This is a genomic window from Streptomyces sp. NPDC048018 (genome assembly GCF_043202995.1).
Classification (GTDB): Bacteria; Actinomycetota; Actinomycetes; order Streptomycetales; family Streptomycetaceae; genus Streptomyces.
In genome coordinates, this window is sequence record NZ_JBIDBK010000001.1 from 616,542 (window position 1) to 728,714 (window position 112,173).

The 112,173-nt window shown below is 74.4% G+C and carries 100 protein-coding genes and 1 pseudogene (2 of these 101 running past the window's edge); 42 read left to right on the forward strand and 59 right to left on the reverse strand.

Features of this window, described 5'->3' with window-relative positions; all coding sequences use genetic code 11:
* The 5 genes from ACGF1Z_RS02810 to ACGF1Z_RS02830 all read left to right on the forward strand — a co-directional run.
* Positions 1 to 151 carry the 3' portion of a hypothetical protein gene (locus tag ACGF1Z_RS02810; protein ID WP_376636818.1) on the forward strand. 101 nt of this gene lie to the left of the window's left edge, so 151 of the gene's 252 nt are visible here — the last part of the coding sequence; the start codon falls outside the window, past its left edge; it ends in the stop codon at positions 149 to 151.
* Positions 152 to 273: 122 nt separating this feature from the next.
* Complete coding sequence (locus tag ACGF1Z_RS02815; protein ID WP_392999168.1) at positions 274 to 1,083, forward strand: HlyD family efflux transporter periplasmic adaptor subunit; 810 nt, start codon at positions 274 to 276, stop codon at positions 1,081 to 1,083.
* Positions 1,084 to 1,139: 56 nt separating this feature from the next.
* Positions 1,140 to 3,302 (forward strand): NHLP family bacteriocin export ABC transporter peptidase/permease/ATPase subunit, encoded by a 2,163-nt coding sequence (locus ACGF1Z_RS02820; RefSeq protein ID WP_393000286.1) that lies wholly within the window; start codon positions 1,140 to 1,142, stop codon positions 3,300 to 3,302.
* Between the two features lies 1 nt (position 3,303).
* Positions 3,304 to 6,357, forward strand: coding sequence for an NHLP bacteriocin export ABC transporter permease/ATPase subunit (locus ACGF1Z_RS02825; RefSeq protein ID WP_392999170.1), 3,054 nt, complete (start codon positions 3,304 to 3,306; stop codon positions 6,355 to 6,357).
* A gap of 121 nt (positions 6,358 to 6,478) precedes the next feature.
* Entirely contained in the window at positions 6,479 to 6,904 is a 426-nt protein-coding gene (locus ACGF1Z_RS02830) for a DUF6924 domain-containing protein (RefSeq protein ID WP_392999172.1), read from the forward strand.
* Between the two features lie 3 nt (positions 6,905 to 6,907).
* Here the strand turns inward: ACGF1Z_RS02830 and ACGF1Z_RS02835 are convergent, their stop codons facing one another.
* The 3 genes from ACGF1Z_RS02835 to ACGF1Z_RS02845 all read right to left on the reverse strand — a co-directional run bounded on the left by ACGF1Z_RS02835 (position 6,908) and on the right by ACGF1Z_RS02845 (position 9,976).
* Positions 6,908 to 7,564, reverse strand: a complete 657-nt coding sequence (locus ACGF1Z_RS02835) for an alpha-ketoglutarate-dependent dioxygenase AlkB (RefSeq protein ID WP_392999174.1) — start codon at positions 7,562 to 7,564, stop codon at positions 6,908 to 6,910.
* 35 nt (positions 7,565 to 7,599) lie between these two features.
* Entirely contained in the window at positions 7,600 to 8,481 is an 882-nt protein-coding gene (locus ACGF1Z_RS02840) for an NmrA family NAD(P)-binding protein (RefSeq protein WP_392999176.1), read from the reverse strand.
* A 127-nt stretch (positions 8,482 to 8,608) separates the two neighbouring features.
* On the reverse strand, positions 8,609 to 9,976 hold the full coding sequence (locus ACGF1Z_RS02845) for an aldehyde dehydrogenase family protein (RefSeq protein ID WP_392999178.1): 1,368 nt from the start codon (positions 9,974 to 9,976) through the stop codon (positions 8,609 to 8,611).
* Between the two features lie 153 nt (positions 9,977 to 10,129).
* Here ACGF1Z_RS02845 and ACGF1Z_RS02850 point away from each other — a divergent pair, with 153 nt between their 5' ends.
* Genes ACGF1Z_RS02850 through ACGF1Z_RS02870 form a run of 5 tightly spaced genes read left to right on the forward strand, consistent with a single transcriptional unit; the run spans position 10,130 to position 15,832 of the window.
* On the forward strand, positions 10,130 to 11,878 hold the full coding sequence (locus ACGF1Z_RS02850) for an ABC transporter substrate-binding protein (protein WP_392999180.1): 1,749 nt from the start codon (positions 10,130 to 10,132) through the stop codon (positions 11,876 to 11,878).
* 9 nt (positions 11,879 to 11,887) lie between these two features.
* Positions 11,888 to 12,832 carry an ABC transporter permease gene (locus ACGF1Z_RS02855; protein ID WP_392999182.1) on the forward strand — a complete coding sequence of 315 codons (945 nt, stop codon included), beginning with the start codon at positions 11,888 to 11,890 and terminating at the stop codon, positions 12,830 to 12,832.
* Entirely contained in the window at positions 12,829 to 13,815 is a 987-nt protein-coding gene (locus ACGF1Z_RS02860) for an ABC transporter permease (RefSeq protein ID WP_392999184.1), read from the forward strand. The genes ACGF1Z_RS02855 and ACGF1Z_RS02860 overlap by 4 nt, the downstream gene beginning before the upstream one ends.
* Positions 13,815 to 14,834 (forward strand): ABC transporter ATP-binding protein, encoded by a 1,020-nt coding sequence (locus ACGF1Z_RS02865; RefSeq protein WP_392999186.1) that lies wholly within the window; start codon positions 13,815 to 13,817, stop codon positions 14,832 to 14,834. The genes ACGF1Z_RS02860 and ACGF1Z_RS02865 overlap by 1 nt, the downstream gene beginning before the upstream one ends.
* Before the next feature lie 20 nt (positions 14,835 to 14,854).
* A complete protein-coding gene (locus ACGF1Z_RS02870) occupies positions 14,855 to 15,832 on the forward strand; it encodes an ABC transporter ATP-binding protein (protein ID WP_392999188.1) in 978 nt (325 codons plus the stop codon).
* 69 nt (positions 15,833 to 15,901) lie between these two features.
* On the opposite strand, the gene ACGF1Z_RS02875 is transcribed toward ACGF1Z_RS02870, so the two are convergent.
* The 8 genes from ACGF1Z_RS02875 to ACGF1Z_RS02910 form a co-directional block, all read right to left on the reverse strand.
* Entirely contained in the window at positions 15,902 to 17,569 is a 1,668-nt protein-coding gene (locus ACGF1Z_RS02875) for a carbohydrate binding domain-containing protein (RefSeq protein ID WP_392999190.1), read from the reverse strand.
* 83 nt (positions 17,570 to 17,652) lie between these two features.
* Positions 17,653 to 18,609, reverse strand: a complete 957-nt coding sequence (locus ACGF1Z_RS02880) for an LCP family protein (protein WP_392999192.1) — start codon at positions 18,607 to 18,609, stop codon at positions 17,653 to 17,655.
* Positions 18,610 to 19,315: 706 nt separating this feature from the next.
* Entirely contained in the window at positions 19,316 to 19,975 is a 660-nt protein-coding gene (locus ACGF1Z_RS02885; protein WP_392999194.1) for a hypothetical protein, read from the reverse strand.
* Positions 19,976 to 20,600: 625 nt separating this feature from the next.
* Complete coding sequence (locus ACGF1Z_RS02890) at positions 20,601 to 23,210, reverse strand: ABC transporter permease (RefSeq protein ID WP_392999196.1); 2,610 nt, start codon at positions 23,208 to 23,210, stop codon at positions 20,601 to 20,603.
* A 62-nt stretch (positions 23,211 to 23,272) separates the two neighbouring features.
* Complete coding sequence (locus ACGF1Z_RS02895) at positions 23,273 to 24,052, reverse strand: ABC transporter ATP-binding protein (protein WP_392999198.1); 780 nt, start codon at positions 24,050 to 24,052, stop codon at positions 23,273 to 23,275.
* Positions 24,053 to 24,317: 265 nt separating this feature from the next.
* Positions 24,318 to 24,998, reverse strand: coding sequence for a response regulator (locus ACGF1Z_RS02900; protein WP_392999200.1), 681 nt, complete (start codon positions 24,996 to 24,998; stop codon positions 24,318 to 24,320).
* Positions 24,995 to 26,644 (reverse strand): sensor histidine kinase, encoded by a 1,650-nt coding sequence (locus ACGF1Z_RS02905; RefSeq protein WP_392999202.1) that lies wholly within the window; start codon positions 26,642 to 26,644, stop codon positions 24,995 to 24,997. The genes ACGF1Z_RS02900 and ACGF1Z_RS02905 overlap by 4 nt, the downstream gene beginning before the upstream one ends.
* A gap of 178 nt (positions 26,645 to 26,822) precedes the next feature.
* Positions 26,823 to 27,257 carry a VOC family protein gene (locus ACGF1Z_RS02910; RefSeq protein WP_392999204.1) on the reverse strand — a complete coding sequence of 145 codons (435 nt, stop codon included), beginning with the start codon at positions 27,255 to 27,257 and terminating at the stop codon, positions 26,823 to 26,825.
* Positions 27,258 to 27,386: 129 nt separating this feature from the next.
* Between ACGF1Z_RS02910 and ACGF1Z_RS02915 the strand changes: the two genes are divergently transcribed.
* The 3 genes from ACGF1Z_RS02915 to ACGF1Z_RS02925 all read left to right on the forward strand — a co-directional run bounded on the left by ACGF1Z_RS02915 (position 27,387) and on the right by ACGF1Z_RS02925 (position 32,544).
* Complete coding sequence (locus ACGF1Z_RS02915; protein WP_392999206.1) at positions 27,387 to 28,163, forward strand: NPP1 family protein; 777 nt, start codon at positions 27,387 to 27,389, stop codon at positions 28,161 to 28,163.
* Positions 28,164 to 28,297: 134 nt separating this feature from the next.
* Positions 28,298 to 31,594, forward strand: a complete 3,297-nt coding sequence (locus ACGF1Z_RS02920) for a BTAD domain-containing putative transcriptional regulator (RefSeq protein ID WP_392999208.1) — start codon at positions 28,298 to 28,300, stop codon at positions 31,592 to 31,594.
* Positions 31,595 to 31,854: 260 nt separating this feature from the next.
* Positions 31,855 to 32,544 carry a YoaK family protein gene (locus ACGF1Z_RS02925; protein WP_392999210.1) on the forward strand — a complete coding sequence of 230 codons (690 nt, stop codon included), beginning with the start codon at positions 31,855 to 31,857 and terminating at the stop codon, positions 32,542 to 32,544.
* Between the two features lie 215 nt (positions 32,545 to 32,759).
* Here ACGF1Z_RS02925 and ACGF1Z_RS02930 read toward each other — a convergent pair whose 3' ends face one another.
* From ACGF1Z_RS02930 to ACGF1Z_RS02940, 3 genes are all read right to left on the reverse strand, one after another.
* Positions 32,760 to 33,698, reverse strand: coding sequence for a MerR family transcriptional regulator (locus tag ACGF1Z_RS02930; RefSeq protein ID WP_393000288.1), 939 nt, complete (start codon positions 33,696 to 33,698; stop codon positions 32,760 to 32,762).
* Between the two features lie 2 nt (positions 33,699 to 33,700).
* Complete coding sequence (locus ACGF1Z_RS02935) at positions 33,701 to 34,519, reverse strand: NAD-dependent epimerase/dehydratase family protein (RefSeq protein WP_392999213.1); 819 nt, start codon at positions 34,517 to 34,519, stop codon at positions 33,701 to 33,703.
* Between the two features lie 130 nt (positions 34,520 to 34,649).
* On the reverse strand, positions 34,650 to 35,126 hold the full coding sequence (locus ACGF1Z_RS02940) for a hypothetical protein (protein ID WP_392999215.1): 477 nt from the start codon (positions 35,124 to 35,126) through the stop codon (positions 34,650 to 34,652).
* Positions 35,127 to 35,435: 309 nt separating this feature from the next.
* Here ACGF1Z_RS02940 and ACGF1Z_RS02945 point away from each other — a divergent pair, with 309 nt between their 5' ends.
* Positions 35,436 to 36,959, forward strand: a complete 1,524-nt coding sequence (locus ACGF1Z_RS02945; protein WP_392999217.1) for a dienelactone hydrolase family protein — start codon at positions 35,436 to 35,438, stop codon at positions 36,957 to 36,959.
* A gap of 395 nt (positions 36,960 to 37,354) precedes the next feature.
* Here the strand turns inward: ACGF1Z_RS02945 and ACGF1Z_RS02950 are convergent, their stop codons facing one another.
* Positions 37,355 to 38,020: a Tat pathway signal sequence domain protein gene (locus ACGF1Z_RS02950; protein ID WP_392999219.1), complete on the reverse strand. Its 666-nt coding sequence runs from the start codon at positions 38,018 to 38,020 to the stop codon at positions 37,355 to 37,357.
* Positions 38,021 to 38,463: 443 nt separating this feature from the next.
* Here ACGF1Z_RS02950 and ACGF1Z_RS02955 point away from each other — a divergent pair, with 443 nt between their 5' ends.
* The 3 genes from ACGF1Z_RS02955 to ACGF1Z_RS02965 all read left to right on the forward strand — a co-directional run bounded on the left by ACGF1Z_RS02955 (position 38,464) and on the right by ACGF1Z_RS02965 (position 40,433).
* Positions 38,464 to 39,153 (forward strand): TetR/AcrR family transcriptional regulator, encoded by a 690-nt coding sequence (locus ACGF1Z_RS02955; protein ID WP_392999221.1) that lies wholly within the window; start codon positions 38,464 to 38,466, stop codon positions 39,151 to 39,153.
* A gap of 216 nt (positions 39,154 to 39,369) precedes the next feature.
* The gene (locus ACGF1Z_RS02960; RefSeq protein ID WP_392999223.1) at positions 39,370 to 40,023 is read left to right on the forward strand and encodes a DUF6230 family protein; all 654 of its coding nucleotides are present in this window, start codon (positions 39,370 to 39,372) and stop codon (positions 40,021 to 40,023) included.
* The gene (locus ACGF1Z_RS02965) at positions 40,023 to 40,433 is read left to right on the forward strand and encodes a DUF6114 domain-containing protein (protein ID WP_392999225.1); all 411 of its coding nucleotides are present in this window, start codon (positions 40,023 to 40,025) and stop codon (positions 40,431 to 40,433) included. Before ACGF1Z_RS02960 ends, ACGF1Z_RS02965 begins: the two co-directional genes overlap by 1 nt.
* Before the next feature lie 497 nt (positions 40,434 to 40,930).
* On the opposite strand, the gene ACGF1Z_RS02970 is transcribed toward ACGF1Z_RS02965, so the two are convergent.
* Together ACGF1Z_RS02970 and ACGF1Z_RS02975 are read right to left on the reverse strand one after the other, a co-directional pair.
* Complete coding sequence (locus ACGF1Z_RS02970; protein WP_392999227.1) at positions 40,931 to 42,097, reverse strand: alpha-hydroxy-acid oxidizing protein; 1,167 nt, start codon at positions 42,095 to 42,097, stop codon at positions 40,931 to 40,933.
* Between the two features lie 104 nt (positions 42,098 to 42,201).
* Positions 42,202 to 42,783, reverse strand: coding sequence for a Type-2Aa cytolytic delta-endotoxin (locus ACGF1Z_RS02975; RefSeq protein WP_392999229.1), 582 nt, complete (start codon positions 42,781 to 42,783; stop codon positions 42,202 to 42,204).
* A 574-nt stretch (positions 42,784 to 43,357) separates the two neighbouring features.
* On the opposite strand from ACGF1Z_RS02975, the gene ACGF1Z_RS02980 reads away from it, so the two are divergent.
* The 4 genes from ACGF1Z_RS02980 (at position 43,358) to ACGF1Z_RS02995 (ending at position 48,366) form a co-directional block, all read left to right on the forward strand.
* Positions 43,358 to 44,452 (forward strand): molybdopterin-dependent oxidoreductase, encoded by a 1,095-nt coding sequence (locus tag ACGF1Z_RS02980; protein WP_392999231.1) that lies wholly within the window; start codon positions 43,358 to 43,360, stop codon positions 44,450 to 44,452.
* Between the two features lie 61 nt (positions 44,453 to 44,513).
* Positions 44,514 to 45,869 (forward strand): rhodanese-like domain-containing protein, encoded by a 1,356-nt coding sequence (locus tag ACGF1Z_RS02985; protein ID WP_392999233.1) that lies wholly within the window; start codon positions 44,514 to 44,516, stop codon positions 45,867 to 45,869.
* A gap of 736 nt (positions 45,870 to 46,605) precedes the next feature.
* Complete coding sequence (locus tag ACGF1Z_RS02990; RefSeq protein WP_392999235.1) at positions 46,606 to 47,733, forward strand: YncE family protein; 1,128 nt, start codon at positions 46,606 to 46,608, stop codon at positions 47,731 to 47,733.
* 129 nt (positions 47,734 to 47,862) lie between these two features.
* A complete protein-coding gene (locus tag ACGF1Z_RS02995) occupies positions 47,863 to 48,366 on the forward strand; it encodes an NUDIX hydrolase (protein WP_392999237.1) in 504 nt (167 codons plus the stop codon).
* A 90-nt stretch (positions 48,367 to 48,456) separates the two neighbouring features.
* Here the strand turns inward: ACGF1Z_RS02995 and ACGF1Z_RS03000 are convergent, their stop codons facing one another.
* Complete coding sequence (locus ACGF1Z_RS03000) at positions 48,457 to 49,407, reverse strand: TolB family protein (RefSeq protein WP_392999239.1); 951 nt, start codon at positions 49,405 to 49,407, stop codon at positions 48,457 to 48,459.
* Positions 49,404 to 49,622, reverse strand: a complete 219-nt coding sequence (locus tag ACGF1Z_RS03005) for a hypothetical protein (protein WP_392999241.1) — start codon at positions 49,620 to 49,622, stop codon at positions 49,404 to 49,406. Before ACGF1Z_RS03005 ends, ACGF1Z_RS03000 begins: the two co-directional genes overlap by 4 nt.
* On the opposite strand from ACGF1Z_RS03005, the gene ACGF1Z_RS03010 reads away from it, so the two are divergent.
* The 5 genes from ACGF1Z_RS03010 (at position 49,621) to ACGF1Z_RS03030 (ending at position 53,947) form a co-directional block, all read left to right on the forward strand.
* On the forward strand, positions 49,621 to 49,935 hold the full coding sequence (locus ACGF1Z_RS03010; protein WP_392999243.1) for a helix-turn-helix domain-containing protein: 315 nt from the start codon (positions 49,621 to 49,623) through the stop codon (positions 49,933 to 49,935). The genes ACGF1Z_RS03005 and ACGF1Z_RS03010 overlap by 2 nt on opposite strands.
* A gap of 220 nt (positions 49,936 to 50,155) precedes the next feature.
* On the forward strand, positions 50,156 to 50,614 hold the full coding sequence (locus ACGF1Z_RS03015; RefSeq protein ID WP_392999245.1) for a DUF4279 domain-containing protein: 459 nt from the start codon (positions 50,156 to 50,158) through the stop codon (positions 50,612 to 50,614).
* Between the two features lie 255 nt (positions 50,615 to 50,869).
* On the forward strand, positions 50,870 to 51,736 hold the full coding sequence (locus tag ACGF1Z_RS03020; RefSeq protein WP_392999247.1) for a DUF6585 family protein: 867 nt from the start codon (positions 50,870 to 50,872) through the stop codon (positions 51,734 to 51,736).
* Positions 51,737 to 51,820: 84 nt separating this feature from the next.
* On the forward strand, positions 51,821 to 53,047 hold the full coding sequence (locus ACGF1Z_RS03025; RefSeq protein ID WP_392999249.1) for a phosphodiester glycosidase family protein: 1,227 nt from the start codon (positions 51,821 to 51,823) through the stop codon (positions 53,045 to 53,047).
* 102 nt (positions 53,048 to 53,149) lie between these two features.
* Entirely contained in the window at positions 53,150 to 53,947 is a 798-nt protein-coding gene (locus ACGF1Z_RS03030) for a VOC family protein (protein ID WP_392999251.1), read from the forward strand.
* Between the two features lie 153 nt (positions 53,948 to 54,100).
* Here ACGF1Z_RS03030 and ACGF1Z_RS03035 read toward each other — a convergent pair whose 3' ends face one another.
* The 12 genes and pseudogenes from ACGF1Z_RS03035 to ACGF1Z_RS03090 all read right to left on the reverse strand — a co-directional run bounded on the left by ACGF1Z_RS03035 (position 54,101) and on the right by ACGF1Z_RS03090 (position 66,105).
* The gene (locus ACGF1Z_RS03035) at positions 54,101 to 55,693 is read right to left on the reverse strand and encodes a hypothetical protein (RefSeq protein ID WP_392999253.1); all 1,593 of its coding nucleotides are present in this window, start codon (positions 55,691 to 55,693) and stop codon (positions 54,101 to 54,103) included.
* 130 nt (positions 55,694 to 55,823) lie between these two features.
* Complete coding sequence (locus ACGF1Z_RS03040; protein ID WP_365339128.1) at positions 55,824 to 56,018, reverse strand: hypothetical protein; 195 nt, start codon at positions 56,016 to 56,018, stop codon at positions 55,824 to 55,826.
* 125 nt (positions 56,019 to 56,143) lie between these two features.
* The gene (locus ACGF1Z_RS03045) at positions 56,144 to 56,827 is read right to left on the reverse strand and encodes an ABC transporter ATP-binding protein (protein WP_392999256.1); all 684 of its coding nucleotides are present in this window, start codon (positions 56,825 to 56,827) and stop codon (positions 56,144 to 56,146) included.
* Positions 56,820 to 57,872 (reverse strand): oligopeptide/dipeptide ABC transporter ATP-binding protein, encoded by a 1,053-nt coding sequence (locus ACGF1Z_RS03050; RefSeq protein ID WP_393000290.1) that lies wholly within the window; start codon positions 57,870 to 57,872, stop codon positions 56,820 to 56,822. Before ACGF1Z_RS03050 ends, ACGF1Z_RS03045 begins: the two co-directional genes overlap by 8 nt.
* A gap of 351 nt (positions 57,873 to 58,223) precedes the next feature.
* Positions 58,224 to 58,553 (reverse strand): annotated as a pseudogene (locus ACGF1Z_RS03055) (ATP-binding cassette domain-containing protein); the annotation flags it as partial.
* A complete protein-coding gene (locus tag ACGF1Z_RS03060) occupies positions 58,436 to 59,272 on the reverse strand; it encodes an ABC transporter permease (RefSeq protein ID WP_392999258.1) in 837 nt (278 codons plus the stop codon). The gene ACGF1Z_RS03060 and the pseudogene ACGF1Z_RS03055, both read right to left, overlap by 118 nt.
* A complete protein-coding gene (locus ACGF1Z_RS03065) occupies positions 59,265 to 60,230 on the reverse strand; it encodes an ABC transporter permease (protein ID WP_392999260.1) in 966 nt (321 codons plus the stop codon). The genes ACGF1Z_RS03060 and ACGF1Z_RS03065 overlap by 8 nt, the downstream gene beginning before the upstream one ends.
* A 22-nt stretch (positions 60,231 to 60,252) precedes the next feature.
* A complete protein-coding gene (locus tag ACGF1Z_RS03070) occupies positions 60,253 to 61,881 on the reverse strand; it encodes an ABC transporter substrate-binding protein (protein WP_392999262.1) in 1,629 nt (542 codons plus the stop codon).
* 89 nt (positions 61,882 to 61,970) lie between these two features.
* Entirely contained in the window at positions 61,971 to 63,065 is a 1,095-nt protein-coding gene (locus ACGF1Z_RS03075) for an acyl-CoA dehydrogenase family protein (protein WP_392999264.1), read from the reverse strand.
* Positions 63,062 to 64,255 carry an acyl-CoA dehydrogenase family protein gene (locus tag ACGF1Z_RS03080; RefSeq protein WP_392999266.1) on the reverse strand — a complete coding sequence of 398 codons (1,194 nt, stop codon included), beginning with the start codon at positions 64,253 to 64,255 and terminating at the stop codon, positions 63,062 to 63,064. Before ACGF1Z_RS03080 ends, ACGF1Z_RS03075 begins: the two co-directional genes overlap by 4 nt.
* The gene (locus tag ACGF1Z_RS03085) at positions 64,252 to 65,220 is read right to left on the reverse strand and encodes an NADPH:quinone oxidoreductase family protein (RefSeq protein ID WP_392999268.1); all 969 of its coding nucleotides are present in this window, start codon (positions 65,218 to 65,220) and stop codon (positions 64,252 to 64,254) included. The genes ACGF1Z_RS03080 and ACGF1Z_RS03085 overlap by 4 nt, the downstream gene beginning before the upstream one ends.
* 237 nt (positions 65,221 to 65,457) lie before the next feature.
* A complete protein-coding gene (locus ACGF1Z_RS03090; RefSeq protein WP_392999270.1) occupies positions 65,458 to 66,105 on the reverse strand; it encodes a helix-turn-helix domain-containing protein in 648 nt (215 codons plus the stop codon).
* A gap of 64 nt (positions 66,106 to 66,169) precedes the next feature.
* Between ACGF1Z_RS03090 and ACGF1Z_RS03095 the strand changes: the two genes are divergently transcribed.
* The 3 genes from ACGF1Z_RS03095 to ACGF1Z_RS03105 all read left to right on the forward strand — a co-directional run bounded on the left by ACGF1Z_RS03095 (position 66,170) and on the right by ACGF1Z_RS03105 (position 69,245).
* Complete coding sequence (locus ACGF1Z_RS03095; RefSeq protein WP_392999272.1) at positions 66,170 to 67,195, forward strand: NAD(P)/FAD-dependent oxidoreductase; 1,026 nt, start codon at positions 66,170 to 66,172, stop codon at positions 67,193 to 67,195.
* A gap of 239 nt (positions 67,196 to 67,434) precedes the next feature.
* A complete protein-coding gene (locus ACGF1Z_RS03100) occupies positions 67,435 to 68,355 on the forward strand; it encodes an SDR family oxidoreductase (protein WP_392999274.1) in 921 nt (306 codons plus the stop codon).
* A gap of 110 nt (positions 68,356 to 68,465) precedes the next feature.
* The gene (locus tag ACGF1Z_RS03105) at positions 68,466 to 69,245 is read left to right on the forward strand and encodes a VOC family protein (RefSeq protein ID WP_392999276.1); all 780 of its coding nucleotides are present in this window, start codon (positions 68,466 to 68,468) and stop codon (positions 69,243 to 69,245) included.
* A 1-nt stretch (position 69,246) separates the two neighbouring features.
* On the opposite strand, the gene ACGF1Z_RS03110 is transcribed toward ACGF1Z_RS03105, so the two are convergent.
* The 13 genes from ACGF1Z_RS03110 to ACGF1Z_RS03170 form a co-directional block, all read right to left on the reverse strand.
* Positions 69,247 to 70,080 (reverse strand): enoyl-CoA hydratase/isomerase family protein, encoded by an 834-nt coding sequence (locus ACGF1Z_RS03110; protein WP_392999278.1) that lies wholly within the window; start codon positions 70,078 to 70,080, stop codon positions 69,247 to 69,249.
* Between the two features lie 56 nt (positions 70,081 to 70,136).
* The gene (locus ACGF1Z_RS03115) at positions 70,137 to 70,901 is read right to left on the reverse strand and encodes a PIG-L deacetylase family protein (RefSeq protein ID WP_392999280.1); all 765 of its coding nucleotides are present in this window, start codon (positions 70,899 to 70,901) and stop codon (positions 70,137 to 70,139) included.
* A gap of 59 nt (positions 70,902 to 70,960) precedes the next feature.
* Positions 70,961 to 71,854, reverse strand: coding sequence for an SIS domain-containing protein (locus ACGF1Z_RS03120; protein WP_392999282.1), 894 nt, complete (start codon positions 71,852 to 71,854; stop codon positions 70,961 to 70,963).
* 78 nt (positions 71,855 to 71,932) lie between these two features.
* On the reverse strand, positions 71,933 to 73,081 hold the full coding sequence (locus ACGF1Z_RS03125; RefSeq protein WP_392999284.1) for a substrate-binding domain-containing protein: 1,149 nt from the start codon (positions 73,079 to 73,081) through the stop codon (positions 71,933 to 71,935).
* A 109-nt stretch (positions 73,082 to 73,190) separates the two neighbouring features.
* Positions 73,191 to 74,492, reverse strand: a complete 1,302-nt coding sequence (locus ACGF1Z_RS03130; RefSeq protein ID WP_392999286.1) for an alpha/beta fold hydrolase — start codon at positions 74,490 to 74,492, stop codon at positions 73,191 to 73,193.
* A 109-nt stretch (positions 74,493 to 74,601) separates the two neighbouring features.
* Positions 74,602 to 75,009 carry a VOC family protein gene (locus ACGF1Z_RS03135; RefSeq protein WP_392999288.1) on the reverse strand — a complete coding sequence of 136 codons (408 nt, stop codon included), beginning with the start codon at positions 75,007 to 75,009 and terminating at the stop codon, positions 74,602 to 74,604.
* A gap of 151 nt (positions 75,010 to 75,160) precedes the next feature.
* Positions 75,161 to 75,991, reverse strand: coding sequence for an ammonia-dependent NAD(+) synthetase (nadE, locus tag ACGF1Z_RS03140; protein WP_392999290.1), 831 nt, complete (start codon positions 75,989 to 75,991; stop codon positions 75,161 to 75,163).
* A gap of 332 nt (positions 75,992 to 76,323) precedes the next feature.
* Positions 76,324 to 77,448 (reverse strand): sulfite oxidase, encoded by a 1,125-nt coding sequence (locus tag ACGF1Z_RS03145; RefSeq protein ID WP_392999292.1) that lies wholly within the window; start codon positions 77,446 to 77,448, stop codon positions 76,324 to 76,326.
* Positions 77,449 to 77,562: 114 nt separating this feature from the next.
* Positions 77,563 to 79,134, reverse strand: coding sequence for a molybdopterin-dependent oxidoreductase (locus ACGF1Z_RS03150; protein ID WP_392999294.1), 1,572 nt, complete (start codon positions 79,132 to 79,134; stop codon positions 77,563 to 77,565).
* A 93-nt stretch (positions 79,135 to 79,227) separates the two neighbouring features.
* Positions 79,228 to 80,145 (reverse strand): amino acid ABC transporter permease, encoded by a 918-nt coding sequence (locus ACGF1Z_RS03155; protein ID WP_392999296.1) that lies wholly within the window; start codon positions 80,143 to 80,145, stop codon positions 79,228 to 79,230.
* On the reverse strand, positions 80,142 to 80,807 hold the full coding sequence (locus tag ACGF1Z_RS03160) for an amino acid ABC transporter permease (RefSeq protein WP_392999298.1): 666 nt from the start codon (positions 80,805 to 80,807) through the stop codon (positions 80,142 to 80,144). Before ACGF1Z_RS03160 ends, ACGF1Z_RS03155 begins: the two co-directional genes overlap by 4 nt.
* A gap of 10 nt (positions 80,808 to 80,817) precedes the next feature.
* Entirely contained in the window at positions 80,818 to 81,660 is an 843-nt protein-coding gene (locus tag ACGF1Z_RS03165) for a glutamate ABC transporter substrate-binding protein (protein WP_392999300.1), read from the reverse strand.
* Between the two features lie 115 nt (positions 81,661 to 81,775).
* Positions 81,776 to 82,531: an amino acid ABC transporter ATP-binding protein gene (locus ACGF1Z_RS03170; protein WP_393000292.1), complete on the reverse strand. Its 756-nt coding sequence runs from the start codon at positions 82,529 to 82,531 to the stop codon at positions 81,776 to 81,778.
* A gap of 303 nt (positions 82,532 to 82,834) precedes the next feature.
* Here ACGF1Z_RS03170 and ACGF1Z_RS03175 point away from each other — a divergent pair, with 303 nt between their 5' ends.
* Together ACGF1Z_RS03175 and ACGF1Z_RS03180 are read left to right on the forward strand one after the other, a co-directional pair.
* Complete coding sequence (locus ACGF1Z_RS03175) at positions 82,835 to 83,383, forward strand: hypothetical protein (protein WP_392999302.1); 549 nt, start codon at positions 82,835 to 82,837, stop codon at positions 83,381 to 83,383.
* A 203-nt stretch (positions 83,384 to 83,586) separates the two neighbouring features.
* On the forward strand, positions 83,587 to 84,045 hold the full coding sequence (locus tag ACGF1Z_RS03180; RefSeq protein ID WP_392999304.1) for a Crp/Fnr family transcriptional regulator: 459 nt from the start codon (positions 83,587 to 83,589) through the stop codon (positions 84,043 to 84,045).
* 64 nt (positions 84,046 to 84,109) lie between these two features.
* Here the strand turns inward: ACGF1Z_RS03180 and ACGF1Z_RS03185 are convergent, their stop codons facing one another.
* Positions 84,110 to 84,628, reverse strand: a complete 519-nt coding sequence (locus ACGF1Z_RS03185; RefSeq protein WP_392999306.1) for a GNAT family N-acetyltransferase — start codon at positions 84,626 to 84,628, stop codon at positions 84,110 to 84,112.
* Positions 84,629 to 84,901: 273 nt separating this feature from the next.
* On the opposite strand from ACGF1Z_RS03185, the gene ACGF1Z_RS03190 reads away from it, so the two are divergent.
* The 3 genes from ACGF1Z_RS03190 (at position 84,902) to ACGF1Z_RS03200 (ending at position 87,429) form a co-directional block, all read left to right on the forward strand.
* Positions 84,902 to 86,188: a diacylglycerol/lipid kinase family protein gene (locus tag ACGF1Z_RS03190; protein ID WP_393000294.1), complete on the forward strand. Its 1,287-nt coding sequence runs from the start codon at positions 84,902 to 84,904 to the stop codon at positions 86,186 to 86,188.
* Positions 86,189 to 86,198: 10 nt separating this feature from the next.
* Positions 86,199 to 86,897 (forward strand): phosphatase PAP2 family protein, encoded by a 699-nt coding sequence (locus tag ACGF1Z_RS03195; protein WP_392999308.1) that lies wholly within the window; start codon positions 86,199 to 86,201, stop codon positions 86,895 to 86,897.
* A gap of 100 nt (positions 86,898 to 86,997) precedes the next feature.
* The gene (locus ACGF1Z_RS03200; RefSeq protein WP_392999310.1) at positions 86,998 to 87,429 is read left to right on the forward strand and encodes a PPOX class F420-dependent oxidoreductase; all 432 of its coding nucleotides are present in this window, start codon (positions 86,998 to 87,000) and stop codon (positions 87,427 to 87,429) included.
* Positions 87,430 to 87,468: 39 nt separating this feature from the next.
* On the opposite strand, the gene ACGF1Z_RS03205 is transcribed toward ACGF1Z_RS03200, so the two are convergent.
* The 9 genes from ACGF1Z_RS03205 to ACGF1Z_RS03245 all read right to left on the reverse strand — a co-directional run bounded on the left by ACGF1Z_RS03205 (position 87,469) and on the right by ACGF1Z_RS03245 (position 97,819).
* Positions 87,469 to 88,194, reverse strand: a complete 726-nt coding sequence (locus ACGF1Z_RS03205) for a GntR family transcriptional regulator (protein WP_392999312.1) — start codon at positions 88,192 to 88,194, stop codon at positions 87,469 to 87,471.
* Between the two features lie 41 nt (positions 88,195 to 88,235).
* Entirely contained in the window at positions 88,236 to 89,222 is a 987-nt protein-coding gene (locus ACGF1Z_RS03210; RefSeq protein WP_392999314.1) for an ornithine cyclodeaminase family protein, read from the reverse strand.
* Positions 89,219 to 90,436 carry a proline racemase family protein gene (locus ACGF1Z_RS03215; RefSeq protein WP_393000296.1) on the reverse strand — a complete coding sequence of 406 codons (1,218 nt, stop codon included), beginning with the start codon at positions 90,434 to 90,436 and terminating at the stop codon, positions 89,219 to 89,221. The genes ACGF1Z_RS03210 and ACGF1Z_RS03215 overlap by 4 nt, the downstream gene beginning before the upstream one ends.
* The gene (locus tag ACGF1Z_RS03220; RefSeq protein WP_392999316.1) at positions 90,424 to 91,428 is read right to left on the reverse strand and encodes a proline racemase family protein; all 1,005 of its coding nucleotides are present in this window, start codon (positions 91,426 to 91,428) and stop codon (positions 90,424 to 90,426) included. The genes ACGF1Z_RS03215 and ACGF1Z_RS03220 overlap by 13 nt, the downstream gene beginning before the upstream one ends.
* Before the next feature lie 13 nt (positions 91,429 to 91,441).
* On the reverse strand, positions 91,442 to 92,350 hold the full coding sequence (locus tag ACGF1Z_RS03225; RefSeq protein ID WP_392999318.1) for a dihydrodipicolinate synthase family protein: 909 nt from the start codon (positions 92,348 to 92,350) through the stop codon (positions 91,442 to 91,444).
* A 74-nt stretch (positions 92,351 to 92,424) separates the two neighbouring features.
* Positions 92,425 to 93,882: an FAD-dependent oxidoreductase gene (locus ACGF1Z_RS03230; RefSeq protein ID WP_392999320.1), complete on the reverse strand. Its 1,458-nt coding sequence runs from the start codon at positions 93,880 to 93,882 to the stop codon at positions 92,425 to 92,427.
* Positions 93,863 to 94,132: a (2Fe-2S)-binding protein gene (locus ACGF1Z_RS03235; protein ID WP_392999322.1), complete on the reverse strand. Its 270-nt coding sequence runs from the start codon at positions 94,130 to 94,132 to the stop codon at positions 93,863 to 93,865. Before ACGF1Z_RS03235 ends, ACGF1Z_RS03230 begins: the two co-directional genes overlap by 20 nt.
* Positions 94,133 to 94,194: 62 nt before the next feature.
* Positions 94,195 to 95,397 (reverse strand): NAD(P)/FAD-dependent oxidoreductase, encoded by a 1,203-nt coding sequence (locus ACGF1Z_RS03240; RefSeq protein WP_392999324.1) that lies wholly within the window; start codon positions 95,395 to 95,397, stop codon positions 94,195 to 94,197.
* Positions 95,398 to 95,479: 82 nt separating this feature from the next.
* The gene (locus ACGF1Z_RS03245) at positions 95,480 to 97,819 is read right to left on the reverse strand and encodes a collagenase (protein WP_392999327.1); all 2,340 of its coding nucleotides are present in this window, start codon (positions 97,817 to 97,819) and stop codon (positions 95,480 to 95,482) included.
* 348 nt (positions 97,820 to 98,167) lie between these two features.
* Here ACGF1Z_RS03245 and ACGF1Z_RS03250 point away from each other — a divergent pair, with 348 nt between their 5' ends.
* Both ACGF1Z_RS03250 and ACGF1Z_RS03255 read left to right on the forward strand, forming a co-directional pair.
* A complete protein-coding gene (locus ACGF1Z_RS03250; RefSeq protein WP_392999329.1) occupies positions 98,168 to 98,761 on the forward strand; it encodes a TetR/AcrR family transcriptional regulator in 594 nt (197 codons plus the stop codon).
* 143 nt (positions 98,762 to 98,904) lie between these two features.
* Positions 98,905 to 100,974: a discoidin domain-containing protein gene (locus ACGF1Z_RS03255; RefSeq protein ID WP_392999331.1), complete on the forward strand. Its 2,070-nt coding sequence runs from the start codon at positions 98,905 to 98,907 to the stop codon at positions 100,972 to 100,974.
* 110 nt (positions 100,975 to 101,084) lie between these two features.
* On the opposite strand, the gene ACGF1Z_RS03260 is transcribed toward ACGF1Z_RS03255, so the two are convergent.
* On the reverse strand, positions 101,085 to 102,377 hold the full coding sequence (locus tag ACGF1Z_RS03260) for a YncE family protein (protein ID WP_392999333.1): 1,293 nt from the start codon (positions 102,375 to 102,377) through the stop codon (positions 101,085 to 101,087).
* A 277-nt stretch (positions 102,378 to 102,654) separates the two neighbouring features.
* On the opposite strand from ACGF1Z_RS03260, the gene ACGF1Z_RS03265 reads away from it, so the two are divergent.
* Positions 102,655 to 103,803 carry a sensor histidine kinase gene (locus ACGF1Z_RS03265; RefSeq protein WP_392999335.1) on the forward strand — a complete coding sequence of 383 codons (1,149 nt, stop codon included), beginning with the start codon at positions 102,655 to 102,657 and terminating at the stop codon, positions 103,801 to 103,803.
* Positions 103,791 to 104,462, forward strand: a complete 672-nt coding sequence (locus tag ACGF1Z_RS03270; protein WP_392999337.1) for a response regulator — start codon at positions 103,791 to 103,793, stop codon at positions 104,460 to 104,462. Before ACGF1Z_RS03265 ends, ACGF1Z_RS03270 begins: the two co-directional genes overlap by 13 nt.
* Positions 104,463 to 104,733: 271 nt before the next feature.
* On the opposite strand, the gene ACGF1Z_RS03275 is transcribed toward ACGF1Z_RS03270, so the two are convergent.
* On the reverse strand, positions 104,734 to 105,486 hold the full coding sequence (locus ACGF1Z_RS03275) for an HNH endonuclease family protein (RefSeq protein WP_392999339.1): 753 nt from the start codon (positions 105,484 to 105,486) through the stop codon (positions 104,734 to 104,736).
* A 107-nt stretch (positions 105,487 to 105,593) separates the two neighbouring features.
* The gene (locus ACGF1Z_RS03280; protein WP_392999341.1) at positions 105,594 to 106,940 is read right to left on the reverse strand and encodes a hypothetical protein; all 1,347 of its coding nucleotides are present in this window, start codon (positions 106,938 to 106,940) and stop codon (positions 105,594 to 105,596) included.
* A 228-nt stretch (positions 106,941 to 107,168) separates the two neighbouring features.
* Between ACGF1Z_RS03280 and ACGF1Z_RS03285 the strand changes: the two genes are divergently transcribed.
* The 3 genes from ACGF1Z_RS03285 (at position 107,169) to ACGF1Z_RS03295 (ending at position 109,721) form a co-directional block, all read left to right on the forward strand.
* Positions 107,169 to 107,654, forward strand: coding sequence for a cation:proton antiporter regulatory subunit (locus ACGF1Z_RS03285; protein ID WP_392999343.1), 486 nt, complete (start codon positions 107,169 to 107,171; stop codon positions 107,652 to 107,654).
* A gap of 3 nt (positions 107,655 to 107,657) precedes the next feature.
* Positions 107,658 to 108,935, forward strand: coding sequence for a cation:proton antiporter (locus ACGF1Z_RS03290; protein WP_392999345.1), 1,278 nt, complete (start codon positions 107,658 to 107,660; stop codon positions 108,933 to 108,935).
* 183 nt (positions 108,936 to 109,118) lie between these two features.
* Positions 109,119 to 109,721: an isochorismatase family protein gene (locus ACGF1Z_RS03295; protein WP_392999347.1), complete on the forward strand. Its 603-nt coding sequence runs from the start codon at positions 109,119 to 109,121 to the stop codon at positions 109,719 to 109,721.
* A 38-nt stretch (positions 109,722 to 109,759) separates the two neighbouring features.
* On the opposite strand, the gene lexA is transcribed toward ACGF1Z_RS03295, so the two are convergent.
* Complete coding sequence (gene lexA / locus ACGF1Z_RS03300) at positions 109,760 to 110,461, reverse strand: transcriptional repressor LexA (protein WP_392999349.1); 702 nt, start codon at positions 110,459 to 110,461, stop codon at positions 109,760 to 109,762.
* A 146-nt stretch (positions 110,462 to 110,607) separates the two neighbouring features.
* On the opposite strand from lexA, the gene ACGF1Z_RS03305 reads away from it, so the two are divergent.
* Positions 110,608 to 111,564 carry a hypothetical protein gene (locus ACGF1Z_RS03305; protein ID WP_392999351.1) on the forward strand — a complete coding sequence of 319 codons (957 nt, stop codon included), beginning with the start codon at positions 110,608 to 110,610 and terminating at the stop codon, positions 111,562 to 111,564.
* A gap of 22 nt (positions 111,565 to 111,586) precedes the next feature.
* On the opposite strand, the gene ACGF1Z_RS03310 is transcribed toward ACGF1Z_RS03305, so the two are convergent.
* Positions 111,587 to 112,173 carry the 3' portion of an L-threonylcarbamoyladenylate synthase gene (locus ACGF1Z_RS03310; RefSeq protein WP_392999353.1) on the reverse strand. The gene runs 34 nt beyond the window's last position, so the window shows 587 of its 621 coding nt (coding positions 35-621); the start codon falls outside the window, past its right edge; the stop codon is at positions 111,587 to 111,589.

The window sequence follows — 112,173 nt, forward strand, 5'->3', positions numbered from 1 at the left end:
CGGCGACGTCACCAACCTGCTCGGCACCGTCGGCTCGCTGCAGACCGTGCAGGGCGTCGAGGGCATCGCCAACGGCGTTCCCGGCCTGGCCCAGGGCATCACCGGCGTCTCGGTGAACGCCGGCGTCGTCACCGGCCTCGCCGGTCTCTGAGTGAGCCGCGGCCGTGAACCCGGGACCTTTTCCGTTCCGGGGTTCACGGCCGCACCCGCCGTATTCGTGTCGCGGCGGACGGAATTCCGGCAGTGCGGGAAACGCAGTCGAAGGAACAGTCCATGCAGTTTCGCCAGAAGGCGCTTTCCAAGCTGCAGTCGCCCGAGGAACTCGACCTTCCCGTGCGCTTCGCGCGCCCGCAGGGCCGGCTCGTGCTCGCCGTGACGGTCCTCGTGACGGCCGTGGCCGCCTACTGGGCGTTCACCGGCACCGTGACCTCCGAACTGAGCGCGCCCGGCATCCTCACGCACGCCGAGGGCCGCTATCTGCTGCAGAGTCCGGTGGCCGGACAGGTCACCGAGGTCCTCGTCGCGGAGGGCAGGCCGGTGACCGCCGGGCAGCCGCTCGTCGTCGTCCGCACCGAGCAGGGCGACCGTCCCGTGCGCGCCGTCGCCGCCGGACGGGTGACCGCGCTCTTCGCCCGGACGGGCACCGTCGTGACCACCGGCGCCGACGTGGCGACCGTCGAACGCGTCACCGGCCCCGACGACCCGCTGATCGCCGTCCTGTACGTGCCGGCCGGCGGGGACGCCTCCTCGATCCGGACCGGCGCCGCCGTCGACCTGAGCGTCCGGTCCGTCGCCCGCGACCGGTACGGGGTGCTGCGCGCCCGGGTCACGGCCGTGGGCACCGCCCCCCAGACGCGGGCGCAGATCGGCGGCTTCCTCGGCGACGACGGGCTCGCGGCGGAGTTCACCCGGCAGGGCAGCCCGGTGGCCGTCCTGGTGGCCCTGAAGCGCTCCGCGGCCACCGAGTCCGGCTACGCCTGGTCGTCCGCGGACGGCCCCCCGTACGCCGTCGACTCCGGCACCCCCGTCTCCGGTTCCGTCCACCTCTCCTCGCAACGCCCCGTCGACTGGCTGCTCCCGTGAACCCGCGCAAGAAGTCCACCCGCACCCGGCCCCGTCCGGCCCCCCGCGGCCGCTCGATCCCGCGCCGCAGACCCCGGACCGTGCGCAGCCCCACCGTGCTCCAGATGGAGGCGGTCGAGTGCGGGGCCGCCGCCCTCGCCATGGTGCTCGGGCACTACGGCCGCTTCGTGCCGCTGGAGGAGCTGCGGATCGCCTGCGGCGTCTCGCGGGACGGCTCGCGCGCCAGCAACCTGCTCAAGGCCGCCCGGAGTTACGGACTCCATGCCAAGGGCATGCAGATGGACCTCGCGGCGCTCGCCGAGGTCGCCGCCCCCGCCGTGCTGTTCTGGGAGTTCAACCACTACGTCGTCTACGACGGGATGGGCCGCCGCCTCGGGCGCCGGGGCGTGTGGATCAACGACCCGGGCAAGGGCCGCCGGTTCGTGCCCATGGAGGAGTTCGACACGGCCTTCACCGGCATCGTGCTCGTCCTGGAACCGGGCCCCTCCTTCCGGCGCGGCGGCCGCAGGCCGGGCGTCCTGGGCGCCGTGCCGGGCCGGCTGCGCGGCACCTCCGGCACCATGGCCGCGGCCGTGCTGTCCAGCCTGCTGCTGGTGGCGGTCGGCGCATGGGTGCCGGCCCTCAGCCGCACCTACATCGACATGTTCCTCATCGGCGGGCGGTCCTCGCTGCTGGGCACCCTGTTCGCGGCGATGGCGACCGCGCTCGTGCTGACGGCGGCCCTCACCGCGCTCCAGCAGGCCAACCTGCTGCGCGGACGCATCGTGTCCTCGACCCTGGGCGGCGCCCGCTTCCTGCGGCACCTGCTCCGGCTGCCCGTCGCCTTCTACGCGCAGCGCAGCCCGGCCGACCTGGTCCAGCGGCTCCGGTCCAACGACGCGGTCGCCGAGACGCTGGCCCGCGACCTGTCGGCGGCCGGCGTGGACGCCGTGGTGGTGCTGCTCTACGCGGTGCTGCTGTGGACGTACGACCCGCAGCTGACCGTCGTCGGCATCGGCGTCGCGCTGCTCAACGTCGTCGCCATGCGGATCACCCTCCACGTCCGGGCCACCGGCACCCGCAAACTGCGCGCGGAGAGCGCGCGGCTGACGAACACCTCGTACAGCGGGCTGCAGCTCATCGAGAACATCAAGGCCACCGGCGGCGAGAGCGGCTTCTTCCGGCGCTGGTCGGGGCAGCACGCGGTCACCCTGGACGTGCAGCAGCGGCTCGGCGTGCCGAGCGCGTGGCTCGCGGTCGTCGCACCCACCGTCGCGGCGCTCAACAGCGCGCTCATCCTCATGATCGGCGGACTGCGGGCGGTCGAGGGCCATCTGACGGTCGGTCTGCTCGTCGCCTTCCAGGCCCTCGTGACCGGCTTCACCGCGCCCATCACGCGTCTCAACGGCGTCGCCGGCCGGATCCAGGACTTCGCCGCCGACGTCACCCGGCTCAAGGACGTCGAGAACTTCCCCGTCGACCCGGTGCACACCCGGCGCGACCCCGGCGGCGCGCGCCGCCTCACCGGCCATGTGGAGCTCGACCGGGTCACCTTCGGCTACAGCCCGCTCGACGCCCCGCTCCTGAAGGAGTTCTCGCTCGCGGTCGGCCCCGGGCAGCAGGTCGCCCTCGTCGGCGGCTCCGGCAGCGGCAAGTCCACCGTCTCCCGGCTCATCGCGGGGCTCTACGCACCGTGGGAGGGCGCCGTCCGCGTCGACGGGATGCGCGTCGAGGACATCCCGCGCGGGGCGCTCGCCGCGTCCGTCTCCTTCGTCGACCAGGACGTCTTCCTCTTCGAGGGCACCGTCCGCGACAACATCGCGCTGTGGGACCCCTCCGTCCCCGACGAGGCGGTCGTCGCCGCGCTCTCCGACGCCGCCGTCCTGGACGTGGTCTCCCGCCGCCCCGGCGGCATCCACAGCCGGGTAGAGCAGGACGGCCGGAACTTCTCCGGCGGCCAGCGCCAGCGCCTCGAGCTCGCCCGGGCGCTGGTCCGCGACCCCAGCGTGCTGGTCCTCGACGAGGTGACCAGCGCCCTGGACGCGGTGACCGAGCGGGAGGTCATCGACAACCTGCGGCGGCGGGGCTGCGCGTGCGTGGTCATCGCCCACCGGCTGAGCACCGTCCGCGACAGCGACGAGATCCTGGTCCTCGACCGGGGCACGGTCGTCGAACGGGGACGGCACGAACACCTGGTGGCCGCGGGCGGTCCGTACGCCGAACTGGTCAAGGAGCACTGAGGTGACGACCCCGCACCCCGCCACGACTCCCCTGGACGGCACCGGCGCCGCCCACGCCCCTGCCGTCGTCCCGGACCGGCCGGCCGGCCACTCCCCCTCCGCCCACGCCCCTGCCCACACCGCCCAGGACCCCGTGGTCGCGGCGCTCGGCGGGCTCGGCACCCCGGTCGACGGATCGGGCCTGCGCAGTCTGTCCCTGGAGGGGCCGTCCGTGCTGTGGTTGGTCGTGCACGGCGCGCTCGACCTCTTCGCGGTCGACGCCGCACAGCTCGGCGCCTGGCACTTCCTCGGCCGCGTCGAGGCCGGGGCCCTGCTCCTCGGGCCCGCCGAGGGCCCGGGCCACACCCTGGTCGGCCGCCCGTCCCGCGAGTGCCTGCTGCGCCGGGTGGAGCTGCGGGAGCTGCACCGGCCGGCGTACGGACAGCAGGGGCACACGGGCACCTGGCGGGCCGACACCTGGCAGACGGACGGATGGCAGTCCGACGGATGGCAGACGGACGGATGGCGGTCCGGACAGTGGCCGGCGGACGGACCGGGGCCGGACGGGCAGGGGTACGACGCCCGGTGGTACGGGCCGGGAGCCGCCGCCCCGGCCGTCCTGAGCCCGTTGGAGAACGCCTTCGCGCTCGGCATCGGACGCGGCCTCCGCGTGCTGTACGAAGCCCCGCTCGGCGGCGCCTCCGACACCACCTCGCACGGGGCGGACGACGACATCGTGTGGATGCGGATCGAGCCCGGCAGCGTGTGCTACGGGGCCGCCTACGAGGCGGAGGCGGCGGGGGCCCTGCTCGTCGACGCGACGATGTGGCAGGGCATGGTCGAGCAGCAGTACCGGCTGCTGTACGCCCTGGACCACTGGATCGAGGAGCGCGAGCGCGCCCACGAGGACCGCACGGCCGCGGGGCTCGCGGCGGGCCGGGCGGCCGGCAGCGCGGCGGACCGTGCGCTGCTCGACGCCATCGGGCGCTCCGGCCGGGGCGGCCGGCGGGGCGGCGGCGCGGACGCGACGCTCGCCGTGTGCCGGCTCGTCGCGGCGGACGCCCGGATCGCCCTGCCCGAGACGCCCGGCACGGGGACGGACGAGGAGCGGACGGACCCGGTCGAGGGCATCGCGCTCGCCGCCCGCGTCCGCACCCGGACCGTGGGGCTGCGGGGCCGCTGGTGGCGCGAGAACTGCGGTCCGCTGGTGGGCCGTCGCGCGGCGGACGGGTCGCCGGTGGCGCTGCTGTGGCGGCGCGGCGGTTACGTGGCGGTCGAACCGGGCGGGCGGCGGGAGCGCGTCGGCCAGGGGAACGAGGCCGCGTTCGAGCCGCGGGCCGTGATGTTCTACCGCCCGCTGCCCGAGGGCCGGCCGAGCCTGCTGCGGCTGGTGCGGTTCTGCGTGCGGGGCAACCGCCTGGAGCTGCGCGACCTGCTGCTCGGCGGGCTGGTCTCCGTGTTCCTGGGCGCGACGGTGCCCGTGGCCACGGGCCGGATCCTCGGCGAGTTCGTGCCGGCGGCGGAGAACGACCTGATCGTGCGGACCTCGCTCGCCCTGGTCGCGGCCGCCGTGGTCGGCGCCGCGTTCCTGCTGCTGCAGAACGTGGCCCTGCTGCGCATCGAGGGGCGGGTCGAGGCCACGCTCCAGCCGGCCGTCTGGGACCGTCTGCTCCGTCTCCCGGCGACCTTCTTCGCCGGCCGCTCGACGGGCGAACTGGCGAACGCGGCCATGGGCATCAGCGCGATCCGGCGGATGCTCTCCGGCGTGGCGCCGGTGTGTCTGCAGGCGGTCACGGTCGGCGTGATGAACCTGGTCCTGCTCCTGGTGCACAGCGTGTCGCTGGCGCTCGTGGCGCTCGCGATGCTCCTCGTCGTGGGCGTGGTGTTCCTGGGCCTCGGGCTGTGGCAGCTGCGCTACCAGCGCCGTCTGATCGAGCTCGGAAACCGTCTCGACAACCAGGCGTACCAGACCCTGCGCGGGCTGCCCAAGCTGCGGGTGGCGGCGGCGGAGAGTTTCGCCTACGCCGCCTGGGCGCGGGAGTTCGCCCGGACCCGGGTGCTCCAGCAGCGCGTGGGGCGGATCCAGAACACCCTGGCGGTGCTGAGCGCGGTGTGCCTGCCGCTGTGCACGCTCGTGATGTTCGCCCTCCTGGCCGGCCCGGCCCGCGGCAGCATGTCCGCCGCCGGGTTCCTCACCTTCAGCACCGCCCTGACGATGCTGCTGTCGTCGGTCACCCAGCTGACCGGCGCGCTCCTGTCGGTGGCGGCGGTCCTGCCCGTCTTCGAGCAGGTCGAGCCGATCCTGAGCGCGGCGCCCGAGGTGCGCGACGGCGCGGCCCGGCCCGGCGTGCTGACCGGCGCCCTGGAGGCCAGGCAGCTGTCGTACCGCTACGCGGAGGACGGTCCGCTCGTCCTCGACGGCGTCGACCTGCGCGTGGCGCCCGGGGAGTTCGTGGCGATCGTCGGGGCGAGCGGCTGCGGCAAGTCGACGCTGCTGCGGCTGCTCATCGGCTTCGACCGGCCGACCGAGGGCAGCGTGCTGTACGACGGCCAGGACCTGGCGGCCCTGGACCAGGCGGCCGTACGGCGCCAGTGCGGGGTGGTCCTGCAGAACGCGCAGCCGCTGTCCGGGTCGATCCTGGACTGCGTCCGCGGGGCCGAGGACTTCAGCCTGGAGGAGGTCGCGCGGGCGATCACGCTCGCCGGCCTGGCCGAAGACGTCCAGGCCATGCCCATGGGCCTGCACACCATGCTCTCCGACGGCGGCGGCACGATCTCCGGGGGGCAGCGCCAGCGTCTGATGATCGCCCGCGCCCTCATCCGCACACCGCGCGTCCTCTTCCTCGACGAGGCGACGAGCGCCCTGGACAACGAGGCCCAGCGGGTGGTCATCGAGTCCACCCGGGCGCTGCGCGCGACCCGTGTCGTCATCGCCCACCGGCTCTCCACCGTCATGGACGCGGACCGCGTGATCGCGATGGCGGACGGCCGCGTCGTCCAGCAGGGCACCCCGGCCGAACTCCTCGCCGACCCGCACGGCCTCTTCCACGAGCTGGTACGCCGCCAGCTGCGGTGACGGCCGGGCGGCGTCACCTCCGATGCCCCGTGCGGCCGCGACCGGCCGCACGCTCCTGCTCCGGCACCGCCGCCGGTGATCGGACCGGCCGATGTCGGCAGGGGATGGGATGATCCACGCTATGGCCCTTCCCCAGCCCGAGGACCTCACCTCGCTCGTCCTGCGCACCGACTTCGCCGACGAGAGCGCCTGGGACGCCCTGTGTGCGGCGTTCGACGCGCTGGACGACCACCGGCACGCGACCTGCGTGAGCGACCGGCGGTTCGCGGGGGCGGAGGGGGCGGGGCTGGCCGAGGAGGACGGTGCGGCCGAGGAGGACGAGCGGGTGTTCCACGTCTTCCTCGCGGACGCGGCCGCCCTCGCCGACCCCTCGTATCCGTTGCTCGCCGTGGATCTGGAGGACGAACCGGGGCGGACGTTCCGGGTGCCGCTGCGGTGGTTCGCGGACGTGTCGGCGAACCTGAGCCTGGCGAACATGGACTTCGCCGAGTTCGCGGACGTGGCCGACGACGAGGGCGGAACGTTCCGGGGGTACGGGGACGCGTAGGGCTCAGCGCACCCCGCGGGGGCGGAACTGGACGCTGATGCGCGGGCCGACGGCGCGGGTGGTCTTGGGGACCGCGTGTTCCCAGGTGCGCTGGCAGGAGCCGCCCATGACCAGGAGGTCTCCGTGGCCGGACGGGAGACGGAGGGCGACCGGTCCGCCGCCGCGGGGGCGGAAGGCGAGGTCACGCGGGTCGCCGAGGGCGAGGATCGCGACCATCGTGTCCTGGGTGGCGGAGCGGCCCGTACGGTCGCCGTGCCAGGCGACGCTGTCGCGCCCGTCCCGGTAGAGACACAGGCCGGCCGTGGCGAAGGGCTCGCCCAGCTCGGCGGCGTAATGGGCGCCGAGCGCGTCGCGGGCCTCGACGAGGGCGGGGTGCGGGAGCGGGGCGCCCTCGCGGTAGTGGGCGAGGAGGCGGGGGACGGCGACGACGTTGTCGTACATCCGCCGTTCCTCGGCCTGCCAGGGCACGCCCGTCACGAGCTCCTCGAACAGCGCGTCGGCGCCGTGCAGCCAGCCGGGGAGGTGGTCGACCCAGGCGCCGTCGCCCAGCTCGGTGCGCCGGACGCCCGCCAGGGGGCCGGGCCCGATGTCCGCGCCCTGGTCGAAGAGGGAGCCCTGGAGGCCGGGGATGTCCGGGATGCCGGGTCGTGCCGCTGTCATGGGGACCAGCCTACCCCGACAATCGAACACACGAGCTAATCGGTGGGGAGCAGGTGCCGGTAGCTCCTCGGGTGGGCGGCCAGGAAGTCATCGAAGGACTGCGGCGGGTGCCCGGTGAGGGCGCGGACGTCGTCGGACACGTCGTCCATCTCGCCGGCGGCGACCGCCTCGTACGAGGTGACCCAGCCCTCCACCTCCCAGTCGGGTGCGTCGTGGACGGCGCGCGAGGCGTAGGCCTCGTCCCGCGTCTCGGGGACGTAGGTGACCGTGCGGCCGCTCGCCCGGCTCAGGGCGGCGGCGATCTCGGCGAAGCTCAGCGCCTCCGGGCCGGTCATGTCGTACGTGGCACTGTCGTGCTCGTGGCCCGTGGCGAGCAGCACGGCCGCGGCCGCGTCGGCGATGTCGTCGTGGGTGACCGCCGCGACGCGGCCGTCCCCGGCCGGCCCGCGCAGCACGCCCTCGGGGGAGGTCATCGCGGCCAGGTCGGCCTGGTAGGTGCTGTCGCGCAGGAAGGTGAAGGCCACGCCGGTGGAGCGGATGTGCTGCTCGGTGTGCCAGTGGTCGCGGGCGTAGGTGAACGTCGCGTGGGGTGCGGCGTTGAGGTAGGAGAGGTAGACGATCCGCCGGACCCCGGCGGCCACGGCGGCGTCCACGGCGGTGGCGTGGGCCCTGACCCGGCCCGGTCCCTCGTGGGCGGAGACGAGGAAGAGCGTGCCCGCCCCGTCGAGCGCGGCCCGCATCGCGTCGGCGTCGTCGTAGGACGCCGTCCTCGTGTCCTCGGCCGGCAGCGCGGCCAGCCTTTCCGGGTCGCGTCCGAGCGCGCGCACCGGCGCGCCCGCGTCGACGAGGAGGCCGGTGACGCGCCGGCCGACGCGGCCGGTGGCGCCGGTGACGGCGACGAGTGCGCTCACGGGCATGGTCGCCCCCAGGGTCGTGGCATGAAGGGAAGTGGATCCCCTCCATGCTCCGACGGCCCCGGTCCGGCCGCCATCGGAACCGCGGCCCCGGCACGCCCGGCTCCCGCGCCCGCCCGCCGCACGGGATCTACGACGCCCCGGCCGGTGCCAGCGTGTAGGTGCGCGAGGACGTGTAGAAGTCCAGTGCGGCCCGGCCCTGCTCACGCGGGCCGTGGCTGGAGGCCTTGGCTCCGCCGAAGGGCAGGTGGAAGTCGACCCCGGTGGTGGGGGCGTTGATCCGGATCATGCCGGTGTCGAGGCGGTCGAGGCCGTGCAGGGCGGCGCCCAGGTCGGCGGTGTGGACGGAGGTGACGAGGCCGTAGCGGGCCGCGTTGGTGATCCGTACGGCGTGGTCGAGGTCTCGGGCGGGAAGCAGTGCGGCCACGGGACCGAAGACCTCCTCGCGCAGCAGCCGGTGGCCCGGGCCGGCCTTCTCGACGAGGGTCGGCGCCGCGTACCAGCCGGGGGCGTCCGGCACGGTGCCGCCGGCGAGGACGGACAGGCCCTGCCAGGCGGCGGTGGTGGCCTCGCGGGCGGCCTCGGTGATGAGCGGCCCGCACACGGTGGCCGCCTCGGCGGGGTCGCCCACGGACACCGCCCGCAGTGCCTCGGCGAGGGCCTCGCGCAGCGGGTCGAGGGCGGCGCCGACGGCGACGACGCGGCTGGTCGCGGTGCACTTCTGCCCGGCGTATCCGGCGACGGAGGCGGCGATGTGGGCCGCCGCCTGGGCGATGTCGGCGTCCGGGAGCACGACGGCCGCGTTGAGGCCGCCCATCTCGGCCTGGACCGGGATGCCCCGGGCGCCCGCGGAGCGCACCACGGCCCGGCCGACGGCGGAGGAACCGGTGAAGGAGACGACGTCGGCGGCGGAGACGAGCGCGCCGCCCTCGGTGGCGCCGCCGGGGACGACGGTGAACACGCCCTCGGGCAGGACCTCCTGGGCGATCTCGGCGAACCGCAGCGCGCAGGCGGTGGCCTCGGGTGCGGGCTTGAGGACGACGGCGTTTCCGGCGGCGAGCGCCGGGGCGGCCTTCCAGCCGGGAATGGCGAAGGGGAAGTTCCACGGCGTGATGAGCGCGGCGACGCCGTGCGGGCGGCGCCGGGTGAGCAGCAGGCCGGGTCCGGCCGCGGTGTCGTGGACGGCTCCGGTGGCCTCGTAGGGGGCCTGGGCGTAGTAGCGCCAGATGGCGGCGGTACGGGCGACCTCGGCGCGCGCCTCGGCCAGCGGCTTGCCGACCTCGCGTACGGCGAGCGCGGCGAGTTCGGCGCTCGCGGCCTCGACGGCGGCGGCCACGGCGCCCAGGGCCGCGGAGCGGGCGGCGGCCCCGCCGTCGGCCCAGTCGGCCTGGGCGGCGCGGGCCCGTTCGACGGCGTCGGCGGCGGCGAAGGCGCCGGGGGCGGGGAGGTCGACGAGGACGTCGGCCGGGTCGGCGGGGTTGCGGGAGACGACGCTCATGCGGCGAACCTTCTCTGTGGTGTCCGAGGGCTTGCGCAGTACAATTTCACATTACTATTTTACAGGTCACATTTTCAGCCCTGCCGCGCTCGACGCCTCGCGTCCCGACACGGCGTACGGCTGTCCGAACTCTGCACTCGGAAGTGACTCCTGATGGACAAGCACCCCCGAAACGCCCTCGCCGTGGCCGTACTGACGGCCCTCACCCTCGGCGCCACCGCCTGCTCCGGCCCCGGCGGCGGGGCCGGCGGCCACACCGGCGCCAACCCCGCGACCGGCAACAACGGCCGGACCGTGGGCGGCACCCCGGTGAAGGGCGGCACCCTGACCGTGCTGTCCAACCAGGACTTCACCCATCTCGACCCGGCCCGCAACTGGGTGATGGGCGACATGGACTTCGGCACCCGCCTGCTCTACCGGACCCTGCTCACCTACAAGGCGGAACCAGGCGTCAAGGGAGCCGAGTTGGCCCCCGATCTCGCCGAGGACCTCGGGACCCCGTCCAACGGGGCCAAGACCTGGACCTTCCGACTGAAGAAGGGCCTGAAGTACGAGGACGGCTCCCCCGTCACCGCGCAGGACGTCAAGTACAACGTGGAGCGGTCCTTCTCCCCCGAGCTGCCCGGCGGCCCGGACTACGCCGCCCGCTACCTCGCCGGGGCCGAGGGCTACCGGGGCCCCGCCGGCGGCCGGCACCTCGACTCGATCAGGACGCCCGACGACCGGACCGTCGTCTTCGAACTCCGCACGCCCTTCGCCGAGTTCCCCTACGCGACCGTGCTGCCCTCGTTCGCCCCGGTGCCCAGGTCCCGGGACAGGGGCCCCCAGTACGACAACCGCCCCTTCTCCTCGGGCCCCTACAAGATCGAGTCCTACGCCCGTGACAAGCAGCTCACCCTCGTCCGCAACCCGCACTGGGACCCCGCCACGGACACCGTGCGCAAGGCCTATCCCGACCGGATCGTCGTGACCATGGGGCTCAAGGCCAACCAGATCGACGACCGGCTCGTCTCGGCCGCGGGCGCCGACGCGTCGGCCGTCCCCTGGGACAAACTCCGCCCCGAGAGCACCCCCAAGGTGCTCACCAGGCCGGAGGTCCGGTCGCGGCTCCTCGCCGAATCCACCAACTGCACCGAGATGGTGCAGATGCACACCGGCCGCGCCCCCTTCGACGACGTACGGGTGCGCAAGGCGGTCCAGTACGCCCTCGACCGCGAGGCCGTCCTCACCGCCTCCGGCGGCCCCGCGCTCAACGACCCGGCCACCGCTCTGATGCCCGGCTCCCTCTTCACCGGCGGCAAGCAGCCCGACACCCTGAAGATCCCGCTCCGGGGCGACGTGGACAAGGCCCGGCAGCTCCTCGCGGAGGCCGGGAAGCCCGACGGCTTCAGCACCCGGATCACCGTCTCCAACGGGGACAAGGGCGTCGCCGAGGCGGTCCAGCAGTCCCTCGGCCGCGCCGGGATCAAGGTCGTCATCGAGACCGTCGACCCCTCGGCCTTCTACGACACCATCGGCGACACCGGGAACCGCACCGACCTCGTCTACACCGGCTGGTGTCCCGACTACCCGTCCGGGTCCACCTTCCTCCCCTTCGTCTTCGACGGCCGCTACATCAAGGAGAAGGGCAACTCCGGCAACCACTCCCTCTTCCGCGACCCGGCCACCATGAAGCGCATGGACGAGATCGCGGCGATGACCGACGCCGCGCGGGCGAACAAGGCCTGGCAGGAACTCGACGGACAGATCCTCGCCAAGGCCCCCACCGCGCCCGCGGTCGTCGAGCGCAGGCCGCTGCTCGTCGGCTCCAACATCGCCGGCGCCTTCGGCCACACCTCCTACGGCGGTCAGCTCGACTACGCGACGGTCGGCCTCAAGGACCCCGCCAAGAGCGGCAGCTGACGCGCCGTCATGACCACCGTCACCACTCCCGCACCGGCCGCCCGGCGGACCCCCGCGCCCGCCGGGCCCTGGCGGCTCGCCCGGGCCGAGCTCCGCCGCCGCCCCTCCGCCCTGGTCGCCCTCGGCGTCGTCGTGCTCTTCGCGATCACGGCCCTGACCGCCCCGCTGCTCAGCGCCCTGGGCGGCTGGCGCCCCGACGAGTTCGACCCATCGGCCGTCGACCCCTACCTGGGCGGGCTGCCGCTCGGTCCGCTCGGCGGGGTCTCCGCCGAGCACTGGCTCGGGGTCGAGCCCGTCACCGGCCGCGACCTCTTCGCCCGGGTCGTGCACGGCGCCCAGGTCTCGCTGCTCATCGCCTTCGCCGCGACCGGCATCGTGGTCCTCGCCGGGGTCGCGGCGGGCGTCACGGCCGGCTACTTCGGCGGCCGCGTCGACACCGTGCTGTCCCGGCTCATGGACCTCACCATGTCCTTCCCCTCCCTCATCTTCATGATCGCGATGATGTCCGTGGCCAGGGACGTCGACCGGACCGTGCTGATGATCCTGGTCATCGGGCTCTTCGGCTGGCCCGGCATCGCCCGGATCGTGCGCGGCCAGACGCTGTCGCTGAGACACCGCGAGTACGTGGACGCCGCCCGCGTCAGCGGCGCCTCCGACTGGCGCATCCTCACCCGGGACGTGCTGCCCGGAGTGGCCGGCCCCGTCATCGCGTACACCACCCTGATCGTCCCCGGGATGATCGCCACCGAGGCCGCCCTCAGCTACCTCGGCGTCGGGGTGCGCCCACCCACCCCCTCCTGGGGGCAGATGATCGCCGAGAGCGTCGCCTTCTACGACACGGACCCCGTGTACTTCGCGGTGCCGAGCCTCTGCCTCTTCCTCACCGTCCTCGCGTTCACCCTGCTCGGCGACGCGCTGCGGGACGTGTTCGACCCTCGGGGAGGCCGGGCGTGATCCGCTACCTCGGGCGCCGGATCCCGGGCGTGCTCGGCGTCCTCCTCGCCGTCGCCGCCATCACCTTCGTGATCTTCTACGTGCTGCCCTCCGACCCGGCCGCGGCCGCCTGCGGGAAGTCGTGCAGCACGGAACGGCTCGCCGCGATCCGCGCCCACATGGGGCTCGACCAGCCGCTGTGGCGTCAGTTCGCCGACTTCGTGACCGGGATCTTCACCGGCCGCACGGTCGGCAGCGGCCCGTACGCGCTGCGGTGCGACTTCCCGTGCCTGGGCTACTCGTACGAGAGCAGCCAGCCCGTCTGGGACCTGCTCGTCGACCGCCTGCCGGTGTCCGCCTCGCTCGCCGTGGGCGCGGCCGTGCTGTGGCTGGTGCTCGGCCTGGGCGCCGGGGTCACGGCGGCCCTGCGCAAGGACACCCTGACCGACCGGGCGCTGATGGTCGGCGCGGTCGCGGCCGCCTCGCTGCCCGTCTACTTCACCTCGGTGATGCTGATCTACGGTCTGATCCGGGTGACCGGCCTGCTGCCCTATCCGCAGTACGTGCCGTTCGGCGCCGACCCGGTCTCCTGGGCGACGAACCTGCTGCTGCCGTGGCTGGCGCTGGCCGTCCTGTACGCCGCCATGTACGCCCGGCAGAGCCGGAGTTCGATGATCGAGTCGATGGCGGAGCCGTACGTCCGCACCGCGCGGGCCAAGGGTCTGCCGCGACGGACGGTGGTGGTCAAGCACGGCCTGCGGGCCGGGATGACGCCGATCCTCACCCTCTTCGGGATGGACCTCGGCGGGCTCCTGGCCGGCGCGGTGATCACCGAGTCGCTCTTCGGCCTCCCGGGCGTCGGGCGGCTCTTCTACGGGGCGCTCGCCACCGGCGACCAGCCGGTGATCCTCGGGGTGACGCTGCTCGCGGCCGCCTTCATCGTCGTCGCCAACCTGTGCGTCGACCTGCTCTACGCCGTCGTCGACCCGCGAGTGAGGTACTGATGCCCGACGCAAGGACGCCCGGTCCCCCACCCCTCCTCTCGGTCCGGGACCTGACGGTCGTGTTCCCCACCCGCCACGGGCCCGTACGCGCCGTGGACGCCCTCTCCTTCGACGTGCCGCGCGGCCGGACCCTCGGCATCGTCGGCGAGTCCGGCTCCGGGAAGTCCGTCACCTCGCTGGCGGTGATGGGCCTGCACACCGGCGCCGAGGTCGCCGGCTCGGTCGGACTCGACGGACGGGAGCTGGTCGGGCTGCCGGAACGGGAGCTGAACCGGCTGCGTGGCCGGCGGATGGCGATGATCTTCCAGGACCCGCTGTCCAGCCTGCACCCGTACTACACCGTCGGCGAGCAGATCGCCGAGCACCACCGGGTGCACTTCGGCTCCCGCCGGGCGGTCGCCCGGCGGCTGGCGGTCGACGCCCTCGCCGAGGTCGGCATCCCCGAGCCCCGGCGGCGGGCCGGCGAGTATCCGCACCAGTTCTCCGGCGGCATGCGGCAGCGCGCGATGATCGCGGCGGCGCTCGTCTGCGAGCCGGACCTGCTCATCGCCGACGAGCCGACCACGGCACTGGACGTCACCGTGCAGGCGCAGATCCTGGAGCTGATCGCCCGGGTGCAGCAGGACCGCGGTCTCGCCGTCGTCATGATCACCCACGATCTGGGGGTGGTGGCGCGGGTCGCCCACGAGGTGCTGGTGATGTACGGCGGGCGCGCGGCCGAACAGGCCCCGGTGGACGCACTGTTCGCGGCTCCCGCGCACCCCTACACCCGCGGGCTGCTCGACTCGCTGCCCCGGCTCGACGACCGGGACGACGCTCCGCTGCGGGCCATCCCCGGCTCCCCGCCGTCCCTCCTCGACCCCGCGCCGGGCTGCGCGTTCACGCCCCGCTGCCCGCGCGCGGCCCTCGGCACGGGGACGGAACGGGACCGGTGCGCGGTCGAACGCCCGGTCCTCTCCGGCCCCGCCGCCCACCCGGTGGCCTGCCACTTCCCCGCGTACGAAGGCGTCACTCCGTGAACACACCGAGCACAGCGGCCATGTCCCCTCTTCTCTCCGTGCGCGACCTGACGATGACCTTCCCGGGACGCGGCCGGCGCGCCGCCCGGGTGCGGGCCGTCGACGGCGTGTCCTTCGACATCGCCGAGGGCGAGGCCCTGGGCCTGGTCGGCGAGTCCGGCTGCGGCAAGTCGACGACCGGGCGGATGATCGTCCGGCTGCTCGAACCGACCTCGGGCTCCGTCACGTACGACGGACGCGAGATCGGCCGGCTCCCGCAACGGGCGCTGAAGCCGCTGCGGCGCGAGCTCCAGATGGTGTTCCAGGACCCGCACTCCTCGCTCAACCCGCGCCGCACGGTGGCCCGGATCATCGCCGATCCCCTGCTGGTCCAGGGCAGTTCGGCCGCGGCGGCGCGGGAGCGGGCGGCGGAGCTGATGGAGCTGGTGGGGCTGATCCCGGAGCATCTGGACCGCTTTCCGCACGAGTTCTCCGGCGGCCAGGCCCAGCGCATCGGCATCGCCCGCGCTCTGGCCACGGGGCCGCGCCTGGTCGTCGCCGACGAGCCGGTCTCGGCGCTCGACGTGTCCGTCCAGGCCCAGATCGTCAATCTGATGGAGCGGCTCCGGACCGAACTCGGCCTCGCGTACCTCTTCATCGCCCACGATCTGTCGGTGGTACGACGCGTGTGCGACCGGGTCGCGGTGATGTACCTGGGCCGGATCGTGGAGATCGGGCCGAAGGAGCAGGTGTACGGGGCGCCCGCGCATCCCTACACGCGGGCGCTGCTGTCGGCGGTGCCGCTGCCCGACCCGGCGGCGGAGCGGGCGCGGGAGCGGATCACCCTGCTCGGCGATCCGCCGAGCCCGGCCGCGCCGCCGCCGGGCTGCACCTTCCATCCCCGGTGTCCGAAGGCCCGGGAGATCTGCCGGCAGGAGCCTCCCCTGCTGCGGATCACCGCGGCAGGGGAGGCGAGGGAGGTGGCCTGCCACTTCCCGGAGGTCCCGGCGTCGGACTGAACGGGACGCCGACGCCGGGCCCGTCCTTCGGGCCGCGCCGGTCTCACGGCCCGGCCCGGAGGACACGTCCTACCCGGTGAACCCGGCGGTGATCTTCGTGAACTGCCAGTCGGTCTGGCTGATGCCGGAGCAGTTCTCGACGACTCCGCCGCCGGGGCAGCCGCGGTCGCGGTTGACGGACCAGAAGGCGAGCCGGGCGATGTGGTTGCTGTTGGCCCAGTCGCGGATCTGCGTCCAGGTGGCCGGCGTGGTGGTCTCCTGCTGGTCGGAGAGACCGTTCATGCCGGAGATGCCGACGTGGGCGTACGCGGTGGCGTCGTCCCAGCCGTAGACCGCCTTCAGCTTGTTCTTCAGGCCGTTGGCGGCGTTGACGGTGCTGCCGTACATGTCGGCGCCGCCGCCGAAGTCGAAGGGCATGATCGTGAACACGTCGATGTTCGCGCCGAGCGCCTTGGACTGCTCGATGAGCCGGTTGCCCCAGGAGGTCGGGCCGGTCGTCGAGGTGCCGAAGGTGAGGATGGTCCGCAGGCCGGGGTTGTTCGCCTTGACGATCTTCAGGGCGTTCAGGATGCGGTCCTGGACGACGGCGTTCTCGAACTCGTCGGTGTTCTCGATGTCGACGTCGATCGACTTGAGGCCGTAGGCGTCGATGACCTTCTGGTAGGCGCCCGCGAGCGCCTCGGGCGTCGAGCAGTTGGGCCCGAGCTTGTTGCCCTGCCAGCCGCCGATGGAGGGGACGATGTCGCCGCCCGCGTTGCGGATCGCGGTGATGGTGGACTGGTCGACACCGCCGGTCAGCGGGCGCTGGCCGTCCCAGGCGGGGTTGCAGCCGCCGGAGGAGAGGATGAACGCCATCGTGAAGGTCTTGATGCCGGTGGCGCTCATCACCGCGGTCGCGGACGGCGGGTCGCCCCAGCCGAGGTAGAGGTACGGCGCGGCCTGCTTGAAGCCCGTGCCGCCGCCTCCGCCGGCCTCGGTGGTGACGGTGACGGCGTTGGAGGCCGGGGAGACGTTGCCGGCGGCGTCCCGGGCCTTCACGGTGAAGGTGTACGCGGTGCTCGCGGCCAGGCCGCCGACGGTGGCGCTCGTGCCGGTCACCGTGGAGACCTTCGTGGCGCCCTGGTAGACGTCGTAGCCGGTCACTTTGACGTTGTCGCTCGCGGCACCCCACGACAGGCTCACGCTGGACGCGGTGCGGCCGGTGGACTGGAGGGCCGAGGGCGCGGACGGCGCCTGGGTGTCGCCGCCACCGCCGCCGGGTCCGTCGAGGCTGATGTCGTCGGCGTAGTACGTGCCCTGCCCGTACCAGCCGTGGGTGTAGACGGTCGCGCTGGTCTGGGACGCGCCCGTGGTGAAGGAGAGCGAGAGCTGCTGGTAGGAGCCTGCGGAGGGCGTCCAGGTCGAGCCGCCGCCGTCCACGCCCAGGTAGACGTAGGCGCCGCGGACCCAGCCGGACAGCGTGTAGGGGGTGTTGGGCTGGACGGCGACCGTCTGGGCGCATTTGGCGACGTCGGACGCGCTCGCCGCGCCGGCCAGCGCCTTGGCGCCGCCGTGCACCGGAGTGGACACGACCGAGCCGAGCCCGCCGGTACACGTCCAGCCGGACAGGGTGCCGGACTCGAAGCCCGGGTCGGTCAGCAGATTGGCGGCCTGTGCCGGGGTGGGAACGGCGACGAGGGCAGCCGCGCCGAGCAGCGCCGCGCTCAGCGACGCCGCGAGGCGGTTGCGGATGAGCACCGTACCTCCAAGGGGAGTTGAGGAGGGGAAGCGGTCACAGATTGGACTGGACCAATGCCTTCGTCAAGCCCCCGCCCAAAGCCTCAGTTGGTCGCGGGCCGCAGCCGGTCGATGGGATGGGTGTCCACGTACACCCCCAGCGAGTCGTCCCGGAAGGCCTGCCAGAGGGTCGCGCAGCGCGCCCGGTCGAGGTGGACCACCGACTGTCCCCGCTCCGTTCCGGTGCCCTTGACCGGAGCGTTCATGAAGGTCATGTCCCCTGCCCTCACCTCCCGCAGGTTCCAGACCAGTCGGCGCATCTCGTCGTCCCCGAGGCGCTCGTCGACGGACACCGTCTCGGTGAAGATGTCGAGGGTCTTCTTCAGCTGGAGGGGGTCCTTGAGGGACGCGGAAGTCATCACTTTCTCCAGCAGCGTGCGCAGATAGTTCTGCTGCCGGTGCGTCCGGTCGAAGTCACCGTTGGGCAGGTTCTTGCGCTCGCCGACGTACGCGAGGGCCTCCTCGCCGTCCATGTGCCGCCGCTCGCCGTCGGCCATCAGGATGTCCACGCCGCCGACCGCGTCGGTGAGCTTGCGGAAGCCGTTCCAGTCGATCACGGCGAAGTGGTCGACACGGACGGCGGTGAGCCGCTGCACCGTGTCGATCAGCAGCGGCGGCCCGCCCCAGGAGAAGGCCGCGTTCAGCTTGGCCCGGCCGCGACCGGGGATGTCGACCCACGAGTCGCGCGGCAGCGACACCACGTAGGCGGCGGAGTGGTCGTCCGGTATGTGCACCAGCATCATCGCGTCACTGCGCTGGTCACCGTACTTCCACAGGCTGCCCTTGGCGTCGCTGCCGGTGGTGGGCACGTCCGACCGCGAGTCGAGCCCCATGAGCAGGAAGTTCTGACCGCCCTTGGAGGCCGCGGGCACCGGGGCGTTCACGGGGAAGGTCTGCGGGATCCGCTGCACGCGGCCGGTGTAGTGCTCGTACGCCCAGTAGCCGGCACCGGCGGTGAGCAGCACGGCCGTGACGAAGAGGGCGAGCGCGGAGAGGAGCACCGTCCGCCCCTTCGGCCGGCGGCGACGCCGCACGACACCGGGGCCGGCCCCGTCCGCGGGTTCCGACCCGGCTGCGGTCGCGGGCTCCGGCCCGGCTGCGGTCGCGGGCTCGGGCCCCGGCCCGGCCGCTGGGTCCCACCCGGCTGCGGTCGCGGACTCCGGCCCGGCTGCGGTCGCGGGCTCGGGCCCCGGCGCGGTCGCGTCCACGGGCCCCGGCCTGGTCCCGGGAACGGTCGCGGGCGCGTCTCCGGACTCCGGCCCGGGGGCACGGTCCGGGGTCGGCGGCGGGCCGGGCCGGGGCCCGTCGCCCGTCCGGTTCGAGCCATGCGCCACGGCTCCCGGCTTCTCCCCGCCCGGTGCCCTCGGCTCGGGCACCTGCGCGGCCTCCACCTCCGCGGGCTGCTGCTCCCCCGCCTGCTCGCGTGCGCTCATGGCTACGGCTCCCCCCTGTGCTTCCCCACCCGACTCGCCCCTCCCGAGGCCTACTTCGAGCCACCAGGATGCCCAAGATCGGGCGGTCGCGCGGCGACTCCCGGGAACCGGACGGGAGCGGGACCGGACCCGAGCGCCTGCGAGGCGGGTGCGCGGCCACCGGGGCAGGCGCCCGCGTCCTTCCTCCGGCGACCGCGGCCGGTCGCGGCCGCGTCCCGGGCGACGGCGACGGCCGGCCCGCCGCCGTGACGGCGGGCCGGCCGGGGGGATCCGATCAGCCCGTCACGGTGATCGACTGCGCCGGGTCGGTCGTGTCGGAGATCCGGTAGGTGGCGCTGAAGGTGGCCGACTGGTTGCCCGTCGGGCAGAGGAAGCCGCCCGTGACGGTGGCCGGGACGGGGGCGCCCGAGATCGCCAGCGTGGACGGGGCGCCGTTGGTCCAGGCGCCGTTGACGGCGGTGGGTCCGGCGGGCGAGGCGGTGATGGTGCAGGAGGCGAAGCCGCTGGTCCTGAGGACGACGCCGCCCTTCGGGATGGTGAACCCGCCGGTGGCGGGCGTCCCGTTCTGGGCGGAGAGGGTCCAGGCGCCGTTGGTGGAGTTGGCCGTGACGGTGACGCTCACGCCGACGATGCTGGTGGTGCAGCCGCTGAAACTCGGCGGGTTGACCGGGACGGACACCGGGCCGGCGTCGTTGTAGTTCGCGGGGGCCGCCGGGACCCGGTTGGCGGCGCCGGCCGTCGGCACGGAGGCGGAGACGGTGCAGGTCATGGTCGTGGAGCCGGCGACGAAGGTGGCCTTCCCGGTGAGCTGGGCGGAGAAGGAGTGGCCGGCCGGCTGCAGCGTGGTCGGCGCCGCGGTTTGGGGGCCCGTGGCGCCGAGGGTGAGGACGGCCGCGGCGGCGAGGCCGGTCGCGGAGACGAGCAGCTTGGACATGGGGATCTCCTCGGTGTCGGAGTGTCGGGAGCGAGGAGGTGCGGAGGTGTGCTGCGGACTCGGGGGTGCACGTGCCCGGAGCGGGTGCGGCCCGCACCGCCGGCCCGCGGGCTCGCGGGTGCGGCGCGCGGGTGGGGTGCGGGCGAAGTGACTCGAGAGTAGAACCCGCCGGTAGGGGTGTCCAGGTAGGATTCCCGCCACTACTGACGCTTCATCAGACACCACGCCGCGGCTACCCGCTCGACGCCGCGGGACGTCTGCGGGAGTTCCCGCGCACGGCCGCCGCCGATCGGACCGGACCGGACCGGACCGGACCGGACCGCAGCGAGGCAAAAGGGCGGCGGCCTCCGCTCGGACCGTGTCCAAGGGTGGCAAGGACGCCGGCGCCCCCGGAGCGGAGCCTCGTCCGGGGGCGGCGGTGAGCGGCGATGTCGGCGTACGACGCTCAGGACCGGGGTCCGGGAGCCCCCACGGCTCCCGTCGGTCGTCGACCCCGGTGCCACCGATCCTGCCGTGTCCGGCGCCGGGTTCCGCGATCTTCCGACACGTCCCACCCGATCCGGCGAAGCCGCCCCTCCCCCTTGACGGCCCGTGCGCCCCTCTCGCGCCCCCGCCTCCGGCCGCGTCAGGAATCGGCGACCGCCCGCAGCGGTCCGAGCGCGGCGGCACGGCGGGCGGGTACGGCGGCCGCCGCGGCGCCGACGGCGAGCGAGAGCACGACGAGCAGGGCGAGGGTGCCCCACGGCGGCGAGAACGCGTACTGGGGAATGGCCCCGTTGGCGAGCCCGCTCACCCGCCAGGCCCCGAAGAGGCCGCAGCTCAGCCCGAGCAGCGTCCCGTACCCGGCGACGGTGAGCGATTCGAGCCGGATCATGCGCCGCACGCCGGCGCGGTCCATGCCGAGCGCCCGCAGGACGCCGATCTCACGGGTGCGCTCCGCGACGGACAGGGCGAGCGTGTTGACCATGCCGAGCGCGGAGACGACCACGCCGATGGCGAGCAGTCCGAAGACCAGCGTGATCAGGTCGCCGGCCACACCGGCCTGCTCCTGCACGAGCCGGGTCCGGCTCTGGACCTTCAGCAGGGGGCTGCGGTCGACGGCCTCGCGCAGCCTCTTCTCCAGGTCGGGCGTGGCGGAGCCGGGCCCGGTGGTGGTCACGAGGACCCGCTGGACGGATCCCGCCAGGAAGGCGTAGCGCTGGACGTCGCCGCGGAGGGCGAGGGCGTCCTGAGCGGTGGGGTTGTCCTCGTAGATCCCGACGACGGTGAAGGAGGGCCGGCGGGCGTCGCGACCGGAGCCGGTGCCGGGGGCGGCCGCGCCGGCGCCCGGGCCGATGCCGGCGTCGAGCCGGCCGCCGACGCCGACCCGCTGCTCGCGGGCGAAGCTGCGGGAGACGGCGATCCGGCCGGGCCCGATGTCCTCGGCGGATCCCGCCGTGAAGCGGAGCCGCATGACGTCGCCCACGGTCTCCGGGTCCACGCCGGAGACCTGCCGGACGGAGCCGCCGGCGGAGATGGTGGAGTCGGCGACGGCGGAGGCGGTCGCGACGCCGGGCAGCTCGGCCACCCGCCGGACGGCGCCCGCGTCGATGCCGGTGGTGGTGCCGCGGGTGCCGATGACGTAGTCCGCGGAGAGCCCGGCGGCGGCCTGGGCGTCCAGCGCCCGGCTGGAGGAGTGGTCGATGACGGCCAGGCCGGAGACGAGCGCGGTGCTGATCATCAGGGCGACGGCGGTGGCGGCGGTACGGCGCGGATCGCGCAGCGCGTTGTCCCTGGCGAGGACGCCCGCGACGCCGAGGCGTGCGGTGAGCCGGCCGATGAGACGGATCACCGGGCCCGCCAGAAGGGGCGCCAGCACGATCAGAGCCGTGACGAGGACGCCGCAGCCGAGCATCGCGGTCCGGAGGTTCGCCTCGGAGGCGTCCTGGGCGTCGCTCAGGGAGAGCAGCAGGCCGACGCCGAGCAGCAGCGCGGCCGCGCCGGCGGCGGCACGGAGCCGGGACGGCCCCGCGGCGGACGCGGAGTGCTGCTCGGCGGCGCGCAGGGCCTCGACGGGAGCGATCCGGGCGGCCCGGCGGGAGGGCAGCCAGGCGGCGAGCACCGGGACGCCCACGCCGACGACGAGGGAGGCGAGCACGGGGGCCGGTCCGATGACGAGCGGCCCCTGCGGCACCGGGTCGTCCGCGGTGCCGAGCAGGCCGGGCAGCACGGAGGCGACCCCGAGGCCGAGGGCGAATCCGACGGCGGACGCGACGAGCCCGACCAGGGCGGCCTCGGCGAGCACGGAGCCGACGACCTGGCGGCGGGTGGCGCCGATCGCGCGCAGCAGCGCGATCTCGCGGGAGCGGCGCGTGATGAGCATGGTGAAGGTGTTGACGATGAGGAACGAGCCGATGAAGAGCGACACCACGGCGAAGATCAGGGGCAGCCGGGCGTGGCCGGCGGTCTTGGTGTCGATGAAGACCGCCTGCTGGGCGGCCTTGGCGGCGGCGGTGGTCGCCTCGGCCCGGCCGGCGGGCAGCAACGGCGCGATCCGCCGGGCGAGTTCGGACGCGTCGGCGCCGGCCGTGGCGGACAGGTCGATGCCGGTGTAGCGGCCGGGGGCGGCGAACAGCTTCTGCGCGGTGGCCTTGTCCAGGACGGCGAGGGTGCCGCCGGAGGTGACGCGGGTGTCGTCGGTGGAGACGAGGCCGACCAGCTTCATCCGCAGGACGGGACCGTCGACGGCCAGGCTGACCGTGTCTCCGAGGACATATCCGCCGGCGGCGGCCGTGCCCCGGTCCAGGGCCACCTCCCCGGCCGTGCGGGGGGCGCGTCCGCCGGTCAGCGGGTAGCGCCGGTCCGTACCGTCGGGTCCGGGGACGTACGCGGCGGCCAGCCTGCCCATCGCGTTGTCGGCGTGCATCGGGGAGCCGTCCTTGGCGGCCGTCGTGACCGAGCCGTCGACGGTCGGGCGGGCGGCGGCGACGCCGGGCAGGGCGGCCAGCCGGGCCACGAGCGCGTCGTCGAGGGCGGGGGCGCGCCCGGCGGCGGGGGCGCCCGGCGGATAGGCGGGATCGACGGTGACGGCGACGCCGGCGTAGCTCTTCGCGAAGGAGGCGCGGTAGGCGGCGGTGGTGGTGTCGGCGAAGACGAGAGAGCCGGAGACGAAGGCGACGCCGAGGGCGACCGCGAGGACCGTCGTGATCAGTCGGGCCTGGTGCGCGAGGACGTTGCGCAGGGCTGTTCGCAGCATGGTGAGCTTTCGGAGGAGGAACGGAAGGGGGCGCGGTGTGATCCGGAAGGCGCGGCCCGGCCTCAGGAGGTACGCCCGTGGGCCTCGAAGGCGAGCATGCGGTCCAGGACGGCGCCGGAGCTGGGCCGGTGGAGCTCGTCCACCAGGCGCCCGTCGGCGAGGAACACCACGCGGTCGGCGTGGGCGGCGGCCGCGGGGTCGTGGGTGACCATGACCACGGTCTGGCCGAGTTCGCGGACCGAGTCCCCGAGGAAGCCGAGCACTTCGGCGCCGGCGCGGGAGTCGAGGTTGCCGGTCGGCTCGTCGGCGAACACGATCTCGGGGCGCGAGACCAGGGCCCTGGCCACGGCCACGCGCTGCTGCTGACCGCCGGAGAGCTGGGAGGGCCGGTGCGCGAGCCGCCCCGCGAGCCCTACGGTGCCGACGACGGCGTCCAGCCACGCGGTGTCGGGCCGGCGCCCGGCCAGCCGCAAGGGCAGGGTGATGTTCTCGAGCGCGGTGAGCGTCGGCAGCAGGTTGAAGCCCTGGAACACGAAGCCGACCTTCTCCCGGCGCAGCCGGGTGAGCTCACGGTCGGCCAGTCCGGACAGCTCGACGTCGCCGATGCGCGCCGACCCGGAGCTCACCGCGTCCAGTCCGGCCATGCAGTGCATCAGCGTGGACTTGCCGGACCCGGACGGCCCCATGACCGCGGTGAACCGCCCCCGCGTGAACTCCACGGAGACCTCGTCGAGCGCGGTGACGCGGGTCTCGCCCCTGCCGTAGGTCTTGGTCAGCCCGGTGGCGCGGGCGGCGGGCGGCTCCTTGAGCGCGGTGCGGGAGGAAGGGAGGGACTGTGACATGGCAACTCCGCCTGGCGTGCGACGGCCCGGGAGGAGCTCCGAGGGCCGGGGGGGGACGGATTCATCCTCTGGGCCCTGAGCTGCGAAAAGGTCGTGCTGGAGACGGGACTTGGCCTCTGCCGGAAGGCGGGGGGGCGGCGGGAGGTCCTCTGCCGAAGGGGTGGTGGCGGCAGGGGGCTCTCTGCCGGAAGGCGGAGGGGGAGCGGTCCGTCGTCCGGGCCGCCCGGTCACCGCGAGGGTCGGCGCCCGGTGTCGAACGGCCCGGTCAGGACGCCAGGCCGGTGCGGTGGGCCAGCAGGGCCGCCTGTACGCGGCCCGCCGACCCGGTCTTGTCCAGGATGGCGCCGACGTGGGTCTTGACCGTGCCCGTGCCGATGCCGAGCCGGTCGGCGATGTCCTGGTTCGACAGGCCCTCGCCGAGCATCGCCAGGACCTCGCGTTCGCGCCCGGTGAGGCGGGCGATCCGTTCGTCCGCGGCCGGGCCGCCGGTCTCCCCCGGGTCGGGGGCGCGCAGCATCCGCGCGACGACCGTCCCGGTGACGCCGGGCGAGAGCACCGCGTCACCGGCGGCGGCCGCCCGTACCGCGCTGATCAGCTCCTGCGGTCCGTCGTCCTTCAGGAGGAATCCCGCGGCGCCCTCGCGCAGCGCCCGTACGACGTTGTCGTCGTCGCCGAAGGTCGTGAGCATGACCACGCGGGGCGCGGGGTCGAGGGCGAGCAGCGGGGAGATCGCGGCGAGCCCGTCGCACACCGGCATCCGGATGTCGAGCAGCACCACGTCGGGGTGGTGGGCGGCGGCCAGCTCGACGGCCTGCCGCCCGTCCGCGGCCTCGGCGACGACGTCGATGCCCTCGGCGTGCCGGAGGATCAGGCGCACGCCGTGCCGGATCATCGCCTCGTCGTCGGCGAGCAGGACGCGGACGGGCGGCCGGGTGGTGGCGGTCACGGGGTCTCCCAGGGTGTGGCGTCCCGGACCGACGGGACGGTGAAGCGGTCGATGGCGATGAGGCGTTGTGAGGCGTCGAAGCAGTACCGGGCGACCGTGAGGGCGCCGGAGCGGGACTCGGTGCCGCCGGCGAACGGGTAGACGCAGCCGGCCGTCCCGGCCGGCCGAGGGGGCTCGTGCCCCGTGGCGGCGGCCCGGACGGCCGCGCTGTCCAGGACGCCGGCGGCCGACACCTCGGCGTAGCTCATGCCGACCCGCGGCAGCAGGCGCGGCCCGGCGTCCCGGTGCGGCGTGCTCGCGTACACGAAGGCGACGCCGAGGACCATGAGCACGCTCAGGGCGCCGAGCCCGAGGGCGAGCGTGAGACGGTGCGCGGCGAGGCGTTCGGAGGGGAGCCCGCCGTCGCCCCCGCCCTCGGCCAGGGCGCCTGACGGCCCGTCGGGTCGCCACGGGACGGGCGGCGGGACGGAGACCGGGGTGGCGGCAGGGCCCGGGGCGTCACCGGGCTCGGTCGGCACGCTCGCGTCGACCCGGAAGCCGCCGGCCGGCAGGGGGGCGGCGTCGAGGGTCCCGCCGAGGAGTTCGACGCGCTCGCGGAGTCCGGTGAGCCCGCGGCCGGTGCCGCCGGCGGGTGCGGGCGGCGTGCCCGGGGCGCCGTTGCACACGGTGACCCGGACGTTCCGGTCCTCGTGGGCGACGGTCAGGGTGACGTGCGCGTCGGGCGCGTAGCGGTGCACGTTGGTCAGGCACTCGCGGACGACCCGGTGCACGGCGCGGCGCACCCGGGCCGGCCGGGCGTCGAGGTCGGGCCCGGTCCAGTCGAGGCGTACGGCGATGCCGCCGCCGCGCGACTCGGCCACCAGGGTCTCGATGTCGGCGCGGGTGCCGGTGGCGTCGGTGAGCGCCTCGGACCCGGTGTCCCGGCCGAGCGGCCCGAGCACGCCGAGGGCCTGCCGGAGCTCGCGCAGGGCGGCGCGGGTGGTGCGCCGCACGAGCACGACCTCCTCGCGCAGCTCGGGGTCGGCAGCCTCCAGGGCGAGTTCCAGGCCCCCGGCGTGGAGGGCGATGAGACTGAGCCGGTGTCCGACGAGGTCGTGCATCTCGGCGGCGATGCGGGACCGCTCGTGGATGCGGGCCTCGCTGTCGGCGGACTGCCGGGCCCGCTCGGCCGCGTCCCCGCGCTCGCGCAGCGCCCGTACGAGCCGCCGCTGCTGCCCGTACGCGGTGCCGACCAGCCCGGGGACGACGACGGCGGTCGCGGTGAGCACCAGCCCCAGTGCGAGCCCGTACGGCTGCGCCCCCGGCCCCAGCACGGGCGCGGACAGCGTCGCGGTCCCCACGACGAGCAGGGCCGCCCCGCCGAGCAGCCGGGCCCGCCGTCGCGCCGACACCGTGCGCCGGGCGACGGTGTAGGCGGTCGCGGCGGTCACGGGTCCGACGCCGGGCGCGAGCCCCGTCAGCGCGGCGAGCGCGAGCAGCACGGGCAGGGGAAGACGGCGCCGCAGCGGGAAGATCACGACGCCGACGAGGAGGGCGGACAGCTGCGCGAGCGGGTGGGTCAGGAAGTCGAGGTATCCGACCGCTCCCCACACCCCGAGCCCCGCGAGCCCGACCCCGGCCGTCTCCGCCACGGGCCGGAGTGCCACGGTGGCCGGCTCGTGGGAGGGCCGGTCACGAACGGAAGCGGAGAACGGAGGAGTGCTTACCACGCCGACCAGTATCGGCGCATGCGGTTCGCGGGTTCGTGCACCTCACGGTGGAGCCACTCCTCTGCCGAAGGGCAGAGGGGGCGGATGCGCCTCCGCCCTTCGGCGGAGGCCGGGGTCAGTCGAGGCAGAACTCGTTGCCCTCGACGTCCTGCATGTTCTGGCACGACTCGTTCTCGCCGTCGGCGAGCAGAAGCCGCCCGCGTACGGCGCCGAGCGCGACGAGCCGGCTGCACTCGGCCTCGAGCGCGGCCAGGCGCTCCTCTCCCACGAGTCCGGTGCCGACCCGCACGTCGAGGTGCACCCGGTTCTTGACGACCTTGCCCTCGGGCACGCGCTGGAAGTACATCCGCGGACCCACCCCTATGGGGTCCATACAGACGAACGACGCCCCCTGCCGCTCGGGCGGCAGCGACCGGTCGAACTCGCCCCAGTCGGCGAACCCCTCCGGCGGAGGCGGCACGACGTATCCCAGCACCTCGCACCAGAACCGGGCGACGCGCTCGGGATCCGCGCAGTCGAAGGTGATCTGGATCTGCTTGATCGACGACATCCGGCCACCGTAACAGCGGGGTTCGGCGGCTCACACTTCTATTCCCTCCGCGTTCGGGCGGGCGGCCTTGACGGTCCGTCGGCGGTGCTGCGAGGGTCTGGGCCGCCCCTCACAGCGCAAGGAGTTGACATGCACCTGCTATCAACAGCCCGGGCCCGGCGGTCGGCGTTCGCCACCGTGCTGTGCGCCCTGCTCCTCGTCCTCGGCGCGACGGCCACCGCCCACGCCGCCGTGCTCCCGCCGCTCCCCCAGAACGCCGAAAGCCTCGACCAGACCTTCGCCCCGGCGTACGACTTCGACACCGACGGCTGCTACATGACCGCCGCCATCGGCGCCGACGGCACCCTCAACCCCGGCCTGAAGCTCGGCGGTGACGTCAACGGGCGCTGCCACGACCCCGCCCAGCTCGCCGCCGCCAACAGCTACTCCCGCTCGAAGTGCAACAACGGCTGGTGCGCCGTCATGTACGCCGGCTACTACGAGAAGGACCAGGCGACGCTCGGCCCCCTCGCCCTCGGGCACACCCACGACTGGGAGCACGTGGTGGTGTGGATCAACGCCGGCGAGGTCAAGTACGTGTCGGTGTCGCAGCACAGCGGCTACCAGATCGCCGCGCGCTCGGCCATCCGCTTCGACGGCACCCATCCCAAGATCGTCTACCACAAGGACGGGATCTCCACCCACTGCTACCGCTTCGCCAACGCGACCGACGACCGCATCGAGAACTCGACCGGCGGCTGGTTCTACCCCCGTCTCGTCGGCTGGAACGGCTACCCGGCCGGTCTGCGCGACAAGCTGACGGGCGCGGACTTCGGCTCCGCCACCCTGAAGATCCGCGACTCCGACTTCTCCTCGCACCTGAGCCGTTCCCTGCCGTCCGGCATCCCGTTCGACCCCAACGCCTGACACATCCGCTTTCGGCCGGGGACCGCCTGTTCCGGCCTCATCCGACCTCTGGAGGGTTCCGACAAAGGCCTGGGGCCGGAGGGTGGGGATACTGGTAGGCCCACGGAAGAGAACACAGTGACAGGGAGGGCCGGGTGGAGTTCCGCCTGCTCGGGACGGTGTCCATCGCGGCCGAGGCAGGTGAGCTGCCGCTCGGCCCCGCCAAGCGGCGCAGCGTACTCGCGGCGCTGCTGCTGCGCGCGAACGCGGTGGTACCCGTCGACCGTCTGATCGACACGGTCTGGGAGGAGGACCCGCCCGCCCGCGCCCGGACCGTCGTGCAGGGACACGTCTCGCGCCTGCGGGCGCTGTTCGAGCAGGGCGGGGCCGAGGACTACGGGGTGGAGCTGGCCACCCACTCCCAGGCGTACGAGCTGCGCATGCCCGACCAGCTCCTCGACACCCACCGCTTCGAGGAGCTGGTCCAGCTCGCCGGGCACCAGAGGCACCCGGCGGACGCGGTCCTGATGCTCCGCGAGGCCCTCGCCCTGTGGCGCGGCCCCGCCCTCACGGGCACGGTCGCGAGCGAGTCCCTGCTGGTGGCGGCCCGCGCTCTGGAGGAGACACGGCTGGTCACCGTGGAACAGCTGGCCGCCGCGTACGGACGCCTCGGCGAGCACGCCAAGGCCGCGGCCATCCTCCGCGCGGAGGCCGCCGCGAACCCCCTGCGCGAGTCCCTCGCGGCCACGCTGATCCTGTCGCTCTACCGGGCCGGCCACCAGTCCGACGCCCTGGACTGCTACCACCGCACCCGGTCCCAACTCGCCGACGAACTGGGCGTCGACCCCGGTCCCGCACTGCGCGCCGCGTACGAGGCGGTGCTGCGCGGGCTGCCGTCGGCGGGCCAGGCCGTGCCGTGGCCCGGCGGCGCCGAGCCCGGGCCCTCCGGCCGGTCCGTGCCGGGTGCGGCACCCGGCCACGGGGACGCCCGTCATCTGCCGAGCGCCCCCGGGCGGGCGGACACCGCGCGCGGGCCGGGCGCGGCCGGGGCGCCGGACGCCGTGGGCCACGGGGGCTCCACCGGTGCGGCAGGTGCGCCGGGCTTCCCGGGCCCGGCCGACCCCCACGGCCCCGGCGGCACCCACGGCCCCGGTGGCAGCCTCGTGCACGGCGACGTCCCCGTGCACGGCGGCGCCCACGCCGTGGGCGGCCCGTCCGCCCACGGGTACGAGCCCGCCCAGGGCGGTGCACCCGTCCACAGCAACAGCCACGAGCCGGCCCGCTCCCCTGCCCGAGGCGGCCCCGACCGCCAGGGGGCCGCGCCCCGCCGGGGCGACGCCCCCGCGCCGGCCGGCGCGCCTGGGTACGAGGGCGGCCACGGCCCGGCCTGTGCGCTCGCCGGTGGGGGCGCGCACCCCGGAAACGCCCTCGCCCCCAGCCCCGGGCCGGGCGGCGCGGCTCCCGGCGACGCCCTGCCCTGCTCCTCGCCTTCGGCGACCTCCTCGGGTGAGGCCGGAGCCGCTGCACCCTGGGGAGCCCCGGCCACCGCCGCCCCGGCCTTTCCCGTCCCCGACCTCCTCCCCCGCACTCCCCGCGGCTTCCTCGGCCGCGACCGGGAGCTCGACGCGCTCGACGCCGCCGTGGACTCCGCACGGGTGGCGCTGGTCACCGGCCCCGCCGGGGTCGGGAAGACCGCGCTCGCCTTGCACTGGGCCCACCGGCGGGCCGGGGACTTCCCGGACGGAGTGCTCTACGCGGACCTGCGCGGGTTCAGCGCGGACGACGGCATCGAAGCGGCCGACGTGCTGCGGGAGTTCCTGCCGGCGCTCGGCGTGCCGCCGCGCGGGGTGCCGGAGTCGGCGACGGCAGCCGCAGCGCTGTACCGCTCGCTCACCGAGGACCGGGCGCTGCTGGTCGTCCTGGACAACGTGCGCAGTGCCGACCGCGCCAGGCCGCTGCTGCCCGCCGGAGCGCGCAGCGCGACGGTGGTGACCTCACGGCTGCGACTCGGCGGTCTGGTCGTGAGCGAGCTCGCCCGGCCCGTGCCGCTCGGCGTCCTCGGGCTCGACGAGTCGGCGGCGCTGCTCGCGGCGGCGGTCGGTGCCGACCGCGTCGCCGCCGAACCGGACGCCGCCCGCCGGCTCGCCGCCCTGTGCGACGGCCTGCCGCTCGCGCTGCGGGTCACCGCCGCGCAGCTCGCCGCACGGCCGGGCTGGCGGCTCGCCGACCTGGCCGCGGAACTCGCCGACGAGCAGCGCCGCCTCGCCCTGCTCACGGTGGACGGCTCGGAGAGCGCCGACGGTTCGGGGGTGCCGGCGGCGCTGCGCCTGACCGTGCAGGGGCTGCCGGAGGAGGCCGGCCGGCTCTTCCGGCAGCTGGGTGTGGTCCCCGGCACCGATCTCGACCGCCTGGCGGCAGCAGCGCTGCTCGACCGGACGCCCGCGGTCGCCGCCGAGGCCCTCGACCGGCTCTGCGACGCCCATCTGCTCACGGAGTGGGCGCCGGGCCGGCACTCGCTGCACGATCTCGTACGGCTCTACGCCCGCAGTCTCGACCCCGACGAGGACGCCCTGCTGCGGCTCCTGGACCACTACACCCTGACGGCGATGGCGGCCGCGCGGGCCGCCGAGCCCGACGACCAGCCGTGCTGCGCGCCGCCGCCGCACGCCCGGGTGCCGCGTACCACCCCGTCCTTCGCGGGACGGGACGCCGCGCTGCTCTGGTACGCCTCCGAACGGGACAACCTCGCCGCGGCCGTCACCGCCGCACGGGCCGCCGGACACCACGACCGGGCCTGGCGGCTCGGCATCCTCCAGTGGCCGTACATCCTGTGGAACAGCCACGACGGGTGGGTGCCGCTCCTGGAGGACGCCGTCGACTCGGCCGCCCGCGTCGACGACCCGGACGCCGAGTCACGGGCCAGGGCGCTGCTCGGCTGGCTGCTCACCCAGGACGGCCGGCTCGCCGAGGCCTTGGTGCACCTGCGGCTCGCGCCCACCCTCGCGGCCCGCGCGGGCGAACCGTCCAGCGAGGCGACCGCCCTGGTCAACCTGGCCGTCGCGCTCGACCGGACCGGGGTGACCCCCGAGTCGCTCGACCACACGGCACGCGCCGTCGCGCTCGTCCGCGGCACCGGTGACGTGATGACGGAGGTCCTGGCCCTGGAGCACCGCTCGCGCCAGCTGCTCTCGGCGGGCGACCCGTCCGCCGCCCTCGCCTGCGCCCACGAGGGCCTCGGCCTCGACGGCGACACCGTCAACGGCCTGGTCGGCATCCGCCACAGCATGCTCCAGACCACGGTCGGCGCCGCGCTGCTCGACCTGGGCCGTCCGGCCGACGCGGAGGCGGCTCTCTTCCGGGCCCGCGAACTGGGCCTGGCCCACGGCTATCAGGAGGGCGTACGCCGGGCGGACGCGGAACTCCGCCGACTCCGCGAACCGGCGGACCGCTAAGTCCCGTCGTCACACTCCCGTCGTCGCCCGGGGCAGGCGGGAGTTCGACGACAGGGCCCGGCCCGGGTCCTCGGACCAGGCCGGGGCGGGGAGCGGCCCGCGTCCGTGCGAGGGCGGACCCGGCCGAGGAGCCGCGCCGCGACCGTCGCCCCCGGCGGCCGTCCGGTCGCGGGGGCTGCGTGGCCCTGATCCACTGGGGCCATGACGGACGGAGGACGGCGGCCGTGCGCTGGAGGCGGGGCGCCCTGGAGTGACCGCCGGTGAGCGGGGACGGGCCCTCGGAGGCGCGGGCACGGCGGCTGTTTCCGGGCACCGCGCGATTCGGCGCGCTCCCGGGGCTGCTGATCGTCCTCACCTTCGCGAGCGGGCTGGTCGACGCGGCGAGTTTCCTCGGTCTCGGGCACGTGTTCGTGGCCAACATGACGGGCAACGTGGTCCTCTGCGGCTTCGCCCTGGCCGGCGCGGCCGGGCTGTCGGCGACGGCCTCGCTCACCGCGCTGGGCGCCTTCCTCCTCGGCGCGGCGGCGGGCGGGCGCCTGCGCCGGGGAGCGCGGGGCGTTCCGTTCCGCCCCCTGATCGGCGTGGAGACGGCCCTGCTGGCCGCCGCGCTCGTCGCCCAGCAGACGGGCGCGAGCCGCTACGCCGTGCTCGTCCTGATGGGCGGCGCCATGGGTCTGCAGAACGCCGTCGTGCACCGGCTGGCCGTCCCCGACCTCACGACCACCGTCCTGACCCGGACGCTCACCGGTCTGGCGGCGGACCCCTGGGGCGCTCCCTCCCTGCGCCGGCTCCTGTCCGCCCTGACGCTGTTCCTGGGCGCCCTCACCGGCGCGCTGTTGCTCCTGCACGCGGGGCTCGGGTGGGCGCTTGCCCTGGCCGTCGCGATGCCGGGGCTCGTGGCGACGGCCGGCTTCGCCCACGCGCGGCGCGCCGGTCCCGGACGCTCCTGACCGCGGCGCGAGGGCGAGGCGGGGACGGCGGTCCGCGGCGACAAGGACGGGGGCAGGGCGACAGGGACAGGGCGGCAGGGACAGGGACAAGGACAGCGGCACCCCGCACCGGCAGCGGGAGCAGCGGCAGCGGCAGGGCGGCGGCAGCAGCAGGGGCGGCGGCCCGGAGCTCCTTCGGGCCCCGCCTCTCACGCACCCGTCGTGGCGGCGCGGGGTCACCAGGCCCACCCAGGAGGCGAGTCGGTCCCCGCCGGCCGCCCGAAGTCGGACTTCAGGGCGGCGCACAGCCAGCCGTGGGCGGCCCCCGGGGTGGGGCCGTCCCGCTCGGTCGCCAGCTCTCCGGCGAGCTGCCAGTAGCGGCCGATCAGCGGGTCCGCGCTCGCCGCCATCAGCCGGGCGAGCCTGCGCCGGAAGGCCCGGGTGTCACGGTCGCCGAGCGCGTCCGCGTAGGCGGCGACGAAGCGGTCCAGGGCCTCGCCGTGAGCGGGCGCCCGGCCCGCCCGCAGGTCCGGCGCCGCCAGGTCGTACGCCTCGCCGAGCCCCGGGTACAGCAACCCCGGCCGGTGCTCCGTGTCCGCGAGATGCACGACGGGCGGGGTCGCCCCTGCCACCAGGGCGTGCAGCCGCGCGAAGAGCAGCACCTGAGCGGGCGTCGGATCGGCCGGGGGCTGCGGAACGGCCGCGTCCACCACGGTGGCGGCGACGGCGGCCGGCAGGCGGGCGGGGAGGGTGCGCCGCCAGAAGCGGGCGAGTGCCGTCGTGTCGGGCGGCAGCGAGACGTCGCCGAGCAGCCGCAGCCGCTCGGCGCGCTGCTCCGGCGTGCAGTCGCGCAGCAGCCGCAGCGACGCCTCCCGCCAGCGGAGCGTGGTCAGCCGGCCGCTCACCTCGCGCAGCCGGCGGGCGACGACGTCCTCCAAAGCGTCGTCCTCGTCGAGGATTCGGCCGACGTCGGACACGGGGAGGTCGAGCGTGCGCAGCGACCGGATGAGCCGGAGCCGTTCCAGGGCCTCGGGGCCGTAGCGGCGGTGGCCGCCGCCGCTGCGGGCGGTCTCGGGCAGCAGACCCCGGTCCGAGTAGAAGCGGACGGTCTTGACGGTCACGCCCGCCCGCTCGGCGAGTTCGCCGATGCTCCACCGGCCGCCGTCCCCGGTCACCGTCACGGTCCGGCCCCGGGGTGCGGGAGGTGCGGCAGGGTGCATTCCGGCCGGGCGTACGGGCCGCCCTGGGGCGCCGCCGGATCGGCGGCCAGATCCGCGCCCGGGATGTCCGCGGCGTGGGTCTCGGCGTCGTCGACGGGGACGTAGTCGAGCGCGGCGGGAGCGGGGAGTTCCCAGTAGCGACGGGTGTTCGCGGACACGGCGTACACGGCGGTGAAGCCGGGGACGGGCGGGGCGGCCAGGGCGGCCCGGACGTAGCCGACGGCGTCGCGGTGGCTCAGCCAGGTGGCCAGATGGCGGGTTTCGGTGGGCACCCGCTCGAAGCTGCCGATGCGCAGACAGAGCACGGAGAGGCCGAACTTGTCGGCGTAGAGCCGGCCGAGGGCCTCGACGGCCGCCTTGCTCACCCCGTACAGACCGTCCGGGCGCACCGGCTCGTCCGGGCCGGTGAGATGGCCCACCAGGTGGAAGCCGGTCACCCGGTTGCTGCCCGCCAGCACCACGCGCCGGATGCCGGTGCGGCGGGCCGCCTCCAGGACGTGGTGCGTGCCGAGCACATTGGTGTCGAGCAGTTCGGGAAGCGGTGCCTCGTCCGGCAGGCCGCCCAGGTGGAGCACGGCGTCGGCCCCCGCCAGCGCCGCAGCGACGGCGGTCGCGTCCCGCAGGTCCGCGGCACGGACCTCCTCGTTGGGCGCCGCCGGCCGCAGCGGGACGCGGTCGACCAGGATCAGCCGCTCCGCGTCGGCGCGCAGCGCCTCGCGCAGCACGGAGCCGATGGTCCCCGCCGCGCCCGTCATCGCCACCGTGCCCGGCCCCATGTCGCCGCCCCTTCCTCCCGTACTCCTCCGCGCTCCTGCGCGCCCCCCCGACTCTCGCATGCCGATCACCCGTCGCAGCAAGCCGGTTGACGGGCACGGTCAATCGACGGGGGGCGGAGGCCGGTCATGTTCACCCGCTCAGCCCCACCACGACCCAGCCCCGCCTCGCGGCCTCCGCGAGGATCCGGCCCCAGTCCTCCAGAAGTCGCGCGAACGTGTCCAGGTCGCCGACCCAGCCGCGGGGGTCGGCGGCGTGCTCGTCGAAGGCCGGCCGCAGGGCGGCGATTCCGCCACCCCTGCCGTCTGCCAACTCTCGTCTTGTGGCGCCGAGTTCGCGTACGCGGTCGGGTGAGAGCGCGAGAAGGAGGCCGTGCCTCTCCGCCCCGTCGCCGAAGAGCTCCGGGTCGACGTGTTCCGCCTCGCCGTCGGCCCCGTCCCAGAACAGGCCGCCCAGCAGGACGTCCAGCGGTTCGCGCAGCCGCGCGTCGACGTGGTCGCGGCAGTACTCCCACCGGTTCCCGGCCCAGAAGTGCGCCTTGAACGAGGTGCCGTGGGGGAACTCGTACACGTCGAAGCGGTCGGCGTGCGGTCCCGCGGGTGCTCCCACCCGCTGTCGACGGGCTCCCGGTCGGGGTCCCAGAAGCCCGTCGCGTCGTCGTACCACGTGGTGCGCAGCCGCTCCAGCCGCTCCCCGGCCGGGACTTCCCCCAACCAGGACCCGTCGGCGATCAGCACCGTCATGTCCAGTCCCATGGCGACGAGCGTACGTGCCCTCCCTCGGGTCTCCCGTCCCCTTCTCCCGTCTCTCATGGTGCTCGCGGGCCCCCTCGCTCGTTCCCCGCTTGAACCTCCCCCTGGGGGAGTTCCTACGGTGCCGCCCGTACGCGACGAGGGGTCGCGAGGTGAGGAGAGAGCGATGGCGGTTTTCGTGTTGGTGTCCGGGCCGTTCACCGGCGGCCGGATCTGGCAGGAGGTGGAGGAACGGCTGCGGGAGGCCGGGGCCGAGGCGTACGCGGTGACGCTCTCCGGGATGACGGAGGGGGGTGAGGCACCCGCCGTCGCGGCCGGGGACGTGGATCTGGAGACGCACGTCGAGGACGTGGTGCGGGTGATCGACGGCATCGGGTCCGCCGAGGACGTCGTTCTCGTCGGGCACGACTACGGCATCCATCCGGTGCTCGGCGCCGCCGACCGCCGGCCGGAGCGGTGCGGGCGGGTGGTCTATCTGGACGCCGGCATGCCGAAGGACGGCGACGCGCCCCTCGCGCTCGTACCCGACGCCTCCGTCGCCGAACGGGCCGCAGCGGAGGGGAGCGGGGCGGCCGACGGGGCGGCCGGGTCGGTACCGGCCCCCTCGGGCGCGGAATGGGCACGCTGGGGCAGTACGGCGGGCCTGTCCGCCGAGGACCTGGCGCGGCTCGACCGGCTGGCGGCGCCGCAGCCGTTGCGGACCCTCACCCAGCCCCTGCGTCTCACCGGAGACCCCTTCGACCGGCCGGTGACGGGTGTGCTGTGCACGGCGAACGGTTCCGGGATCGCGATGGCCGAGATGCTCGTCGCGTCCGGTCCGCCCGAGTTCCGTGTGCTCGCCGGTCCGCGGGTCGGGTTCTTCGAACTCGACACCGGGCACTGGCCGATGCTCTCTGCGCCCGGCCCGCTGACCGAGGTGCTGCTGCGGGCCGCGGCCGACGAGGGGCGGCGGCTGACCGCCCCGGACGACTCGCCCTCCGCCCGCCCGGGGACGTTCCTGCTGGACGTGGCGGAGCGCCCGCGCGAACGCCGGGGGACGGTCGACCTGCACCTCCCGGAGGGCGAGGAACCTTCTCCCGCCATCCTGTTCGTGCACGGCGGACCGGTCTCGCCGGACCAGCGGCCCACCCCGCGCGACTCGCCGACCTTCCTCGGCTACGGGCGCTACGTCGCGGGCCTCGGCGCGGTCGGCGCGACGCTCGACCACCGGCTGTACGGGCTCGACGCCTATCCGACGGCGGCCGGGGACCTCGCCGCGGCGGTGGAGCAGGTCCGGGCGGACCCCCGGGTCGACCGCGAGCGGATCGCCCTGTGGTTCCTGTGCGCCGGCTCGCTGCTCGCGGCGGACTGGCTGGCCGCTCCCCCGCCGTGGCTGCGGTGCGTGGCGCTGACCTACCCGCTGCTCGCGGCGCCGGCGGACTGGCGGGGCGTGCCCGAGCGGTTCCGCCCGGTGGACGCGGTGGGGGCGGGCAGCCCGCCGGTCGTCCTGACCCGGGTGGGGCTGGAGCACCCGGTCTTCCAGACCACGGTCGACGCCTTCCTCGTGGCCGCCGAGAAGGCGGGCGCGGAGGTCGACGTCGTCGACGTTCCCCACGCCCACCACGGTTTCGAGACGATCGACCACACCGAGGAGACGCGGGACGCGGTGGCCCGGGCCGCCCGGGCGGTCCTGGCTCACCTGACGGCCTGAGCGGCCCTTACGCGGCCGTGCGCCCCGGCCTTCGGCGGGGCGCACGGCCTCTGGCTGCGCACGCCTCGCGGCGTCCCGCCCGGGCCTCCGCGAGGACCCGGAGCACCGCCGCGGCGATCTCCCGCCGGCCGTCGCGGACATCTGCGCGGGCCTGGACGAGGAGGAGCGCGGCGTGCTCACCGGGCTGCTCGAGCGCGTCGCCGCGCAGCAGGGCCTCGCCCCGGGGCGGGCATCACGGGTTCCGGGGCATGGCGAAGGGGCGGCCCCGGTAGCCCTCCGGCTCCGGAGCCGCCCCGTCCGGGAGCGGCGCACCCTCCCGGACCTCACTCCCCGCGCGGCGTCACGCCCGGTACGGCGTCATTCCCGACGAGGTGTCACCATCCGTGTGCATGCGCTCAGTTGACGAACACCGCCGGGCTGCCCGCCTGGCTGGTGTCGAGCACCGGGCCGTACTTGGCGGTGAAGTAGCCGCTGCCCGGGCAGGTGCCCGGTCCGCTGAACTTGGTGAACAGCTGGTCGGTGAAGGAGAGCGAGTTGTCGGCGTTGTTCGGCGTCGCCGTGAGGCTGCCGGCCCGGTAGACGCAGGTCGTGACACCCAGGATCGTGTTGATCTTGAGGGTCGTCTGGATCGGGCCGGCGGCTCCCGCGGAGACGGTGAGCGAGCCGCCGGAGGTGACCGACGCGGCGAACGGGAGGTTGTTGACGGTGATGCTCTGCACGCCGGTCGCGCCCACGATGTTCGTCGTACAGCTGCTGAGCGTGTGGGCCGTGACCGTCTCGGTGGCGGTGCCGGGCGCCGCGGGGTTGGTGTTGGCCGTGGCGGTGAAGGCGGAGGTGTTGCAGGTGATGCCGGTGCTGCCGCCCGCGGTGGTGGCGATCTTCGCCTTGGTCCCGGTGGCCAGCGCGGCCGAGAGGACGTCACCGGAGGCGACGGCGGTGCCGCCCGCGCTTCCGGTGGTCAGGACGTTGCCGGCCGAGGCGGTCGCGGAGGCGGAGGCGGTCACGGCGAGGACCGCGGCGACGGCGGCGCCTAAGGCAGCGGAGAGAGCACGCTTGTCCATGGGGGTTCCTTTCGCACGATGGCGGAGGGTGAGAGAACTCGATGGCCTGCGTGGGTGGGTGGGCACGCGGGTACGGGCCCGGAGGGGTTCGTCACGAGGGTGCGCGCCGCGCTGGGATCACGCACCGCCCCCGCCCCTGGAGAGCCGCGCGCGGGGGACGGGCACGGGCACTCGGGTGCGGGACGGCGGGTGCGTGGTGACGCGGCTGCGACGGTCGGCGACGCCCACCGCCGGAACGATCCGGCGCCACGGATCTCCTGCGGCGGTGTCGCGATACGGGGTGGAGCGTAATACTCGGTGTGCGGCGCGGTGTGCGGTGGAGGAGCGTCCCGTCCCACGGGGACGCCCCTGCACCGGTCCGCCCGGCGCACCGAGAGGAAAACCCATCAGGGTTGTAATCCTGGCGAGTATGTGACGTCAACAACCGCAGAAGGATGTGGCCGATGACGAGCGTTCGCGGCGCCGAGGAGGAACTGGTCCTGCCGGGAGCCCGCACGGGCCGCGAGCCCGAGCGCTCGCTGCGCCCGGGACCGCGCCGGCTCACCCCCGAGGAGGTGGCCTCCCGGCAGCGGGAACGGCTGCTCGACGGGGTGGCCCGCACGGTCGCGGCGAACGGGTACACGGGGGCGCGGATCAGTGACATCTGCCGGACCGCCGGAGTGACCCGCCCGGTCTTCTACGAGCTGTTCTCCGGCAAGGAGGACGCGGTCCTCGCCGCGTTCCGGGGCGGCACCCAGACGGTCGTCCGGGCCATGCAGCGCTCGTACGACGAGGCGGGCGGCGCGGTCGCGTGGCCGGTCGCCGTGCGGGCCGGGCTGCGGGTGCTGCTCGACCTGCTCGCGCAGAACCCGGCGTTCGCGACGATGGCGGCGGAGATCGGCTCGGTGGGGCCCGCGGGTCGTCAGGCACGGGTCGAACTTCTGGCCGGTTTTCGCCGGTTCTTCGCCGACGCGCCACCGGGCCCGCCGGGGGTGGCGCGGGCGGAGCTGGTGGACACGGTGGTCGGCGCCGTCCACGCGGCGGTCATCCGAGCGGTGGACGAGGGCCGGTTCGAGGACGCCGGCCGGGGCCCGTCCGAGCTGCTGGACGTGCTCGTGCACGTGGTCGTGACCCCCTTCACGACAGCCGGGTGATCCGCCGCACCACCCCACCCGTACCGCCTGAATGATCGTCAACAAGCATTTGTTACTGGGCAGTTGACGACATGTCTCATAGCGCGTACGGTCCTTTTCGGTTCCCTGCGGCACGACTGCCTCCGCACGAGTCCGGGAAGACCCAGGCGGGTTGGGGAACTGTCCGCGCCAGGACGTCGCCGCGCTCCCTTTCTCTCTTCGCGTCAGGAGCACCGCATGGCTCTGTCCTCAGGCACCACCGAGCCCGAGTCCCCCCGCCCGCAGGGCGATTCCGACAGACGCGGCGGGGTGCGATACCGGCGCGCCGCCCTCATGGGCGTGCCCGCCTTCCTCGCCGCCTCCACCCTGGTGGTCCTCACCGCCCAGGGGGCGCTCGCCGCCCAGTTCGCCATCTCCGGCATGCCGTTCACCGTGACCGCGGACAGCCTGCAGGGCACGGGCTTCGGGCAGTTCGGCGCCTTGGACAACATGGCCGAGGGAAGCCCCAACGCGGGCGACACCGGCGGCCAGGTCCTGGTCATCGTGACCGCGATCCGCGAGGCGAAGCTGACCAACCTGTGCCAGAGCGTCGAGCTCGGCGGCACCAACCTGGTCATCACCGCCGGCAACAAGGGCACCCCCGTCAAGGCCTCGGGGCTGACCACGGACTCCACCGAGATCGCGGGCAAGCTGGCCGCGTTCGACAACATCGAGATCGGCGGGGACGCCAGCACCTTCGAGAAGCCGCCGATCAAGGGCCCGCTGGGCTCCTTCGGACAGCAGGCGGACACCGTCGACATCAAGGACGTCCGGCAGAACAACTACGCCACGACCGCCACCCGGTTCACCCTGCCCGACCTGCACATGGGCTTCAGCTCGAAGGGCTGCTGATGGCGGACGCGTCCGGCCGCCGGCACCCCTGGCGGGCGTTCCGGCGCTGGCGCCACCGGCGCCCGTTCGGAGCGGGTGTCGCCCTGGCGCTCGGCGGCGTGGAGATCCTGCTGACCCAGCGGGCCAGCGTCTCGGTGATCCTCACGGCCGGGGCCGACAGCCTGGCGGGGTACGTGCTGCCGATGATCATGGTGGTGTGCGGGCTGCTGATCGTGCTCAACCCCCGCCAGCGCCTGTTCTACTCGGTGATCGGGGTGCTCGCCTCGCTCGCGAGCTGGGTGACCTCGAACCTGGGCGGGTTCTTCGTCGGCATGCTGCTGGGCCTGGTCGGCAGCTCGCTGGCCTTCGGCTGGCTGCCCGACCGCCCCCGGCGCCGCCACCGACTGCGCCGGGAACGCCGCACCGCTTAGCGCCTGCCGCGAAACCGGGGCGGCGACGCGCTGCCGCCGACGACGGTTCGCCGCACGAGGGCGAGGGCCCCGGCACATGCCGGGGCTCACGGACGAGGTCGGTGAGAAGCCGGGCGGCGCTCCGCCGGATCCGGGACGGACCGGGGCCGGCTTCCGACGCGGGGCCTACGCTTCGTGACCGACCGTGACGACGATCTTGCCGACCTGGGCGCCGCCCTCCGTAGCGGTGCGCCTCGGCGAGCCGGTCCAGCGGGAAGGTGCGGTCGACGACGGGCCGGATGTCCCCGGACCGCAGCCCGGAGGAGACGAACGCCGCGGCGCGCCGCAGCCGGTCGGGGTCGCGGGTGGTCTCGAACAGCGTGTCCTCCCGGCACCTTGTCCGAAACCCGGGCCCGGCCCGGACGGGCGCCGGCAGGGGCCGTCCGCCCGCGGCCGGGCCTCGCCGCCCGACCCGGTCCTGTCCGGGTACTCGTCGCCCCGTACCGCGTTCCGCGCCCTCAGAGCCTGCGCAGGGCCCCCTCGGCCCGGAGGTCCGCGAGGGTCGGGTAGCCGTCGACCGCCATGACGAGATCGGTCTCGGCGAGCAGCGAGCGCAGCACGTGCACGATGCCGTCGGCGCCGCCGAGGGCAAGGCCGTAGGCGTACGGGCGGCCGACGGCGACCGCGGTGGCGCCGAGGGCGAGGGCCTTGACCACGTCCGCGCCGGTGCGGACGCCCGAGTCGAAGAGCACGGGCAGCCCGTCGGCGGCCGCCACGACGTCCGGAAGGGCGTCGAGGGCGGGCAGGCCGCCGTTCGCCTGGCGGCCGCCGTGGTTGGAGCAGTAGACGCCGTCCACCCCGCCGTCCCTGGCCCGGCGCACGTCCTCGGGGTGGCAGATGCCCTTGAGGAGGAGCGGCAGCCTGGTGAGCGAGCGCAGCCAAGGCAGATCGTCCCAGGTCAGGGGATTGCCGAAGATGCCGGTCCACTCCAGGACGGCGGCCTGCGGATCCTCCTCGGGCGCTTTGGCGAGACGCGCCCGGAACACCGGGTCCGAGGTGTAGTTGGCGAGGCAGTGACCGCGCAGCTGCGGGAAGTTGGCGGTGGCGAGGTCGCGGGGGCGCCAGCCGGTGACCCAGGTGTCGAGGGTGACGACGATGCCGCGGAAGCCGGCCGCCTCCGCGCGCCGCACGAGGCTCTCGGCGAGGGCGCGGTCGGTCGGCGTGTAGAGCTGGAAGAAGCCGGGGGTGTCGCCGAACTCGGCGGCCACCTGCTCCATCGGGTCCGCGGTGAGGGTGGACGCGATCATCGGCACCCCGGTGCGGGCCGCGGCGCGGGCGGTGGCGAGGTCGCCGTGGCCGTCCTGGGCGCACAGGCCGATGACGCCGACGGGCGCCATGAGCAGGGGGCTGGGCAGCCGCAGACCGAACAGGTCCACGGACAGGTCGCGTTGGGCGGCTCCGACCATCATGCGGGGCACCAGACCCCAGTGCCGGAAGGCCTCGGCATTGGCGCGCTGGGTGTGTTCGTCACCCGCGCCGCCGGCGACGTAGGACCAGAGGGAGGCCGGAAGCGCGGCCTCGGCCCGCTGTTCGAGCTCGGCGAAGGTCATCGGCAGCTTCGGCAGGGTGCCGAACAGCCCGTTGAGGTAGATCTCGTTCTGGTAGTCGCCGAACCGCTGGTTCATCGCGTGCTTCGCCTTTCCGCCGGGCTACGGTTGCCGACGGACGCTACCGCTCGGTACGGGTGCGAGGCCATGGCCCGGGACGGCGGGCCGTGACGAGGCGGGGATCACGCGGGGGCGTGCGTGAGCTCCTGGCGGACGACGATCGCGTTGAGGCGGATCGCGAACGGGGCGATGTCGGTCATCCGCAGCGCGCCGACGCGGGCCTTGTCGAGGCCGACGGTGACGTCGATGCAGAAGGCGACGGCGTACAGGTAGGCGCCGGTCTCCTCGTCCTGGAGCGCGAAGAAGACGTCGCGGTAGTAGCGGGTGCGGTCGGCGCCCACCTCGTAGTACGAGAGCCCGGGCCGGCCCTCCTGGTCGGCGAGACCGGTGAAGGCGCTCACCAGTTCGCGTTCGATGGTGTCCCAGAACGAGGCCTCCGCGGCCTCGGGCGGCAGGGCCTGACGCACCGCCTCCTTGAGGGAGAGCACCATGACCAGGACCGGGGCCTCCTCCTGCAGCCCCCAGCCGCGGACCATCTTCACGATGTCACCGCCGGGCAGCGCGGCGGCGGCCTCGCGGATGTGGTCGAAGTCGTAGTTGACGGTGGCCGGCGCGATGGCCGTCTGGAAGGCGTGACCGAGGGCCTCCGCCTGGGCGCGGTGGGCGGGGCCCACCTCGATGACCGTCTTGAAACTGGCGGCCAAGACTCCTCCTTAAACATTCTGTTGATCAAGGAGGGGTCAGTATGCCGCAGGTACGGGCGTGCGGAGGCGGCAGGTCCGGCAGCCGGACGGCGGCGAGCGGGCCGCCGTACGGGCGGGGGTAGGGGCGGGAGCGAGCGGGGCCGCTGACGGATAGCGGCGGGAGCGAGCCGGGCCGCCGTCGGGACAGAGACGGGAGCGAGCCGGGCCGGCGTACGGGCACGGGCGGGAGAACGCGTCGCCGGAGGGGGTCACGGCGGGAGCATCACGGACATCCCGCACGCGAGGGGGGCGGGGGCGGCCCGGACGCACGACAGTCCCCGGCACTCCTCGCCCGGCTCCCGGGTCGTCGGTCGTCGCCGACGGCCCGGTCACCGCGAGGATCTGCCGGGGGCCTGGCCAGAGCCGAGATCGGGTCACGCGGGCCTTCGGACGTCTCCGTCGGCGGGTGCGGCTCTTTCCGGTTGTCCGGTGTAAAGACGAGTCTCCTCCCCATTCGACGCATGTCAAGGGCTTTGTACATGTATAGGGTGATTGCTGAGAAACATGGCAATTCCCGGCGTAGCCTGGAGAGATCATGTGCGCCTCCGTACTCCCCCGCGGGCCGGGCGCCACCGCCTGGTCCCCCGAGACGGTGACGGCCGAGCCGTACAACGCGCAGACACCGTCGGCCGCCCTGGCCGCACCGGTCACACCCGTCGGTGCCCTCTTCGTACGCGACCACTTCGCCGTCCCGCACCTCCCGCCGGGCGCGTGGCGGCTGCGGGTCGAGGGCGCCGTGCGCACCCCGTACTCCCTCGACCACGCCGAGCTGGCCGCCCTCCCGCACCGGGAGCTCGACGTGGTCCTCGAATGCGCGGGCAACGGACGCACCAGGATGCGTCCGCAGCCGCGCGGACTGCCCTGGGAGCAGCGGGCGGTGGGCTGCGTGCGCGTCGCCGGCGTGCCGTTCCGGCTGGTCGCGGAGCGGGCCGGGGTGGCGCCGGGGGCGGTCGAGTTCGTCTTCACCGGTGCCGACTCCGGGACCGTACGGGGCAGGCCGACCGCGTTCGAGCGAAGCCTGCCGCTCGACGTCGCGCTCCACCCGGACACGCTGCTCGCCACCCGGCTCGACGGTGCGCCGCTCACCCCCGAACACGGCGCGCCCGTACGCCTCGTGGTCCCCGGCCGCTTCGCGGTGGCCGACGTCAAGTGGCTCGCGGGGGTGCGCGCGGTCACCGAGCCGTTCGAGGGGCCGTTCCAGACCGAGGAGTACGTGTACGTGGACGCCGACGGCACCGCGGGCGGGCCCGTCGCCGGGCTGCGGGTCAAGTCGCTGATCACCTCTCCCGAGCAGGACGACGACCTGCGGCGCGGCCGGGAGACCGTGCTGCGGGGGCACGCCTGGACGGGCGACGGGGAGGCGGTGCGACGGGTCGAGGTGCGGACCGTGCACGAGGACGAACCGGACGCGGAGGCCGACCCGTGGCGGGACGCGGTCCTGGCGGAGCCCTCGGGGCCGTACGCCTGGACGGACTGGTCCGTCGCCTGGACCCCGAGCGCCCCCGGCCGCTACCGGATCCTGGCGCGGGCGACCGACGCGCGCGGCGAGGTCCAGCCACCGCGCGCCCCGTGGAACGCCGGCGGCTACGGCTGCAACCCGGTCGCGGCGGTCGAGGTGGTCGTGGTGTGAGGCGCAGGGGAAGCGGCGGGGCGCGGGAAGACGGGAAGGGCAAGGCCGGGAGGTGCGGCACGTGCACGAGATCGAGGTCATGACCACCGCGTCGCTCGGCGACACCAGCTATCTCCTCGTCAGCGGGGACGAGGCCGCCCTCGTCGATCCGCAGCGGGACAGCTGGGAGGTGATGGCACGGTGCGCCGAGGCCGGGGTGCGCATCCGGTACGCCCTGGAGACCCACGTCCACAACGACTACGTCTCCGGCGCCCTGGAGGTGCGGGCCGCGACGGGTGCCATCGTGGCCGGTCCCGCCCGCGCGCCGTACGCCTTCGACCACTTGGCGCTCGCCGAGGACGACGAGATCACCGTCGGGGACGTCACGCTGCGAGCGATGGAGACCCCCGGCCACACCGCCGAGCACACGGCGTACCTCGTCCTCGACGCCCCCGGGGGCCCGCCCGCCGCCGTCTTCACCGGCGGCAGCCTGCTCGTCGGCGGCGCGGGCCGCACCGACCTCTCCGGCGCCGCGCACACCGAGGAGCTGGCCCGTGCGCAGTACCGCTCGCTGCACCGGCTCACGCGCCTTCCGGACGCCACGCGCGTGCTGCCGACGCACGGTGCGGGCAGCTCCTGCGCGGCCGGTCCGGTGGCGCGGGGACGCGACCGTACGACGACGGTCGGCGACGAACGCCGCGCCAACCCGGCCCTGACGCCGCGCGACGAGGCCTCGTACATCGCGGCACGCGCCACGGACCTGCCGCCGTACCCCGCGTACTACCGCCACATGGCGCCGCTCAACCGCGCAGGTCCCGCCGTCCTCGGCGGCGTGCCGACGGCCCGCCGGCTGTCGCCCGCGACGGTCGCGGGACTCGCCGGCGAGGGTGCGCAGATCCTCGACGGGCGCGGCCGTGCGGCCTTCGCTGCGGGGCACGTGCCGGGAGCGCTCTGCGAGGAACTGGACGAACGCTTCGCGAGCCTGGTCGCCGAGGTCGTCCCTTTCGGCACCCGCATCGTCCTGGTCCTGCCCGCCCCGGAGGACTCCTTCGAGGCCGAGGCCCTGGTCCAACTGCTGCGCATCGGCTACGAGAACGTCGCCGGCGTCCTCGCGGGCGGAACGGAGGCGTGGGCGGCGGCCGGGCGGCCTCTGCGCTCCTTCCGCACCGCCGACGCCGCGGAGCTGGCCGCGCGGCTCGACGAGGTGCGGGCCCTCGACGTGCGCCCGTCCCGCCCGGACGGGGGCGTCCCCGGCACCTCGGCCATCCCCCTCGCCGACCTGCCCGCCCGCGTCGGCGCGCTGCCCCGCGACCGCGAGATCTGGACCTTCTGCGACACGGGGCGCCGGGCGACGATCGCGGCGAGCCTGCTCGACCGGGCGGGCATCCCGGTCCGAGCGGTCACCCACGGCGGCGCCGCCACCCTCCCCCACCCCTGACCCCCACGCGCCTCGCCCGCCCCCACGCGGGCCCCGCCCCTCCGCACGCGCCTCGCCCACCCCCGCGCGGGCCCCGCCCCTCCGCACGCGCCTAGCCCACCCCCGCAGGACCCCTGCTCCCCCCACACGCACCTCACCCGCGCCGCGCGCGCTTCGCGCCCCACCCCGTGTGGGCAATCGTCCCGCCGGGGCGGGACGGGTGGGCACACGGGACCGCGCCTCGGCGGCGCGCTCCGCCCCCACGCAGTCCCCGCGCCTGCGCACGCGCCTCGCCCGCACCCGCGCGCGCAACCCCGCCCCCGGACGTGCGCACCTCACCCGCGCCGCCCGCTTCGCGCCCCACCCCGTGTGGGCAATCGTCCCGCCGGGGCGGGACGGGTGGGCACACGGGACCGCGCCTCGGCGGCGCGCTCCGCCCCCGGACCCCGCACCCCGCACGACGCCGCACCTTCCGTGCGCCTTCCCGTACGCCCGGGGCCGGAGAGGAACCCCTGCCCCACCGCGGACGGGCGACCGGCCCGCCGACACCCGCACCGCGTGCCCGCGGGGCGCGGCGCTCAGGCCCCGGAGGGGCGGCGCGCCCGGGCGCGGGCGGGCGGCAGAGGAGGGGGGCGGGGTCGGCCGATCGGTTGACCCCGGAGCCGTGGGGGCGGACGGAGCATGGGAGGTGGAGGCGGCGTCGGAGGCCGGCCCGCCCTCCACGACCGTCCCCCACCCGTCACCGGGAGCCCCGCCGATGAACCGAACCCGCGCCCTCACCGTGCTCGCAGCCGCCACCGTCCTGCTCGCGGGCTGCGCCCAGGGCGGCGCGACCCGCGCCGAGTCGGCGGAGAGGCCGCCGGTCACGGCGTCCGCGGCGCCGACCGCCCCGCCGTCCCCCGCCGGCCGCACCTCCGAGGGCACGCTGCTCGTCACCGACTTCGGCTCCGACACCGTGACGTTCGTCGACCCGGCCCGGGGCCCGATCGCGTCCGTCGAGGTCGGGACCGCCCCGTACGGCCTCGTCGTCGGTGCCGACGGCCGGGCCTGGGTCGCCACGGCCGAGGGCGTGGCGGTGGTCGACACCGAGACGCGTACGCGTCTCGCGCTCGTCCCGTACCGGACGGCCACCGGCCCGGTGACCACCGGCGAGTACCGCGGCGGCGGCATGGGCGTCGCGCTCTCCCCGGACGGGCGCCGGGTCTACGTGGGCGTCAACGTGCCCGGCGGCAACGGCGCCCTGGAGGTGATCGACACGAAGGACCTCCGCGTCACCGACCGGGTGCCGGTGGGCCGGCGCCCGTTCGACGTGGACGTCGCGCGCGACGGCTCCGAGGCGTACGCGACGAACCACGACTCCTTCGACGTGACCGTGGTCCGCGCCGACAGCCTGAGCACCCGCCGGATCGAGGTGGCCCCGTACGGCAGGGAGGGCGGACTCGGTTCCTGGCTGAAGCCTCACTACACGGCCGTCTCGCCCACCGACGGACGGCTGCTGCTGCCGTTCGAGGGCGAACGCCTCGTGGTGGTCGACCCGCGCACGGGGCGCCGGGAGATCCGCCCGATGACCGCGAACACCCACCAGCACGGGGTCACCGTCACCGCCGACGGCACGCTCCTGACGGTCGGGACGGGGCCGATCGACCCGGACACCGACCGGGGGCCGTCGCTGACCGTGCGGAAGCCGGACGGCACCGAGCGCGTGATCCCGCTGGACGGCCCGCACGAGAACGTGGCCGTGTCCGCCGACGGCCGGACCGCATACGTCACGGGCGGATTCACCCGCGACGGCTACTGGGACGGTCTGACGGTCGTCGACCTCGCCGACGGTTCGGCCCACCGCCTGCCGGCCGGCTCCCGCCCGCTGGCCATCGCGGTCCTCTAGGAAACGCACCGCCCGCCCTCCGCCTGGGCCCCGGCCCCCGGCGCCTCGCCGCGCACCTTCGCGCGCCACCCCGCCGTCGGCCTCATGGTGTTGGCTGGTGTCGGCACCCGGCCCGTAGGAGGAGACGCCATGACCGCACCCCAGTCCGCGCACCGCAATGCCCAGCGACCCGCCGCCCAGGCCTCCCTGGGCGCCGGTGTGGTGGTGACCGACGACGACGGTCGGGTGCTGCTCGGTCTGCACCCTTCGGGCGTGTGGGAGCTGCCCGGCGGGAAGGTCGATCCGGGCGAGTCCATCGAGCAGGCGGCGGTGCGCGAACTCGCCGAGGAGACCACGCTCGTGGCCGACGCGGCCGACGTGTCGGTGATCGGCCTGTCGCTCGACACGCAGGCGTCCACGGAGCTGACCCGGCTGACGGCGGCGACGGTGGTCCACGCGCACACCGGATCCCCGGCCGTCGCCGAGCCCGACAAGATCGAGCGCTGGGAGTGGTTCGCGCCCGACGACCTGCCCCAGGCCCTCTTCGTCCCCTCGGCGCAGGTCCTGAGGTTCTGGCGCCCCGGGCTCCCGCTTCCCGAGGCGGCGTCCCACCGCTACCCCGTCGTCCCGCAGGGCCTGCCCCTCGCCCACTAGGACTTGTCCGGCCGGTCATGCGACCACTTCGTCCGCACCCCGTCGATGTGGACAGGGGGCGGGGAGTGGTGACGGATGCCAAGTGGGGGATCAGCGTGGGCCGGTGGTGATGGTCGGGGAGCTTCCTTCCGCCAGTCGGACGGGCTTCCCGGTGCCGTCCGCCGGTACGGCGTAGACGAAGGGCCTGCCGTGCTCCGCTCTGGCGTAGGCGACAGTGGTGTCGTCGAGCCAGGCGGCCTGGTCGTCGACGCCGGCGGGGGCGACGAGTGGGGTGTCGCGGCCTGTCCGCAGGTCCAGGACGTGGAGCCGCCAGTCGGCGCCGACCCTCTTCTTGTAGGCGATGCGGGTCTCGTCAGGTGAGAGTGACGGACATTCCACGTTGGCGCGCAGGGCGGTGAGGCTGCGGCGGGAGAGATCTCCGCGCATGAGCTGCGTGCGGCCGTTCACGGACATGGTCGCGTAGAAGGTGCGGTCGTCGGCGGCGAAGGTGATGCCCCAGAAGTTCCGGCCCTCGGCCGGTACGGGCTCGTCGGCCGTGACGGTGAAGTCCTCGAGGGAGCCGTAGTGGTGCCCGTCGCGCAGGTCGTAGATGCCGGCGGTGGTGGAGAACCGGCCGGACGCGGCGTAGGAGTCCCCGGAGCGGAAGACCGTCCAGGCGACGAGGTGGCCCGAGGGGGAGACCCGGGCTCTGCTGGGCTTGCCCCAGGCGGGCAGGGTGACCTCGGGTTCGGTCGCGTCCTGGCGGTAGACGCGTACCTCGGACGAGAACGGGCCGGGAAGGCCGTGCAGGCACACCAGGGTGCCGGCGGCGACGGCGGCGCGGCGGCATTCGGGGCCGGTGCCGAGGTCCTCGCCCTGCCGGGTCCTTTGGTGGACCCGGGTGTTCCGGGCGTCGACGACGACGAGGGTGCCCGGTCGGGCGAGTCGCAGGGGCCGGGCGTCGGATGGCGCCACGCCTGCCTTGAGGGCGATGCCGGCCGCGGCCGAGCCGAGCAGGGCGATGATGAGGGCGGTGGCGCTCGCGGTGCGCAGGGATTTCATGCTTCCTTCCCCGGTCGGTGGATCAGGCGGGCGGCGGCGACGGCGGCCGCGGTGGTGCAGCCGAAGACGGCGAAGGCCGTGCCGGGGCCGCCGTGGGCGGCGAGGGCGCCGAAGGCGAGGGCGCCGAGAGCCCGGGCGAGGGTCTGCGCGGTCTGGACGACGGCCAGTCCGGTCGTGCGGGACGTCTGGGGCAGGAGGGGTGCGATGTGGGCCATGAGGACGCCGTCGGCCTACCTGCTGATGGTCCATCCCTCGAGCCTGCTGTCGGCGCTCACCGGACTGTTCGAGACCTCATGGCGTGCGGCCCTGCCGATGCACCTGAGCGACCACGTGCCGTACGGCCTGCAGCCGACACACCGTCGCATCCTGGAGCTGCTGTCCGCGGGCGTCACCGACGAGACCATCGCCGAGCTCCTCGGCATCAGCCGCCGTACCCTCTCCCGCCACGTCGAGACCATCAACACCCGCGCCGGGTCGGTGACGCGCTTCCAGATGGCTCTCTACGCGGCGCGCAACGGCTGGATCTGACGCGCCCTCGCCGCAGCCGAGCGCGGCGGCGGGCGTGATCCCGTCGGATGTCCCGCGGGCGATGTACGGCGGCGGGTGCGACCCGCCCTTGCCGACCGGCCGGCGCCGGCCGCTTCCGACAGCGGAACCTGGCGGAGTTCGACTCCCCGGACGCCTGAGTCTGGGTGCACGCACGCGTGATCACGGTCGGCTCGCCTCCCGCTCGGCTATCGTCCCTGGGATGCCGCTTCACCAGTACGCCTACTTCGCGCTCTTCAGCCGGCACACCTCGGCAGACGACATGACCTCTCAGCTGGGCATCACTCCCGACGAGGTAGCCGTTCGCGGCAGCCGGTTCACCGAACCGGCAGTGGTTCCGGTCGACCATGCATGGATGGTCGTCTGCCGCGATCCCGGCCTGCGCGTCGATGAGCAGATCACCCGCATTCTGGACAGACTTCAGCCCCACACGGAGCGCGTCTGCGCCCTCGCCGCGCATCTGGCAAGCACCGGCGGCGGAGCAGTGCTCAACGTCGTGCGCTACTTCAACGACATCGAGCACGCCCAGCAAGGTGTCGCGGACACCCCCAACCTCTTCGGCTGGCACCTGGACCGCCGGATCCTGGATTTTCTCCGTGCCACTGGCGTCGAACTCGGCATCGACGAGTACGACATGGCCGAAAAAGAGGACGCCAGGTGAGTACCCGACCTCGTGTCACCGGGGCCTATGCCTCGTCATGTGGTGAAGGCCCCACACGGTATCGAGCCCGAGCATCAGCAGCGGTGCACGCAGCCGCCGGCTCGCCGTCACCCTCGCCTCACTCCTGATGCGGTGTCACATCTGTCGACAGGACCTCAGGCGCACACCCCGGTGCGCCCGGTGCCCCCGCGCGCCCGCGCGCCGGGCCTGGTCCAGAGCTCCGGCCACTGTCATCATGCGGTCGGGGGGTGCGCTATGGAGCGGCTCGACCGGGTGACGGTGCCGCCGCCGGACGAGGCGGCGACGCGAGCGGCACGTGAGGCGGAACTCGGCGCCTACCTGCGGGGGTTCCGCGCCCGGCACACCGACGGTCTGCGGGTGACACGGCGGCGCCCGTGGGCGCCGCCGCTCGTCCTCCTCCTCGCGCTCGCGGCCTTCGCACTGCCCGTCCTCGTGAGCCGGGCGGCCGGACCGCCGACCGGACTCCCGCTGCTCCTGGTGCCGTTCGGGGCGACGGGCTGGCTCCTGTGGCGGTCGTTCCGGACCCGGGTGACGCCGCTGCGGCCGCGGGACTACGTGTATCTGTACGAACGGGGCCTGGTCTGCCCCGGCGAGAACGGGCCCGCGCGGGCGGTGGCCTGGCGGGGTGTCACGGCGATGCACCAGGACGTCACCCGCGTCCACGTGCACGGCGGTTACGCGGGCACCCACTACGCCTACCGGCTGCGCACCGGAGCCAGGAGCGGGGTGACGGTCGGTGGGTTCGTCGACGAGGAGACGGTGCCGCGGTCCGGCGACTCGCAGATCCGCGAGCTGGCCCAGATCGTGCTCGACGAGACCGTGCGGCGCGCGATGCCGCCCGCGGTGGACTCCCTGGAGGCGGGCGAGGCGGTGGTGTTCGGCGAGGTGCGCCTGTACGGGCAGGGGATCGGGCTGCCGTCGGGGCGGGTGGTGCCGTGGGAACGGGTGCGCCGGTGCGACTGGCGCGGGGACGGTCTGGTCGTGGTGCGGACCGCGGGTGCCGGGCGCTGGGCGCGGGAGGCGAAGGACATCCCCGACTTCCCGGTGTTCTGGGCGCTGGTCAAGGAGTTGTTCCCGGAGGCGCGCGAGTTCCGACGCTGAGCGGACACCCGGTGTTCACCGGAGCGGGCTTCTGACGCGGCATCATCTGGTCGACCCGAAGAGCGGAATGCCAAAGGGGGATCCGTGACACATCCATGGACGCGGTCGCGCGCGGTGGTGGTCCTGCTCCTGGTCTGGTGCGCGGTGGCGACCGGCCTCGCTCCGGGCGCGGCGGGCACCGGGGTCTGGCAGCAGCTGGCGCCGGGGGTCGGGTACCGCAGCTTCGAGACGGCGGCGGCGCACGGCACGGTCCGGGTGCATCTGCTCGCGGTGGATCTGCGGGCCGAGGGCGTCGAGGTGGATCTGCTGCACCCGGGGGCGGTGGCGGCGCGGGCGCCGCTGTCGGAGCTCGCGGACGCGCGTGGCGCGGTCGCGGCGGTCAACGGGGACTTCTTCGACATCTCGGAGGTCCAGCATCCGGGCGTCGAGGCGACGGGCGCCCCGGTCGGCCCGGCGGTCGCGGGCGGGCGGGAGCTGAAGGCCGCGGTGCCGCGGGGCCAGCGTTTCGGGCCTCCGCTGCCACCGGGCACCGGGACGCGTGAGGTGATCGGGGTGGGGGTGGACCACCGGGCTCGGACGGGCCGGCTCGCCCTGGAGGGCGGCGTGACGGCACCGGAGGGCACGATCCCGCTGGGCGGACTCGATCAGTACGCGCTGCCCGAGGGCTCCGTCGGCGTGTTCACGCCCGCGTGGGGCACGGTGTCACGGCAGCGGGCGGTGTGCGGGACGGACTCCGACCGGGCGGGCCCGTGCACGACGGAGACGTACGAGGTGACCGTGCGGCACGGGCGGGTGGTCGCGGTGGCGGAGGCGCCCGGGCGCGGGCCGGTGGCCGAGGGCACCGAGGTGCTGGTGGGCCGGGAGGAGGGCGCCCGGTGGCTGCGGGCGCTCGCGGTCGGGGACCGGGTGCGGGTGTGGCATCGGCTGGTCGCCGAGGGTTCGTCCGTGCCGTACCGGTTCGCGGTCGGCGGCTACCCGCTGCTTCGGGACGGTGCGCCGCTGCCGGGCCTGGACGGGGTCACCGCCGCCGTGCGCACGGCGGCCGGCATCACCGACGGCGGGCACGGACTGCTGCTGATGGCGCTCGACGGGTCGCCGGGGCTGCGGGTGGGGATGACGGTGGCCGAGGTGGCGGCGCTGCTGGCCGGGGAGGGGGCGCGGGACGCCTTCAACCTCGACGGCGGGGGCTCGTCGACGCTGGTCGGCCGGGCCCCGGGCGAGTCCTCGGTGACGGTGCGCAACCATCCCAGCGGGGGTGTCCAGCGGCCGGTGCCGAACGGCGTGGGGGTGCTCGTCGGCGGCGTCGGCTGAGAACGCGTGCGCGGACACCGTGCGTCACCGAGCGCGACGGGCCGGAGGTGGCTAGCGTGGCGTGGAGACAAGGACGTCATCGATCGGAAGCGAGTCATCGTCATGGCCTCACGACCTCTGGGCACGCCGGTCTGGACCGACGCGATGTTCACCGACATCGAGGGTGCGAAGTCGTTCTACGGCGACGTGCTGGGCTGGACCTTCGGGGAGTCCGCCTCGGAGTTCGGCAACTACACCCAGGCCTACAAGAACGGCAAGGCGGTGGCCGCCGTCGTGCCGCCGATGCCCGGCCAGGACGGTGAGCCGCAGTCCGCCTGGTGTCTGTACCTCGCCTCGCCCGACGTCGCCGCCACCGCCGAGAAGATCAAGGCCGCCGGCGGCACGCTCGTGATGGAGCCCATGCAGGTGGGCGACTTCGGCTCGATGTGTCTCGCGCAGGACCCGACGGGCTGTGTGTTCGGTGTCTGGCAGGCCGGCGCCCACGAGGGCTTCGAGCTGGAGGGCGCCACGGGCGGCTATGTGTGGGCGGAGGTGTTCACGCGTGACCCGGCGAAGGCCGACGCCTTCTACTCGGCGGTCTTCGGCTACCGCTCCAAGAAGATGCAGGACGACAAGATCGACTACCGGGTCTTCGACCTGGGCGCCGATCCGCTGCTCGGCCGGATGGTGATGACGGCGGAGGACTTCCCGGCGGAGATCCCCGCGTACATCCAGATCTACTTCGGCGTCGACAACTGCGACAAGGCGATCGAGGCGGCCGAGGCGGCCGGCGGGCGGAAGGTCTTCGGCCCGATGGACAGCCCCTACGGGCGCTTCGCGGCGCTGCTCGACCCGCAGGGCGCGGCCTTCGCCGTGATCGACATGAGGACGACGGTCGGCGAGATGCCCGAGATGGTGTGACCCCCACGGCTCAGCCGAGGCGGGTGCCCGGGACCGCGGGGGTCCCGGGCACCCGTGCGTCCGGGGCCGGGACCGGCCGCCGCCGGTGCCCGGCGCGCTGCCGGACGACCGCACCCGCACCCGCACCCGCACCCGCACCCGCACCGGGCAGGGTCAGGCGCCGTCGCGGACGGAGACGATGCCGTTGAAGACGCCGACGTACGCCGTGCCGTCCGGGCCGATGGTGATGGGGGCCCAGTTGTTGTCGTAGGCGGGGCCGGTGCCGGTGAGCCGGGACCACGCGCGTGCCCCGGTGCGGAAGTCCACGGCCGTCAGGTACCAGGCGTCGATGCCGAGGGGGTGGGGCCGCTTCTCGTAGAAGTAGAGCAGTCCGTTGGCGGTGGACAGCTTGGGCACAGTGGAGGGCGAGCGGACATCGCTCTGCCACACAGTGTCGCAGCCGCTGCCGTCGGGGCGGAGATCGACCCGGGTGACACCGCCGACGACGCTACGCCCGAAGGTGAGGGAGGTGGGGTTCTCGTAGCCGTAGTTGTTCTCGACGACGAGGCTGTCGCCCCAGCTGATCAGGGAGTTGTCGGTGGTGGAGGCTCCGGAACCGAAGACGGGGACCTTGCAGACGAGCCGGTCGGCGGCGGCGACGTCCGTGCCGCGCCGGTAGACGAGGACGTTCATGCGGTCGTCGGCGTTGTCGGTGATGGCGACGTACTGCGCGCCGTTCCGGCCGAAGAGGTCGGGGGTGGTTCCCGACCCCTGGTTCACGGAGCCGGGTTTGGCACCGGTGCCGCGGTCGTAGGTCTGCCGCCACTGGATCCGCGGGGTGCCGTCGGGGTCGGCGCGGAAGCTGTAGAGGGCGTGGTCGGAGACGATGGAGACGCCGTCCTCGGCGACGGAGAAGGAGTTCTGGATCTCCTCGCCGTCGAGCCGGATCGCACGGGTGGCACCGGTGGCGGGGTCGACGGTGCCGACCCGGCCGAGCCGGGTGACCCACCAGATGCGGCCCTGCCAGTCGGGCATGACGGAGGTGACGGGGTCGCACACTCCACTGGGGAAGAGGTTCGTCCAGCTCACGCAGTCGTGCGGGACGAGCGAGGTCAGGTCCCAGTCGTCCTCGACAACGAACTCCCATGCTCCGTCGCCCTTCTGACGGTGGGCGATGCGCAGGACGTGCTGGCGGGAGTCGGCGAGGACGACCCGGTCCCGGTTGTCGAGGTAGAAGTACGCGCCGCCGGAGGTGTCCTTGAAGATCCTCTCGAAGTCGAGGCGGGTGATGGCCTCCACGGTGGAGGAGCGCTGGGGCAGCTGGTATTCGGCGAGGGTGTCGAGGGTGCGCGGGTCGAGCAGCTTGAGCAGGAAGCCCTGGAAGGTGCCGCACACGGTGACGAGCCGGCCGCCGGCGTCGAAGGTGACCGTGGCGCATTCGCCGCCGAGGGCGGCGATCTTCTCGCTGTCGACGCGCGGCTCGCGGCCGAGCGGGCCGGAGTAGGGGTGGGTGCCGCTGCCGGCGGCGTCGGCGTGCATGCCGCTGCGCCCGTTGGGGGCGAGGTACGGATGCTGGGGCGGCGCCTCGGCGGGGACGGGCAGCGCCGTGGCGGGCGCGCCCTCGTAGTGTGCGACGAGCCGGTGCCCGGGGGCGAGCGGTATCTCGTCGGCGAGGGCGACGGGGGTGGCGAGCGCGAGGGCGGTTGCGCTCACTGCGGCGATGAGCGCGAGTGCGCGGGCTCGCCGGCTGGGGGGTCGGGTGGTCAATGCGGCTCCTCGGGTCCGTACGAAGGTCGCGCCGGCGGCCGACGCTAGGCCCGAGTGCTTGAGATGTACATGGAAATGCCCAGTGCTTCACGGGCACTTCACGATCATGAACCAGTCACGCGGGGCGCGGTCAGGGTTTGAGGCTGGAGACCACGTTCGCGGTGGCGGCCACTCCGTTCTGGATGGTCGGGGCCATGCTGGTGCTCGCCAGGAAGAAGCCGAGCAGGGCACAGACGATGGCGTGCGAGACCTTCAGGCCGCCGTTGCGGAGGAAGATCACCGCCAGGATCAGCAGAAGCAGCACCACGGATACGGAAATGGCCATCGCCCTCATCCTCCTTGCGCCGCGCCGGAATTGCGGCGTTTGGCGGACAGTGTGACGGAAGGGACGATCCGGACGGCGGTACGGCAGGGCGGCCATCCGGGTGACTTTCCGGAGCAGGCCGTTCCTCAGGCGTCGGCCGGGGATTCCGTCGGGGACGCCGTGAGGTCCGCCCACTCGACGGTGCGGTCGCACCAGCGTTCCAGGAGCACGCGGTCGTGGCCGACCGCGAGCAGGCCCGCACCGGTCTCGGCGCGACAGGTCTCGACGGCCGCGACCAGGGCCGCGGTCGTCGACGCGTCGAGCATCGCGGTCATCTCGTCGCAGATCAGCCAGCGCGGCCGCAGCACCAGGGCGCGGGCCAGACAGGCGCGTTGCAGCTGCCCGTCGCTGACCTCGTGCGGGCGTCGGCCAAGCAGGTCCTCGGTGAGACCGACCGCGGGCACGAGCGCGGCGAGGCGCTCGGGCACCAGATCACGGCGGCCGGTCGCGCGCAGCGGCTCGGCGATCAGGTCGGCGAGCCGCAGCCGGGGGTCGGCGGAGAGCCGGGGCTGCTGGAAGACGACCCCGATGGAGGTGCGCAGGGCGCGCGGGGCGCGGTGCCGCCAGCCCCGGACCTCGGTGCCGTCCACGAGGACGCGGCCGGCGTCCGGCCGGTGCAGCAGGGCGGCCACCCGGGCGAGGGTGGACTTGCCGCAACCGCTGGGGCCGAGCAGGCCGACGGACCCGGCCGGCGGGACGGTGAGCGTGGCGCCCCGGACGACGGGCGTGCGGGGATCGTATCCGGCGGTGACGGAGTGGAGTTCAAGCACGGGGGGCTCCCAGGGGATGGTGGCAGGCGACTCCCGCCGCGAACTCCGGCCGCACGGCACAGGCCGCGCTCGCCCGGGGGCAGCGCGGGGCGAAGGCGCAGCCCTCGGGCAGGTCGGAGAGTTCCGGCGGCAGTCCGGGAACGGGCCTGAACTCCCTTTCGGGCAGGGCGTCCAGGAGGCCGCGGGCGTACGGATGGCGAGGACCGGCAGCGCCGAAGAAGCGCGCGGCGGAGGTGAGTTCGACGATCCGCCCGGCGTACATGACGGCCACGCGGTCGGCGACCCGGCGGGCCGCGGCGAGGTCGTGGGTGATGAGCAGGAGCGCCTTGCCCCGGTCGGCGTGGCGGCGCAGTTCGTCGGCGGTGCGGTCGACGAGCTCGCGGTCGAGTCCGGTGGTGGGTTCGTCGGCGAGCAGCAGCGGCGCGTCGCCGACGAGGGCGAGGGCGGTGGCGGCCCGCTGGGCGAGTCCCCCGGAGAGTTCGTGGGGGTGGCGGTCGAGGTGGTCGGCCGGGAACGCGGCCCGTGCGGCGGCCGCCTCCGCCGCCGCACGGCGCTCGCGACGCGGGGTGCGGGTGAGGGCCCGTACGGTCTCCTCCAGGTGGGCGCGCACGGTGCGCACCGGGGTGAGGTGGGCGGCGGGGCTCTGCGGGACGAGGCCGACGCGCCTGCCCCGTACGGTGCGGGCGAGGGTACGTTCGTCGGCGGCGAGGAGGTCGAGCGCGGGCGGGCGCCCGGCACCACCCCCGGCTCGGTCCCGCCCTCCGGCCCGGCCGGCCCCCGTGGCCGGCAGGTCTGCCTCGATGGACGGCAGGTCGGCCTCGATGGACGCGCGGGATCGGATGGGCGTCGCGGCTCCGGTGGACCGGGTGGACGTCTCGGCTCCGGTGGACGCGTCGGCCCTTGCGGGCGGCAGGTCGGCTCCGGTGGACGCGCGGGACCGGATGGGCGTCTCGGCTCCGGTGGACGCGCCGGCCCCCGCGGGCGCCAGGTCGGCACAGGTGGACGTCTCGGCTCCGGTGCGCCGCCGTTCGGGACCTCTGGACACGCCGGCCCCCGTGGCCGGCCGATCGGCCCCGGTGGACGCGCGGGATCGGATGGGCGTCTCGGCTCCGGTGGACGCGCCGGCCCCCACGGCCGGCCGATCGGCCCCCGTGCACGCGTCCACCCCCGCGAACGCACGGACTCCTGCGGGCGGCCGGTCGGGCTCCGTCCGATCGGGCTCCGTCCAGTCGGGCTCCGTCCCAGCGGGCTCCGTCCCAGCGGGCTCCGTCCCAGCGGGCTCCGTCCCAGCGGGCTCCGTCCCAGCGGGCTCCGTCCCAGCGGGCTCCGTCCGGGCGGGTGCGTCCGACAGGAGTGCCGTACCGGCCGTCCGCGCGTTGCCGGGGAGGAGGCCGAGGAGGGCTGAGGCGAGGACGGACTTGCCGCAGCCGCTCTCGCCGACGAGGGCGAGACACTCCCCCGCCGCGAGGTCGAAGGAGGCGTCGGTGACGGCCGCGACCTGGCGTCGGCCGCGCAGCCGGAAGCGAACGGTCAGGCCGCGGACGCTGAGGACAACGTCGTCGGCGCGCTCGGCGGTGACGGCTTCGGGGGCCCGCGTGATCTGCTCGTTCACAGCATCAGCTCCGATCGGCGGCGCGGGTTGAGCCGGTCGCGCCAGATTCCGGCGAGACCGGCGAGGGCGAGGGTGGGCACGATGAGCAGGAGGCCGGGGAAGAGGGTCGGCCACCAGGAGCCCGCGAGCAGCGAGGAGCGGGCGGTCTGGACGAGGTTGCCGAGGCTGGCCTGGTGGCTCGGCAGTCCGAGGCCGAGGAAGGACAGCGCCGACTCGTGCCACATGGCGTGCGGCACCATCAGCACGGCGGCGAGGCCGGCCTGTGGCAGCACCGCGGGCAGCAGGTGCCGGACGGCGATCCGCCGTCGGGAGGAGCCGCCGGAGATCGCGGCGTCGACGAACGGCCGCGAACGCAGCGACAGGACCTCGGAGCGGACGATCCGGGCGGTGGAGAGCCAGTGGGTGAGGGCCACGGAGGCGATCACCGGCCAGACCCCGGGGCGGAACATGGCCACGACGAAGATGCCGAGGAGCAGGTGCGGTACGGACGAGAAGCCGTCGACGATCCGCATCACGAAGCGGTCCACCCGGCCGCCGAGCGCTCCCGCCGCCGCGCCGACACCGGTGCCGACGACGGTCGCCACGAGGGCGGCGACCAGACCGACGAGGAGCGAGACCCGCAGGCCGTACACACAGCGCAGGAGCAGGTCGCGGCCGACGTCGTCGGTGCCGAAGGGGTGCGCGCGGGAGGGCGCCAGGAGTCTGCGGCTCAGGTCGACGGCCTGTTCGTCGAGGGGAACGACGGGCGGGACGAGGAGGACCGCGAGGACGGCGGTGCTGACGACGAGGGCGGAGCTCCACAGCCGGATCCGGCGCGTGCGGGGGTCAGCCATCGAAGCCCACCCTCGGGTCCGCGAGCCCGTACAGCAGGTCGGAGAGCAGGTTGCCGAGCAGGACGGCCGCGGTCGCGAGCACGGTGAGGGCGGCGAGCAGCGGGAAGTCGACGGAGACGGCGGCCTGGACGGTGGCGGCGGCGATGCCGGGCCAGCTGAAGACGGTCTCCACGAGGAGGGCGCCGGTGATGAGTTCGGGGACGCGGGAGCCGACGAGGGTGAGCATGGGCAGCATTCCGGAGCGCAGGGCGTGGCCGGTGAGGACGGTGCGTTCGGCGAGGCCGCGGGCGCGGGCGCCGCGGACCGGGTCCTCCTCCAGGGCGTCGCCGACTCCCTGGCGTACGTACAGGAAGAACCAGGGGAGCTGGGAGATTCCGAGGACGAGGGCGGGCAGCACGAGGTGGCGGGCGACCTGGCCGGCGCCGACCGTGTCGCCTGCGGTGTCGGTGAGTCCGCCGGCGGGGAGCACGCCCAGCTCCAGGGCGAAGAACCAGATGGCGAGCAGCCCGAGCCAGAAGGCGGGGGCGGCTTCCAGGGTGTACGCGGCGGAGCTGACTGCCCGGTCGAGGAGGCCGCCGCGGCGGCGTCCGGCGAGGACGCCGAGGGCGGTGCCGAGGAGGATCGCGAGGAGGAAGGCGGTGGCGGCGAGCAGGGCGGACCAGCCGACGCGTTCGGTGATCACCTCGGCGACGGGCCGTCGCATGACTCCGGAGTCCCCGAGATCGCCCCGGAGGGCCCGGCCGAGCCACTCCCACCAGCGGGTGGGCCAGGGCCGGTCGACACCGAGGTTGGCGCGCAGCTGGTCGAGGTTCTCCTGTGAGGCGGTGAGTCCGGCGGTGCCGGCGTAGGCCTTGACGGGGTCGAAGGGGGAGGCGGCGGCGACGGCGAACACCGCGAGGGTGACGCCGAGGAGGACGGGGACGGCGGCCAGGGCGCGCCGTCCGGTCATCCGGGCCATGGCCCCCAGGGGAGGCGGCGGCTCACTTCGCGGCCTCTCCGGTCCGCTTGGGCTTCCAGTCCTCGATGTTCCACCAGGGTCCGGAGGCGAGGCCGTGGTCGTGCGCTTCGACCTGGGTGCCGAGGCCGCCGCCGGGTGTCGTCTCCCAGCGGTCGGCGACGACGTAGAGGTGGTCGATGTGGGTGAGGAAGGTGTAGCCGGGGTTCTTCACCAACTGGCGCTGGACGGTGTCGTAGGCGGCGCGGCGGCGGGCGGGGTCGTCGGTGCGACGGCCGTCCTCCAGCGCCCGGTCGACGGTCCGGTCGGCGTACCGGGCCATGTTGTTGAAGCCGTCGCCGGCGAGTGTGGACTTCAGGAGGAGGTACTGGTCGAAGTCGGGGTCGCCGGGTGAGCCGCCGCCGGCGAGGACGGCGTCCGTCCTCATGCGGGGCTCGATGACCTCCCAGGTGCCGGCCTGGGTGGTGAGGGCGATGCCGGCCTTCTTGGCGTCGGAGGCGTAGGCGAGGGCGTGGTCCTGGCGGAGCTTGTCGCCGGAGAGGTACCAGAGCGGGAAGGCGGCGCGGACGCCGTTCTTCACCCGGACGCCGTCGGGGCCGGGCTTCCAGCCGGCCTCGTCGAGGATCTTGCGCGCCCCGGCGAGGTCGTGGCGGCGTTCGGTGCCCCGGGCGAACCAGGGGCTGTCGGTGGGCACGGGTCCGTAGGCGGGTTTGCCGGCGCCTTCGAGGATGTTGTCGACCATGGCCTGCCGGTCGACGGCGAGGTCGAGGGCGCGGCGGATCGCCACGTCGCCGGCGACCGGGTTGCCGGTGGGGAGGGTGACGTTGCGGTAGTCGTACGTGGTGGCCGCGTACGTCTTCTTCGCCGGGTCGTCCTTGAAGCCGGCGGCGAGGGCCGGCGGCAGGACGGCGGCGTCGAGGTCGCCGGCGCGCAGTCGGGTGGCGCGGACGTCGTCGTCCTTGACGACGGCCATGACGAACTTCTTCACGGCCGGGGCGCCGCCCCAGTAGTGGGGGTTGGCCTCGAAGGTGAGCTTCTCGCCCCTGGACCAGCCGGTGAGGACGTACGGGCCGGTGCCGACGGGCTGCGTCGTGAACGGCCCGGTGTTGACGTCCTGCCGGCCGGCGACGTGCTCGGGGGCGATGGCGAGGACGGTGCGCTCGGCGAAGGGGGCGTAGGGGTACTTCAGGGTGAAGACGACGGTGTCGTCGCCGGCGGCCCTGACGTCCTTGAGCGCGTCGAGCTCGGTGCGCGAGGCGTTGTTGGTCCTCGGGTCGAGGACGGTCCGGTAGGTGAAGACGACGTCCCCGGCGGTGAAGGGGTGCCCGTCGCTGAACCGCACGCCCGGGCGCAGCCTGTACGTGTACGTCAGGCCGTCGGCGCTCACCGTGGGCAGCGCGGCGGCGAGGGCGGGGCGCAGCCTCATGCCGGCGTCGAAGGCGAGCAGCCCGTCGAAGATCTTGGAGTTGCCGTCCTTGCCGTAGCCGAGGAGGGGGCTGAGAGTCTCGGGTTCGTGGGCGATGCCGACGACCGCGGAGTCGTCGGGGCGGCCGGAACCGGTGGCGCCGCCGGGGTTGGCGCAGGCCGCCGCGCCGAGGGCGGTGGCCCCGGTGAGCAGTGCGGCGGTCGCGCGGCGGACGGGTCGGGCGGCCATGGTGTCCACACCCCTCTTGCAGATGAACTGTTGTTGCGAATCAGTCGCAATTAAACAGTATGTAGAGGGGTGTGGACCCAGGGGGCTCCTTACCGGGGGGCGGGCAGGTCCACCATGGCCGCGATGGCGTCCTGATGCCGGCCGGCCGAACCCAGCGCCGTCTGGTCGGACTTGGCCCGCTTCAGCGCGAGGTGTGCGGGATGCTCCCAGGTCATGCCGATGCCGCCGTGCAGCTGCACGCACTCCTCGGCCGCGTGCACGGCCGTCTTCGCGCAGTACGACTGGGCGACGGCCACCGTCAGCTCGGCGTCGGGCGCGCCGGTCGCCAGCGCGTCGGCGGCGGCCCGGGCCGCCGCCCTGGCGCCCACGAGCTCCAGCCACAGCTGGGCCATCCGGTGCTTCAGCGCCTGGAAGGACCCGATCGGGCGGTTGAACTGGTGCCGCTCCCTGGTGTGCCGGACGGTCTCCTCCAGGCACCACTCGGCGATGCCGAGCTGCTCGGAGGCGAGCAGCCCGGCCCCGGTGAGCAGCCCCCGCCGGACGGCGGCGGCCGACGCATCGGCACCGGCAAGCCGCGTGCCGGCGGCGCCGTCCGCGTCGACGACGGCCAGCGGCCGGGTCAGGTCGAGGGAGGACTGCGGAGTGATCACCGCCTCGGCGGCGGGCACCGCGTACAGCCCGTCGGCGCGCGGGACGAGGAGGACGTCGGCGGCGACGGCGTCCGCGACGGCGGGCACCGGCCCGGACCGGACGCCGGAGGCGGCGGGGGCGGTGGAGAGCGGTACCGCCAGGACGGCGACGGTCCCGCCGCCCGCGAGCGCGGCGAGGAGCTCCGCGGCCGGGCCGCCGTCCGCACCGAGCGCCAGCAGGGTCTCGGTCGCCACCACGGCGCTGGTCAGGAACGGCACGGGGGTGACGGCCCGGCCGAGCTCCTCCAGGACCACGGCGGCCTCGCGGTGGCCGGCGCCCTGGCCGCCCAGCTTCTCGGGGACGAGGAGTCCGGCGGCGCCGATCCCGCCGCCGAGCGCCTCCCACAGGCCGGGGACGTACGGGCGGTCGGCCTCGATCCGGCCGAGCACGGTCCGGGCGTCGGCCCGGTCGGCGAGCAGGGAGCGGACCGCGGCGCGCAGCTCGTCCTCGGTGTCGGAGTACAACAGGTCGGCGGTGGGCGTCGGTTCCGTCATCGGGCGAGGTCCTTCCAGGCGACGTCCTTGTCGTTGCGGGGTTCGGAGGGCAGGCCGAGGACCCGCTCGGCGACGATGTTGAGCAGCACCTCGTTCGTGCCGCCCTCGATCGAGTTGCCCTTGGCCCGCAGATAGCGGTATCCCGCGTCCCGGCCGGTGAAGTCGACCAGGTCGGGCCGGGCCATCGCCCAGTCCCCGTACAACAGGCCCTCGTCGGCCAGGAGTTCCACCTCCAGGGCGCTCACGGCCTGGTTGAGGCGGGCGAAGCCGAGCTTCGTCGCGCTGCCCTCGGGACCCGGCTGGCCGGCCACGAGCTGCTGGCGCAGCCGCTCGCCGGTGAGCCGGGCCACCTCCGCGTCCACCCACAGGTCGAGCAGTCTGCGGTGCAGGTCGTGGGTGCGGAGCTCGGGTCGGGCCCGCCAGGTCTCGGCCACCTTGCCGATCATGCCGCCCTCGCGGGGGACGCGGGCGCCTCCGATGGAGACCCGTTCGTTCATGAGCGTGGTCTGGGCGACGCGCCAGCCGTCGCCGATGTCGCCGAGCCGGTGGGCGTCGGGGATGCGGACGTTCGTCAGGAAGACCTCGTTGAACTCGGCCTCGCCGGTGATCTGGCGCAGCGGCCGCACCTCGACACCGGGGTCGGTCATGTCGCAGACGAAGTAGGTGATGCCCCGGTGCTTGGGCAGGTCGGGGTCCGTGCGGGCGATGAGGATGGCCCAGCGGGCCACGTGGGCGCTGGAGGTCCACACCTTCTGCCCGTTGACCACCCAGGAGTCGCCGTCCCGTACGGCCCGGGTGCCGAGGGCGGCGAGGTCGGAGCCGGCGCCGGGCTCGCTGAAGAGCTGACACCAGACCTCCTCCCCGACCCAGAGGGGCTTCAGGAAGCGCCGCTTGACCTCGTCGGAGCCGTACGCGAGGAGGGTCGGGGCGGCCATCCCCAGCCCGATGCCGATCCGGCGGGGATCGTTGTCGGGGGCTCCGGCGGCCGCGAGTTCGGCGTCGACGACGACCTGGAGGGAGCGCGGCGCGTCGAGACCGCCGAGGCCCACCGGGTAGTGCACCCAGGCGAGACCGGCGTCGAAGCGGGCCCGCAGGAAGTCGCTGCGGCCGGTGGTGGCCGGCGGGTGCCCGGCGATCAGCCGCCGGGTCCGCTCGACGAGTTCGGCGGCATCGGGTCGGGATCCGGTCATGCGCGGACTCCTTCCGGAAGGACGACGAGCCGGCCGGTGGTGGTGCCCTCGGAGATCCGCTGCACGGCGTCGGCGGCGGCGTCGAAGGCGACGCGCTCGCTCACGTAGGGCTTGACCAGCCCCTTGGCGGCGAGCTCGGTGAGGGTCTCGTGGCAACGCAGCACGGCGGCCGGGTCCTTGAGGTTGTAGAGGCCCCAGTGCAGGCCCACGATCGAGTAGTTCTTGATCAGGGCGTGGTTGAGCGCGGGGGCCGGGACGGTCCCGCCGGCGAAGCCGACGACCAGGATCCGACCCTCGAAGGCGACGAGCTTGGCGGACTGCTGATAGGCCACGCCGCCGACCGGGTCGTAGATCACGTCGGCGCCACGGCCGCCGGTGGCCTCCTTGACGGCCGCAACGACGTCCTCGGCGTGCCGGTCGACGACGACGTCGCAACCGATCCCGCGGGCGACGGCGGCCTTGTCCGGGCCCCCGACGACTCCGATGACGGTGGCGCCGGCCGCCTTGCCCAGCTGGACGGCGGCGCTCCCGACGCCGCCCGCGGCGGCGTGCACGAGCAGCGTCTCGCCCTCTCGCAGGCCGGCCCTGCGGTGCAGGCCGAACCAGCCGGTCTGGTAGCCGATGTGCAGCGCCGCCGCCTCGGCGTCGTCCAGCGCCTCGGGCGCGGGGAGCAGCGCCGCCTCGTCGGCCACCGCGTACTCCGCGAGCCCGCCGTGGGGCAGGGCGGGGGTCGCGATGACCCGGCGCCCGTCCTCCGTCTCGGCGCAGATCTCCACGCCCGGGGTGAAGGGCAGCGGGGGGCGCACCTGATACTGCCCCCGGCACAGCAGGGCGTCCGGGAAGTTGAGGCCCGTGGCGCGGACCTTCAGCAGCACTTGGCCGGGGCCGGGCTCCGGCCGGTCGGTCTCGTCGAGCTGCATCACCTCGCCCGGCTCGCCGTTCTCGTGCACTCGCCATGCCTGCATCCGGGGCCTCCACGTGCCGTCGTGCGTCCTGCGGGGTCGTTCGCATACTAAGCGGTCGCTTGGCTTCGCGGAACCTGCCGCGCACTCCCTCTTCGCGACGCCGCCGGATTCGTCCGCCCCGCGGTCACGTGTGGCCGGGTCCCGGCTTCCGCGCCGGGACCCGGCCTCGGCGGGCGCCCACGGGCCCGCCGCCGCGCGGAACGCGTCCCCGCGCGGCAGGCCCCGGGCGGGTGGCCCTCAGGAGCTCTTCGGACGCGCCCGTACGTGCATCCGCTCGCCCTGGGGGCCGAAGAGGCTCAGGAACTCCACCGGCCGGTCCCCCGCCGGGCCGAACCAGTGCGGTACCCGGGTGTCGAACTCGGCGGCCTCGCCGGAGCCGAGCTCCACGTCGTGCTCGCCGAGGACGAGCCGCAACCGCCCGGACAGCACGTAGAGCCACTCGTAGCCCTCGTGGACCCGGGGGTCGGGCGTCTCCGCGCCGGGCTCCTGGACGACCTTGTACGCCTGGAGCCCACCCGGCTGACGGGTGAGCGGATACATCGTGCGCCCGTGCCGGACGATGGGCCTGGCCCGGACGCGCGGATCGCCGGCGGGCGGCGCGCCGACCAGTTCGTCGAGCGGGACCTGGTGGGCCCGGGCGATCGGCAGCAGCAGTTCCAGGCTGGGCTTGCGCTGTCCGGACTCCAGGCGGGAGAGCGTGCTCACCGAGATGCCGGTGGAGGTGGACAGCTCGGCCAGGGTGGCACCGCGCTCCCGCCGGATGCGGCGCAGCCGGGGGCCGACCTCGCTGAGCACCTCGTCGATGCGTTCGTCCTCGCGGGGCTCCTGGGGCCGCTCCTCCCGTCCGTGGGCGTGCCGGTGGTCGCGTGCGTCTTCGGCGGTCATGAGTCCATTGCAGAAACAGCAACTCCGTTTGTCAATCGAGCAGCGCCAGGTCCACTCTCGCGGTATGAACGAGAACTCCTTCGGCGGGACCGGGACCGCGGCACGGTCCGGGACGGCGGCCGGGACGCGGCCCGTGACCGGCACGGACACCGGGGCCGGCGCCTACGACGTGGCGGTGATCGGCGGCGGCGCGGCCGGGCTCAGCGCGGCCCTGGTCCTGGGCCGCGCCCGGCGCCGTACCCTCCTGGTCGACGCAGGCGAGCCCCGCAACGCCCCGGCCGCCCACATGCAGGGCTACCTCACGCGGGACGGCATGGGCCCGGCCGCGTTCCTGGCGGCCGGGCAGCGGGAGGTCGCCACGTACGGCGTGGAGCGCATGAGCGGCCTCGTCACCGACGCGGTCCCGCACGGCGACGAGGGCTTCGCCCTGACCCTGGCCGACGGGCGCCGGGTCCTGGCCCGCCGCCTGATCGTCACCACGGGGCTGGCGGACGAGCTCCCGGCGATCGACGGGGTGGCCGAGCGGTGGGGCCGGGACGTGCTCCACTGCCCGTACTGCCACGGCTGGGAGGTGCGTGACCGGGCCTTCGGCGTGATCGCCCACCCCGTGATGCCGGCCCACCAGGCGCTGATGGTCTCCCAGTGGTCGGCCGACGTGACCCTCTTCCTGCACACGGCCCCGGAGCCCTCGCCCGAGGACACCGCGCGGCTGGAGGCGGCCGGAGTGACGGTCGTGACCGGCGAGGTGGCGGGCCTGGTGGTCGGGAAGGCCGGGCTGACGGGCGTACGGATGACGGACGGACGGGTCGTGCCGCGCGAGGTCCTGTTCGTGGGCACCCGCACGACGCCCCGCGACGGGCTGCTCACCGCCCTGGGCGCGGCGACGCACGAGACGCCGATGGGCCGCTTCGTGACCGTCGACGAGACGTTCCGGACGAGCGTGCCCGGGGTGTGGGCGGCGGGGAACGTGATCGGCGCCCAGGAGCAGGTCGTGAACGCGGCGAGCGGCGGCTACCGGGCCGCGGCCCTGGCCAACGCCGACCTGCTGTTCGCGGACCTGGACCGGAAGGTGGAGGCCGCGGCGGCGTAGCGGCGGGGGCGGGCCGTGCCGGCGTCACCGGCCCGGGGCGATCCGGCGCGGCGTCACCGGACCGGCGTGATCCGGCGCAGCGCAGGCCGGCGCGACGCGATCCGGCGCGGCTTCACCGGACCGGCGCGATCCGGCCCGGCGCAGGCCGGCCCGGTGTCACCGGGGCCGGGGCGGCCGGTCCCGGGCCCCGGCGCGTCGTCGGTCTTCCGTTCTCGCGGCCCGCGCGCTATCGATGCGCCATGACCGACGACGCGCACGCCCGGCCGCCGGGGCTGCCCGCTCCTCCCCCGCTCGGTGCCGCCGCCCTGCCGGCGGGGACGTTCGCCGGGCGGGTCGTCCTGGTGACCGGCGGGGGCTCCGGGCTGGGCAAGGCGATCGCCGCCGAGTTCGCGCGCCTGGGGGCCGACCTGCTGATCGTCGGGCGGACGGCGGAACGCCTCGCGGCGGCGCGCGAGGAGCTGGCGGCGGTGGCGGGGACCCGGGTCGCGACCGGGGTGTGCGACATCCGCGAGCCGGAGCGGGTCGCCGCCGTGTTCGAGGCCTGCGAGGCGGAGCTCGGGGCCCGGCCGGACGTCCTGGTGAACTGCGCCGCCGCGAACTTCCCGGTGCCGGCCGAGGACCTGTCGCCGAACGGCTGGCGGGCGGTCGTGGACATCACGCTCACCGGGACCTGGTTCATGACGCGGGAGTTCGGCCGACGCCACCTGGCGGCCGGGACGCCCGGCTCCGTCGTCAACGTCGGCGCCTCGTACGCGTGGACGGGCGGGCCCGGCCACGCGCACTCGGCGGCCGCGAAGGCCGGGGTGAAGAACCTGACCGAGACGCTCGCCGTGGAATGGGGACCGTACGGGATCCAGGTGAACGGTCTGGTGCCCGGACTCATGCCGCACGGGGACATGGTGGCCGGCATCCGGGCGAACCTGGACCGTGCACCCGGCGGGCTCGACGCCCGGCAGCCGGCCCTGCGGGTCGGCCACCCGCGCGAGCTGGGCTGGGCGGCGACCTTCCTCGCCTCCCCGTACGCCCGGTTCGTCAGCGGGCACACACTCGTGGTGGACGGGGCGAACTGGCAGCGGCGGTCCCCCGTCAACGAGACCGTGGTTCCGGTGCGGACCCAGCTGGGGCGCGGACGCTTCGGGGCGGCGCCCGACGGAGGGTAGGCCGTGCGGATGAAACCCGGCCGCCAGGGCTGCGCGGGCCGGGGGCGGGGGCGAGGATCGGCCATGGTGACCGGAAGATCTCCACCCATCGGAAGGACGGGACGTCCCCCATGCTCGGTACGGACTTCACCACGGGCTCGCCCAGCTGGATCGATCTCGGCTGCCCCGACACCCACGCCGCCGCCGCGTTCTACGGGCGGGTGTTCGGCTGGGACTTCGCCCCGGCCGGACCCGAGGCCGGCGGCTACGGCTTCTTCCAGCAGGACGGGCGCACGGTCGCGGCGGCCGGCCCGCTCACCGAGGAGGGCGCGAGCAGCGCCTGGACCGTCTACTTCCACACGCCCGACGCCGACGCCACCGCGCACGCGGCCGAGGCCAACGGCGGGACGGTCCGCGTGGCGGCCTTCGACGTCATGGACGCGGGCCGGATGGCCGCCCTGACCGACCCGGGCGGCGCCCAGTTCGCCGTGTGGCAGGCGGGTACGGTCAAGGGCCTGGAGCGGACCTCGGAGCGCGACACCCTGCTCTGGGTGGAGCTGCACACCGGCGACCCGGAGGCCACGCTCTCCTTCTACGGCGCGCTCTTCGGCTGGCGCTGGGCGGCGATGGACACGCCGGGCATGACGTACCGGGTGCTCTCCACGGCCGGGGGCGACCAGCAGGACGCCTCGTTCGGCGGCGCGGCCCCCCTCCAGCCCGGTGCGGGGGTCTCGCGCTGGGTGCCGTACTTCATGGTGACGGACCCCGACGCGACCGCCGTGACGGTCCAGGAGGGCGGCGGCTCGGTCCTCATGCCCCCGGCCGACGTCCCCGAAGTGGGCCGGATCGCCTGGTTCGCGGACCCGTTCGGGGCGCCCTTCGCCGTTCTGAAGCCCTCCCCCACGAGGTGAGTCAGCGGCCGTCGAAGCGCGGCGGCCTGCGGGCGGCCTTCGCCGCGTAGCCCTCGCGGGCGTCCTCGGAGGTGAGGGTGAGCGCGGCGGCTAGCGCGGTGCGGTCGAGGGCCGCGGACAGGCCCTGGTCGGCGTAGGCGTCGACATTGCGCTTCACGGCGCGGACGGCGAGCGGTGCGGCCGCCGCGACCGCGGCGGCCGTCCCGGCGGCCTCGTGCGCCAGGTCGGGCACGGGAACGACCTGTTGGACGAGACCGAGCCGGGCGGCCGTGGCCGCGTCGATCCGACGGCCGGTGAGTGCCAGGTACTTGGCCCAGCCGGCCCCGGCCTCACGGGCGATCCGCAGGTCGCCGCCCGCGTCCACGGCGACTCCGATGCCGGTCTCGGGGAGGGCGAAGACGGCGTCCTCGGCGGCGATGCGAAGGTCGGCCATCAGGGCCAGCTCGAAGCCGAAGCCGAGGCAGTGGCCCTGGACGGCGGCGACGATCGGCTGCGGCAGCCGGGCGAAGGCGGCGAACCGCTCGTGCACCCAGCGGATGCCCTCGGCGTAGTGCTCGGTCCGCTCGGCCGCCGACCGGCCGGTGATGGCGCCGCCGGGCGCGGTGACGTCGATGCCGGCGCAGAAGGCCCGGCCCTCGGCACGCAGCAGCACGACCCGGATCCGCTCGTCGAAGCGGATCCGGTCGGCGAAGACCCCGAGCTGCCGACTGGCCTCCCAGCTCCAGCCGTTGAGCTTCTCCGGGCGGCACAGGGTGAGCACCCCGACGCCGTCCTCGACCCGGAGGGTGAGCCGTTCCTCGCCCTCCGGGACGGTGTGGTCGAGTGTGTCGATCACGGCGCAACCCCCGGCTTCTGACGTTTCATCAGATCTCGTGGGAGCCTAACGGCGGTTCACCCGCGGGGGAACACCTCGAACGCCACCGCAGGCCGCCCGCCGAAACGGCCCGCGGCGCGGCCGGTCGACTCGGCGACGAAGTCGCGCACGTACTCCTCCGCGTCCCGGTCCGTCAGGGCCTCGATGTACGTGCGGTGGGCGAGGAGCGAGCGGGTGGCGCGCTCCAGACCCGGGCGGGCGTCGACGGCGTGGGTCGGCAGGTTCGAGCCGGCGACGGCCACCCAGCGGACCCCGTCCCAGGGTGCGAGGCCCTGCTCGGTGAGCTCGGGGAAGATCCAGCGGTTGCCCGCGTCGGCCGCGGCGTCCAGGGTGGCGCGGCCCACGGCACGGTGGTCGGGGGTGTTCCACACGCCACCGGGCTCCGGGCCCCAGGTGTCGCGGTGGTTGAGGGTGATGACGAGTTCGGGCCGGTGGCGGCGGATCGCGGCGGCGATCTCGCGGCGCAGCCCAAGCCCGTACTCGATCGTGCCGTCCGTGTGGTCGAGGAACTCGACGGTCTCGACGCCCACCACGGCGGCGCTGTCCCGCTGCTCCCGCTCGCGCAGCGGGCCGCAGGTGGCCGGGTCGAGGGTGTCGATGCCGGCCTCGCCCCGGGTAGCCAGCACGTAGGCGACCTCCTTGCCCGCGTCCGTCCAGCCCGCGACGGCCGCGGCGCAGCCGTACTCCAGGTCGTCGGGATGGGCGACGACGGCGAGCGCGCGCTGCCAGTCGGAGGGCATCTCGGCCAGCTGCGGCGGGGTCTGTTCGGTGTTCTCGATCATGGGCGCAGAATACGGCCCGGGCACCGTTCCGGGGGCCGGAGCGGGGACGGAGCGGCCGCTCAGCGGGCGCCGGCGAGGATCACCGAACGGGTGAGGTTCCGCGGACGGTCGGGGTTCAGGCCGCGCCGGCCGGCGAGGGAGACGGCGAGCCGCTGGGCGCGCACCAGGGCGGCGACCGGGTCGACGGCGTCGGCGACGAACTGGGCTCCCGTGGCGGAGACCTCGTCGGCCAGACCGGGCGGGACGGGCCCGATGCACCAGACCAGACTGCCCGGGTCGCTGATGCTGATCGCGCCGTGCCGGTACTCCATCGCCGGGTAGGACTCCGTCCAGGCACGGGCGGTCTCGCGGAGCTTGAGCGCGGCCTCGTCGGCGAGGCCGACCGTCCAGCCGGTGCCGAGGAACGTGAACTGGCCGTGCCGCTCCCAGGCGGCCGGCAGCGGCTCGTACAGGGCGAGTTCGGCGTCCACGATCGACGGTTGGAGGTCGACGCCGAGGCCGGCGCGCAGCAGTTGGAGCGCGGTGGTGGCGAACCGGGTCTGGACCACGGACCGTTCGTCGGCGAAGCCGAGGTCGAGCACGGCGTCCGCGTGATGTCCGGCCGGGCTGTCGGGGACCCCCGTGAGGACCAGTGTCGGGATGCGGCCGGCGGCCCGGGCGAGCAGCTCGGCGACCTCGGTGGTGGTGCCGGAGCGGGTGAGGGCGACGATCCGGTCGTAGCCGCGGCCGAGCGGCGTCGGGTCGGAGGCCGGGAAGGCGTCGGTCTCGCCCGCGCCCAGGGACTCGCGCAGGGCGGCGTAGGCGCGGGCGATGAAGTACGAGGTGCCGCAGCCGACCACGGCGATCCGCTCTCCGGTGCGCGGCAGCAGCGCGACCCGCTCGGCGGCGATCTCGGCGGCTCGCCCCCAGCAGTCGGGCTGGCTGGCGATCTCGGTGTCGACATGGGTGGTCATGTCCGTCCTCTCTCGGCGCGGGGAGCTCGGGGCTCGGACGGATTTCTATCCGGTGGCGCGAGAGCGCACCATGAGCAATCAGTGAGCAGGACTTGGACTTTTCTCCGCGTCCCGCCGTGCGCGGTCTCCGGGCGCCGCCCCGCAGGAGTCGCGGACCACGAGCCGGGGCCGCAGCTGCACCTGGTGGAGCGGCGAGGCGTCGCCCTCGGCGAGCCGGCGCAGCAGGGTCTGCGCGGCGAGCCGGCCGACCTGGAACTTGGGCGGCGACACGGCCGTCAGCGGGGTCTCGGCGACGTCCGCGAACTCGTTGTCGTACGAGATCAGCGCCAGGTCGTCCGGGACCCGCAGGCCCGCCCGGCGGGCGGCCCCGAGCACGAGGGTGGCCTCGCGGTCGCCGAAGCAGAGGGCGGCGGTGGCTCCCGCGGCGCGCAGCCCGGCCACGGCCCGGTCGGCGCGCTGCGGGTTCCACTCCGTCATCACGTCGCTCTCGTGCCAGGCCGCCGGGAGTCCGAGGTCGGCGATGGCGCGCGCGAAGCCGGACTCGATGGGGGCCGTGGTGGGGGCGTCGGAGCGGACCAGGAGGCCCAGTCGGCGGTGCCCGAGGCCGAGCAGGTGGCGCACGGCGTCGTAGGCGCCGCCCTCGTGGTCGGTGCAGACGTGCTCGGTGGGGTCGCCGGGCCCGTACGCGGCGAGCCGCCGCTCGACGAGGACGGCGGGGACGGGCAGGGCCAGCAGTTCCTCGGCGCGCCGGCCCGGGTCGGTGGCGGTGTGCAGGGTGGGGACGAGGAGCAGGCCGTGCACACCGGCGGTCAGGAGCCGTTCGACGGCGGCGTCCTCCTCGTCGGGGTCGTAGTGCGAGCAGGCGAGGAGGAGCCGCGCGCCCGCGGCGGCCAGCTCCTTCTCGATGCCGTGCAGCACCCGCGGGTAGTAGAAGGCGGTGTCGGGGACGAGGACGCCCACCACCCTGCGGTCGCGCTGCTCCTCGGGGCGCTGGGCGGCGAACGTGCCCGCGCCCTGGCGGCGTTCGACCAGGCCGAGCGCGACGAGGTCCTCGTAGGCGCGGCGCACGGTGGTCACCGAGACGCCGCTCCCGGCGGCCAGGGCCCGCTCGGTGGGCAGCTTGCTGCCGGGCGGCCAGGTCCCGTCGAGCATCCCCTGACGGAGCTGCGCCACGAGCGCCCGGAACTTCAGCTCGCGTCCGGCCGGCGGAATCCCGCGGTGAGCCAACGGACCCCCTGGTGCGCCGATTGGCGATCGATTGCGCGGCGAATCCTATCCCCCGTGACGCCCATTGCTCCCGTTCGGAGCACGACCGGACCCGGGGGTGCGAGCGCGATCACAGCTGGTCGCGGGCGAGGGCGAGAAGGCGGTCGAGGACGCGCCGGCCACCGGCCCGGACGCCGTCGTGCTCGAACTCGTCGGTGACCCAGGTGCGCAGGCCGCGGACGGCCCGCGCGGTCTCCAGGGAGTGGGCGGTGTCCACGTACATGTCGTCGTGGTAGATCACGGCGGCGACCGGCACCTCGTTCGTGGCGAGGCGTACGGGGTCGTAGAGCGGGGCCCAGTCGCCGCGGGCGGCGATCAGTTCGGCGGTCTCCCGGAGCGGGGCCAGCGCCGGGTCGGTGGTGAAGTGCCAGGGGTGGACGGTCTCGCCGGTGAGGAGGACGGGCCCGTCGCCGGCGAGCGCCTTCCCGGCGTCGAACTCGGGGAACTCGGCGCGCACCCGCTCGGCGGCCCAGTCGGTGGGCCCCTGGCCCTGGGCGTAGATGGCCTCGTGCAGGACGGCGTAGAGCGGGTGTCCGGCGTAGGAGAGGTGGGCCTGGACGCTCTGGAGGAAGGCGTCGGAGAGGGCGGGGCCGGCCGGGGTGGGGACGAAGGCGTCCTCCAGCAGCAGGTGCAGCTGATGGCTGCCGTCGCCGCCGCCGAGGACGATGCCGAGGGACTGGAAGGCCTCGGGGGTGAGCGTGCCGCCGCCGGGCAGGGTGACCGTCCGCTCGTGGAGGTGGCCGGCGATCCGGCGGACCCGCTCGACGTCGTCGGGGTAGCGGGCGTAGTGCGCCGCGTTCTTGGCCCGGACGCGCGGGTAGGCGGCGCGGTAGACCTCGTCGGCGGTGGCGTGCAGGGAGGGGAGGCCGCCGGTGACGAGGACGGTGGCGAGCCCCTCGGGAGCGGTGGACAGGTAGTGGGTGGCGCAGAAGCCGCCGAAGCTCTGGCCGAGGACGGTCCAGGGGGCGCTGCCGGTCAGTTCGTGGCGGATCAGCTCGCAGTCCCTGACGATCGAGTCGGCGCGGAAGTGCGCGAGGTAGGCGGCCTGCTCGCGGGGACCGCCCCGGAGCGGCAGGGTCTGCCGGTTGGCGGGGGTGGAGCGGCCGGTGCCGCGCTGGTCCAGGAGCAGGACGCGGAACTCGTCGACGGCCCGGCCCAGCCAGGCCTGCGGGCCGACGAAGCGCCGGGCGCCGAAGCCGGGTCCGCCCTCCAGATAGACCAGCCAGGGCAGGTCGGTGCGGTCCGCCTTGTCTCCGGCCACGACCTCGCGTCCGTAGATCTCGATCGTCTCGCCGTCGGGGCGCTCGTGGTCGAGGGGCACGGTGTAGTGGCGGTCGGTGAGGACGAGCCCGGGCTGACGGTAGGTGGACAAGACGTGCTCCTGTTCGTGACACCCCCGCCAGGACAGTGGATCACATGACGGGGGCGTCCACCGCTCCGGGAAGGCAGACGGCAGGGGGTCCGGGGCGGACGACCCGGCTTCAGCCGCCCAAGCCGGCTTCCTGGCGCTGCATGACGGCCAGGACGTTCTTCGCCGGGTCGGTGAACCAGGCGATGGCCGGGCCCCGGGGGTCGCGGCAGATGTCCTTGTCGTCGAACTCGAAGCCGGGGTAGCGCTGGAACTCCACCCCCCGCGCCCTCAGGCCGTCGACCACGGACTCGATCTCGTCGACCTCGAAGTTGAGCACCGTGAAACCCGCCGGGCCGTGCTGGTCGCCCTTCGGATAGACCAGGACCCTCGCCCCGCCGGAGAGGGTCAGGAACAGCATCCGCATGTCGCCGGTCCCCTCCTGTGCCGTCTGGAGGCCGAGGGTCTCGTCGTAGAAGCGACGGGCGGCGTCGAGGTCGTCGACCGAGAAACTGCTGAATGCCGAGGTGTTCCCGAGCACGGGCGGTTCTCCCTTTCGTTGGGGCGTCTGCTGACGTCCCTTCAGGGCACACCACGGGCCGTACGCCCGGCCGTCCCCGCCACGCGGAAACGGCCGGATGGTCCCGCGCCCGTCACCCTCGGGTGACGGGCGCGGGCGGTACGCGCCAGGGTCAGGGAGCGATCGGGAGCCGGCGCTTGTGGTCGGTCAGCTCGTAGCGGCGCACGATCGAGGCGAAGGCGGCCTCGCCGACCGGCTTGCCCTCCAGGAAGTCGTCGATGTCGTCGTACGTCACGCCGAGCGCGTCCTCGTCGGGCTTGCCCGGGTCCAGGGTCTCCAGGTCGGCCGTCGGGGTCTTCCAGACCAGCTCGGCGGGGGCACCCAGCTCGGCCGCGACGGCGCGGACCCGGCGCTTGGTCAGGCCCGTCAGCGGGACGAGGTCGGCGGCGCCGTCGCCGTACTTGGTGAAGAATCCGGAGACCGCCTCGGCCGCGTGGTCCGTGCCGACGACCAGGCCGTCGTGGGCGCCCGCGACCGCGTACTGGGCGATCATCCGCTGCCGGGCCTTGATGTTGCCGTGCACGAAGTCCTCGTGGTGGGCGTCGCGGAACGCGACCCCGGCGGCGCGGCTCGCCTCCAGGGCGGCGTCGCTGGCCGGCCGGATGTCCACGGTGAGGACCCGGTCGGCCTGGATGAAGTCGAGCGCGAGCTGGGCGTCGTGCTCGTCGGCCTGGACGCCGTACGGCAGCCGCATGGCGTAGAAGGTGGCGTCGTGGCCGGCGGCGCGCGCCCGCTCGACCGCGAGCTGGCAGAGGCGCCCGGTGGTGGTGGAGTCGACGCCGCCGCTGATGCCGAGGACCAGGGAGCGCAGGCCGGTGGAGGTCAGGCGCTCGGCGAGGAAGGCCACCCGGCGCTCGATCTCCGCGCGCGGGTCGAAGGTCTCCGCGACCTCCAGCTCGCGGGCGATCTGCTGCTGCAGGGCGGTGGTCTCCTGGTCGGTCACGGAATGCTCCTCGGTCGTGCGGTGGCGGGCGGTGGACGTCCCGGGTCGACTCTATCCCGGCCCCGCCGGCGTGCTGAGGGCCCTCGGTGCCACGCGACCCGGCGGGCACCGCCCGCGTACCCGGGGCCCTCGGTGCCGCGTAGCCCGGCGGGCCCGCCCCCGTACCCGGGGCCCTCGGTGCCGCGCGTCCCGGCCGTCCCTCGTGGCGCCGAGCAGGACGCCACGCCCCCCGGGCGACTGCGGGGACAGGCGGCCGCGGGCCCGGGCGGCGCCGGGTCCGCGGCGCCCGGGGCCGCCCGGGCCGCCGGCCGCCGTCGGCGGCCCCTTCGGGGCTACGGCAGGCACACGACCTCGACGCGCTGGACCAGGTTGTTGCCGAAGCCGCCGCGGTTCCAGGGGGCCGTGAGCGGCTGGGTACGGCCGGTGGCGTCGGTGGCGCGGGCGGTGAGCGTGTACGCGCCCGGCGTCGCGGTCCATGTCGTGCGCCACGAGGCCCAGGCCCACGGCCGGTCCGGGTCGGCGGTCACCTCTGCGTCGGTCCAGTCGGTCTCGCCGCCGGTGCCGAGCTCCACGCGGACCACCGGGGCGTGTCCGGACCAGGCACGCCCCGACAGCGGGACGGCGCCCGGTCGGACGACACGGGTGCGGGACATGAAGTCGGGGAAGCCCGGCGGGATCATCAGGGCGCGCGGTGCGATGACGTCCACCGGCTCGCCGGGGTCGTCGGCGGCCTGCCGGTAGCGGTAGGCGACGGCCTGCTGGAAGCCGGTGAAGGGGGTGTCGGTGACCGTGATGTCGCGCAGCCACTTGACGCTCGCCATGCCGTACCAGCCGGGCACGACGAGTCGCAGCGGGTGCCCGTGCTGCGGCGGGAGCGGGGCGCCGTTCATCGCGTACGCCACGAGCACGCCGCGGTCCGGGTCGGTGGCGAGGGACAGCGGCAGGCTGCGCCGGTAGTCCTGCTCGACACCACGCTCGACGCCGTGGTCGGCGCCTGTGAAGACGACCTCGACCGCGCCGTCGGCGACGCCCGCTTCGGCGAGCAGCGCGGCCAGCGGGACGCCGGTCCAGTCCGCCGTGCCGACGGCCTCGACGAGCCAGGGCTGGCTGACGGGACGCGGTGCGAGACGGGCCCTGCCGTTGCCCGCGCACTCCAGGGTGACGCGGTGGGTGACGGCGGGCCGCTCGCGCAGCGCCGCCGGATCCAGCGAGAGGGGGCGGGCCACCCGGCCGCCGAGGCCGAGGCGCCAGTCCTCGGCCGCGCCGTCGGCGCAGGGGATGTCGTAGTGGACCAGGACGTAGTGGAGGCCGGGCGGCGTGGTGTCGTAGCGCAGCGCCTCGAGGGGGAGGCCGTGGTTGCGGGCCGCGAGGGCCAGCTCCGTGGTGCTGACGCCCTCGTCGGGCCCGGCGAGCCGGCCCGGAGCGCTGACGTCCCTGAGACCGGGCGTGGCGTCCATGTCTTCATGGTGCGCCGCGCGGCCGCTCCGCTCATCCGCAGGCGGCGGCCGGGGACGGCGGCCGCCCGCGGCGACGTCCGCCGCCGGAGGCCGGCGGCGGGGGGCGGTGGCGGCTCAGTCCGCGTCGACGGTCACGTCGACCGAGTGGTAGCCGGTGGCCCCGTCGGGCATGGTGTCCTGCCGCTGCTCGGTCTGGACCGCGCCGGTGCCGTCGGTGGCCCGCACGGTGAGGGTGTGCCGGCCCGGGCCGGCCTGCCAGCGGTAGACCCACTGGCGCCAGGTGTCGCGGCTGTCCTGGGCACCGAGCTCGGCGTCCTGCCAGGGCCCGTCGTCGACCCGCACCTGCACCCGGGAGATGCCGCGGTGCTGGGCCCAGGCCACCCCGGCGACGGCGACGGTCCCGGCGGTGGCGCTGCTGAAGGCGCGCGGGGTGTCGATCCGCGACTCGGTCTTGACCGGTGCCTGGGCCGCCCAGCCGCGCGGCACCCAGTAGGCGTCGTACGCGGCGAAGGTCGTGAGCTCGACGGACGTGATCCACTTGCAGGCGGAGACGTAGCCGTACAGGCCCGGAACGACCATCCGGACGGGGAAGCCGTGCGCGAACGGCAGCGGCTCGCCGTTCATGCCGAAGGCGAGGAGGGCGTCGCGCCCGTCCATGACGGTCTCGACGGGGCTGCCGATGGTCATGCCGTCCACGGAACGGGCCACCAGCTGGTCGGCCGGGCCGCTGGCCGACGGCGGGCGCACCCCGCACTCGCGCAGCAGGTCGGCGAGACGGACACCGAGCCAGCGGGCGTTGCCGACGAGGGAGCCGCCGACCTCGTTGGAGACACAGGCGAGCGTCACGTCCCGCTCGATCACCTCGCGGCGCATCAGCTCGCGCAGCGTGAAGACGCGCTCCCGGGGCACGCCCGTGCCGTGAACGCGCAGCTGCCAGGTGTCGGCGTCGATGCGGGGCACGACGAGGGCGGTGTCGACCCGGTAGAAGTCGCCGTTCGAGGTGATGAAGGGGCTGATGCCCTCGACGGGCAGCTGGGCGCCCGGTGGGACGGCGGGGGCGGGCGACGCGGGCCGGGGCAGCCGGAGCGCGTCACGGGAGGCCGTGGCGTGCTCGGACCGGGTGGAGCCCACGCTGCGGGCGAGGAACGTCACGCCCGTCGCGCCGATCACCATGCCGGCGCCGGTCAGCAGGAAGCCCCGCCGGTCCGGGGCGGGGGCGCCGGAGCGCGGCGCGGTCAGGTGCCGGACCAGGACCTGGAGCACGGCCGCGGCGGCCGCGGCCCCCGCGAGCGAGGGCAGCGCGTCGGTGAAGGAGCGGGAGTCGGGCCGGGTGACGGCGGCGAGCGCCCCCAGCACGCCGAGCAGGGCCACTCCGGCGGCGGCGGTGCCCGGCCGGCGCAGGGCGAGCAGGCCGAGGGCGGCGGCCAGGGCGGCGAGCAGCACGAGGATGCCGAACTCCAGGACCGTCTTGTCGCTCTCGCCGAACGTGCGGATCGCCCACTCCTTGACCGCGGTCGGCGTCCGGTCGACGACCGCGTCGCCGACGGCGGGCACGGGCCCGGCCTCGGGCCGCACCACGGCGGCGACGAGCGCGGCGACCGCGAGGCCGCCGAATCCGGCGACGAGGCCGGCGAGCGCGGCGAGGAGACGGTCCGTGAGGGCGGGCGTGGGGGGTGTGGCGGTCATGCCCTTGATTGTCGGCACGCAGGCGGGCCTGGGTGAGGGGCCGGGGCGCTCGGTCATCGGACCGTAAGAAGTCGTCGGGCCGGAGGACCCGGCTCAGGGGCGCTCTCCGCCTCCCGTCGGCGGATGCTCGCCCGGGACCGCGAGCTCCTCCACGGCGTCGGCGCCGACGACCGCGCCGGTGCTCTTCCGGCCGCGGCGCAGCCGGCCCTCCAGCCAGGCGGCGAAGGTGGTGAGGAGCAGGTTGAGGATCACGAAGACGACGGCCACGACGGTGAAGGACGCGATGGTGTTCGCGCCGTAGTTGGCGCTCATCGGGCGGACGGAGGCGAGGAGCTCCGAGAAGCCCAGCATGGCGCCGCCGAGCGCGGTGTCCTTGACGATGACCACGAGCTGGCTGACCAGGGCCGGGAGCATCGCCGTGACCGACTGCGGCAGCAGCACGTGGGTCATCGTCTGGCCCTTGCGCATGCCGATCGCCTTGGCCGCGTCGGTCTGGCCGGCCGGCAGGGCGAGGATGCCGGCGCGGACGACCTCGGCGAGGACGGAGGCGTTGTAGAGGACGAGTCCGGTGACGACCGCGTACAGGGGGCGGTTCTCCGGGCTGACGTCGGTGAACTCCGAGTAGGCGGCGTTCGCGAAGAGCATCAGGATCAGGACGGGGATGGCGCGGAAGAACTCCACGACGGTCCCGGCGAACGAGCGGACCCAGGTGTGGTCGGAGAGCCGGGCGATGCCGAGGAACGCGCCGAGGGGCAGGGCGATGACCATGGCGAGCGCGGCGGCGATCACCGTGTTCTGCAGGGCCGGGAGGAGGTAGGTCGTCCAGACCCGGGGGTCGGTGAAGAACGGCGCCCATTTGGCCCAGTCAAGCTGGTTCTTGTCGACGAGGCTCGCCACGACCCACCAGACGACGAGGGCCACGCCGACGACGAAGAGCAGGGTGTAGAGGAGGTTGCGGCGCCGGGCGCGCGGCCCGGGGACGTCGTAGAGGACGGTGGTTCTGGTCTTCATCGCTTCACCGCCACCTTCTTGGCGATCCAGCCGAGGAACAGTCCGGTGGGCAGGGTGAGGCAGATGTAGCCGAAGGCGAAGATCGCGGAGATGAGGAGCAGCTGGGCCTCGTTCTCGATCATCTCCCGCATCAGCAGGGCGGCTTCGGCGACGCCGATCGCGGCGGCGACGGTGGTGTTCTTGGTCAGGGCGATGAGGACGTTGGTGAGCGGCCCGACGACCGAACGGAAGGCCTGGGGGAGCACGACGAGCCGCAGCGTCTGGTTGAAGTTGAGCCCGATCGCGCGGGCGGCCTCGACCTGTCCGAGGGGGACGGTGTTGATGCCGGAGCGCAGCGCCTCGCAGACGAACGCCGAGGTGTAGGCGATGAGTCCGAGGACGGCCAGCCGGAAGTTGATGGTGGTGAAGTCCTCGGCGCCCATGTTCACCCCGAGCGTCTGGAAGAGGCCGAGCGAGGTGAAGACGATGATGACGGTGAGGGGGATGTTGCGGACGATGTTGACGTAGACGGTGCCGAAGCCCCGCATCAGGGGGACGGGGCTGACGCGCATGGCGGCCAGCAGCGTCCCCCAGATCAGGGAGCCGATCGCGGAGTAGACCGTCAGCTGGACCGTGGTCCAGAAGGCTCCCAGCAGGTCGTAGCCTTCGAGGAAGTCGAACACGGGGGCCCGCTCACTGGACGATCACGCCGATCTTCGGCGCGGGTTCGTTCCGGTAGCCGGCGGGGCCGAGGTTCTTGTCCACGGCCGCCTGCCAGGATCCGTCCGCGACCATCTTCTCCAGCGCCTTGTTGATCTTGGCCTTGAGCTCGCTTCCCTTCTGGACGCCGATGCCGTAGTTCTCGTTGCTCAGCTTGAAGCCGCCGAGCTTGAACTTGCCCTTGAACTCGGGCTGGGCGGCGTATCCCGCGAGGATGGAGTCGTCGGTGGTGATGGCGTCGATGACGCCGTTCTCCAGGCCGGTGAGGCACTCGGAGTAGCCGCCGTACTCCTGGAGCTGCGCCTGCGGGGCGATCTTCGTCTTGACGTTCTGCGCGGACGTCGAACCGGTGACCGAGCAGAGCTTCTTGTTGTTCAGGTCCGAGGGCTTCTTGATCGAGTCGTCGTCGGCGCGGATCAGCACGTCCTGGTGGGCGAGCAGATACGGGCCGGCGAAGTCGACCTTCTGGAGCCGCTTGTCGTTGATCGAGTAGGAGGCCGCGATGAAGTCCACGTCGCCGCGCTGGAGCAGCGTCTCGCGGTCGGCGCTCTTGGCCTCCTTCCACTCGATCTCGGAGGGGTCGTGGCCGAGCTGCTTGGCGACGTACGTGGCGACGTCGACGTCGAAGCCGGTGTACTTGCCGTCCGGCGTCTTGAGGCCGATGCCCGGCTGGTCGAACTTGATACCGACGACGATCTTGTCGTCTCCGTGGTCGGCCGGTACGGCGGAGGCGTAGCCGGCGCCGGTGAAGGACAGGACGACCGCGGTGGTAGCGGCCACGGTGAACCTTCGGTTCCTGAGCGGGTTCATGGTCATCACCCCACGGGTGTCGGTTCGGGTTCGGGTGTCGGGGGGGGGCTGTCGGGGTCGGGGTCGGGGGCGGTACGGGGTCCGGGTCGGTGGACCGGTCCCGTGGGGCCGGTCGGGACGGTCAGTGGTGGAGGATCTTCGACAGGAAGTCCTTGGCGCGCTCGCTGCGCGGGTTGCCGAAGAACTCGTCAGGAGTGGCCGCCTCGACGATGCGGCCGTCGGCCATGAACACCACGCGGTTGGCCGCCGAACGCGCGAAGCCCATCTCGTGGGTCACGACCACCATCGTCATGCCGTCCCGGGCCAGCTGCTGCATCACCTCCAGGACCTCGTTGATCATCTCCGGGTCGAGCGCCGAGGTCGGCTCGTCGAAGAGCATCACCTTCGGCTCCATCGCCAGCGCGCGGGCGATGGCCACGCGCTGCTGCTGGCCGCCGGACAGCTGCGCCGGGTACTTGTCCGCCTGGTTGGCGACCCCGACCCGTTCGAGCAGCGTGCGGGCCCGTTCCTCGGCCTTCCTGCGGTCCTGTTTGCGGACCTTGATCTGTCCGAGGGTGACGTTCGCCAGCACGGTCTTGTGCGCGAAGAGGTTGAACGACTGGAAGACCATGCCGACGTCGGCGCGGAGCGCGGCGAGCGCCTTGCCCTCCGCCGGCAGCGGCTTTCCGTCGATGGTGATGCGGCCGGAGTCGATGGTCTCCAGCCGGTTGATGGCGCGGCAGAGCGTGGACTTCCCGGACCCGGAGGGCCCGATGACGACCACGACCTCTCCGCGGTGGATGGTGAGGTCGATGGACTGCAGCACATGGAGCGCGCCGAAGTGTTTGTCGACGTCTTCGAGGACGACGAGTGCGTCGCCTCCGGCCGGGACGCCCATGGCACCCTCCTCGGACACCGACTGCGGGCTGCCGCCTCTCTCCAGGTTCATGCTCCGCCCTCCGCCCGGCGGGCGCACGCCGGGCGGAGGGCGGACGGGCTCGGGGCGGCCGCGGAGAGCGGCGGGGCCCCGGGGGCCGAGGGGCGGCCGGCGGGGCGCCCGACGCGCCCCGCGACCGGGCCGGGTGGCTGGATACCGGCGGTCGGTGACCGGTATGCGGGACGACGCCCCGAAGGCCTTGCCCTCGGCCGCCCTGGATTGCTTGGATCCTTATCCGTACCGGAACAGCGCACGATCTCGCCGGTGTCCTCGAAGACGCCGAGGACGGAGCCTCCCATCACCGCCGTCATCCCGGAGTACCTGCGCGCCGAGGGCTGCGTGCTGACCGACTCCCTCATCCCGCTCGTCAACCGCTTCCGGGCCCGCCAGTCCGCCGACGGGACGCTGCCCGCGCCGGACCGGGCCGACCGCGCCCTGCTGCTGCGGATCCGGGAGGAGGGCGCCGCCTGGTACCGGCGGCACGCGCTCGACGAGCAGGCCGAGGCGCTGGAGGCGGACGTCGACGGCTGGCTGGCCGCCGGTCTGGACAGCCCGCCGCACTTCGGCCACTCCCACAAGGCCCTGCCCGTGCCCGCGCCCGGCGAGACGGTCTTCCTCCTCGCCGCCGACGTGCCGGGCGACCGCGCCCCGCACGAGGGCCGGCGCCTGGACTGCTTCTTCGCCCTCCACGGGGCGTCCGGGCCGTCCGCGACGCCCGCGGCGGCGTCGTACGGGTCCCCCCGCCTCGGCCCGTCCCTGGTGCTGATCGCCGGCAGCGAGGGCGCCCACGCTCCCGCCGCCGTCGACTCCTGACGGGCCTCACGCCGGGCGGGCCGGCCGCCGCGCACCCCGCGCTTCGTCATACGGAAGGCGACCGGCGCTCCACCCTCCGCAGGCGCGGCGCGGCATCGCGTACGGCGTCCGTGTGACGGGGCTGGTGCGGCGACTGCGTACCGGGCGGTGGCGAAGGACACTGGAGGCGGACGCACCGAACCCGCAGGTCCGAGGAGGTCGCCATGAGCACCGCCGCACCCAAGGTCAGCACGCTGCCGCCCGAGCACCGGGAACGGCTCATGGCGTTCGCCGAGGACGTGTACTTCGAGTCCGGTCACCGGCTCTTCGAGGAGCAGGACCGCGCCAACCGCTTCTGGATCGTCAAGACGGGCGCGGTCACGCTCGACGCCAAGGTGCCGGGACGCGGCTCGCCGGTGATCGAGACGCTGCGGCACGGGGAGCTCGTGGGCCTGTCGTGGCTGTTCCCGCCGTATCTGTGCCAGTCGGGCGCGGAGGCGATGACACCGGTCAGGGCGCACGAGTTCGACGGGACGGCGGTGCGCTCGATGTGCCGTACGGACGCCGAGTTCGGCGCGTCCGTGACCTTCTGGGTGGGGCAGATCCTGGCCCACCGGCTGCACGTGACGCGAGTGCGGCTGCTCGACCTGTACGCGCCGCACGGCAGCGGCATCCTGGCCTGACGTCGCGCCCGTCCCGTCGGCCGGTCCGCGGCCCCGGGCCGCGGCCGCACCGCCGCCCGGGGCCTCAGGAGGTGCCCGCGAGGTCCTTGACGTGCCAGTCGTAGACGGCGCCGTCGGCGTGGCTGATCTGGCCGCGGCGGACGAACCCGGCCCGGCGGGCGACGGCGGCGGCCGCGGGGTCGTCGGCGGCGGTGACGATGACGGCGCGGCGGGCGCCCTCCGTACGGGCCTGGGCGCAGGCGAGCAGGACGGCCCGGGTGGCGAAGCCGTGGCCGCGGGCCCCGGGGCGGAGGGCGTAGGACAGGTCGACGTCGCCGTGGGCGGAACCGGCGGCCGACGGGCGCAGTTCGACGGTGCCGACGAGCCGGTCGGCCCGGATCGCGAAGGTCCGGCCGGTGCCGTACGGACGCCGTCCCGCCGGCGGACCGGGGTGGGACCCCGGCGCGCCGGGCGCGGTGGCCGTGACCGCGTCGGCGGGAGCCGGGCCCGCGTCCGCGGGTGCCGTGGCGACGGCGGGTTCGGCGGTGGGTTCGAGGGGCGAAAGGGTGACCACCCCGTCGCAGAGCTTCACTTCATCGCGCATCCCAGCGATCTTGTCGTCCATCCGCCCGTGCCACAATCGGTATCCGGACGGAACCGCGGTGAGACGTGCCGGAACGCCGCGGACCGGCCCGCACCGCCACTCGAACGGCCCCGTGAAGCGGTGTCAGAAGTCCGGGGGCAGCAGGCTGGGGCAGGCTGGGGCCATGGACGTCGGGAGGCGACGGTGAGCGGAGACGCGGCGGACCGGGCGCGCAAGCGCGCGCGGGTACGGGACCGCACCCGGGACCGGATCCGGGCGCGCGCGGGTGCGCGGATGTTCGCGCGGTGCGCGCTGCTGTGCGCGGTCGCCGCCGTGGTCGCCCTGTTCGTGCCGTTCGGCGGCGGCGGTGTCCTCGTCGTCGTCATCGGCTTCCTGGGTCTGGTGCTGTGCGCGGTCGGCATGTGGTGGTTCCTCGCGCACCGCGGCCCGGTCCGGCTGCTCGGCGCGCTGCTCGGGATCGCCGCGCCCGTGGGTGTCCTGGTGCTCTACCTCGACAACGGCCTGTGGCGGACCGCGCTCAGCTCGCTGGCGCTCTGGGCCGCGGCACTGCTCTGCGCCCGCACCGCGCTGCGCCGTCCGGAGCGCAGGATCCGGGCGCGACGGGCGGCGCGTCCGGAGCGGCCCGTCCTCCTGATGAACCCCAAGTCGGGCGGCGGGAAGGTCGTCCGCTTCGAGCTCGTCGAGAAGGCGGAGGCGCTCGGCGCGCGGGTGGTGCTGCTCGGCCCGACCGGGCCCGACGGGGAGTTCCCGGACGTGGCCGAACTCGCCCGCGCGGCCGTGGCGGACGGCGCCGATCTGCTGGGGGTGGCCGGCGGCGACGGGACCCAGGCGCTCGTGGCGGCGGTGGCGGCCGAGCACGATCTGCCGTTCCTGGTGATCAGTGCGGGCACCCGCAACCACTTCGCCCTGGACCTCGGTCTCGACCGCACCGACCCGGCCCGCTGCCTCGACGCCCTGACGGACGGCGAGGAGCTCCGCGTCGACCTCGGCGACGTCTCCGGGCGGCCCTTCGTCAACACCGTCTCCTTCGGCGTGTACGCGGATGTGGTGCAGCGCCCCGAGTACCGCGACGCCAAGGCCGAGACGGCCCTCAGCCTGATGCCGGATCTGCTGACCGGCGACGCCGGCCGGCGCTTCGACGCGCGCGTCGGCGGCACGGAGCTGTCCGCCCAGCAGGCGCTCCTCGTCAGCAACAACCCGTACGCCTCCCCCGACCCCTTCGGCACCGGCGGACACCGGCCCCGGCTGGACAGCGGCGCCCTCGGGGTGATCGCCATCCGGGTGGAGGGCGCGGCGCAGGCCGCCGACCTCGCCGTCCGCGGTGCCTCGTCGACCGGTCTGAACGTGCTCACCGCACGGCAGGTGGAGATCACCGCCGAGGCGGAGACACTGCCGGTGGCCGTCGACGGGGAGGCGCTGACGCTGCCGACCCCGGTCACCTGCTCCCTGCGGCCGCGTGCCCTGCGCGTCCTCGTCCCCCGCGACCGTCCCGGTACGGCGCCGCCCGCCCATCCCATCACCTGGCGACGGATCGTCGGCCTCGCCTTCAGCCACAGCTGAGGAGGAACCCATGGCTCAGCCACCCCCCAACGGACCCGCGTCCGGGTCCACCCCGGACCCCGAGGACGGGTTCACGCCCGCGTCCGCCGTCCCCACTGCGGAGCCGGCCGGACCTCCGCGGCGGCGCGACCCCGTGGGCAGCGTCCGCGCGGTGCTCTCCGACATGAGGGCCGTGGACGGCGCCCTGTACGCGGCGGTCGCCGCGACGCCGACGCCGACCCTCGACCGGGGCTTCCGGCGGCTCTCCCACACGGCCGACCACTCCAAGATCTCGTTCGCGGTCGCCGCGGCGCTCGCGCTCGTGCCCGGGCGTCCCCGGATGGCCGCGGTGGTCGGCGTCGGCGCCATCGCGGTGGCCTCGGCCTCCGCCAATCTGCTCGGCAAGCGCCTGGTGCGCCGGCGGCGCCCGGACCGGGAGGCGGCCCGGGTGACCGTGGACCGCCACGTGCCGATGCCGACCTCGGCGTCGTTCCCGTCCGGCCACACGGCGTCGGCGGTCGCGTTCGCCACGGCGGTGGGGGTGGTGCTGCCGCCGGCCGCGGTCCCGCTGGGCATCCTCGCGAGCGCCGTGGGCTACTCACGGGTCCACACCGGGGTCCACTATCCCGGCGATGTCGCCGCCGGCGCGGTCCTCGGACTGGCGAGCGGGGTCACGGCGCTGACCGTCGCGAACGCGTCCCCGCAATGGCGGTGGCTGCGCCGGGCGTGACCCCGCGGCCGCCGCGGCGCCGCGGCGGCCCTGCCGGAGCGCGCCCCGCCGGTCCCGGTCACGGGAACAAAGCGGTGGGGTCGGGGACTTGGTGTCGGACATGACCACCTCTTCGTTCGACGCCCGCGCACTCCTCGCCAGGAGCCGGCTCGGCGTCCTCGCCACGATCAAGGCCGACGGGCGCCCCCAGCTCTCCCCCGTCATGCCCTACTACGACCCGGAGTCGGACACCGTGTACGTGTCGATGACCGAGGGCCGGGCCAAGACGGCGAACCTGCGCCGCGATCCCCGGGCCGCCCTGGAGGTCACCGCGGAGGACGGCTGGTCGTGGGCGACCGCCGAGGGCACGGTGACACTGACCGGGCCGGGCGCCGACCCGTACGGACCCGAGGTGGAGGCCCTGGTGGAGTACTACCGGCTCGCCGCCGGGGAGCACCCGGACTGGGAGGAGTACCGGTCGGTGATGGTGGCCGACCGGCGGGTCCTCATGAGGATGCCCGTCGACCACGTGTACGGACAGTCGGTGCGCTGAGCGTCGCGTCCGTCGGCACCGGCCGGTCCCGTCGGCGGGTCAGCTCCTGCGGGCCTTGCCGACCGGGCCGAGGCGCCCGGCCGGGCGCTCGACGGGTTCGTCGCGCGCCTCGGCCCAGAGCGAGCGCACATGGCCGAGGTGGCGGTGCATGCAGGCCTCGGCGGCCTGCACGTCACCGGCGATCATCAGGTCCAGCAGCTCGATGTGCTCCTCGGCGGACGAGACGAGCTTGCCCGCCTCGTCCAGGCCCGTGAGGCCGTAGAGCCGGGAGCGCTTGCGGAGGTCGCCGACGGTCTCGACGAGCCGGTCGTTGCCGGCCAGGCCGAGCAGGGTGAGATGGAAGCGGCGGTCGGCCTCCAGATAGCCGATGAGGTTGTGCTCGCGCGCGTTGGTGACGATCTCCTCGGCCAGCGGGCGCAGTTCCTCCAGCTGTTCCGGGGTGGCGAGGGCGGTGACCCGGCCGACCGTCGGCACCTCGATCAGCATGCGGAGCTCGGTGCACTGGTCGAGTTCGCGCTCGCTGACCTCGGTGATCCGGAAGCCCTTGTTGCGGACCGGTTCGACGAGTCCCTCGCGGGCGAGGTCGAGCATGGCCTCGCGCACCGGCGTGGCCGACACGCCGAGTTCGGCGGCCAGGCCGGGCGCCGAGTAGACGCTGCCCGGCCGGAGTTCGCCCGCTATCAGGGCGGCGCGGAGCGCGTGACCGACCTGGTCGCGGAGCCGCTCCTGGGCCTTGATGAGACTGTGCTGCTTCAGGTCACCCACGCTGATTCCTCCGAGAACTCGCAGGGGGTCAGCGTACAATGTCACGTTTCGCCGCCGGGGTCGCCGGGCGCGTGCACCGCGCCCGCCGCCGCGCGGTACGCCGCGACCGCGACCGCCAGGTCCTCCCAGGCCATGCCGACGCTCTTGAAGAGCCGCGGCGCCGCCGGATCCGCCGGGCCCGCGCCCTCGGGCCGGTCGACCAGATCGGCCAGTGTGCCGGCGATGTGGTCCGGGCCCACGGCGCCTTCTGCGAGGGGCATCAGCAGGTCCCCCGCCTCCCGCAGGGCGGCCGCCCGCGACTCGACGTACACGGCGGACCGCCGGACCAGGGCCGTGTCGGTCTCCCGGGCGTCCGGCTCGTGCGAGCCGACCGCGACGACGGTGGCGCCGGGTGCGACGAGCCCGCCGTCGAAGAGCGGGGTACGGGCGGTGGTGCAGCACACCACCAGGTCCGCGCCCGACACGTCTCGGGGGCTCCCCGTACGGGCCCGCGCGACGCCGAGCGCCCGCGCGTGCGCGGCGAGCCGCCGCGCGCGCTCCGGGTTCCGGGCCACGACCACGGTCTCGGCCACGCTCCGCACCGCGAGCACCGCTTCGAGGTGGGCGTACGCCTGCGGACCGGACCCGAAGAGCACCAGCCGCAACGGGGACGCGGCGGGGGTGAGGTGCCGGATCGCCAGCGCCGACACCGCCGGGGTACGGAGGGTGGTGAGCGCGGCGCCGTCGAGCAGCGCCACGGGGCGGAGGGTGGGCCCGTCGAGGAGGAGGTAGCTGCCGGTGATGCGGGGCAGACCGCGGGCGGGGTTGCCGGGGGCCACTCCCGCGATCTTGACGCCGGCCCAGGAGCCCGAGGCGGCCGGCATGAGCAGCAGCTCGCCGGCCGGGACCGTGAGCGCGGTCCGCGGCGGGCCGGCCTCCGGGTCGAGACCGGCGCGCAGCGCGTCGGCGAGCGCCTCGACCGCGCCGGCGGGCGTGAGCAGCCGGGCCACGGCCGGGGCGTCGAGATGGAGCAGGCCGTCGCCGTTCACAGCAGGAACCCGGTGCCGAGGGAGTCGCCCGGGTCGAGGGCGAAGAGGTGCTCGCCGGTGCGGTGGGCGTGCCCGGTCACCTCCGTGACCAGCCCGTCCGGCGTCGGACGGGCGCCGTCCGCCGCGGGTCCGGGATCCCGTTCCGTGGCCGCCGCGTCCGCCGTCGGTCCGGCTCCCTGCCGGGTCGTTGCGGCGTCCCGCTCCGTGGCCGCGGGTGCCTGCGGTGCGGCGCCGCCCGCGCTACCCGGCCGGCCGGGCACGGCGCGTCCGGTGAAGACGGTGCCGGTGACCGACTCGTGGGTCAGCTCCCGGTCCCCCGCGAGGCGGCCGTCGTCGGCGAGGAGCGCCAGTCGGGCCGAGGTGCCCGAACCGCAGGGCGAGCGGTCGATCTGGCCGTCCGCGAAGACCGTGACGTTCCTCTGGTGCGGGCCCTTGGGGGTGTCCGGGAGCTCGTCGTACAGGATCACCCCGTACACCCCGGAGAGCAGGGGCCCGTCGGGGTGTCGCGCGGCCGGGTGCCCGGCGAGGGCGGACCTGATCTCCCGTCCGGCGCGGACGAGTTCCGGCAGGTGCCGCCGGTCGACGGCGAGGCCGAGGTCGCGGGCGCGGACGGAGGCGTAGCTGGCGCCCGCGTGTGCGAGGTCCGCCTCCACGGTGCCGAAGCTCGTGCCGATCCGCACCCCGCGCCCGGTGACCCGGGCGGGGACGTTGCGGAAGGTGACGCCGGTGGTGCGGCCGCCCTCGCGGTGCACGGTCGCGGTGACCCGTCCGGAGGGGACGTCGATGCGGACCTGGACGTCCCGGCCGGCGGGGGCGACGACCAGGCCGGAGTCGACCGCCCAGGCGCCGAGCGCCATGGTGCCGTGGCCGCAGGCGGTCGAGTAGCCGTCCTTGTGCCAGAACAGGACGCCCAGGTGGGCGCCGTCGTCGTCCGGGGGCACCACGAAACCGCCGTACATCCCGGCGTGCCCGCGCGGCTCCTGGACGAGCAGGCGGCGCAGGGTGTCGTGCGGGGTCGGCCGCGGGGCCGTGCCGTCGCCGCCCGGGGCGAGGAGGGCCGCGCGGCGTTCGGCGACGGTGTCGCCGGGCAGCGGGGGCAGGCCGGCGGCGGCCGGGTCGACGATCCGGAACGGCTCGCCCGCGGTGTGGTAGTCGACGGTGGGGATCCCGCTCGCACGGGGGGCGTGCTGCGCGGCCGGGCTCACAGCAGGAATCCCGCGGGGAAGGGGTCGGTGGGGTCGAGGAAGTACTGGGCGGTCCCGGTGATCCAGGCCCGTCCGGTGACCGTGGGCACGACGGCGGGCCGCCCGCCGACCGTCGTCTCGGCGATCAGGCGTCCAATGAACTCCGTGCCGATGAAGGACTCGTTGACGAAGTCCGTGTCCAGCGACAGGAGTCCGCGCGCGTGCAGCTGGGCCATGCGCGCGCTGGTGCCGGTGCCGCACGGGGACCGGTCGAACCAGCCCGGGTGGATGGCCATCGCGTGCCGGGACCGGCGGGCGTCGGAGCCGGGGGCGGCGAGGTAGACGTGCTTGACGCCGCTCTGGGCGGGGTCCTCGGGATGGACCGGCCGGTCGGGGCCGCTGTTGATGGCGTCCATGAGGGCGAGGCCCACGGCGAGCAGGTCCTCCTTGCGGGCGCGGTCGAAGGGCAGGCCGAGGGAGTCGAGCTCCGTGAAGGCGTAGAAGTTGCCGCCGTAGGCGAGGTCGTAGGTGACGGTGCCGTGCCCGGGGACCTCGGCCTTGAGGTCGAGACCGACGCAGAAGGCGGGGACGTTGGTGAGGGTGACGGCGGTGGCCGCGCCGTCGGCCACGCGGACGTCCACCCCGACCAGGCCGGCCGGGGTGTCCAGCCGGACCCTGGTGACGGGCTCCGTGACCGGCACCATCCCGGTCTCGACGAGCACGGTCGCCACGCCGATGGTGCCGTGGCCGCACATGGGCAGCAGACCGGACACCTCGATGAACAGGACGCCGTAGTCCGCGTCGGGGCGGGTCGGCGGCTGGAGGATCGCGCCGCTCATGGCCGCGTGGCCGCGCGGCTCGTACATGAGGAGGGTACGGAGGTGGTCGAGGTGCTCCAGGAAGTGGAGCCGCTTCTCGGCCATGGTGGCGCCGGGGATCACTCCGACGCCGCCGGTGATCACGCGGGTGGGCATGCCCTCGGTGTGCGAGTCGACCGCGTGGTAGATGTGACGGGTGCGCATGGGTCTCCCCGGGTCAGTGGTGGCCGTCGGCCAGGGCCTTCTCGGTGGCGGAGCGTACGGCGGCCGCGACGGCGCCGGTCAGCGGGTGGCGCGGCGGGCGGGTGGGACCGCCGGGGCGTCCCGCGAGGTCCATCGAGAGCTTGATGGCCTGGACGAACTCGGTCTTGGAGTCCCAGCGGAGGAGCGGGTGGAGGGACTTGTAGAGCGGAAGCGCGGTGGCCGGGTCGCCGGCGACGGCGGCGCGGTAGAGCTCGGCGCAGGAGGCGGGCAGCGCGTTGGGGTAGCCGGCGATCCAGCCCACGGCACCGGCCAGGGCCAGTTCGAGGAGCACGTCGTCGGCACCGATCAACAGGTCGAGCTCCGGGGCGAGTTCGGTGATCTCGTAGGCCCGGCGGACGTCGCCGCTGAACTCCTTGACCGCGACGATGTCGCCCGCGGCGTGCAGGCGGGCGAGAAGGGCCGGGGTGAGGTCGACCTTCGTGTCGATCGGGTTGTTGTACGCGACGATCGGGAGCCCGGCCCGCGCGACCTCGGCGTAGTGGGCGAGGACGGCGTCCTCGTCGGCGCGGTAGGCGTTCGGGGGAAGGAGCAGTACGGAGCCCGCGCCGGCCTCGGCGGCCTGCTCGGCCCAGCGCCGGGACTCCGCGCTTCCGTAGGCGGCGACGCCGGGCATGACCCGGGCTCCGTCACCGGCCGCCTCGACCGCGGTACGGACCACGCGGGCCCGCTCCTCGGCGGTGAGGGTCTGGTACTCGCCCAGGGAGCCGTTGGGCACGACGCCGTCGCAACCGTTGTCGACGAGCCACCGCACGTGCTCGGCGTAGGCGTCGTAGTCGACGGAGAGGTCCTCGCGGAGGGGGAGGGTGGTGGCGACCATGATGCCGCGCCAGGGGCGGGCGGGGGTCCAGGTGGGGACGCTCATCAGCAACTCCTTTGTAGTGTGTGACATTTTACTGAATCCCGGACTACGGCCACAAGAGCGCGGCGCGCAATCCGTCAGTCGTTCTGCGCCGGAAGCCCGGCGAGGTGGCGCAGCGGGACCGGGCAGGCGAGCGGCCTGCGGTCGGGCGTCGGGCCCCCACCGCACAGCGCGGCCACGGCCGGGCCGCACATCCGGCCCTGGCACCAGCCCATGCCCGCACGGGTCAGGAGCTTGACGGTGCGGGGATCCCGGGCACCGAGTTCGTCCGCGGCCTCGCTGATCCGGGCCGCCGGGACCTCCTCGCAACGACAGACGTCGGTGGTCGGCCGCAGCCAGTCCGCCCAGCCCGCGCCGGGCCGGTGCGCCGAGGCCATGGCCTCGGCGAAGGCGCGGAGCCGGGTGCGGCGCCGCGCCCGGCCCGCGACGTCCTCCGCCGGCGCGGGGCGCGGCGCACCGCTGGAGCGCAGGGCGTCGAGGGCGGGCGGCCGGGGCGCGGTCCTGCCCGCGGCCGCGGCGATGTCGTGGGCCGCCAGCTCTCCTTCGAGGAGCGCGAGCGGAGCGCCGCCGACCCCGCCGGCCTCGCCGGCCGCCCAGATGCCCGGCACGGAGGTGCGCAGACCGTCGGTGAGCGCGAGGGCCACCGTGCCGTCCGGGGCCGTCCGGGTCGCGCAGCCCAGCGCCGTCGCCAGGGAGAGTTCGGGGACCAGGCCGTGGCCGACGGCCACCGCGTCGCACGGGACGCGGCGGGCCGTTCCGGGCACCGGGCGCCAGTCCCGGTCGAGCCGGGCGAGGGTGACCGCCTCGACCCGGTCCGTGCCGTGCGCCTCGACCACGGCGTGCCGGATGAGGATCCTGACCCGGTGGCGGGCGAGCGCGGCGCCGTAGCGGGCGCCCTCGACGAGCTTCCCCGGATTGCGCAGGAGGGTGGCCGTGTGACGGGTGTATCCGGCGTACGCCGCCGCCTCCACCAGCGCGGGCACGCGCGCGCCCGCGCCCGCGAGCGAGGCCGCGACGGCGAGCAGCAGGGGGCCGCTGCCGGCGACGACGATCCGCCGGCCCGGGAGCACCAGGCCGCCCTTCAGCATGGCCTGCGCTCCCCCGGCGCTCACCACGCCCGGCAGCGTCCAGCCGGGGAAGGGGAGCTGGCGTTCGTAGGCGCCGGTCGCGAGGAGGACCGCTCCGGCCGTCACCGTGACGGACGCGTCGTCCGCGGTGCGGGCGTGCAGGACCCGGTGGGGCCCGGTGGACGTGACGGTCCAGACGTGGTGGTCCGTCAGGCAGGTGACGCGGCCCGCCTTCTCGTGCGCCCGCAGCCGGCGTTCACGGGTGGCGAAGGCCGCCCAGTCGTGATGGAGGGCCCGGGCGCGGGTCGCGTCGAGTTCGGGCGCGGGGTGCCGGTAGTACTGGCCGCCCGGGCGCGCCCCGGCGTCGAGGAGGACCACGTGCAGGCCGAGGTCCGCGGCGGTGACGGCGGCGGCCAGGCCTGCCGGGCCCGCTCCGACGATCGCGAGATCAGCAGCCGAGTGCGGCACGGCCGGTTCCCTCCTGGGTGGTGACCGCGTCGCCCGGACGGGCCGGGACGACGCAGGCGCGCTGGTTGGGGCGGCCGTTGACGGTGACCAGGCAGTCGAAGCACTGCCCGATGCCGCAGAACACGCCGCGCGGGGCGCCGGTCCCGCGGGTGGTGCGCCAGGCCAGGATGCCCGCCGCCCAGAGCACGGCCGCGACGGACTGGCCCTCCCGGAGCGGGAGTTCGCGTCCGTCGAAGGTGACGGTGGGCATCGGGGGCTCCTTCCGGTGGGCGGGGCCCGCGCCGGGAGTTCCGGCTCCCCGGGTCGTGCGGTTCACGTCGCGCTCTCCGTGTCGTCGGTGGCGGCGGTTCCGGCCGCCGGGGCGTCGTCCCGCGCGCCGAAGTCGCGGGACGGGTCGAACGGGCGGGGGTCCAGGGGTGGCTCGGTGCCGGCGAGCCCGGCCGCGACGAGCGCGCCGGTGGCCGGGGCCAGTCCGATCCCGGCGCCCTCGTGGCCGCAGGCGTGGTGCAGGCCGGGGACGCGGGGGTCGGGGCCGATGGCCGGGAGGTGGTCGGGGAGGTACGGGCGGAAGCCGTGGTAGGCGCGCAGCACGTCGACGTCGGCGAGGACCGGGAAGAGCGCCGCCGCCTGCGAGGCGAGACGGCGCAGGGCTTCGAGGGACAGGCTCCGGTCGAAGCCCACGCGTTCGCGGGTGGCCCCGATGAGGACCGGCCCGGCCGGGGTTCCCTCGACGACCGCGGAGGACTGGAGCGTCGCGGAGCCGCTGGCCACGTCGGCGATGTAGTCGGCGGCGTACACCTTGTGGCGGACCACGCGGGGCAGCGGTTCGGTGACGAGGACGAAGCCGCGGCGCGGCAGGACCGGGAGGTCCGCGCCGGCGAGGCGGGCCACGTCGCCGCCCCAGGTTCCGGCGGCGTTGACGACGGCGGGGGCGAGGAGCTCGCGCCGCGGGGTGCGGACACCGCGGACGGCCCCGTCGGGGCCGCGGAGGATGTGCGTCACCTCTTCGCCGAGGTACGTCTGCGCCCGGGCGGCGGCGAGCAGCCGGGCGGCCGCCTTCGCGGGCTGGACCTGGGCGTCCTGCGGATAGTGGAATCCGCCCGCGTGGCCGGGAGCGAGGTGCGGTTCGAGGGCGTTCAGCGCGTCGCCGGGGATCTCGGTGGCCGTGACTCCGGCGGCCCGCTGGCCCTCCGCGAAGGTGCGGAGGGCCGCGAGGGTGGCCTCGTCGGGCGCCACGACGAGACCGCCCTTGGGCTCGTACTCGGTGTCCGGGGGGAGTGCGCCGGACAGCTCGCGCCAGAGTCTCGTGGACAGCAGCGCGAGGTCGAGCTCGGGGCCCGCCTCCTTGTCGGAGACGAGCAGATTGCCTTCCCCGGCACCTGTGGTGCCGCCCGCGACGGGACCGCGGTCGACGACGGCGACGGTGAGGCCGGAGCGGGCCGCGTAGTACGCGCAGGCTGCTCCGACGACGCCGGCACCGATGATCACGGCGTCCAGGGAGTGTCTCTTGGGCACGGCAGTAATATGTCACATTCTTCAGGGCGTGCCCAGGCCTTCCGGCCCGGGCACGCGTCAACTGGGCCCGAGGGCCGCCGGATCAGCTGCGGAGCGGGCCTTCGCAGCGGTAGCCCGACGTGCCGGCGGTCCGGGTGGACCAGATCTCCACCGGCCCGAAGGAGCAGTTCATGTCGGCGAGGTTGGTGGAGGCCGCACCCGCCCGGTCGAGGATGAAGTAGTCGACCGTCTCCGACATGTCCTTGAACACCTGGTCCGCGCTGGCGGCGTCGGACAGGTTGGCGGTGATGCGGCCGGTGCACACGAAGCGCTTCTTGCCGGGGTCGCCGTTCTCCACGCAGTCCGGGTTGCTGTAGGTCGCCGAGGCGAAGGCCGAGCGCACCTGCGCGGCCGTCGTGTCGCGGAGCCGGTCGTTGGGCGTGAAGGTGGTGTTCGGGACGTAGAGCCGGTCCACCTGGGCGATCTGGGCGTCCAGGAAGCGGTCGTAGGCGGCCTGGAGTGCCGGGTCCGCGCCGAGCCGGTCGCGCCAGGCGTCGTAGCCGGCCACGTCGTCCGCGCGCAGCCGGCCGTACATCTCGCGGAGCAGGCTCGGGCGCTCGGTCCACAGGAACTCGAAGAAGGTGCCCGCGTAGTTGTAGAAGCGGAAGCCGTCGCCGTCGTACGTCGCGTGCAGGAGCTGGCGCACGCTCATGCGGGGGCCGCCGCCGGCCGTGTCGTTGATGACGCCGCGGACCAGGGACTTGCGCACGGCGATGCCGTTGTCCCGGGTGGCGCCGTCGAAGAACTCGGCGGTGCCCTCGTCCATGGCGGTGGTGCGGTCGCCCTGGTACCAGGGGCCCTCGCCGAAGAATCCGGGGACGGCGAAGCGGCCGTTGAGGTAGTGGGTGTACTCGTGCCGGAAGAGCTCTTCCAGGGTCAGGCTGGAGTCCTGGGGGACGCGTCGCTGGTACGTGTAGAAGGTGGCGCCGTTCTCGATGTAGATGCCGCCGTTGTTGGTCGAGTACCCGGTCAGGATCGGGTGGTAGTTCTCGTAGTCGGCGCGCGAGGCGTAGAGGACGATGTTGAGGGTGGTGTTGGGGTCGCCCGCGAGCGGCTGGTCGGTGCCGAGCACCCGGTGGTACTGCGCCTTGACCTGCTTGCTCGCGTAGTAGAGCTGGTCGACGGTGGCCCGGTCGAGGGCCGTGCGGACCTTGATGCCGCCGTTGTCGTAGCTATACGTGTAGGGGAAGAGCCGCTTCTCGATGTCGGCCTTGCACACGCCGTACGGAGCGCAGGCGTCGTAGAAGTTGAGCCAGGTGACGAGCTTGGCCCACTGCTCGCTGCCGTAGCCGAAGCCGGACTCCACCTGGCCGAGGAGGGCGCCGAGGTCGGCGACGACGCCGTCCCGGAGGCCGGCTATCTGCCCGAAGCGGCCGTACTCGGAGAGGGCGTCACGGGCCACCCACGCGTTGGCGGTGCCCTTGAGGTGGGTGTGTCCGGCGAAGGCCTTGAAGGCGGCGCGGTACGCCGGGTCGGCCTTGGCCGCGGCGTGGAAGGCGGCGTCCTGGTTGCCGGGGTAGACGCCCAGGTAGTTCACGGACAGGGCGGCGAGCGCGGCGCCGGCCCAGGTGGGGTCCAGGTTGGTGGCGGTGTGCTGGGCGTCCATGGTGGCGAGCACCTTGACGATCAGGCCGAGCTGGTGCTGGCGCAGCCCGGGGGCGCTGCCGATGTAGAGGGCCTCGCGCAGGGTGCGGGCGTTGGAGGCGGTGGCGTCGAAGGTGCGGGCGGCGCCGCCGAAGTCGGCGATGGCCCGGCGGATCGCGTCGACGGTGGGGGCGTCGGTGATGTCGATCTCGGAGCGGGAGAAGTCGTGGTAGGCGACCGCGTGGAGGTAGGTGAACATCTCCTCCAGGTGGGAGGAGTTACGGCCGTCGTGCGTGCCGGCCAGGGCGGAGACGCGGCGCGCGACGGCCTGGACGTGGGCGTCGGACATGACCGGCGCGAGGCGGGCGTCCCAGGTCCAGACGAGGGTGCGCAGACAGCCGTCGGAGGTGACGGCGGGGTCGGCGAGGAAGTCGGCGAACTGCTCGGGCGAGAGGCCCGTGATGCCGTCGAGGGTGCAGGGGACGCCGGCCGCCAGGGCGGGAGCGGCGGCGACGGCCTCGCGCTTCCCGGGCGTCGCCTTGGCGGGGCCGGGGACGCGGGCCTGGGCGAGTCCGCCCGGGGCGGGCGCCGGACCGGCCTTGGCCGGGCGGGCGTTGCCGATGTGCTGGACCTCGTCGAAGGGGTTCGCGGCGGGGCCGGGGGGCGCGAACGAGGCCGGCAGCGCCGGCTTCGCCACGGGCTGCGCCGCCTGGGTCACGGCCTGTCCGGCGGAGGCGACGAGGGCCACCGCGACCGCGGTGGCGAGAAGGGAGGTACGCACGATTCTGCGCTGGGACACCTGGGCTCCTGGTGGGAAGTAGTGGGGGATGCGCGGCGAACTCCCTTGGCTCACAAGGCAGTTGACGATCGTGGTGCACCGCCGCGTGAGCAGTAAAATAGTAATGTGAAATTGCACTGGCAAGGTCTGTGCAGCCATCAGTTCACCGCCGGGCTACCGGGAGGCCCGCTCGGTGTGCCCTCAGCGGAGGCATCGGGCCTGGTGGGGCGGCGACGGGGCGGCGACCGGAAGCCCTCGGTCCACGAGAAGTGCGTCGGGGGGCGGCGGCGTTTCCGGGGCGGGCGGGAGCGGTGGCGGACGTTGTCGCAGGCGGGGCGGTTACCCTGTGGCCCGACGCGAGGAGGAAGCATGGCGCGGATGCCGTCGGCCGAACGACGCCGGCAGCTGGTCGAGGCGGCGGTCCTGGTCATGGCCAGGGACGGGGTGGCGCGGACCACGACCCGGTCGATCTGCGCCGAGGCCGGGGTGTCGCTGAGCGTCTTCCACTACTGCTTCGACTCCAAGCAGGCCCTTCTGGAGGCCGCGATCGGCTCGATCACGGGCAACTACGTGGCCCGGGTGATGTCCGCGGTCGAGCCGAGGGCGACGCTGCGCGAGACCGTGCGCGGTGCGCTCGGCACGTACTGGGACCACGTGAAGGCCCACCCGGCCGAGCACATGCTGACCTACGAGCTCACCCAGTACGCGCTGCGCGAGGAGGGCTTCGAGCATCTCGCCCGGGCGCAGTACGAGCAGTACGTGGCGTCGGCGGCGGTCCTCGTCGAGCAGGTCTGTGCGCTGCGGGAGGTGACGCCCGAGGTGCCGGTGCAGCTGCTCGCGCGGGTGCTCGCGGCGACCATCGACGGGCTCACCCTGCAGTATCTGGTGCTGGGCGACGAGCGGGCCGCGGCGGACCTGCTCGACACGACCGCCGACCACCTCGTCGCGCTCATCGAAGGCTGAACATCGTCAACAGGTCATTTGACCCGGACTCTTGACTCGCTGGTGGTTCCTCGCGATCCTCTGGCCGAGCCCACTGTTACCGCAAGAAACACCCAGGACGGCTCGCAGCCCGGCATCCCCCATGACCGAAGGCATCGCTGACCATGAATCGACCAACAACGCGCGGGGCGGGCGGCCGGTTCGCCGTCGTGTCCCTGTTCATCGCCCTGGCCACCGTCGTCTTCGGCGCGGGCCCGGTGCCCGCCGCCGACGCCGGCTCCTGGTGGGAGCCGACCGCCCGGCCGGCGCCCGACTCGCAGATCAACGTCACGGGCGCCCCCTTCAAGGGGACGACCGCCGACGGCAAGGTGCGCGGCTTCGTCGACGCGCACAACCACCTCATGTCCAACGAGGGGTTCGGCGGCCGCATGATCTGCGGCCAGACCTTCTCCGAGGGCGGAGCCCCCGAGGCCCTCAAGGACTGCCCGGAGCACTACCCGGACGGCTCGGGCGCCCTCTTCGAGCACCTCACGGGCGGTGACAACGGCAAGCACGACCCGGTGGGCTGGCCCACCTTCAAGGACTGGCCCGCCAACAACTCCCTCAGCCACCAGCAGAACTACTACGCGTGGGTCGAGCGGGCGTGGCGCGGCGGTCAGCGGGTGCTCGTCAACGACCTGGTCACCAACGGCCTGATCTGCTCGATCCTGCCGCGCGACCGCGGCTGCGACGAGATGGACGCCATCCGTCTGGAGGCCCGCAAGTCCTACGAGCTGCAGGACTACGTGGACCGCATGTACGGCGGCCCGGGCAAGGGCTGGTTCCGCATCGTCACCGACTCGGCGCAGGCCCGTTCGGTGATCGAGCAGGGCAAGCTCGCGGTGGTGCTCGGGGTCGAGACCTCGGAGCCGTTCGGCTGCAAGATGATCCTCGACGTCGCCCAGTGCAACCAGGCGGACATCGACAAGGGCCTCGACGAGCTGCACGCGCTCGGCGTGCGCAGCATGTTCCTCTGCCACAAGTTCGACAACGCGCTGTGCGGCGTCCGCTTCGACAGCGGCACCACGGGTGTCGCGGTGAACGTGGGCCAGTTCCTCTCCACGGGCACCTTCTGGGCCACCGAGAAGTGCGCCGGCCCGCAGCACGACAACCCGATCGGTCTGGCCACCGTCCTGCCCGCGATGACGGAGAAGCTGCCGCCGGGCGTGAGCGTGCCCTCGTACGCCTCCGACGCCCGCTGCAACACCCGCGGCCTGACCCGGCTGGGTGAGTACGCCCTGAAGGGCATGATGCAGCGGGGCATGATGCTGGAGCTCGACCACATGAGCGTGAAGGCGGCCGGCCGCGCCCTCGACATCCTGGAGGCCGAGGAGTACCCGGGCGTCATCTCCAGCCACAGCTGGATGGACCTGGACTGGACCGAGCGGGTCTACCGGCTCGGCGGCTTCGTCGCCGAGTACATGCACAACGCCCAGGGCTTCATCGGCGAGGCCGCCCAGAAGGCCGAGCTGCGCAGGAAGTACGGCGTCGGCCTCGGTTACGGCACCGACATGAACGGCGTGGGCGGCTGGCCCGGCCCGGTCGGGCCGGACGCCCCGAACGCCGTGAAGTACCCGTTCAGGAGCTTCGACGGAGGCTCGGTGCTCGACCGCCAGGTCACGGGTCAGCGCACCTGGGACCTCAACACGGACGGCGCCGCGCACAACGGTCTCGTGCCCGACTGGATCGAGCAGATCCGGCTCACCCCCGGCGGCCCGGGCGTCGTCGGCGAGCTGGCGAACGGCGCGGAGTCGTACCTGGGCACCTGGCGGTCCACGGAGAAGCACGAGATGGGCGTCAACGTCGCCGCGGGGCAGCCGACTTCGGCCAGCACCTCGGAGTGGTGGAACCCGTTCGTGAACTACTCCCCCGGCCGCGCCCTCGACGGGGACACCGGCACCCGCTGGGCCAGCGAGTGGTCGGACGACCAGTGGTGGCAGGTCGACCTGGGCTCGGTGCGCCGGGTGGGCCGGGTGACCCTCGACTGGGAGCAGGCCTACGGGCGGGCGTACCGGATCGAGCTGTCGGACGACGGCGGCACCTGGCGCACCGCGTGGTCCACGGACTCCGGGAACGGCGGCTACGACACGGCGGAGTTCCCCTCGCAGTCCGCCCGCTACGTGCGGATCCACGGCGTACAGCGGGCCACCGGATGGGGGTACTCGCTCTACGAGGTGAAGGTGACCAGGTCCTGACGCCCGCCCGGGCGGCGCCCGGGACGCGCCGCACCTGCCGCACCACATGACGGGGGGCCTGCCGGATCACACCCGGCAGGCCCCTTCGCCGTGTCACGGCAGGCGGGAGGTCAACGGGCCGTCGGCCCGGTCCAGTCGGCGGGGACGTGGGCGAGCCGGACGCGCTGGGGGTGGTCGCCGACGCCGACGGTGGCGACCCGCCGCCCGGTGGCGAAGTCGATGGCGGTGACCCGGTCGGCGCCGCTCTCGGAGATGACACAGGACCGGCCGTCCCCGCTGACCGTCGCCCAGTAGGGCTTGTCCGCCTCGACCAGCGGGCCCTCCTGGAGGGTGGCGCGGTCGACGACGGTGACGTAGTCGTCCATGGTGCCGGCCACGCACAGTCTGGTGCCGTCGGGGCTCATCGAAAGGCCGTGATGGCGCGAGTCGTTGACCCAGGTGGTGCGGTCGGGGTTCGTCGCCGGGTTGCCGGGGAGGGCCTTGAGACGGGTGATCCGGTCGGTGGCGAGGTCGTACTCGAGGAAGCCGTTGAGGAAGGAGACCTGGAAGTAGAGCTTCTTCTCGTCGGGGGTGAAGACGAGCGGCCGCACGGCGTCGGAGAGGTCGCCGCGGCCGAAGGCGTCGAGGCGTTCGCGCATGTCGATGACGCGGACGGTCCTGAAGGTGGTGGCGTCGACCACGGTGATCTTCCGGTCGCCCTTGGTCCAGTCGAGCCAGGGGGCGTCGAGGGCGGTGGTGACCTCGCCGATGGACATGTTCCAGAGCAGCCCGTCGGAGGTGAAGACGTTCTCGTGGGGCTTGTCGCCGGTCTTGAAGGAGCCCAGCTGCCGGCCGGACACGATGTCGAGGACGTGCACCGTGTTCGCGGTCGAGGCCGAGACGGCGACACGGGTGCCGTCGGGCGAGACGGCCATGTGGTCGGAGCGGTAACCGGCCACGGGGAAGCGCCAGTTGATCTTCCCGGTGCGCAGGTCGAGGGAGACGACGTCGGCGAAGCTGGGCCGGGAGACGACCATGGCGGAGCCGTCGGGGGTGGCGTACATGTCGTCGACGAACTGGTCGTGCCCCTCGCCCGGCCCGCTGCGCACGCCGAGGAAGAAGGCCAGCCTGACGGGGTCGAGGTAGATCTCCCGCATCCGCTCCTCGCGGTCGGGGATCACGTTCACCCGCCCGATGCGCGCGAAGTCGCCCCGGGAGGCGATGACCTCGGCGGTGCCGTCCCAGTTGTTCCCGACGAACATGACCTCGCGCAGACCGCCGGCGTCGGCCGCGGCCGGCGCCGCGACTCCGCCGCCGAGGGCGGCGAGGACGGCGAGTGCGGCGGCGAGGGATCCGCCGGCGCGCCCGCGGACACGTGCGCGGCGGGCTCCGGGATGGGGCCGTGACAGGCGGGGAGAGGGCATGGGGGTTTCCTTCTTCCGGCTCCGGACGTGGACTTACCCGAGGTAACCATGGACCTGCCACGCCCAACAAGCCTTCGGCGGCACCCTGTTACCCTTCGGTACGGACCCCCCGCACATCTCCCGCACACCTCCTTCACTCCACCGGCGAATCGGCTGGTAGAGGCCCTGACGACGGCTCCCCGCCCGGGCAGAATGCGGGGCGACGGGGACAGTCGTGACACGGCGGAAGAAAGGCGCGGTCTTGCCGGTGCGGTCCTTACTCTCATGGCGCTCGAACGTGTGGAGGCGAACGGGCGGAGCGGGCTCCGCGCTCCAGCGCGCCCGGTCCTTCATGATCCTCACCACCCTGCTCTACCGGGCGAGCCATCTGACGGTCGGCGTCCTCGCCGTCGCCCAGCGCCCCCACGCCCACCCCCTGCAGTACCTGGGGATCGCGGCGGCGGTGGGCCTGAGCGCCCTGGTCTACGGCACGTCGCTGCGCCGCGGCTGGTTCGACCCGCGGCAGGTCTGGGCGGACGTCCTCGTCGTCGGCTGCGCGCTGCCCTTCGTCCTGTACGCGTGGGGCGGGGTGCGGGAGACGCCGGCGATCGGCTGGGCGATGCTCCTCGGCGGCTCGGCGAGCGGCGCCGCGGCCATCGCCCTCCCCCGCTACCAGGCCCTGGCCGCGGTCGCCGCCCTCGCCGTGACCCACCTGCTCGGGTACCACCTGGTGGGTGCGAGCCGGGCGGTCCTCGGCGGACACCTCAACTCCGTGCTGTCCTCCGCCGTCATGACGTCGATCATGTGGTGGTACCTGCGCCGCCAGGGCCGCCTCCTGGACGAGGCCAACTCCCGCGCGCTGGCCGCCGAGGCGCAGAAGGCCCGCTACGCCGAACGGCTCGACCACCACCGGGCCCTGCACGACACCGTCCTCGCCACCCTCACCACCCTCGCGGGCGGCGGCGTCGACGCCAACGCCCCCGAGGTGCGGGAGCGTTGCGCCCGGGAGGCCGCCTATCTGCGCCGGCTGATCCAGCAGACCGCCGACGAGGTCCGGCGCCCCGGGATGGGCGCCGCACTGGAGGAGGCGGTGAGCTCGGTGGAGGCCCTGCGGCTGCGGGTCACCGCGCAGTACCACGACCTGCCCGCCGTGCCGCCGGAGGTCGCCGCCGCGTTCGCCGACGCCGCGCGCGAGGCCCTGAACAACGTACGCCGGCACGCGGGCACCGGGCACGCCTATCTCACCGCGACCGGGGCCGGTGACGGGAACGGCGGGGCCGTGGTCACCGTGGTCGACCGCGGCCCCGGCTTCGACCTCGACGCCTACGTGCCCGGCTTCGGTCTGCGGGGCTCGGTGCACGCCCGGATGACGGAGATCGGCGGCCGGGCCGTGGTCGACACCGCGCCCGGTGAGGGCGTACGGGTGGAGCTGAGATGGCCCGGCTGATCACGGTGGCCGTCGTCGACGACGACCGGATGCTCCTGGACGGGATGCGGGCCTGGCTGGGCGGGGTGCCGGAACTGCGCCTGACGGCGACGGCCGCCACGGTCGACGAGCTGCTCGCCTCCCGGCCGGCCACCGAACTCCCCCACGGCGACGCCGGGTACGAGGCGCCGGACGTGGTCCTGCTCGACCTGGTCCTGCGCGACGGGTCCGCGCCCGCCGACAACATCCGGCGCCTGCTCGACGCCGGCAGCCGAGTCCTGGTGATCAGCACGGTCCCCGACCGCCACCGGATCATCGACGCGGTGCGGGCCGGGGCGGACGGCTATCTGACGAAGGACAACGACCTCCCGACACTGGTCGCCGCCGTCAAGGACGTCGCCGCCGGCCTCGGCGCCCACTCCCCCGAGCTCGCCTTCGCCTGCGCGCACGACGACGGGCCCGCCGCGCCGCGGCTCTCGCCGCGCGAACGGCAGGTCCTGCTCGACTACGCCTCCGGGCTCACCCTCAAGTCCACGGCCCGGCGGGCGGGCATCACGGTGCACACCGCGAAGGACTACCTGGACCGGGTCAAGGCCAAGTACCGGCAGGCCGGCCGGCCCGCGTACACGAAGATCGACCTCGCCGTGCGGGTCCGCGAGGACAGTCTGGACGGGGGCTGACCGGTGGGGGGCCGCAAGCCCCCCAAACGGACGGCTCCAGGGGGCACACCGCCGGTCGCTATCGTCGTTCACGGCGCCGCGGTCACACCCCCGTAGCCGCGGCGCCCACCGTCTCTCACCGGCACGGCCCATGGTCCTCCCGTCGGGGGGCGGGAGGAACTCCCGGGCCCGGGTGAGGGAACCGAGCTGCTCTCTATCGGGGGAGGAGGGGCGGCACGCGGGGTACGGGGGTCTCCACCGTGCCGCCCCTCCGCGCAACCGCCCGCGCGGATCAGCCGCCGCAGGTGTCCAGCATGCGCACGAGCTCGGCCTTCTCCGCGAACGTCACCGAGAGGCCGTACGTCGACTTCACCGAGGTCCAGGCGCGCGCGTAGGTGCACCAGTACGTCCGGGACGGCGGCCGCCACTCGTCGGGGCCCTGGTCGCCCTTGGAACGGTTGGTCACGGCCGAGACCGCCAGCAGCTGGGGGTGGGTCAGGTCGTTGGCGAAGGCCTTGCGCCTCTCCTGCGTCCAGCCGTCCGCCCCCGAGCGCCACGCGTTGGCGAGCGGCACCATGTGGTCGATGTCCAGACCGGACGCCTTCGTGACGGTCCTGCCGTCGTAGACGCTGACCCAGGTGCCGGACACCGCCCGGCACTCGCCGTCCCGGCGGACGTCCTCACCGTCGCGTTCGAGGACGGCCTCACGGGTGTTGCAGTTCTCGCCCTGCTCGGTCCAGTGCGGGAACCGGTCACGGCTGTAGCCGCTCATCGGCCGCGGGGGTGCCACCCTGAGCCCGGCGAGCTGGGTGCGGGCCAGGGAGGCGCCCGGCAGACCGGGCAGCGTGCCGCCGGCGTCCGCCGGGCCGCCCGGCGCACCGCCGGTCCGGGAGGGCGCGGCCGAGGACGCCGGGGGCCGCCCCTCGCCGTCGGGACCGGCCGGGCCCGCGCCCGCTCCGCCCAGGCCGGAACAGCCCGTGACGGCGAGCAGCACCGCCGTCGCCGCCACCAAGCCCGCTATGTCTCCGTACGCCTGACGCCCCATGAACCGAATCGTTCCCTCTGCTCGCCACCCCTACGCGCGGCAGCGTACCGCCCGGGGTATGCCGCGCGGGGCATCGGGGCGGTCCCCGGGACGGGCCGGGCACCGCGTCAGGCGGGGTACTTCACGTCCGCCGTGTAGGTGGGCCCCGCGAGGCAGTCCCGCATCTCGTGCCGCGGTGCGACACCCGTCCAGCGCAGGAAGCCGCTCGTGCCCGTCGGCGCGTTCATGTCGATGAAGCGACAGCCGTCGTAGAGCACCTTGCCCGAGGTGGTCGGCGCGGTCCCGGTCTCCACCCTGTGCGAGCCCATCAGCGCGCAGTCGACGTAGCGGACCATCGGGCCGCTGTTGCCGCCGGCGTTGAAGGCGTACTGGTGCGGCACCGCGTCCGATGCCCAGCTCTGGAAGTGCTGGGCGGTGTCGTCGCAGGACACGAAGGTGATGTTGCCCCTCGTCCAGCGGGAGTCGATCACCTTGTGGCTCTTGCTCTGCACCTCGAAGCGGATGCCCTGGACGTACAGGCGCAGCACCGAGTCGAACCGGGTGGAGGCGTCGGACGTCAGCTGGAAGAAGGTGCCGGGCCTGCTCGCGTCGGTGAGGATGTAGGAGCCTCCGATGAAGTTCATGGAGCCGCCGCGGACGTTCTTCACGAACACCCCGGACTTGAACTCCACCTTGCAGTCGCGGAACCAGTAGTTGAGGAACTGGTCCTGCTGGGTGGCGGCCGTGTTCATCCCCATGACGAGGAACGCCTCGGAGTAGGTGCCGCCGATCTGGCAGTGGTCCCAGCCCATCTCGCTGTTGAGGTCGGACTGCGGCACCTGCTGCGCCGGCGGCGGCGGGGAGTCGAGGGGGCCGTCGAGGCCGATGCCCCGCTTCCAGTCGCCCCGCCACTCCACGTCGGTGTACCAGGTGTCCTGGGCACCGTAGCCGCCGTCCTCCGAGTAGGAGTAACAGAAGCTGGAGGTGGGGTTGTTGCTGGTGAACGTGAGTCCGGAGATCCGGATGTTCTTGTAGCGGCGGTAGTTGGTCCACAGCGTGGTGTCGTTGGCCGTGGGCGCGTACACGATCCGGGACGTGCGCTTGCCGTAGCCGGTGATCGCGATGCCGTCGACGACACCTCCGCCGCCGCGTCCGTCGACGTTGGGCAGGAGCGAATCGGGCTCCGTCAGCAGGTAGTTGCCCGGCGGGATCAGCAGGACCTTCTTCAGGATCGTGCCGGAGATCGGGTTCTTCTGCCAGTTGGCGGCCGACAGCAGCTCGGCGGCGGCCGCGCGGAACGCCGCGTCGCTCGGAGTCGCCCCGGTCGGATCGGCGTTGTGGCTCATGACGTTGACCACGTACGGATCGCCGCCGGCCCCCGCCGCGTACGCCGTGCCCCCGCCGGTCACCAGCGCGCCCGCGGCGACGCCGGCTCCGGCCGTGGCCACGCCGCGTATGACGGAACGGCGGTCCATGCGTCCGGTCATCACTTACCCCCATGTCGTGATCTTGAAAAGGACAGCACATACGACCACGCCGGTGTCGGGGGCGCAAGATCCCGGACAGGTGCCGAGTTGTCCGGATCCGTTCGGCCTGCCCCCGCAATCCGCCCATTTGTTGCCTGGGTAAAGTAATTACCAAGACGCCTGCCCGGCAGGACGTCTCCGTTCCGCATGCCCACCCCCGCCCCGAGGAGTCCGCCCATGCCCGCCGCGCGCATGAGCCGTACGCCGCTGCCCGGAATCGGCGTCCGCTACGACCTGACGACCCGTGAGGACCGCCGGCTCTCCGTCGTCGCGAGTCGCGACGGGAGCCGGGTGCTGAGCGCCTACCGCCGTGAAGATCCCGATGAATGCTCCCTGTCGGTACGGCTGACCGCCGGGGAGTCCGAGGCCCTGATCGACGCCCTCATGCCCTCCCACCACAGCCCGAGCCTGCTCTCCACGACCGACCTCGGCCTGGTCGCCGAGCGGATCGCGCTCTCCGCCACGTCCCACTGGAACGGGCGCCACCTCGGCGAGACCCGGATGCGGACCGAGACCGGCGTCTCGATCGTGGCCGTGCTGCGCCGCGCCGACGCCATCCCCTCCCCCGGCCCCGACTTCCGCCTCGCCGGGGGCGACACGCTCATCGTCATCGGCACCCGCGAAGGGGTCGACGCCGCCGCCGTGATCCTCGAAAGGGAGTGATCCATGCACTCGTCCGCCCTCTTCCTCATCGAGTTCGGTGCGATCATCCTCGGCCTGGGGCTCCTGGGCCGTATCGCCGGACGGCTGAAGTTCTCCCCCATCCCGCTCTACCTCCTCGCCGGGCTCGCCTTCGGCGAGGGCGGACTCCTCCCGCTCGGCGCGAGCGAGGAGTTCGTCGCGATCGGCGCCGAGATCGGCGTCATCCTGCTGCTGCTCATGCTGGGCCTCGAGTACACGGCGACCGACCTGGTCACCAATCTCCGGACGCAGTACCCCGCCGGGCTCGTGGACGCCGCGCTCAACGCCCTTCCTGGCGCGGCCATGGCCCTGCTGCTCGGCTGGGGTCCGGTCGCCGCCGTCGTCCTCGCGGGCGTCACCTGGATCTCCTCGTCCGGCGTCATCGCCAAGGTGCTCGGCGACCTCGGGCGCCTCGGCAACCGCGAGACCCCCGTGATCCTGAGCATCCTCGTCCTCGAGGACCTGGCCATGGCCGTCTATCTGCCGATCGTCACCGCCCTCCTCGCCGGCGTCGGGCTCGCCGCGGGCAGCGTCACCCTGGCCATCGCCCTCGGCGTCGCCGGTCTCGTGCTCTTCCTCGCGGTCCGCTACGGACGCCTGATCTCCCGCTTCGTCTCCAGCGACGACCCGGAGAAGCTGCTCCTCGTGGTCCTCGGCCTGACCCTCCTGGTGGCGGGCCTCGCCCAGCAGCTCCAGGTGTCCGCCGCGGTCGGCGCCTTCCTGGTCGGCATCGCCCTGTCCGGCGAGGTCGCCGAGGGCGCGCACAACCTGCTCAGCCCGCTGCGGGACCTGTTCGCCGCCGTGTTCTTCGTCTTCTTCGGGCTGCACACCGACCCCGCGAGCATCCCGCCGGTACTGCTCCCGGCGCTCGTGCTCGCCACCGTGACGGCCGGCACGAAGATCGCGACGGGCTACTGGGCGGCGCGCCGCGCCGGCATCTCGCGCAAGGGCCGCTGGCGCGCGGGCGGCACACTCGTGGCGCGCGGCGAGTTCTCCATCGTCATCGCGGGACTGGCGGTCACCGCCGGCATCGAGCCGTCCCTGGGCCCCCTGGCCACCGCGTACGTACTCATCCTGGTCGTCGTCGGCCCGCTCACCGCCCGCTACACCGAGCCCCTCGCGGGCCTGCTGACCGGCCTGTCGGCCCGTCGCCGCCCCGGCGCGGAGGACGCGTTCGCGGAGGGCGGGCCGGGGCGGCAGCCTGCGGGAGACCCCGGGGACCGGCTTCCCGATCCCGTCGGGGAGCGTGCGCCCGGCCACTGAGCCCGGTCCGGCCCCCTGGACGCACGGCGGTGATGTCCGGATCTGCAACTCGTACGTCATTGCCGCCATCCCGGGGCGGTTCGTAGCGTGGAAGCACGGGCGGTGAGTTTGCGCGGGCGATGCCCGCGCGGGCTCCCGCCGTGCCCGACCCGCATCCGGACCACCCCCTGGGAGGGGACAGTCATGCCTGCCACCACGCCTTCGGCCACCCTGCGCGACGTCATCGGCCTCGACCGCACGCCGGCCTCGCTCGCGGACGCCACGCTGATCCTGATCGACTACCAGAACACCTACACCCGGGGCGTGATGGAGCTGACCGGCTGGGAGGCCGCCCTGGACGCGGCGGCGGAGCTGCTCGCCCGGGCCCGGGCCGCCGGCACCGAGGTCGTCCACGTCGTCAACGACGGCGGCGAGGGCGGACCGTACGACATCCGCGCCGAGATCGGGCGGATCCACCCGCGGGTGGCGCCCGTGGCAGGCGAGCGCGTCGTCGTGAAGACGGCGCCGGACGCGTTCGTCGGCACCGAGCTCGGCGAGCACCTCGACGCCGCCGGGCACAGGGACGTGGTGATCGCCGGCTTCATGACCCACATGTGCGTCGCGTTCACGGCGGCCGGCGCGTTCCTGCGCGGCGACCGTCCCACGGTCGTCGCCGACGCCTGCGCGACCCGCCCGCTCGCCACCGTCGGCGCCGAGCTCTCCGCCGAGCAGCTGCACCGCGGGGCGCTCGCGACCATCGGCGACCTCTACGGCGTGGTCGTGCCCGACGCGGACGCGCTGGGCTGACGGCCCGCCGGCGGCGGGCGCCGGCGCGCTCCGCGGGGTCAGAGGCGCCGGAGCACCGACACGACCTTGCCGAGGATGACCGCTTCGTCGCCGGGGATCGGCTCGTACGAGGGGTTGGCCGGCTTCAGCCACACGTGCGGGCCGTCGTGGGCGAGGCGCTTGACCGTGGCCTCGCCGTCCAGCATGGCCGCGACGATGTCACCGTCGTCCGCCGTGTCCTGCGCGCGGACGACCACCAGGTCGCCGTCCTCGATGTGGGCGTCCCGCATCGAGTCGCCGACGACGGTCACGGCGAACAGCCGCCCGGCGCCGACGACCTGGGCGGGCAGGACGAGATTGTCCTCGACCAGCTCCTCGGCGGTGATGGGCACGCCCGCCGCGATCCGTCCGACGAGGGGCACCACGACGGCCTGCCGCTCACCGAGGATCTCGGCCTGGCTCCTGACACCGCGCTCGGCGCCTTCGGCCCCGGCCTCGGGGCGGCCGTCGGCGAGCACGTAGGCACGGGGGCGCTGGGGGTCCTGCCGGAGGACGCCCTTCTTCTCCAGGGCCCGGATCTGGTGCGAGACGCTGGACGTGCTGAGGAGGCCGGCCGCGGCCGCGATCTCCCGCATCGAGGGCGGGAACCCGTGCTGACGGGTGTGGGAGCGGATGATGTCCAGGATCTGCTGCTGCCGCTGGGTCAGCCCGTCCTCGTTGGTCCGGGTGCCCGGCGGGCGGCCGGCACGGTTCCTGCTCATGGTCGGCCTCCGTTTCTTCCGCTTCGTACGGTTCGTTCGGCTTCGTTCGTCCAGTGCGCCTCAGGGGGCACATTAACCCGGCCCGCCGACATCGCAGCAGGTCGGGTATGCGTCAGGGTGTCGGCAGCGGCTGATAGCAATGCACCGTGATCAGCACCGAAGACCTGACCGTGGCCGCCCGCACCCTCTCGGCGGCGGCCCCGGACCTCCACCGGCCCGGGGCGTCCCTGCCCGAACTCGCCGCCCGGCTCGGGCTTCCGACCGAGGTCCACAGCGATCCGGCGGCGCTCGTCGTGCCGCTGAGCCGGCCGGACGCGGACCCGCTCGCGCAGGCGGTGGAGTTCCGCCGGGTGGCCGACGTGCTGCGGGCGGCGCTGGGCGAGGCGGCCTTCCTCGGCGCGCACGGTCACACCCGTCCGCCCGGACGCCGGGCCGATCCCCGCTGGGGCAGGCCCTTCCTCCGCTGGCGCCACGGCGCCACCACCCTGGAGCTGCGCGCTGGCGCCGCCGGCCCGGAGCTGGTCCTGGAGCCGAGCGCGACGTGGGAGACCTGGTACCAGAGCGCGGGCACCGGATTCCTGGGGACCCGGGAGGACTCCGGCCTCTCCGTCGACGAGCCGCGGCACGAGGGCCCGGGAGACTGGGACGACCTGCACCTCACCCTGGCGGCGTTCCTGCGCACCCTCCCGGCGGAGACGCGGGCGCTCGGCATCAGCCACTCCCTCCCCCTGTACGGGCGGATCGCCGGCGCCGGCGCCCCGATGCTCTTCTGCGTCGACTCCGGCACGCGGCTCCACCTGGACTACACCGCGTACCTGGTCGCCGATGCGGCCCGCGGCGAACACGCGGCGGCCCTGGGGTGGACCTCCCGGGAATCGCTCCCGCCGGACCACCTCGACGGGCGCCCCGCCGGCGAGGCCCCGTGGCGCGTGGACGCGGGCGGCCCCGGCGAGGTCGACCCCGGCGCCCTGGCGGACCTCCTGGTCCGCACGGCCCGGGCCGCCGGCGTCGCCCGCGCGACCGACCTGATCCTCGGCGGCGAGGCCGGGTACCGTCACCCGTACCGCTTCGCCTTCCCGAGCCTGTCGCTGCCGGTCGGCTGACCGGCACACGCCGGGCGCCCGGTCACTCGAAGCGCGCGGGGTCGCCGGCCCCGCGCCGGACGATCTCCGCCTCGCCGCTGGAGAAGTCGACGACGGTGGTCGGCTCCGTGCCGCAGTCGCCGGAGTCCACGACGGCGTCGAGGACGTGGTCGAGCCGCTCCTTGATCTCCCAGCCCTGGGTCAGCGGCTCGGCCTCGTCGGGAAGCAGCAGGGTGCTGGAGACGAGGGGCTCGCCCAGCTGGGCGAGCAGGGCCCGGGTCACGGCGTGGTCCGGGATCCGCACCCCGACGGTCTTCTTCTTGGGGTGCATGAGGCGGCGCGGCACCTCTTTGGTGGCGGGAAGGATGAAGGTGTAGCTGCCCGGGGTCGCCGCCTTGACGGCGCGGAACACGTCGTTGTCGACGTGGACGAACTGGCCCAGCTGCGCGAAGTTCTCGCAGACCAGCGTGAAGTGGTGCCGGTCGTCGAGGCGCCGGATGGACCGGATCCGCTCCAGTCCGTCGTGGTTGCCGATCCGGCAGCCCAGCGCGAAGCAGGAGTCCGTGGGGTACGCGATGAGGGCGTCGGCCCGGAGGCTGTCGACCACGGTGCCGATGGTGCGCGGCTGCG

Coding starts and splice junctions, on each gene's coding strand:
- ACGF1Z_RS03090 (WP_392999270.1), bottom strand. CDS start 66,105: ATGACCGCCGAAGACGCACGCGACCACCGGCACGCCCACGGACGGGAG.
- ACGF1Z_RS03180 (WP_392999304.1), top strand. CDS start 83,587: ATGAGCACCGCCGCACCCAAGGTCAGCACGCTGCCGCCCGAGCACCGG.
- ACGF1Z_RS02970 (WP_392999227.1), bottom strand. CDS start 42,097: ATGAACCAGCGGTTCGGCGACTACCAGAACGAGATCTACCTCAACGGG.
- ACGF1Z_RS03010 (WP_392999243.1), top strand. CDS start 49,621: ATGAGGACGCCGTCGGCCTACCTGCTGATGGTCCATCCCTCGAGCCTG.
- ACGF1Z_RS03015 (WP_392999245.1), top strand. CDS start 50,156: ATGCCGCTTCACCAGTACGCCTACTTCGCGCTCTTCAGCCGGCACACC.
- ACGF1Z_RS02850 (WP_392999180.1), top strand. CDS start 10,130: ATGGACAAGCACCCCCGAAACGCCCTCGCCGTGGCCGTACTGACGGCC.
- ACGF1Z_RS03185 (WP_392999306.1), bottom strand. CDS start 84,628: ATGCGCGATGAAGTGAAGCTCTGCGACGGGGTGGTCACCCTTTCGCCC.
- ACGF1Z_RS02895 (WP_392999198.1), bottom strand. CDS start 24,052: ATGTCACAGTCCCTCCCTTCCTCCCGCACCGCGCTCAAGGAGCCGCCC.
- ACGF1Z_RS03190 (WP_393000294.1), top strand. CDS start 84,902: ATGTTCGCGCGGTGCGCGCTGCTGTGCGCGGTCGCCGCCGTGGTCGCC.
- ACGF1Z_RS02960 (WP_392999223.1), top strand. CDS start 39,370: ATGGCTCTGTCCTCAGGCACCACCGAGCCCGAGTCCCCCCGCCCGCAG.
- ACGF1Z_RS03080 (WP_392999266.1), bottom strand. CDS start 64,255: ATGACCGGATCCCGACCCGATGCCGCCGAACTCGTCGAGCGGACCCGG.
- lexA (WP_392999349.1), bottom strand. CDS start 110,461: ATGAGCAGGAACCGTGCCGGCCGCCCGCCGGGCACCCGGACCAACGAG.
- ACGF1Z_RS03285 (WP_392999343.1), top strand. CDS start 107,169: ATGCCCGCCGCGCGCATGAGCCGTACGCCGCTGCCCGGAATCGGCGTC.
- ACGF1Z_RS03225 (WP_392999318.1), bottom strand. CDS start 92,350: ATGAGCGTCCCCACCTGGACCCCCGCCCGCCCCTGGCGCGGCATCATG.
- ACGF1Z_RS03200 (WP_392999310.1), top strand. CDS start 86,998: ATGACCACCTCTTCGTTCGACGCCCGCGCACTCCTCGCCAGGAGCCGG.
- ACGF1Z_RS03085 (WP_392999268.1), bottom strand. CDS start 65,220: ATGCAGGCATGGCGAGTGCACGAGAACGGCGAGCCGGGCGAGGTGATG.
- ACGF1Z_RS02910 (WP_392999204.1), bottom strand. CDS start 27,257: ATGTCGTCGATCAAGCAGATCCAGATCACCTTCGACTGCGCGGATCCC.
- ACGF1Z_RS03280 (WP_392999341.1), bottom strand. CDS start 106,940: ATGGACCGCCGTTCCGTCATACGCGGCGTGGCCACGGCCGGAGCCGGC.
- ACGF1Z_RS02980 (WP_392999231.1), top strand. CDS start 43,358: ATGTGCGCCTCCGTACTCCCCCGCGGGCCGGGCGCCACCGCCTGGTCC.
- ACGF1Z_RS02835 (WP_392999174.1), bottom strand. CDS start 7,564: ATGACAGCGGCACGACCCGGCATCCCGGACATCCCCGGCCTCCAGGGC.
- ACGF1Z_RS03195 (WP_392999308.1), top strand. CDS start 86,199: ATGGCTCAGCCACCCCCCAACGGACCCGCGTCCGGGTCCACCCCGGAC.
- ACGF1Z_RS03275 (WP_392999339.1), bottom strand. CDS start 105,486: ATGGGGCGTCAGGCGTACGGAGACATAGCGGGCTTGGTGGCGGCGACG.
- ACGF1Z_RS03095 (WP_392999272.1), top strand. CDS start 66,170: ATGAACGAGAACTCCTTCGGCGGGACCGGGACCGCGGCACGGTCCGGG.
- ACGF1Z_RS02885 (WP_392999194.1), bottom strand. CDS start 19,975: ATGTCCAAGCTGCTCGTCTCCGCGACCGGCCTCGCCGCCGCGGCCGTC.
- ACGF1Z_RS02865 (WP_392999186.1), top strand. CDS start 13,815: ATGCCCGACGCAAGGACGCCCGGTCCCCCACCCCTCCTCTCGGTCCGG.
- ACGF1Z_RS02830 (WP_392999172.1), top strand. CDS start 6,479: ATGGCCCTTCCCCAGCCCGAGGACCTCACCTCGCTCGTCCTGCGCACC.
- ACGF1Z_RS03115 (WP_392999280.1), bottom strand. CDS start 70,901: ATGATCGAGAACACCGAACAGACCCCGCCGCAGCTGGCCGAGATGCCC.
- ACGF1Z_RS02845 (WP_392999178.1), bottom strand. CDS start 9,976: ATGAGCGTCGTCTCCCGCAACCCCGCCGACCCGGCCGACGTCCTCGTC.
- ACGF1Z_RS03000 (WP_392999239.1), bottom strand. CDS start 49,407: ATGAAATCCCTGCGCACCGCGAGCGCCACCGCCCTCATCATCGCCCTG.
- ACGF1Z_RS02870 (WP_392999188.1), top strand. CDS start 14,855: ATGTCCCCTCTTCTCTCCGTGCGCGACCTGACGATGACCTTCCCGGGA.
- ACGF1Z_RS03145 (WP_392999292.1), bottom strand. CDS start 77,448: ATGGACGCCACGCCCGGTCTCAGGGACGTCAGCGCTCCGGGCCGGCTC.
- ACGF1Z_RS03220 (WP_392999316.1), bottom strand. CDS start 91,428: ATGCGCACCCGTCACATCTACCACGCGGTCGACTCGCACACCGAGGGC.
- ACGF1Z_RS02855 (WP_392999182.1), top strand. CDS start 11,888: ATGACCACCGTCACCACTCCCGCACCGGCCGCCCGGCGGACCCCCGCG.
- ACGF1Z_RS03040 (WP_365339128.1), bottom strand. CDS start 56,018: ATGGCCATTTCCGTATCCGTGGTGCTGCTTCTGCTGATCCTGGCGGTG.
- ACGF1Z_RS03255 (WP_392999331.1), top strand. CDS start 98,905: ATGAATCGACCAACAACGCGCGGGGCGGGCGGCCGGTTCGCCGTCGTG.
- ACGF1Z_RS03065 (WP_392999260.1), bottom strand. CDS start 60,230: ATGGCCCGGATGACCGGACGGCGCGCCCTGGCCGCCGTCCCCGTCCTC.
- ACGF1Z_RS03250 (WP_392999329.1), top strand. CDS start 98,168: ATGGCGCGGATGCCGTCGGCCGAACGACGCCGGCAGCTGGTCGAGGCG.
- ACGF1Z_RS03270 (WP_392999337.1), top strand. CDS start 103,791: ATGGCCCGGCTGATCACGGTGGCCGTCGTCGACGACGACCGGATGCTC.
- ACGF1Z_RS02950 (WP_392999219.1), bottom strand. CDS start 38,020: ATGGACAAGCGTGCTCTCTCCGCTGCCTTAGGCGCCGCCGTCGCCGCG.
- ACGF1Z_RS03100 (WP_392999274.1), top strand. CDS start 67,435: ATGACCGACGACGCGCACGCCCGGCCGCCGGGGCTGCCCGCTCCTCCC.
- ACGF1Z_RS03235 (WP_392999322.1), bottom strand. CDS start 94,132: ATGCCCACCGTCACCTTCGACGGACGCGAACTCCCGCTCCGGGAGGGC.
- ACGF1Z_RS03260 (WP_392999333.1), bottom strand. CDS start 102,377: ATGCCCTCTCCCCGCCTGTCACGGCCCCATCCCGGAGCCCGCCGCGCA.
- ACGF1Z_RS03290 (WP_392999345.1), top strand. CDS start 107,658: ATGCACTCGTCCGCCCTCTTCCTCATCGAGTTCGGTGCGATCATCCTC.
- ACGF1Z_RS02955 (WP_392999221.1), top strand. CDS start 38,464: ATGACGAGCGTTCGCGGCGCCGAGGAGGAACTGGTCCTGCCGGGAGCC.
- ACGF1Z_RS02995 (WP_392999237.1), top strand. CDS start 47,863: ATGACCGCACCCCAGTCCGCGCACCGCAATGCCCAGCGACCCGCCGCC.
- ACGF1Z_RS02915 (WP_392999206.1), top strand. CDS start 27,387: ATGCACCTGCTATCAACAGCCCGGGCCCGGCGGTCGGCGTTCGCCACC.
- ACGF1Z_RS02815 (WP_392999168.1), top strand. CDS start 274: ATGCAGTTTCGCCAGAAGGCGCTTTCCAAGCTGCAGTCGCCCGAGGAA.
- ACGF1Z_RS03070 (WP_392999262.1), bottom strand. CDS start 61,881: ATGGCCGCCCGACCCGTCCGCCGCGCGACCGCCGCACTGCTCACCGGG.
- ACGF1Z_RS03295 (WP_392999347.1), top strand. CDS start 109,119: ATGCCTGCCACCACGCCTTCGGCCACCCTGCGCGACGTCATCGGCCTC.
- ACGF1Z_RS02840 (WP_392999176.1), bottom strand. CDS start 8,481: ATGCCCGTGAGCGCACTCGTCGCCGTCACCGGCGCCACCGGCCGCGTC.
- ACGF1Z_RS03005 (WP_392999241.1), bottom strand. CDS start 49,622: ATGGCCCACATCGCACCCCTCCTGCCCCAGACGTCCCGCACGACCGGA.
- ACGF1Z_RS03030 (WP_392999251.1), top strand. CDS start 53,150: ATGGCCTCACGACCTCTGGGCACGCCGGTCTGGACCGACGCGATGTTC.
- ACGF1Z_RS03170 (WP_393000292.1), bottom strand. CDS start 82,531: ATGGGCGTCCCGGCCGGAGGCGACGCACTCGTCGTCCTCGAAGACGTC.
- ACGF1Z_RS02935 (WP_392999213.1), bottom strand. CDS start 34,519: ATGGGGCCGGGCACGGTGGCGATGACGGGCGCGGCGGGGACCATCGGC.
- ACGF1Z_RS03155 (WP_392999296.1), bottom strand. CDS start 80,145: ATGAAGACCAGAACCACCGTCCTCTACGACGTCCCCGGGCCGCGCGCC.
- ACGF1Z_RS02945 (WP_392999217.1), top strand. CDS start 35,436: ATGGCGGTTTTCGTGTTGGTGTCCGGGCCGTTCACCGGCGGCCGGATC.
- ACGF1Z_RS03150 (WP_392999294.1), bottom strand. CDS start 79,134: ATGACCGCCACACCCCCCACGCCCGCCCTCACGGACCGTCTCCTCGCC.
- ACGF1Z_RS03075 (WP_392999264.1), bottom strand. CDS start 63,065: ATGACGGAACCGACGCCCACCGCCGACCTGTTGTACTCCGACACCGAG.
- ACGF1Z_RS02890 (WP_392999196.1), bottom strand. CDS start 23,210: ATGCTGCGAACAGCCCTGCGCAACGTCCTCGCGCACCAGGCCCGACTG.
- ACGF1Z_RS03120 (WP_392999282.1), bottom strand. CDS start 71,854: ATGACCACCCATGTCGACACCGAGATCGCCAGCCAGCCCGACTGCTGG.
- ACGF1Z_RS03020 (WP_392999247.1), top strand. CDS start 50,870: ATGGAGCGGCTCGACCGGGTGACGGTGCCGCCGCCGGACGAGGCGGCG.
- ACGF1Z_RS02990 (WP_392999235.1), top strand. CDS start 46,606: ATGAACCGAACCCGCGCCCTCACCGTGCTCGCAGCCGCCACCGTCCTG.
- ACGF1Z_RS03165 (WP_392999300.1), bottom strand. CDS start 81,660: ATGACCATGAACCCGCTCAGGAACCGAAGGTTCACCGTGGCCGCTACC.
- ACGF1Z_RS02965 (WP_392999225.1), top strand. CDS start 40,023: ATGGCGGACGCGTCCGGCCGCCGGCACCCCTGGCGGGCGTTCCGGCGC.
- ACGF1Z_RS03060 (WP_392999258.1), bottom strand. CDS start 59,272: ATGGCTGACCCCCGCACGCGCCGGATCCGGCTGTGGAGCTCCGCCCTC.
- ACGF1Z_RS03105 (WP_392999276.1), top strand. CDS start 68,466: ATGCTCGGTACGGACTTCACCACGGGCTCGCCCAGCTGGATCGATCTC.